The organism is Methylomonas albis (genome assembly GCF_014850955.1).
Taxonomy (GTDB): domain Bacteria; phylum Pseudomonadota; class Gammaproteobacteria; order Methylococcales; family Methylomonadaceae; genus Methylomonas; species Methylomonas albis.
This window is the reverse complement of the sequence record NZ_JACXSS010000001.1, coordinates 4,088,181-4,203,523: the sequence shown is the minus strand read 5'-3', so window position 1 is coordinate 4,203,523 and position 115,343 is coordinate 4,088,181. Positions and strand designations below refer to the sequence as shown.

Genomic DNA, 115,343 nt, shown 5'->3' with positions numbered 1-115,343 from the left:
CAGCCAAATCGGCACAGCGTTCATGTTTGCCAAGCGTCGGGAGTCGGCGATTGATCGCAGAGCCTGTCCAGCAGTTCTACAAAGCGGCGGCGCGGAATTTCAGCCGCGCCAAGGCTGAGGAGATGTTCGCTGCTGACCTGACAATCGATGAGTTGATAGCCCCAAGCCGTGAGTTGCTCTACCAGATGCACAAACACCACTTTGGAGGCGTCGGTTTTACGATGGAACATCGATTCGCCGAAAAATACTTGGCCTATGGCAATGCCGTATAGGCCGCCGACCAGTTGGCCGTCCAGCCAGGCTTCGCAGCTGTGGGCGATACCCAGGTGGTGTAGGGTGGCATAAGCTTGGCGGATGTCGTCGGTAATCCAGGTGCCGCCGTCTTCGCTACGCGGGGCCGCACAAGCGTCGATAACCTGGCGAAAAGCGGTATCGTAACGAATCTGAAACTGCTGTTTGCGCAGGGTTTTTGCCAGGCTGCGGGAAATGTTCAAATGCTCCGGAAACAACACCAAGCGCGGATCGGGCGACCACCACAGTATGGGTTCGCCGGGATTGAACCAGGGAAAGACCCCGTGCCGGTAGGCGTTGACGATGCGCTGCGGCGACAGGCAACCGCCAAAGGCCAATAAACCGTTGGGTTGCTTCAAGGCCTTATGCAGCGGTGGAAAGGCTTGATGGGGGTGGTCCGGATCGAGCAGGGTGAGTTGCATAAGCGGCGCGTAATCCCTAAGTGGCGCTGAATGGGGTAGGTGGCCAGGCCTTTGTCGCGTCTATATTACGCTCCATCCATTTTGTAACCGAAGCCGCGCACGGTCTTCAGCAATTTCAGTTCGTAATCGTCGTCGATCTTACGCCGTAGTTGGCGAATATAAACATCCACCACATTGGTCAGCGGGTCGGCGCTATAACCCCAGACTTGTTCCAGAATTCGGGTCCGGCTCAACACCTTGCCCGGCATGCGCATAAAGCATTCCAGCAAGGCAAATTCTTTGGGTGTCAGAATAATTTCGTTATTGCCACGGCGCACCTCGTGGGTTTCGCCGTTAAGTACCAAGTCTTCGATGCGCAATTCCTTGTCGTCCTGTTTTACTTCGCCGCCGCGCCGCCTGAGCAAGGCTTCGATACGGGCCAGCAATTCCTCAAAGGCGAAAGGCTTGGTCATATAGTCGTCGGCGCCGGAGCGCAGACCAGCCACTTTATCTTGCACGGTATCGCGGGCTGTCAGCATCAAAATTGGGGTGTCTATGCCGTTGCTGCGCAAATGCTCGCAAACCTGCTTGCCATTCATGTCCGGTAGGCCCAGGTCCAGAACGATCACCTGAAAGGTGCCCTCGGTACCCAAGGCAATGGCTTCGTGCCCACTGCGGGCCACTTCCACAGCATAGCCCTCGGCTTTCAAGCCGCGTTGTACGAAATCGATGATGCGATCGTCGTCTTCAACCATCATTACTCGCATATAGCCTACCCCTGCCAGAGTATTTGATGTCATGTATTTCTCCATTTCATATGAAAATCTATCCTATGCCACCGTAAGTAGCGGTAATGTAACCGTAAATGTCGATCCTGAGTTTTCGACGCTACGCACCGCGATCTGGCCGCCATGGGCTTGCAGGATGGATTTAGCCATCGGCAAGCCTAGGCCTGAGCCATCGTCTCGCGAATGTTGAGCGTTGCTGCTGCGAAAATGACGCTCGAATATCCGCTCCAGATCCTCGGTCGGAATGCCTATGCCTTGATCGGTCAGGCTGAAACAGGCCTGTTTGCCTTCGCGCCATAAGGCCACGCCGATATGACCGAGCGGCTTCGAATAGCGGCAAGCATTCTCGCCCAATATGAATAATACTTGTCTGAGCCGCTGCTTGTCGCCGCGAACTAATAGCGGTCCTGTCGGGGCGTCCAGGCTGACCGAAATCGAATATTCTTCCGCCATCACCTGAAAATCCTCGACGCTGCTGGCGACCAAGTCGGCTAAGTCTACTTTATTCCATTCAAATTGCAGATTGGCAGTGTCGGCGCGGGCCAGGAATAATAAATCGTTGACGTATTTTCCCAGTTGCATCGACAGTTCGACGATACGTTGCAAGGCGTCTTTATATTCTTCGGCATCGCGATCCTGACCGCGTAGCGTTACTTCTGCCTCGCCACGAATCACTGTGATGGGTGTCCGCAGCTCATGGCTGATGTCCGCCAGAAACTCACGGCGAGCATTATCCATGCGTTTAAGTTCGTCGTTTAGCAAATTTAGTTCAAATGTCCGCTCGGTCACCCGTTTTTCCAGTACAGCCCGGCCTTCGCGCAGCTTATCCTGCTGAACTTCCAACTCCTTAGCCATTTGATTGAAGTGACTGGCCAAATATGCAAATTCGTCGCGGCTATCCAGGGCTATCCGGTAATCCAGGTTGCCGGAAGCGATTTCGTCAGTGCCTTTCATCAGTGCTTCGATGGGCTTTTTAAACGCGCGGAGCAACAGCATGCCGGCTACCAAGCTGAAAGCGGCGGCAGTTAACGAGGCCAGAATCGCCGTCCAGCGCGATTTCTCGACCAAAGTCTCCAGCTCCTGCTTGGCTTTCTTGGCCTTTTCCCGTTCGGCGTTAATGGCGGCATCGATCAAGGGCTGAAATTTGCCGTCGATTTCTTCCTCGGTGAACTTGGCCAGCGCTTGCACGGCAGTGGTCAGCTTGCCCTGTAAGCGCAGTCGTTCCACTTCTTCAAAGCGATATTCGCTGGCTTCCAGGAAAGCGGTGAGATGGGCGACTTTTTCCAATTCAGCGGGTTTATTGGTCCAGTCTTCGCTGGCGCTGTCTTTGCCGGGCGCTTTGACCGCAGTATCTCGCAGCGCTTGCATCGCCTCGTACAGGCGATGCTTGGACGATTCCACGCCGGTTTCCGAATTGGGGTTGGCGGTTATCAGCCGGTCCATACGCTGTTTGAAGTGGCGATAGGCTTCTTGTGATAGTTGTTCGTAATCGTCAAAAGTTTCATAGGCTGTTTGGCTGTGCTGAAAATAGCGGGCAACTTCGTTAGATCCCCAATACAAGGCAATGCCCAAGCTCAATACAAAGCAGAAGGAAACAACAATGACTATCGCCAACCGAAATCGAAACATTGGCGTTATTTTCCTTCGCTAGTTTCGTCCAATTGTTTTTCCATAGACCGGATGGCTTCCAGCTTTTCGCGCAACAGCCTCGATTCTTCTTTTTTCGAACCGGCGGCGTCTTTGGTTTCCAGAACGTTTTGCACGGTTTTTTGTTTGCGTTCCAATGAGCCCAGTTTTTTAGACGTGCTGTTGACGCGTTTTAACGCTTCGCTATGAATGGCCACCAGGTGGCGCATCCGTTCGTCGCCCAAGCTTGAGGGCGGGATGCCGGCAATTTCATCCAGAATTTTGGGAATATCACCGCAGGCATCGGACAGCAGGCGGCCTACCAGCAAGTGCAGTAATCCGCCGATTTCTGGTTCCTCTTTTTGCCGCTTCACTAATGACCGGCAAGTCTCGGTTCGGCTCGCTGTGTTCATATTGGTCAGGGTGTTGCCAAAATCCAGCAACTCGTCTATATCCGAATGCACTACGGGAGCGCTATAAACGGTTGGAAAATGTTCCTTTACGCTGGAATTCACGTCGGCGCAGCCGCCGATAACCAACAATGAGGCGATCAGGCTGAAAATGCGGGTAAATAGTGACTGCATGTCTATTAACTCTCCTGGTTTAACGGAATTTGAACCCGGATACGGGCTCCTTGTTGGTCTTGACGGGCATCGATCGCTTCCACTTTACCTTGATGGTTGGCGACATATTCCTTGACGATGGCCAGGCCCAAGCCCGGACCATCGTTATTGCCTGTTTCGCCGGTCTTTCCGCGATAAAAGGGTTCGAAGACATGGTCGCGTTCGGCGGCGGCAATACCGGGACCTTCGTCTTCCACTTCCAGTTCCATTAGCGTGCCGGCGTCGCGCAGTATGACGCGAATTTCGCCGCCCACCGGCGAGTATTTCACAGCATTGGTCAGTAACTGCTCGATAATCACGCGTAATTGCTCCGGATTGCCGGAAATTTCCACTGGCCGCGCCAGCATGCGAACAGCGATGGCTTTACTGCTTATCATAGGCTGGAAATCCTCAATCACGGTTTCCAGCAAGTTTTTGATATTTATGCTTTCCTTGTGTTTTATATCGGGCAGGGAATTGATCTGGCTGTAGCGCAGCAGTTCCGCGGATACCGTATTTAACTTTTCGATATTGGTGCATAAATGCAGAGCAGTATTTTCCCGTTTGCTGTTCGGGTCATAGTCGGTTTCGCCAGCCAGTAGTTCTGCATCCTGGCGCAGGCTTGCCAGCGGCAGTTCTATCTCACGGGCGACGTTTTGCATAAACTGTTGCTTGGATACCTCCAATTCCAGCAAGTGGGTACGCAGCCACTCCAGGCGGTTGCCAAGATAAGATAAATCGGAGGGACCGTTGACCAGAACCGGATCAGTAAGTTCTCCCGCTCCCAAACGGCGTATCGATATATCGAGCTGCCGCATCGAGCGCGACAGTACGATCAGCAGAATCGCAATCACGCTGAACGAAATCGCCAGCAATAACGCGCCTTTGACCAACAAGCCGTGCTCCAGCGATTCCGACAACTGATGCAACTCGTTGAATTCGTGATCGACATGGTTTTCAAATTCGCGCGACAGCGTAGCAGCGGATTCTCGTAAGCCCTGAAAAGCCTCGTCTATTGGCAATTCCAGATTGTTTTCATCATCCGAACCGATGATTTGTTGATAAATCAGGTTTTCTTTTTCGGATAATTCGTTAACCAACAGCGCGATTTTGTTGTCGACGTGCAGTTTTAGTAAATCGCTCAAAGCCTGTTTAAATGAGGCTCGCACTGTTTCGTAGGATTGCCGCTCGTAGGGTTGGCGTAGCGTTGGGTCGGACAGCAACACGAACAGCTTGGCCTTGCGCTCTATATCGGATGCTTTTTGTAGTACCAGGCGGATGGTTTTGGTTTGTTCGAAGACATGGGTGTTCACCGTTCGGCCCAGCGCAGAGGTTTCGCGCATGCCAAAAGCGGCATACATCACGGCCAGAAACAATGGAATTACAGCAATCACAAAGCCCAGTACGATCAGAGACTTTAACGATAAAAAATTTTTAAATTTCATCCGTGTGTAAGGAGCAATAAATCACACCATAGTATAGATGAAACGGCATTCTTAACATTGCTCTTAAAACAGCGTCAAACGGCATTGCTTAGTTGATTTGTGGTCGATGTGTTCAAATCCGTAGAATAATGAATTTAGAGCCTCAGTTTAAAAAAAGGTATTTTTGGTGCGTTTTTGGTGGCCGGGCAGCCGTGAATACATGCCGTGTGCCCAAAACAGATTGTTGTAGAGACCAAATTTATGTTGAATTGATTCGGAAGCACGGCCGAATCCGACAACATGAAAATCTTGAGTCCCATTACTAGTCCATCTCAAAAGAGTCGTTCCATTGAAACTTGTTGGCCTTGAAAAAGCCGCTCGTAAGCATGCGGGTGATTTTTTTGCGAACGAATCAACGACATAAATAAAACCAAGATCGTCAGCTTTTTAATAGACGATAGCCATATTTCGCCACGATGTTTTATCATGGAACCCACAAGGATGTGTTCGGCTCTCGGACTAGTTTCGGGCGTTTATAACCGACAAGGATTTGCGATGTCTCCCTGTATTGTGTTCATCAGGCTGTTTTCGGCCTCTACCCGTGTCATTGTTGCTTGTCTGCTGACAATGGCTGCCGTTAGTTTGTGTCAGGCCAGTCCAAATGACGCGACGAATCTGCCCATCAATCCCACTCCGCTGCAACCGGCCTTAGTGCTCGAGCTGGGTAGTGCGTCTTCTGCGAAATCGCCCTTGTTGCCCGGTGTCCAAGTCGTTCAAGGCCAGGCGCTGCAAGAGCCGCAAGCCGGCGTTAGCTGGCAAGTCGAGCCTGAAGCCGTTAACGTGTTGCATTCAGGCTTTGGCTCATGGCAGGCGGCTTTTCGTTTCGATTTGATCCAACCGGTCGCGGGTGATTTTCGATTTTGGGCGCGTTGGCGGCAGGGTGGCGATCCGCATGCGTGCGTGCAGACTTTTGAAGTTTGGGCCGGGCCGGATGCTAGTCGGTTGGCGTTGCGCGGCAGTTTGTCGCTCAAACCCAAGGGCTGGGAATATGCCTGGATTACCGGCGATGTGCCGGTGCCGCTGCAGGCTGGCGATAGGGTGATCGAGATCCGTAATAGCGGTAACGGCCACGATGCCAAGGTCTTTGATGCATTTTTGTTGGCCTCGCCGTGGGCGGCATTGCCGGTGCAGGGTAGTGTCGAACAGCCGGCTGTGCTGTTGGAGCTGGGCAAGGCACCGGCCTTGGCGGCATTGCCGAGGCCGCCGTATCTCGACGTCGTTGCCGGTACTGCCACGGCGGGTCTTAATACCGGCGCATTGGCAATCGAGAACGACGAAGCATTATTGTTTCATCAGGGCTTTGGCGATTGGGGCGGACGTTTTCGTTTTGAGTTGCCGGCGACCTTGAAACCCGGCCAATACCGCTTGCAAGCCCGCTATAAAAACGGTGGCGAGGTGTCGCAGGTCAAACAAAATTTCATCGTCAAGGCCGGTGCCAAGCCTGAAGAGCCGGCAACTCGCGCGGAGTTTGCGTTGACCAATACCACGCCGTGGGAATATCAATGGTTACCGGCATCTGCCGGCGTGACATTGTTGCCTGGCGACCGTTGGCTGGACATCGAAAATAGCGGCAAGGCCGACGGGGCCAAAGTCTTCGATGCTTTTTTATTGCAATTGGATAAGCCGCTCGGTGGTTGGATGTCCCCAGAGCAGGCCCAGGCTAGAAATCGATTTTTGGCTTTGACCAAACCTGCCGCCAACGGTCCGCAACGCCTTTATCTGTTGGATGGCAAGGGTGAACACGCCGAGATACTATTTCGCGGTTTGGCTGCGGATGCTGCGCGCCCAATTTATGAAAAATTGCCGGTGACCTATTTGATCGGAGCGGAAGCCGAAACGATGGCTGGGCAGTTGCATCTCGAGTCGCTGCCTGCGGCGGTAATCACAGATGATCATTACACTTTGCTGGGTGTAATCACTCGGCCAGCAAATGAAGAGGCGGCGCTTAAGTTTCTGAACGAACCCGGCCAAGTCGGCACAATGCCGAAACCCGCTCCAGTTGCTCCCGCGTCGCCAACACCGCTAAACAACGGTGTGCCGGCTGCTTGGCTGGTCGGCGGTTTGCAAGACGGCCCGGCCGGCGCATCGGTGTCTGGCCTGGATACGGAAACCATCTTACGGCCCAATCCCGAGCAACCCTACCTAAGTTTGGAAATGATGGGCGGCAAAATGCGCAATTGGCGCATCGCACCGACCCAGGCTAACGGCGAAACCGACATTGAAGCCAGCACCCAGCATGCTTACGGTTGGGCGCGGGGCAGCGGCTATGCCCAGCTGTATTTGTATACCGACCAATCCCGGTCTGCTCTGTTACATCTAAAACAATCCGGTATCAAATCTGCGGGTTGGCTGGATGGCCGGTCTTTTACGTTCACTAGCAATCCAACGCCGCCGGCCGGTTTCAGCAAGCCTATTGGTATTCAGGCTAAAGCCTTATTGCACGGTGTGACCCCGGAAGGTTTGTTGGTGAGCGCCACAGCCGAACGCTCGGAGCAAGCGCAAGTGGCGACACTAAATCTCTCCCCCGGTTGGCATAGTCTGTTAGTTAAATTGGTGATGCAACATGAGCAAGGCGAGCGCTTTTATTTCTCCGGTTTATTTACCGATCCGGCCGGTCGCCCCCTGGAAGGTTTGAAAACCCAAGTCGCTGATCCTGACGCCGATCCGGCTTTGCAAGGCATTGCCGCCCAATTGCGGCCCTTGATATTTGTCGATGCGCCGGCCAACCTGCCGCATTCGGGCGATACGGTGAAGTTAAAGCTGGATTTACGCTGGCAGCCGATTTTGGAAGAAACGACTTTAGCGGCGCCGCTACTGCGCTTTCCGGCAAAATGCCGTCTGCGCCTGGTGGATTACAGCGGCAAACAGGTCGCCGAACGGGAAGTCAGCGATACTTTTCCCGGTCAGATTGAAGCCGATTTTGGCAAGCTTCTTGAGCCGGGCTATTACGCGGTCTATCCGTCCTTGTATAGGACCGACGGCCGCTTGATTATGCATTATCCAGCCGACGGTTTTAGTGTGGTCGGCGGTAACGTCGCCCAAAAGCAACGGCTGGCGCAAAAGAAGCTTTGGAATAACGATTACTACGCGCTGGCCGACGGGGACAAAAGTTTCAGGCAGTCTGGTGGTTATTTTGCTTGGCTGGAACGGATGGGGATTTTCAGAAGCTACGGTAGCTATCCGGGTTTTGATCCCGAATATAAGCCACTGTGGGAACAAGCCAAACAGCGCGGCGTGCAGGTATTTGCCGATTCCTCAGGCGACAGCAATTGGTTGAACGACAAGCCTACTGACGGCCAACACTTTATCAATTCTGCGGCCGCTTACACCCGCTATTTTAAAGCCACGAACGAAATAGACATTCGCCAAGAAGCCGACTGGCAAAAGCTGCGCGAGCCGGCGCATTGGGTCGAACGGGCCAAATGGGAATATCAGCAGGCTCATCAAGCCCGTAACGATGCACATTACGTGGGCGGCAGCCTGGTCAGGCCGGGCGAGGGCGATTGGTTCAAGCAAGTGTTGCAACTGGGTTTGGATAATTATCAGGATGCTTGGGACGTACATGCCTATCCGCAACAGCCGCCACGTTTTGGCGGCCCAATCGGTAATGGCTCCACAGAAGACGAGCGTGGCGTGCTGGCCGCTTATGCCGGTTTAGGCAAAACCAACAAATTGCCGTTCTGGCTAGGCGAAACCGGTGCCAAAGCCATGCACGGTTTTAGCGGTCGACGCTGGCAGGCGGAGCAGGTGGCGAAAATCATTGCCTGGATCAACAGCCGCAAGGATTATCTGGGCGTGGCGTTTTGTATCGCCCATGAATATGACCAAGCTTATGGCCGAATCTGGGATTATTCGCTGGGCCACAAACCCGGCGAAGCCGCGCTATATACCGCCAGCGCGTTGATCGACGGTTTGCCTTACCGCGCTGTCGATGCCAAGGACGCGAACATTCAGGCAGCTTATTTTGGCGACACCTTGATGATCTGGCGCTCAGACGAAACCAGCAGCGCTTGGACTATGCAGTTAGATCCCCAACAAGCCTGGGTGTTGGTGGATGTAGTCGGGCAAGTTCGCGAGCTAGCGGTCGATGCTGCGGGCAAGGCCAGCGTGTCTATTTCGCCCAGTCCTGTCTATCTGCTGCCACACGCGGCCTATCTAAATTTGATTCGCGATTGAAGCCTGGGTTATGTATGCCGCCTTTGTAAGGAAAACGGTTTTTCTATCCAGGCTGCTATTTTTTCATATTTATTGCTAATGCTGTTAAATCGGCATTGTGGGGGTAAAGGCAATAAAGCTATAAGCCAATAAAAATGGCTGATTTAAAAATAAAATGCTTACTTAGAATCTAGTGGTCGGCATAGTTAAATGCCGTCACTCTTTTTCCGGCAAAAACTTAGGTTGGTCGGACTGCGTTCCGGGGCTAGACTTAGCAAAACTACTAACAGTATAGGATGGCAATGGTGACTAGTTCAAAGCAAACGCCCTTGTACGATTTACATCGGCAATTGGCTGCCAAGATGACCACATTTGCCGGCTACCAAATGCCGGTGCAATACAAAAACGGCATTATTCATGAGCATTTGCACTGCCGCAGTCAGGCCGGTTTTTTCGATATTTCGCATATGGGTCAGTGCCGGGTAATCGGCGAAGGTGCGGCCGAAGCCCTGGAAAAACTCACGCCCGGCGGTATCGTCGATTTAAAACTCGGTGCGCAGAAATACACGGTATTGACCCATGCCGAGGGTGGCGTGATAGACGACATTATCGTCACCCGCATTGCCTCGGGCTTGGCTATCATCGTCAATGCCGGTTGCAAAGACAAAGATTTTGCCTATCTGCGTAGCCGGTTACCAGCCGATTGCGGGTTTGAGGAACTAAGCGAGTTGGCCTTGTTGGCCTTACAAGGGCCGAGTGCCGCATCAGTGATGACCAAGTTTTCGGCTGAGGCTGCCGGTCTGACATTTATGCAGGCTTGTGCAGCCGAAATAGCCGGGGTGGCATGCACTATTAGTCGCAGCGGCTACACTGGCGAAGACGGCTTCGAGATTTCCCTGCCACAAGCCGCAGCGGAACGAATCGCGGGTTTGCTGTTGGCGGAAGCCGGTGTCGAGCCGATAGGTTTGGGGGCTCGTGACACCCTACGGTTGGAAGCCGGCCTTTGCCTGTACGGCCATGAACTTAACGAAACCATTACGCCGATAGAAGCGCGCTTGCAATGGTTATTCAAAAAAGGCCATAGCGATTTTCCCGGCGCCGAAAAAATACTGGCGCAATGGCAAAATGGCCCTGAGCGAGTGCGCGTTGGTTTGCTGGTGGAAGGCCGCATCCCGGTGCGGGATGGTTGCCGGATATATCATCAAGACCAAGCAGTCGGCACGGTGACCAGCGGCAGTTTTTCGCCCAGTCTGAACCGGCCGGTGGCGATGGCACTCCTGGATGGCCGGTTTGCCGCAAATGGTACGGTATTGACGGCGCTGGTGCGGAACTCGCCGATACTGGTCACGGTCACCTCGCTACCTTTCGTTCCACACCGCTACTTGAGAACATAAAGCCATGTCTGCAAAACACCCCCGTCTCGACCAACTGGAAATGCGCGGAAATTTCATCCAGCGCCATATCGGTCCCAACCCGCAACAGACCCAGGAGATGCTGGCCGAACTGGGCTTGAGTGATCTGGAACAGATTGTCGGCCAAGTCATTCCTGCCAATATTTTGAATCACGAACCGCTGAAACTCACCGGCACCATCAGCGAGCGGGCAGTGATCAAGTACTTGCGCAAAATGCGCGAGCGTAACAAGGTGCTGGTGTCGATGATAGGCATGGGTTACTACGACACCATCATGCCGGCCGTGATCAAGCGTAACGTGCTGGAAAACCCCGGCTGGTACACCGCCTATACGCCGTATCAGGCCGAAGTAGGGCAGGGCCGGCTGGAGGCTTTGTTGAATTTTCAGCAAATGATCATCGATTTAACCGGCATGGACATCGCCAACGCGTCGTTATTGGACGAAGCGACTGCGGCGGCGGAAGCGATGACCATGTCGAGGCGCCTGGCCAAAAGCCCATCCAATACCGTGTTGATCGACAAAAATTGCCATCCGCAAACCATCGCCGTGGTGCGGACCCGCGCCGGTTCCTTGGGCTATGAAGTGGTGGTCGCCGATCCGTTCGACAATCTGGCGCAACACGATTTCTTTGCCTTGATTCTGCAATACCCCGGTTCCAGCGGCGAGATTCGCGATCTGACCGAGGCGACCGCGCTTGCGCATGGCAAACAAGCGCTGGTCACGGTAGCTGCGGATCTGTTGAGCCTGGTCTTGCTGAAACCGCCGGCCGCTTTCGATGCCGACATTGCGGTAGGCAGCGCCCAGCGTTTTGGCGTGCCGATGGGTTACGGCGGTCCGCACGCGGCTTTTTTTGCCACGCGCGACGAATTCAAACGATCGATGCCGGGCCGTTTGATCGGCGTTTCCAAGGATAGCCACGGCCAGATCGCCTTACGGATGGCCTTGCAGACCCGCGAGCAGCACATTCGCCGCGACAAGGCCACCAGCAATATCTGTACGTCACAGGTGTTGCTGGCGGTGATCGCCGGTTTTTACGCGATTTATCATGGTGCGGAAGGTCTGCGGATGATTGCCGGCCGGGTACATCGCTATGCACAGATTCTGGCGGCGGGTCTGGTGCAAAGCGGCCATCAGGTGCTGAGCCAGTGTTATTTCGATACCGTGCTGGTTAGCGCGCCGAATCGCGCCCGGCGCATCGCCGCGCAGGCGGCTGACGTGAATATCAATCTACGCATTATCGATGCCGATACCCTGGGTATTGCCCTGGATGAAACCACTAACCGCGAGCATTTACGCACCTTATGGCAGGTGTTCGCTTCGCCGATTGCCGAACTGCCGGACATTGCCGTGCTGGATGCATCCTTGAATGAATGCATCCCGGATGCGCTGTTGCGCAACGATGTAATTTTGCAGAACCCGGTGTTTAGTTTGTATCACTCGGAAACCGAGATGATGCGCTACATGCGCCGGCTGGCGCGCCGCGATATTGCTTTGGATAGGGCGATGATCCCGCTAGGCTCGTGCACCATGAAACTGAACGCCGCGACTGAGATGCAAGCCATTTCGTTCTACGAATTCAATTCGATGCACCCGTTTGCGCCGCTGTATCAAGCCCAAGGTTATCAGCAATTATTCGCGGAGCTGGAAGATATGCTGTGCGATTTAACCGGCTTCGATGCGTTTTCCCTGCAACCCAATGCCGGCTCGCAAGGCGAGTACACCGGCCTGCTGGTGATACGTAAATATCATCAAGTCAACGGCCAGGGGCAACGCGATATTTGCCTGATTCCGGCGTCCGCGCACGGCACCAATCCGGCCAGTGCCACCTTGGCCGGCTTGACCGTGGTGGTGGTGGCCTGCGACGCCCAAGGCAATGTCAGCGTCGAGGATTTGCGCGCTAAGGCCCTGCAATACAAAGATACGCTGGCGGCGCTGATGATTACCTATCCGTCCACCCACGGCGTTTACGAACAAGCCTTTCGCGAGATTTGCGACGTCGTCCATCAACACGGCGGCCAGGTGTATATGGACGGCGCCAATTTCAACGCCTTAGTCGGTCTCAGCCGGCCCGGCAAGATCGGTGCGGACGTGGCGCATTTGAATTTGCACAAAACTTTTTGCATCCCGCATGGCGGCGGCGGTCCCGGAGTCGGGCCGATAGGTGTCGGTGCGCACTTGGCGCCGTTTCTGCCGGATCATCCTTTGGTGGAAGGCGTCAACCCGGCCAAGGGCGAGCATGGCACGGTCGGCACCGTGTCGGCGGCGCCGTGGGGCTCGGCCAGCATTTTGACAATTTCTTGGGCATATATCGCCATGATGGGCGCGACCGGTCTGCGCCGGGCGACCTTGGCTGCGATCATGAACGCCAATTATGTGGCCCGCCGTCTGGCGCCGCATTATCCGATTCTGTATACCGATGCCAACGGCTGGGTGGCGCATGAATGCATTATCGATTGCCATCAATTTCGTAAAACCGCCAATGTCACGGTTGAGGACATTGCCAAGCGCCTGATCGATTACGGTTTCCACGCCCCGACCGTATCGTTTCCGGTGGCCGATACCTTGATGATAGAACCCACCGAGAGCGAGAATAAAACCGAGATCGACCGCTTTTGCGCAACCCTAATAGCGATTCGGCAAGAAATTCAAGAGATCGAAGACGGCCAGGCAGACTGCCAGAACAATGTGCTGCACAATGCGCCACATACCCATCGGCTGCTATTGGAAGAATGGATGTTGCCGTATTCCCGGCAAAAAGCTTTCTTCCCGGACAGTCATCAGCATGACGATAAATACTGGCCGCCGGTGGGCCGTATCGACAACGTTTACGGCGACCGCAACGTGATGTGCAGCTGTCCGACCGATTGGGCTGAGCCGTTGGAGGCTGCATCCTGAATGCCACCATGCAAGCTTTGGCCTTTGTGGACCTGGAAACCACCGGCGCCTCAGCGACCAAAGACCGCATCACCGAAATAGGCATCGTCCTAGTCGACGAGGACGGTGTAAGGGAGTGGAACCAATTAGTGCACCCGCAAGCCCGTATTCCGTTGTTTATCGAACAATTGACCGGCATCAGCAATGAGATGGTCGCGGACGCACCCAGTTTTGCGCAAGTGGGCGGCGAAGTGGCGGAATTGTTGGAAGGGCGCTTATTCATCGCCCATAACGCCCGTTTCGATTACAGTTTTTTGAAGAACGAGTTTAGCCGGGTGGGGATTACGTTTAGGCCGCAAGTATTGTGTACCGTCAAACTGTCACGGGCTTTGTACCCGCATTTTCATCGGCATAACCTGGATAGCCTCATTGAACGGCATGGTTTGCAGGCCAAAGACCGGCACCGGGCCTTGGCCGACGCGCAATTGATTCACCAGTTTTGGACCCAGGCCTACGAACAATTTTCCGACGAGATCGTTGATGCCGTCGTTCAGCGTTTGGTCGGTCGTTCCAGCTTGCCGTCCAATATCGATCCCTTATTGATTCACGACTTGCCGGAAGCGCCAGGCGTCTATTTGTTTTACGGTGAGAACGACTTGCCCTTGTACATCGGCAAAAGCGTGAATATTCGTAACCGGGTATTGGCGCATTTCGGCGCCGATCATAAGAACAACAAGGAAATGAGCTTGGCCCAGCAACTGCGGCGCATCGATTGGATCGAAACCGCTGGCGAGTTGGGTGCGCTACTGACCGAGTCTAAATTAATCAAAGAAATGATGCCGGTACATAACCAGCGCTTGCGCCGAAAAAGCGCATTGTGCGCCTGGCAATTGCAACAACAGGGCGAACATCTACGGCCGATGTTGACCTGGGCAGACCATCTGGATTTTGGCGCGCAGGACAATCTCTACGGTTTGTATCACTGCCTGCGCGACGCCCAAAAAGCCCTACGTAGTGTCGCCGAGCAGCATGGTCTGTGTCTGGGCGTGTTGGGCCTGGAGAAAACCGCCGCCGGCCGGCCCTGTTTTGCCCATCAGTTGAAAAAATGCCGAGGTGCCTGCGTGGGTATGGAGGCTCCGTTGGCACATGCCACGCGGCTATTGATCGCCATGCAAAAACTCAAACTCGCCGTCTGGCCGTATCCGGGCGCGATTGGCGTCCGAGAAGGCGAGGATCTGCATGTGATTGATCGCTGGTGTTATCTGGGCACAGCCAAAAACGAAGCGGAGATAGCCGAGCTATTACAGGCCGGCGTTCCGGCCTTTGATCGGGATACTTATATGTTGCTGAGTAAGTCGTTGAAAAAGGCGGAGGTTGTGGTGTTGCCGGGAGTTTTGGAGATGGTTGGTTAACAATATCTTTGCGGCTATGTTGTTGCTGGGGAAATGGATCGCGAATCCTAATGCTTGAATGGCGGATGGTATTGCGCATGCTATCGAGTTTATATGCCGCTCAGCAAGTCGTTGAAAAAGGCTGAGGTTGTGGTGTTGTCCCAAACATTTAGTGTGGTCGGGTCGGTTAAAACCACATTCGTCCGATTACGCTTTGCTATTCGGGTTTGTGGCCCTATTCTCCCTCGGGTTTATCGAGATACGGCAAATTCACTAAGAATATGTTTACAACACTAATATCAATCTGTTCGTTAATTTTGGGTTACTTTGTTGGATTGCTGTTTAAGCCAAAATCTGGAGCCGTGTTAACAATTTCAGGGTTACTGGGAGTATTTAGCTATATCTTTTTCAGTGCTCATGGCGACGAAGGCTCTCCATCACTGGCGGGAGGTTTGGGTTTAGTAGTGGCATTTTTGGGGCCTGTTATGCTTTTAACATATAGTTTCGGAATATTGACTGGGGGATTGACAAGAAAATTTTTAAGCAAAAAATTATATAAAGTTATTATCACACTTGTGATTTTTTGTATTTTACTGATTTATGCATAGGGCCGTAGGAAGGATAAGCGAAGCGCCATCCCGTGTGGCTAGCGTGGTAGTCCGATAGAGCCTTGCTTTGAAACCTCGATTGCATCGAGGCTACGTGCTGCTCACGTTATCGAGTTACGGGTGAATTCCAATTTGTATTTTTTCCGCACTCATGCCTTATCTCTTTGGGTTATGGCATTACGTTTGCCGTATACGAATAAACTTTAGTTATTTTGTTTTCTTTAAACTCAATCGATATTTCCAAGCTAGGCCTAAACAACAGAAACTATCGATCTTTTAGTAATGTAATTTCCAGTTGCTTATCCGCCCTGCGACGCGTTCGGCGGTTTCTTGAAATTCTTGTCCGGATCGCCGCGAGGTAATTACTGCCGCCGGACCGTGCTTTGCCAGTTGGTGAGCGGTCGGGCTTGGTCGCCATAGCGTGCTTGCTAAGCAGTCATTCGCGTTAATGCCATACGAATACTGCTTGGAGCGCATTCGTCGCTAGCCAAAATCCAGCGTTTTAAAGTTTCGCTTCAGCGGAATGCTGCTATTATCAATCCTAACGTCAGACTGTTAACTTAATTGCTCGATTCCAGACCAGCCGATGTCCGAAAACACCATCAAATACGCCCAACTTGTCGATCTTGCCAGTCTGCAAACGCTGATGGACGACTTGCATCAGGTGATCGGCATAGCAAACGCTATTATCGACACCGATGGCATCGTTATTACCAACGCCGGTTGGCAAGATGCCTGCCTGAAATTTCATCGGGTCAATCACGACACTTGTAGCAACTGCATAGAAAGCGATACGGCCTTGGCTGAGAGTATGCTGCATGGCGACACATTTGCGATCTATAAATGCCTGAACGGTCTGGTGGATTCGGCCATGCCGATTATTGTTGACGGCCAACACGTCGCCAATATCTTTACCGGCCAATGTTTTATCGAGCCGCCCGATCTGGAGTTTTTTCGCGGCCGAGCCCGGCGTTGCGGGTTTGAAGAAAACAGTTATTTGCAAAGCATTGCCAAAGTGCCCGTCATACCGCGGCAACGGCTGGAAACCATCACCAAAATGTACGCGCAACTCGCGCAATCCTTTGCCAAGCACGGCGCGGACCGTTTAAAGCAAAAACAGGCCGTGGCGGAATTGGCGGCGCTAAATAACGAACTGAATCGGCGCGTCGAAGAGCGAGCCGAGCAGTTGATTCAAAACAATCAGCAGTTGCTGTTCGAAAAACGTGCCTTGGCCGCTAGTGAGGCGCGTTTGTCGGCCTTGTTCAAGAATATGAGCAGCGGGGTGGCGGTATACCGAGTCAGTGAAGATGGCCGGGACTTCATTATTATCGGCTTCAACAAGGCCGCCGAGCAGATTGAAAAAATTACCCGTAAACAGTTGATCGGTAAAAAGCTCACCGAGATGTTTCCAGGTGTATTCGAGTTCGGCTTGCTGGATGTGTTGCGGCGGGTAGCTAAAACCGGAGCGCCGGAAGCTTTTCCACCAGCGTTTTATCGCGACGAGCGGATTCAAGGCTGGCGGGAAAATTATGTATATAAATTGCCGGGTGGCGAAATTGTCTCGATATACAACGACGTTACTGAACGTAAGCACGCTGAAAAAGCGTTGCATTTGACGCAGTTTTCGGTTGATAGAGCCACCGAATGTTTGTACTGGATAGCTGCCGACGCCAAGCTGCAATTTGTTAACAATACCGCCTGCCAAGTATTGGGCTACAGCCGAGAAGAGTTACTAGCTTTTTCGGTCACGGATATCGATCCGTCTTTACAGGCCGAGCATTGGTCAGTGCATTGGCAGGAACTGAAGCAAAAGGGTTCGTTGAAGCTGGAAACCTTGCATCGATGTAAAGACGGCCGAGAAATTCCGGTGGAAGTGGCTGCGAATTATCTGGTTTTCGAAGGCCTGGAATATAACTGTGCGTTCGTGCGCGACATCAGCGAACGCAAAGCCCTGCAAGCGGAGTTGGAGCGCCAGGCGCGCATCGATTATCTGACCGGCATTGCCAATCGCCGCTATTTCATGGAACAGGGCGAAGCGGAATTGGCGCGCAGTGGCCGTTACGGCAATCCCTTGTCGGTATTGATGCTGGATATCGATTATTTTAAAGCCGTCAACGACAATTACGGTCATGCGGCGGGCGATCACGCCTTGCAAAAACTGGGTTGCATTTTGGTGGAGGTTTTACGGGAAATCGATATTCCCGGGCGTATGGGCGGCGAAGAGTTTGCGATTTTGTTGCCGGAAACCGGTTTGCTAAAAGCTATTGAGGTGGCGGAACGACTGAGAACAGTGGTGGCCGGCAGCGCCATTATTGTGGAGTCCGGTCAGGCGCTTTACTTTACGGTGTCAATTGGCGTGGCCACCCTCACGGATGAAGGCAGTAGCATCGGTGATTTGTTGAATCTGGCCGATAAAGGCTTGTATCAAGCCAAACATGGCGGTCGGAATAAAGTCTGTAGTTTTTCGCAGTAACAATAGATTGGTAAAACGCTACCATATTGTTTCGTCAGGATTTTAATACAGGTTTCAACGGCGAACCGATTCTATATAGTGGGCCAATGTGGCCACCGAGGCGAAGATTTTTACCACGTCGTCCTGTTCGGCATCGATTTTTACCTGATACTTTTTGCGTATCGCCAATCCCAGTTCCAGCGCGTCTATGGAGTCCAGGCCCAAGCCGCCATTGAATAGCGCGGCATCGCTGTCTATATCCGCGACATCGACATCTTCCAACGCCAGCGTGTCGATAATCAGGTGTTTTAATTCAGTTTCCATCTCGCTCATGGCGTTCTCGTTGTTGAGTAAAATAATCCTGTAAATGCTGCGTTAAACGGCGCACTGCTATCGAACGGGGTTGCAGTGCCCGGAAAGGCTGCAACTCTACATCGTCACCGACGATCATTTGCAAATGAAAACGCCGCTGCGGGATTTGGTGCCAGGCTTGGGTTTTGGTCAGGGTGCTGGGCATGCAAGTCAGGGTTACCGGGGTGATTATACTACCGGCTTGTAAGGCAATGGCCGCCGCGCCGCGTTGAAATCGATAAGGCTGGCCCGGCACCGAGCGGGTGCCTTCCGGGAAAATGAGCATGGCACCGCCGTTTTGCAGCCAGGTTGCGCAATCGTTGATCATGGTTTCGGAATCGGCGTTGCTGATATAGCCGGCGTTCAAGATTGGTCCACGCATCGCCGGGTTGCGCCACAGGCTGGCTTTGACGATGCAGTTGGCTTGTTTGATTCGGCTGAGTAGAAATACCACGTCTACCAGCGTTGGATGATTGGCGAGAATTAGTTGGCCGGGACGGTTGAGTTTTTCCAGACCGATCACTTCATACGTCATCACGCCCAGCCTGTGCATCAAGCCTATAAAGATATAAAAACTGAGGTGTACCGTGTACTGGGCGCGGCAGGCTTTTTGGACGCGGCTGCCCGGCCATATCGCCAACAGCGGAAATACCAGCAGCCATAGTAAAACGCCGCCGATACCGAAACAGCTAAAGCTAATGGCCGTCGCCAGCAAGCGCCAGCCGTAATTAACTTTTTGAATTAGTTTTTTTGCCATGGCACATTGCGGCCCTGATCGCCCAAACGCCATATGGCTGGGTCGGCGAGCAGGACTTTGAAAAAGGCCGGCAATTGTAGCGGTTGCTCACCGTTGTGACGAGTTATAGACGATAAATCAAACCGCACCGCTAGCGCTCTGTTCCGTGTGTCGCTACGTAGGGTAAAGCACGGTTTTTATATGCAGCCGGGTAGCGGACGGGAATCCTCTTTACTGAACTGCGGTAAGGTGGCGAAGGCTTCTTTCAGCTTTTCGTGCCACATCTTGCGGATTTTGCTCAAATACTCGTTGTCTTCCTGGAAGCAATAGTACTCGTCCAGCATCAGCGTATCCCGGTGATAAATCAACAGTTCCACCGGCGCGCCAACGCTGGCGTTGCTGCGCATGGTGGAATCCATCGAAATCAAACAGCAGCGGCCGGCTTCGTGCAAGGAGGTATCGATTTTTAAAAATCGATCCAGCACCGGTTTGCCGTATTTATTTTCGCCGATTTGCAAATAGGGGGTTTGCCGGGAGGTGGTGATGCAATTGCCTTCCGGATATATCAAGTATGCGCGGTGCGGTTCCTGGCCGATTTGCCCCGCCAGGATAAAAGTGGCGGACGGATTGAAGCTGCTTTGGCCGGCATCCACGTGACGGCGCTGTTTTTCGACACTGACCCGCCCCAGGTATTCCGCTGCTTCCGACAGATAATTAACCGTGTCCAGATTGATTTCGGACTCTTCCTTCATATCGCGTTTCAACTGGTCGATCACCGCCTGGGTGGTAGCCAGATTGCCGGCGCTTAGCAACACGATCTTCCGATCCGAGGCGGTGCAGAATGCGTGCATCTTGCCGTGAATGCTGACATTGTCGATGCCAGCGTTGGTTCTGGAGTCTGAGGTTAATACCAGTCCGTCTTTTAGAGAGACAGCAATACAGTAAGTCATACGCTCTGTGCCTGAAAATAGGGTTATTGGCAGTGTACTAAAGAAGCTGCGTAAAGGCCAAGGCCAGTGTTGATTAACTTTTGGTTGATTATGTTTGCCGTTAGGGTTCTGGTATTTGCACCATGACGATGCATCGTGGGCTGCGATTGGGATCGGTTAAGTGCAAGATTTGTTGCTTTAACGGCTAGTTGAAATTCTATATTTGTAGCGTTAGGTGGGCAGTATTCCGTCGATAAACTTGAATAGAGTCACAATAATTTAGCAATTTGTTGCCCGACTAAGGTCTGAACAAACGCTTTGCAACCGCCTGTTGAGACAAGCTTCGGCGCTGTTTTTTTTTGGAATAATCTGTGCTTATTTACCAGGGTTATCCGAATGAGACCAATATGGATTGTGACAAGTTATACAGGGAGGAGGATGAATTCCATTTTGTAGATGTTGGCGAAAGTTGCCAACTGATTTATCGGTAGGTGTGGATGAGCTGCCGATTATCCAGGCAGAGTGGGTAAATCCCCGATTTTCAAATGCTAGTGAGAGGAGTTTTATGAACGAATTTTTGCAATCGCACTCGACAAAATTGTTGGGATCAATGCCGGTGGTTAAAAGTTTTGAGGGTCGGTTAGCGTCTTTAAACGATTGGTGGGGCAAAATCACGCTGATAGGCAAAATAAATAGCCACAACGTGGCGACGACTATATTGGACGATATGAGTCGTACCCAGCTTAAATTTGGCGAACTGCAGAAGCAATTGACCCGTAATTTACTGGTCGAAAATCTGCAAAAACTGGTGCTGGATAACTCGTCGAAAGCGCAAGTGGCTATCGATTTGTTGATCCGTAACCTATTCGAACGCACAGCGGATGTGGGCTTTCTGGCAACCGACGACGACATCAGGGTGTTTCTTGGTTCAGAGAATGTCAGCGCCGAGCAAACGCAGTTCATCGAAAACAGGCTCCAAGAATATGTAAAAAAATACAGTGTTTACGATGAGATTATCGTCTTTGATGCACAAGGGAATGTGAAGGCCCATTTGGACAAAACCAATCCAATATGCCATTCCAACGATGCCTTGTTGGCGGCAACTTTGACGTCAGAGCAAGATTATGTCGAAACCTTTCGCTATTCCGATTTACAAAGCGAGCGTCGCCATTCTTTAATCTACTCCTGCAAAATTACCCAAACCGACGATAAGCGTTCGCCGGTGTTGGGCATTTTATGTCTGTGCTTTCGCTTTGATGATGAAATGAATAGCATTTTCGACGGACTCTTAATGCCGGATGATATTGCAGTTTTAGCGGTTATTGATCGCGAGGGACAGGTGATTGCCAGTAGCGACGAGAAATTGTTGCCGCTTAACACCGAATTTAAAGGCGATGCGGGCTTGCGGATGCTGAATTATCGGCGCCACGACTATATTGTGAATATGCGCAGTACCAACGGTTATCAGGGCTTTTATGGTCTGGGCTGGCGCGGCCAAATGATGACCGGACTGGATAGGGCATTCGGTCGCGAAGAAATGCAGCCGTCCCGTAACGGCTATACCGAGATCATGCATCAGGCAAGTTCTTTTCCGCAGGAATTGCGGGAAATCCATCGGGCTTCTTCGGATATCAATACCGACCTGGGCTTGTTGGTGTTAAACGGACAGATTGCGTCGGCCCGCAAAAATGCCACCGAATTTATGCCGGTGCTGGAAGCCATCAAACAAATCGGCTCCGATATTACCACCATATTTGACGCGTCAGTTAAGAGCTTGCAGGAAGTGACGGTAATGTCCTCGCATCTCAATAACGCGGGATTTTTAGCGTCCTTGGCGGTGGACATCATGGATCGCAATTTATACGAACGAGCTAACGATTGCCGTTGGTGGGCACTGACCTCAGCGTTTAGAAGGGGCTTGTCCAATACGGCACTTAGTTTCGCCGAAACCCGGCAAATCAGCGAGATCCTGCAATATATTAATGCGCTTTACACGGCTTACACCAATCTATATCTCTACGATAGCCAAGGTCGAATTCTGGCGGTCTCCGCGCCCCAACAGCAGATGTTAGTCGGCATCAAGCTAGACGAGTCAAGCGGCGCGACCGAGGCTTTAAAACATAGTGATTCACAGCACTACACGGTCTCGGCATTTGAGGAAACGCATCTTTACAGTAATCGGCATACTTACATCTATAACGCCGCGATTACCGATCTGGACGATTCGCGCAAAGTGTTGGGCGGCATAGGCATTGTGTTTGATAGCGAGCCGCAATTCGAATCGATGCTAAACGATGTTTTGCCACGCGATAAACAAGGTGAGGTATTGGCAGGCTGTTTTGGCGTGTTTGCGCAGCGCAACCAAACCATTATTGCCGTTGCCAATAATCCGGCACTCAAGCCTGGCGATACTCTGGAGGTTGATGCAGCATTTTTCGGATTGAAAACCGGTCATCGCAGTTCGGAAGTAATTCAGCAAAATGGTGCGAGTTACATCTTGGGAGTAGCTGTATCTAAGGGCTACCGCGAGTACAAAGTGCAGGATGGTTATCGTAACGACGTGGTGGCTATGGTGTTTATCCCTTTTTGACGGTAGCGGTTCAATTGGTTGCTCGGGGTCGTGTTTGCTTTGTTGAAAATTACGTTCGAGCACCTTAAAAACAAGTTGGGATTAATGGCTTGGGTGTTGGATTGAACGTCGGATGGAGTGTTTAGCCGTTGCGGGGAGTCCAATGGTTTTGTGCGGTGAACAGGCCGCCGATTGTTAAGCGCTGCGGTCTGGGGTTTGATTGAGGCTTGCCGGTCACTCGACAGATGCAGCGCCTGACGTCGGCACCTTCTATCCAGTCATTGTATATTTAGCGCGACTTACTGCGTGTTGGAGTAAGTTGTTCGATACACCGTGAGGCTGGCTTTCAGTATACTGAACGGACACGTTCAAATTAGCCGAGGGTGAATCATAGATGATTAGTAAACCAGGCCTGATTACCATCGGTGCGTTGGCTGCCGTTGTTCTAGGCGCCACGAGTTTTTATCTCAGGGGCGGGAGCCCGCAGAGCGATGCCTTGGTTTTATACGGCAACATCGACATTCGCCAGGTCGAACTGAGTTTTCACGATCCCGAGCGCGTCGAACAGATCCTGGTTCAGGAAGGCGAGCGGGTCAAACGCGGCCAGTTGTTGGCTACTCAAGCGCCGGAGCGATTTCAATATGCCCGCGATCAAGCGTCGGCCAAAGTGGACGTGCAACAGCATCAGCTGGACAAACTGTTGCACGGTTCGCGGCCGCAGGAAATCGGTAAGGCCGGCAACGATGTCAAAGCGGCGGAAGCGGCTGTGGTACTGGCTAAGAAAGAGTTGGCCCGTTTACAAGTGCTGGTTAAGCGCAAACTAAGCTCCGCCGAGTCCCTGGATCGGGCTCAAGCGCAATACGACGGGGCCAAGGAGAGTCTGCAAGCCTTGAGACAGCAATATGCGCTAACCGAAATCGGCCCGCGTCGGGAAGATATTCAAGTGGCGCAAGCACAACTGAAAGCAGATCAGGCCGCCTTGCAATTGGCCGAGAAAGTCTTAGCAGACGCGCGTTTGTACGCACCGCAGGATGGCGTGGTCCAGAACCGCATCCTCGAACCCGGCGACATGGGCAACGCCCAAAAGCCGGTATTGACGCTGGCCTTGCGCGATCCGCTGTGGGCCAGAACTTATGTGGCTGAAGCCGATTTGGGCCGGCTACGCTATGGTTTGTCGGCCAGTCTGGCCAGCGACAGTTTTCCGGATAAAAATTACCGGGGTTGGGTGGCGTACATGTCGCCGACTGCCGAATTTACGCCTAAAACAGTGGAAACCACCGAGCTGAGAACCAGCCTGGTCTATCAAGTGCGGATTTACGCCTGCGACCCGGACGACCAATTGCGGCTGGGCATGCCGGTCACCGTGACCATAGACACCCACCAAGCACCGATGACTCAACCGAGCTGCGAACCCGCGCCGTGACTGCCATCGCGGCCGAAGCCGCACCGACGCCGCTGATCTTCACGTCGGTAAGCAAACGCTTTACCGCCGGTGACCGGGTCGTATCGGCCTTGCGGGATATTTCCCTGAGCCTGTCGCTCGGCCAAGTCACGGCCTTGGTTGGTCCGGATGGCGCCGGCAAAACCACCTTGTTACGCTTGGCGGCCGGCTTGTTGTTGCCCGACAGCGGCAGCGTAGCCAGTTTTGGTTTGGATACAGCCGCCGCCGGCGCGCAATTGCACCGTCTGATCGGCTACATGCCTCAGCGCTTCGGCCTTTATGAAGACTTGAGCGTGCAGGAAAATCTCAATCTCTACGCCGATCTTTACGGCATCTCGCAGCAGGACAGGCAACAGCGTTTTCTCGAGCTGATGCGCATGACGAATCTGCAAAAATTCAATCAGCGTCTGGCCGGCCAGCTGTCCGGGGGCATGAAACAAAAACTGGGTCTGGCTTGTACCTTGTTGAATCGGCCCAGGTTGCTGGTGCTGGACGAGCCGTCGGTGGGGGTCGATCCGCTGTCGCGCCGCGAGCTGTGGCAGATTATCGCCTTGCTGGTGCAAGAGTTCGGCACAACGGTGTTGCTCAGCACTGCTTACATGGATGAAGCCGAGCGTTGCCAGCAGGTGGTCTTGCTGGATAGAGGCCAAATTCTGCATCAAGACGCACCCACCGGATTTCATCGTCTGGCCAACGCCTGCAGTTACAAACTGTCCAGTCCGGTACTGGGTAAACGTTTGCTGCAACAACGCTTACAGGCGTGTCCGGACCTAATCGATTCGGTGGTGCAGGGCGATGCGGTACGCGCGGTAGCCCGGCCCGCTTGCCGGCCGGACTGGACGGCTATGTTCAACGATGTCGAGCAAATGCAAATTGTGCCGGTACCGTCGCGCTTGGAAGATGCGTTTATCATGCTGTTGCTGGCTCGGCAGGGCCAAAAGTCGCCAGCGGCAACTAAGGGTCCGGTACCCGGCAATGGCTCGCCGTTTTTGGCGAGTGAACAGCCGGCGGTGATTGAAGTCGAGCAAGTTGATCGCTGGTTTGGAAATTTTCAGGCGGTTAAAAAACTGTCGTTTGAGGTGCGGCACGGCGAGATTTTCGGCTTGCTCGGCGCGAACGGTGCCGGCAAGACCACCACCTTTAGAATGTTGTGCGGTTTATTGCCGGCCAGTAACGGCCGCGTGCGGGTGGCTGGCCTGGACCTGAGTAAGGCGGCAGCGCAGGCCAGAGCAAAATTGGGTTATATGTCGCAGAGGTTCTCGTTGTACGGCCAATTATCGGTCAAGCAAAATCTGGCGTTTTTCAGTCATGCGTATGGCTTGCGCAATAGCCATAGACGCGTGCGCATGGCTTGGGCCTTTACTCAATTTGGCCTGGAAGATTTCGCCGACACCAACAGCGTTGATCTGCCGTTGGGTTATAAACAAAGGCTGGCGCTGGCTTGCGCGTTAATGCACGAGCCGGAGATTCTGTTTCTCGACGAGCCCACCTCCGGCATCGATCCGCTGGCGCGCCGCGAGTTTTGGGCTCGTATCAACAGCTTGGCGGCGCAAGGGGTAACAATATTGGTCACCACGCATTTCATGGAAGAAGCCGAATATTGTGATCGACTGTTGATCATGCGCGAAGGCGACATTCTGGCCGCCGGCACGCCGGCCCAGATCAGAAGCCGCAGTCAAGGCGTTGGTCAATCGCCTGCCGACACAATGGAAGAGGCCTTTATCCGCCTGCTGGAACTCACAGGATCGTCAAGCGGATGAACGCCGCCAGTCAACGCTTGTTGGGCTTGATACGTAAGGAGTTTTTGCAAGTGTTACGCGACCCCAGTAGCCTGGCGATTGCTTTTGCGATGCCGGTGTTTTTACTGCTGCTATTCGGTTATGGCGTCTCGCTGGATGCCCGCCACGTGCCGATTGGCCTGGTAGTTGAGTTTGTCTCGCCGGAGTCGCGCAGTTTGAGTGCCGGCTTCGATTATTCGGAATATTTTCAAGCCCATTACTTCCGCGACATGCGCGAGGCCCGGCAGGCGTTGCTCGCCCGAAAAATCAATGCCATCGTTCACTTGCAGGCCGATTTCGAGCGGCGGCTGAATGGCAGCGAACCGGCACAGATCCAGGTGATCGTCAACGGTGTCGACGCCAATACAGCTCGTCTGACCAGTGCTTATGTGCAAGGCGTTTGGGAGACCTGGATTAATGCCCGGATGGAATCGCAAGGTTTAACTCCAATGCGGGCGGTACAGTTGGAAGCGCGGGTTTGGTACAACAGTGGCCTGCGCAGCCGTAACTTTCTGGTGCCGGGTCTAATCGCGGTAATTATGACCCTGATTGGCGCATTACTGACCGCGTTGGTGATGGCCCGCGAATGGGAGCGCGGCACCATGGAGGCGCTGATTTCGACGCCGGTCAGCGTCCGCGAAGTGCTGCTCGGCAAATTGATTCCGTATTACTTGCTGGGCATGGGCGGCATGTTGCTGTCGATAGGTATGGCGGTGTTTTTGTTTCAGGTGCCGTTGGTCGGATCCTTGTGGGTCTTGCTAGTGGCCGGCACCTTGTTTTTGTTGGCGGCGCTGGGCATGGGTTTGTTGATTTCGATAGCCGCGAAGAATCAATTTGTCGCCGGACAGATCGCCATTGTGGTGACGTTTCTGCCGGCATTCATCTTGTCCGGCTTTATCTTCAATATCGATAGCATGCCGTGGGCGGTGCAGTTGTTCACCCACTTGGTGGCGGCTCGATATTTCGTGGCGATTTTGCAGACCGTATTCCTGGCCGGTGATATTTGGGAGGTCATATTGCCGAACGCCTTGGCCTTGTTGCTAATGGCTCTGGCGTTTCTGGCGCTGGCCTTATGGCGGGCGCCGCGCCGCTTGGAATAAAAATATGTGGTGGCGTATCCAGGCCTTATTGATCAAGGAATTCCTGAGCCTGCTCAAGGATAAAAAAAGCCGCTTTGTATTGATCGTGCCGCCGTTGGTGCAATTATTCGTGCTCAGCTATGCCGCCACCTACGATCTAAACCAATTGCCGGTAGCGATTTACAACGAAGACCGGGGCAGCGCCGCCCGCGATTTGATCGCCCGTTTCAATGGCGCGCCGGCTTTTCGGGAAGTGTTGCGCATCGAGCGCCAGGATCAAATTGCCGCAGCGCTGGATGGCAAACAGGTATTGATGGTGTTGCATATCGCTCAAAATTTTAGCCGCGATTTGCTTAGCGGGCAGCAAGCTGCGTCGGTGCAGATTTTACTGGACGGCCGCGATTCCAATACGGCCCAAATAGCCTTGGGTTACGCCCGTAACGTAATCAGTCAGTTCAACAGCGACTGGGCGCGCCAGCACAACCAAACCGGGCCGCCCGCCGAATTACGCGTCAGGGCCTGGTTTAATCCCAACCTGGAAAGCCGTTGGTTCATCGTGCCCGGCATTGTCGGCCTGTTGACGCTAGTGGTGACGATGACGGTAGCTGCGTTGTCGGTGGCCCGCGAACGCGAACAGGGCACCTTCGATCAATTGCTGGTCACGCCGTTTACGCCGGCGGAAATTCTGATCGGCAAAGCCATTCCCGGACTGATCATCGGCGTGGCGGAAGCCTCGTTCAGCATCTTCATGGCAGTATTCTGGTTTCATGTGCCGCTCCTGGGTAGCCTGGCCGCGCTGTATATCGGCATCGTGTTGTATGTGTTTTCGGTAATCGGCGCCGGCTTGATGATTTCTTCCCTGTCGGTAACACAGCAGCAAGGTCTGCTGGGCGGTTTTTTGCTGATTGTGCCGGGCGTGATCCTCTCCGGCTACGCTACGCCCATCGAGAACATGCCGGAACTGGTGCAGCAGCTGACGCTGGTCAATCCGCTACGCTATTTTTTGATCATTATCCGCGGCGTATTTCTGGAAGGCTTGGGGATAGCCGATTTAATCGATCAATACTGGCCGCTGGCGCTTATCGGTTTGTTCTGCATGACTTGCGCCGGATGGCTATTTCGTAAGCGTATGTATTGAAAGGCTCTGAGGGCTGTGTAGTCAACGGAATCATGTGGTTTTAAGGCCGCTGGCTTTGTCCAAATCCTTACAATAGGCCCGCTGGGATTGTGCCGTTACAAACATTAGGTGGCCTTGTTTTGGGGTGTTTAGCGGTTAATGTTAAAAAACAATATTAAAATCATAGTGTTAAATTGATTTCATAACTGGCATAGCCTGTGCTTTCTCACTGTATAACCAATCAAGTGAGGTGAAGAATATGGAACTGCCAGTAATAAACGAAACTCCAGCAGCAAGCGAAGGCGGCTGCTCCTCCCATTCTTGCGGTACAAGTGATGATCAACTCGGGCATTTGTCCGACGAGATTCGCTCCAAGGTGGAAAACCACCCTTGTTACTCCGAAGACGCTCATCATTACTTTGCCCGCATGCACGTAGCGGTAGCGCCGGCTTGTAATATTCAATGCCACTATTGCAATCGCAAATACGATTGTTCTAACGAGTCACGCCCTGGTGTGGTCTCTGAGTTATTGACGCCTGATCAAGCTGTGAAAAAAACCATGGCGGTGGCGGCCAACATTCCGCAAATGACCGTGCTGGGCATCGCCGGCCCTGGTGATCCATTGGCCAATCCTGAAAGGACTTTCGAAACCTTCCGCCGCCTGAGTGCAGAAGCGCCGGACATCAAACTGTGCGTATCCACCAACGGTCTGGCCTTGCCGGAATCGGTCGAAGAGTTAGCCAAACACAACATAGACCACGTCACGATTACCATCAACTGTGTTGATCCGGAAATTGGTGCGCAGATTTATCCTTGGATTTTCTGGGAAAACAAACGCATCAAGGGCGTGAAAGGCGCGAAGATTTTGATCGAGCAGCAACAAAAAGGCCTGGAAATGTTGGCGGCCAGAGGTATTTTGGTCAAAGTCAACTCGGTGATGATTCCCGGTGTCAACGACAAACACTTGGCAGAAGTCAGCAAAATTGTTAAATCCAAGGGCGCTTTCCTGCATAACGTGATGCCTTTGATCGCCGAAGCCGAACATGGCACTTTCTACGGTGTTATGGGCCAACGTGGTCCGACTCAAGATGAGTTGATGGACTTGCAAGACTCTTGCTCCGGCGACATGAACATGATGCGCCATTGCCGTCAATGCCGTGCCGACGCGGTTGGTTTGTTGGGCGAGGACCGTGGCGACGAGTTCACGATGGACAAGATCGAGAACATGGAAATCGACTATCAAGCGGCGATGGAAAAACGCAAAGTCATCCACGAAGCGATCAGCGAAGAAATGCACAGCAAGCGTGCAGCGAAGGATGAAAAGGCCGCGCAACACTCCGCCGAACCGAAATTGAATACCCGTCCGGTACTGATGGCCATCGCCACCAGTGGTCAAGGGGTGATCAATATGCACTTCGGGCATGCGAAAGAGTTTTTGATCTACGAAGCATCGCCGGAGGGTGTGCGCTTCATGAGTCATCGCAAAACCGATTTGTATTGCGGCGGCGACGACACCTGCGGCGAAGGCGAGAGCGTACTGCAACAAACTATTCGGTCCTTGGCCGGCTGCGAAGCGGTGCTGTGTTCCAAAATCGGTTACGAGCCTTGGGATCTGCTGGAAAAAGCCGGCATCGTACCGAACGGCGAGCATGCCATGGAGCCTATCGAAGAAGCCGTGATGGCAGTCTACAAGGAAATGGCGGCGGCCGGTAAGTTGGACGAAGCTGTAGCCGAAGAACGGGCGACGGCATAAAAAACGTAGGTCGGGTTTACCCATGCGGGCATGAAAGCATAGCGCTTGTGCCTAAGGGGTAAACCGACCTACAGCTTAACCATCGAATACAAAGGTAACGTCATGGCTTTACAAATTATCGAATCCTGCGTCAACTGTTATGCCTGTGAGCCGTTGTGCCCCAGCAAAGCCATCTATATGTCGGAAAAAACCGGACATTTTCGCATCAATCCGAAAAAATGTACCGAATGCGAAGGCGATTTTAAAGATACTCAATGCGCCAGTATCTGCCCTATCGAAGGTGCGATTCTCGATGCGCTAGGCGTACCAATTAACCCGCCCGGCTCGCTGACCGGTATCCCGCCGGAAAAAATGGCAGAGGCGATGGCGGAACTACAAGCACATTGACGGCCATGGCCACCGTGCATTTCTATGAAAAGCCGGGCTGCCTGAATAATACCCGGCAAAAGCAATTGCTGAGTGCCGCCGGCCATTTGTTGGTGGTTTACGATCTATTGCAGCAGCCGTGGGGCAGAGAACCGGGCAAGTTGCGCTCGTTTTTCGGCGACATGCCGGTAGCGGATTGGTTTAACCGCAGTGCGCCGGCTGTCAAACAAGGGTTGGTCGATCCAAATGCCGTCAGCGAAGACGAAGCTATAGCGTTGATGGTGGCGCAGCCGCTGCTGATTCGTCGGCCTTTGATGGAGGTCGCCGAGCAGCGAGTCTGCGGGTTCGACCAACAACAGGTCGATGCCTGGCTAGGCTTAGCGGCATCCGTCACGCACAAGGATTTGGAAACGTGCCCCAAGCAGTCACATGCCGAGGCGTGTAAGCCATGAACAGCGTCAAATTGGAGAGCGAAGAAGGCATACCGCTTGCGGTGGCCTTATCCGATCGCGTGCATTGGGTTGGCGCGTTGGACCCGAATTTACGTACCTTCGACATCATCCTGAAGACCGCCAACGGCACCAGTTACAACGCTTATGTGATTCGCGGTAGCGAAGGCGTGGCGGTAATAGACACCGTCAAGGAAGGCTTTGCCAACGACTTTTTCGCTCGCTTGGAAAGCGTTGCCGATTACTCGGAAATCAAGGTCATCGTCCTCAATCACTTGGAACCCGATCATACCGGCGCCTTGCCGGAGTTGATGAAACGGGCACCGCAAGCGCAACTATTCATTTCTCAAAAAGCCCAGTCCATGCTCAAAGGCCTGCTGAAGCAGGACGAGTTGAGCTACACCCCGGTGGTAACCGGCGACAAAGTGTCCTTGGGCGACCGCAGTCTGGAGTTTTTGCATACCCCGTATTTGCACTGGCCCGACACGCAATGCACTTATGCGCCGGAAGAAGCGATGCTGTTTTCCGGCGACGTGTTTGGTTGTCATTTTTGCGACAACCGTTTGTACAACGACAAAGTCGGCGATTTCCGCTTCTCCTTCGAGTACTACTACGCCCACATCATGCGGCCGTTCAAGGAATACGTGGTAAGGGCCTTGGAGTTGATCGAACCCTTGCCCTTGAAATTGATCGCGCCGACTCATGGGCCAATCTTGCGCGACCGCCCCCAACATTACATCCAGCGTTACCGCCAGTTATCCAGCCCGGCGTTGCATAACGAACTCAGGCCCAATCAAAAGACCCTGCTGATCTTTTATATCAGTTCCTACGGCAACACCCGGCGCATGGCCGAAGCGATTTATCAAGGTGCCATGCAAGTTGAGGATGTGCGGGTATCGCTATACGACTTGGAAGGCGGCGAGGTGTCGCCTTTTGTCGATTTGATCGAAGAGGCCGACGGGTTGGTGCTGGGTACGCCCACTATCAACGGCGACGCCGTCAAACCGATTTGGGATCTGCTGTCCTCGCTGACCGTGGTCAATCTGAAAAACAAACTAGGCGGCGTATTTGGCTCTTACGGTTGGACCGGAGAGGGCGTGCGTTTGGTGGAAGACCGCTTGCGCGGCCTGAAGCTGCGGGTGCCGATTCAAGGCCTGCGGGTGAAGCTGATTCCGACCGACGACGAAATACATGAATGTAAGGCCTTTGGTTTGGAACTGGCCCAGGAGTTGACAGGGGCCAGAGAATCGAAGGTGATTAATTTTGCGGACCTGTAAACCGGATTAACAGACGCTTGCTATTGAGCCTACAGCATTATTCGTAGGCTAAACCGATCCAAGGACGTGTCGGTGACCTCATCGGTCGTAAGGCCGGTGAAAATCAGGAATCGTTTCGGTTCCAAACCGGGAGTCCTCAGATTAGAGGCTGCCGAGATTACTTTTAATACCTTATGGAGTTTTTACAATGGCCAAAGCGACCATTACATTTGAAGATATAAACGTGACGGTTACCGTCCCCGCCGGCACTCGGGTGATTGAGGTGTCCGAGAAAGTAGGTTCCGGCATTACCTACGGTTGCCGGGAAGGCGATTGCGGAACCTGCATTATGAAAGTGACTGCTGGTTGGAATAACTTGACCGAGCCGTCAGTACTGGAAGACAAAATTTTGCGGGAAAACATGGCCGGTAAACACAACCGTCTGGCTTGCCAAGCGCAAGTCTTGGGCGGCGAAATTTCCCTTAAACCAGTTTAAGCAACGCAAAAGGAGTAACACATGGCTTTAGTAACATTTACCAGTCCCGAATATCGGGATAAAACCGTTTACGCCGTTGCCGGCAGTCACACCCAGACTATTTTGAAGCTGGCTTTGGAAAACAAAATCCCCATCAATTTCGAATGCGAAGATGGCGAATGCGGCACTTGCGTGGTCCGCGTCACCAGCATCGATAAAAAATTGGAACGCATGGGTGGCACGATGACCGAGAAAGAAAAATCCCTGCTGAAACAAATCGGCAAAGTCTCTGCTGAACAGTTGGATCAAATGATCGTCGACGACCTGCCGCCGGAATGGCGCCTGGCTTGTCAGATGATCGTTAGGGATGAAGATATTCGCGTCGAATATTAATTTCTGCGTCATCGTTAAATAGGCCGGAGAATCGAGTATGAGTTGCACACTTTCCATCGAACCGAACGATAGGGCAGAGCCCTCGGTTGTTAGGTCGCGGCAACACATTTATCAGGATCTGATGGCCTGTGCCGACCAGTCACCCAATAGTGTCTGGTTGGCACAAATCATCGCCAGTTGGAGCGTCGGCGATGGGGTGCTGCCCGATAGCCTGGGCTTAAGCCCGGCACAATTTCAACAACTGATCGATAGGTATTTCCCTGGGTATCAGTTGGCTACGCAAGCCATTTCAGGTAGTTGTCTGGATTTCAGTCGTATGTTGGAAAAACAGGATCTTGAAGTCCTACTCGGACAATTCGCCGCCAATCCCGGCGTGGAAACCGAATGGCTGATCGCCATGATCGTGGCCGCCTGTTTGGGTAGCGATCATCTGTGGCAGGATTTAGGTTTATGGGCCCGGAGCGATTTATCGGCCATGTTGGGCTACAACTTTCCGGAACTACTGGTCCGCAACAGCAAAGACATGAAATGGAAAAAATTTCTATACAAACAACTATGCGAAGCGGAAGGTTTATATGTCTGCCGGGCGCCGTCCTGCGAGGTTTGTAAGGACTACCAGCAGTGTTTCGGGCCTGAGGACTGAATTCCGCACCATCATTCGATGTGCTGTCCAATGCCGCCGTTGGCGGGTTAGCGACGATTTTTCATTCGGCTATTTTCAGCCAAACCACCCTTAAGTTTTGATCTGTCTATTGTAGGATATTGATCTTGCAACGCTAAGCATTAAGCTTTTTTTGGATTGGCGCTTGGAGAATGAAAAGATAGGAGCTGTTAGCCCCTATCTTTGTCCAATCGCTTAATACTTGAGTGACAAACTGACGTAGTAAGAGCGTTGAGCGAGCGGGTTATTTTCATACACATCCTGATCCAGGATGTTGTCTACGCCGGCGGAAATGGCACTTTTCAAATGCGGATGTATTGGCAATTGATAGGTGGTTTTGAAATCAACAAAGGTGTATTCGTCGGAGCCGCTGAACACATTAGCCATTATGTCGTTGTTCTCGTAACGCTGGAAAATATCGCTACGATAACGCACGCCGACGGCCGTATCCCATACCGGAAGGATATGGTAGGTCGCAGATGCATAAGCTTGTAGCTTGGGTATCCGTGCCCACTGATTCCCCACATATGAAGTATCCCGGTTTTTAGTGATGTTCTTGTTCATGAACGTGCTATTAGCCATAAAATCGAGAGGTAGTCCGAAAATGCCGTTTTGATAAAAGGCCAATTCCGTGCCTATGGTTTCGGTTTGGCCGAAGGCGTTATACGTGCTGACGTTTACGCCGCCAAAACTTTGCGAAACACTGGCAATTTCGTCATTAACGATGTCGTAAAAGAAGTTGGCTCGTATATAGCCTCTAGGAATATCGTACTGAGTCATGAAGTTTTGAAAATAACCGTTCTCCGGCCCTAGATTAGGGTTGGCAACTGTGGTCGCTGCAAATGTGCTAGCGCTGGAAAATAGCTCGTCGGAAATTGGAAAACGGTACGCTTTTGAAAACGAGTAGCGGAACGTCCAATTGCCTGGTGAAAATTCGAGCGCTGCTTTGGGGGAGATGCGGGAAGCGTCCCGGTCGGCGTAATCCTGTTTTCTCAATCTTGAAGTGGCATTCAAATAATCATAAAAGTGACCATCAAGCGCCTCCCAATAATCCAGTCTTGCCCCCGCCATGATGCTCCAGTCAGTCAAGAAGCGCCATTCCAACTGGGAGAATACACTGTTGGTTTGAGTTGCGCCGCCGCTGTCGCTGACTGCTTGATCGCGGCCGGCCAAAGTAAAATTGTTGGAGTTATAAATCTTGTTGGTTACGCTGCCGCGTAAAAATTGATAACCACCCATGAAAGATAAATCGTCGCGACCCAAAAAGTTATCGTTGGCGAATTTCAAGTCGTAAGATGCCCACCAGGTACTGATGTCGGTGACTTGGCCTCTGTTGTTGTTTAACGGGTCAAGTGGTGAAAAGTTAGAGGCAACGGTGTTGTCTTTAAACGGATCGTAATAGCTGGCGGTGGTATCGATTTTCCAGTCTTTGGAAATTTTACCTTTTAAATTGAAACCATAATTTAGCGCCTGACGATTTAACACGGAATTTCTAAACGCCGTCGCAGGAACCGTAAAATTGAGACCGTTTTGATTCACATTGCCGCTGTATACCGTTCCGCCCGCACTGTTTCTTAACAGGCTTAGTGGTGCGTTGTTGTAGTTCTCGCGTTCTTCATAGGCGATGGTGAAGCGGGCTTGCAATTCTTCCGTCAAATCGTAAGCCATTTTCAATTTAAACAAATCGGTGGCAACGTGTTGAGTGCCGTCATCGCCAAAAATAATGCCTTGTGCCCCGGTCGGGATGGGTGTCAATTGTCCGCCGGTGACGCGGGTTCTAGTACCTACGGCGCCCGGAGTTACGCTTGCTGTGTCGATGGGGTCCATCGGTTGGCCGTCATTCTCCAAATGATTGTAAAACCCATATACGCTGAACTTGCCTATGCGGTTTCCGCCGGAAAGAAATGTTCTAAAGCCACTGAGCAATTCATTGCGTCCACCGCGATGCATGTCTTGGAACATCCCGGTAACATTCATCTCCGCTTCAAACTTATCCGGCATCTTGGTATTTAGATTGACAACGCCGCCCATGGAGCTGCCGCCATATTCAGCTGAAAACGGTCCATACAGCACTTCCGCCGTTTCGATTTCGCTTGGCGCAACCATGGACCAGCGCGGGGCGGAAAAACCGCTGCTTACGGGATTGTGTAGTGGCATGCCATCCGCGAACACCATGTTGTGAGTGCTTTGCACGATATTGCTACCCCGTATTCCCATCATACCGTTTTGGTCGCCAATATAGCGTCTACGCATATGCAAGCTCGGGGCGTACCTCAGTACGTCTTCAACTGTCGTTGCATTGACTTTGGTGTCAACGTCCTCTGCTTTGATTGTGTAGGTAGGTGTCGATTTGGCAGTATTCGGAAACAGGCTGTATTTCGATGGTGTGCCACTTGTTTGTTTGTCGCTGACAACCATTTCTTCAAGTTGGTAGGTCTCGGATTTTTCCTTGGAACTAGCCTTTTGGGGTTTAGCGGCTTCTTCTGCTAGGGCGGTTCCAAGATGTGTTAAGCCTAAAAGGACTAGATATTTGGTTTTAATAGTTATTGTCATATCAAATTTAGTGTGGATACAGCAGAAATGAGTTTTGCCAGTTTTAGGCAAAGTAAATAGCATCACTAAAGCAAGATTTACACCATGGCGGTATCGATATGGGCTAGGCACCGAATATGCTGGCATTGAGCAAAAAGTCGGAACATTTATACAAGCGTTTTTTATCAAAACTATGTTATTTAACTTAAATATTGCAGCAATAATGAGTCATATAACCTATATTTTTGACTGATTCCTTATTACTTAGGGCCATTAATCACGATTGGATAGGGTTTGTAGGCGAGGTTGGGTATTGAATGTGCTAGGTTGGACCGATATGGACCCTCTTGCTCTTGTTAAAGGACGCATAGCTTTAAAAAACTATGTTATTTGATAAGGAGTGTGAAGGCTTGGCGAGAAAGTTTGTTTAAGCAAATATACTTTGGTCTTGAATGCTTCAGCAGCTGACTGTAAATTGCAGCGCAACATGGAGCTCTACCGAGAGCAATTCCAATTCCATCTGAACAACAAATCAATATGATGATAAAAAAAACGTTGACGGCATTAGTATTGCTAATTTGCAACGTTGGCTGTGCATTTGCTGAAAGTATTGAAATAAAACCTTTCGACACCATGGAAGTGAGGAGGAGTCCATGTCATCATGTTGGGCCAAAGCCGCGGTGACGCGGACGGCCGGGGCCGCCGCAGGCAAACATGTGGTGGTGTAGGCGTGATTGCTAGTCAGGGATGGCTAGCAATCTTTCCCGCCGGAAGCCGACACTCGCCGAAATCAGGGCCGGCGCGCCGGCCTTGGTCACGCCTAGAAACTTATGGCACCTTCCAGGAAAAAGGTTCGTTGGGGGTAAGGATGAAATACGTAAGCCGTTTTGTCGGTTAGATTATTAATACCGAAAGAGATGCGACTTTTCGCAGGTTTACCCAGCAAATCGTATTTAAAGCGGTAGCTGGTTTTAAAGTCCAGGAAGAAAAAACCGTCCTGAGAGCCAAATACGTTGTTAACGTGGTCGCCGTTATCGATATCGTTGTAAGAATCGCTGGTATATCGACCGGCCATTGATGTATCCCAGGCCTCGTTGATGTGATAGGTTGCCAGCGCGTTAAAACGCCATTCGGGTAGCCGGATCCGTTCTTTGCCGGTGAGATTAAATCGGGTCAGCGTTCCATCCGCTTCCTGGAAGTTGATGTCCGGTCCACCGTCTTCAACAATGGCGTTCATCCATGTGGCGTTAAAATTCAAATCAAAATCAGAATCCAACACGCGTGCTTGATCGTAAACCAATTCCACGCCGGTAGTGCTGGTAGCAGGAATGTTTTGGAAAGCATTTTCTGTCAATATGCCGGACGCGCGGCGGACTTGTTGGATCGTGTTACGAATGTCATCGCGAAACACGTTGACTCGCACGTAGCCGTTCTCCAGTCCGTACTCAATCATGAAGTTGTGATGCCAGCCGTCCTCGGCTTTTAAGTTGGCGTTTGCAGTGGTGATGCTGGTCGGTGTTTGCAAGTTTTGATACATTTCGGCGATGACCGGAAAGCGGTAAGCTCGACCGAAAGAATAGCGGAACTTCCAATTGGAAGGCTCAAAGCCTAAAGAGGCTTTAGGGGAAATGGCGTCATCACTCCGGTCCGACAATGCGCGGTTCGAGGCTACGCCGCTTGATGCCAACCACCATTCGTATCGTGCACCCAGTGTCAAATCCCAGTCGGGCGCAAAGTGATAAGCGAACTGACCAAACATAGCATTAGTGGTCACTTCGCCTTGGTTGCGCCGTCCTACGGTTTCCGATCCGATTTGATCCGCTGAATAGCTGTTATAGGAGAACTGCTTGAAGTTCATGTTGTAGTTGTCGAAGTGATAACCGCCCAAGAACTCCAATGGTTTCCAGCCTAAAAACTCCCGGGTGCTCAGTTTCAGATCGTAGTTTTTCCAATTGAAATCGTCAAACACCTGTAATTGACCGGTGTTTTGGTTACGAGGATCGTCAGGGTTAAAAAAAGCGGTTCTGCGCTCGTCTTTGATCACGTCCAGATAGCTGAAGGTGGTGTCGATATCCCAGGTGTCAGTGATCGCGCCTTTCAACTGCATGCCGATTTGCATAGTTTGTCGTTCGTCATCGGATGGCCCAAAGCCGCTGTTCAGAACGTTGAACGCCCTCCCCGCATAAACGGCATCGCGAGAGTTGTTATTGTTATCACCGTAGTAGGCGCTGCCGTTTGCAGAGGTTAGATAATTGCGGGGTGTTTCGGCTTTACGGGTGCGCTCCTCAAATGCGCCGGTAAAGATGGCCTGCAAATCCGGGGTAATGTCGTAACCCACTTTGAGTTTAACTAAATCAGTATTGACTAATTCCGGGCCGGTGTCGCCGTAGATGTAACTAGGCGTGCCGCGAGTGTCTAGCGTCGGCACCGCGCCAGTGACAGCAGTCTGTGTTCCAGTCGGATTGCGTAAGCCTGTGTTATCGATGAAGTAACTCATAGGTTGGCTTTCCGCTTCCAAGCGATTATAGGAAAGCAGTGCGGACCACTTGTCTAAGCGATTACCGTAAGAAAAATACTGTCGATTGCCGTCATAGGTGCCGCTATCCGCACCAATATTTTTCCAGGGTTGGGCAAAGTAGCTGGCCTCAGCGTAGTATTCTTCCTTCATCGGCATGTGAGTTTTGATATTGACCACGCCACCGATCGAGTTACCGCTGTATTCCGCGGAAAATGGACCGTAAACCACGTCAACCGCGTCGATTTCGTTTGGACCCACCATGGACCAGCGCGGCGCACCGTTAAAAGAAGCTTGCAGTTGATTGTGCAGGGGTAGGCCGTCGGCGTAGACCATGTTTCTGGCCGTAGAGAACATATCTGCACCGCGGATGCCCAACACGCCGTTAGGATCGCCGATGTAGCGTTGGCGAATTTGCAAGCTGGGTTGGTACTTGACGGCTTCCTCGGTGGTTTGGGCGTTTTGCCGTTCAATTTCGGCGCGTGATAAACGGGTGGATGGCGAGGTGAAATGCGAGTCTTTTGCTACTTCCCCGGTAATAACCATTTCTTCCATCACTTCTTCTTTGGCATTAGCACCCAAGCCGGCACCTTCTAGTGACTTTTGCTCCGGTTGTGTTTGCGGGGCTTGCCGTTTAGCCTGCTCTGCAGACTCAGACGACACTTTGTCCTTAGTGGTATTTTTCGCTGCAATGCCCGTATGTTTTTTCTGAGTTTCCGCGATTGCTAAATTACCGGATAAAGCGAGCAGAATAGCCGCTGATAACAAAGTTCGAATTGGTAAACGATGAGAGTTGGGGTTCTCAAAGATTTCGGATTGAATTTTCACGGTTAGTCTCTGTCGTAGTTATTGTTTGAGGATTCGTGTAAGGCTTTTGGGCAAAAACCGTTTCGGATTAGCCGCAATATTGGGGCCAGAATGGAATGGCTTTGATTTAATTGAAAAAAAACCAGTACTGCGGCGTAATTTTATTAATCTATGTTATATGGATGATTTGTTAAGCTTTTTTTGGGTGATACCGCGCAGTATTGTTAGTCGGGATGGTTGAGTAGCTGTATCACCCGGATTACAGGTGTGAAAGATCTCTGTATTTCAAACGGTTAGTGTCATGCGGACAGCACTGAGGATTGACGGGCTTGGGTTGCCAAATGTGTGCTGTCAAGCGGACGTATGGATGGCCAATAGTAAAATTCTGTTTACAAATCCTGTCTGATTGATGGGGTTTTACTGAACTTTGCCTTGCGCGGATCTCATCAGTTTTGGCTTGAATGTCAGGGTAACAGGCGGTAATGTGACTGCTGTTTTTACAGTCGTAGGTCGGCTGCGTGTTTAACCAATTTGCTAATAACACTATGAATACTGGAAAACTGCTGGCTGGGCTAACGTTAACAACAATTTTCATGTCCTCGGTTTCGGCTGATCAGCCTGAGATAAAACCTTTCACCCCCGGTAGCTACCAACAGATTTTAGCTGCAAGCCCCAATCAGCCCTTAATGCTGGCGATCTGGTCGGTGGATTGTCCGTCCTGCCTGAAGGACATGGACACACTGAGTAAACTGCATGAAAAGCATCCGGCTTTAAAAATCGTCATGTTAGCCACCGACGACGTGGAAGCCTTGCCGGAGATCAAACGTATCATCGACAGTCACAAACTGGGCGGCTTGGAAAACTGGGCGTTTGCCTCGGATAACCCGGAAAAACTGCGTTACGAAATCGATCCGGCCTGGTACGGCGAATTACCCAGAACCTATTTCTTTGATGCCGGGCATCAGCGCCTGGGTAAGAGCGGGGCGATGTCCTTGGAAGAGTTCGAGGCGCAATTCAGCAAACTGAAGATGTAATGCCTACAAGCTAAGGCGTCAGCCGGGTTGCGCGGTTTGTCTTGACGCATACACGCGTTAAACGCAAGCCCCGGCAGGTTCCGGGCTAGAAATTACCGCTGCGTGGAATTTGGCAGGCTGTTCGTTGTCTGCCATTGCTTGTGCATTCGCCAGTTTTTCACGTTTCGCCTTGGTGGCTTGCGTGCGGACAAGCCGGTAAAATATCAATCTACTCCGCCCACGTCCAAATGGAACCCTCACATGAAAATCATCTCCTGGAATGTCAACGGCATCCGCGCCGTGCAAGACAAAGGCTTTGCGGACACGCTGGCACAACTCGACGCCGACTGCGTCTTGCTGCAAGAAACCAAAGCCCAAGACGATCAAGTCAGCAAAGCGCTGGAAAATATACATGGCTATCATCTCTATACCAATTCAGCGGAACGTAAGGGTTATTCCGGCGTAGCAATATTAAGCCGGCAACAGCCGCTGCAAGTGGTGCACGACATGGGCATTGCGGAGCATGACCAGGAAGGCCGGGTCATCGTTGCCGAATTCGAAACCTTTTATTTATTGAATGTCTACGTGCCCAATTCCGGCGACGGTTTGGCACGGCTGGATTACCGCAAGGATTGGGATAAAGAGTTTCTCGCCTACATGCAAATACTGCAAAGCCAAAAACCGCTGATTGCCTGCGGCGATTTCAACGTTGCCCATCAAGCTATCGACATTGCCCGGCCCAAAGCCAATTACAATAAATCCGCGGGTTACACCCAGGTCGAGATCGACGGTTTTAGCCGTTTTATCGAAGCCGGTTTGATCGACAGTTTCCGCCACTTGCACCCCGACACCGTGGCTTATAGCTGGTGGAGCTACCGCGCCAATGCCCGCGAAAAGAACATCGGCTGGCGGATCGATTATGTGCTGACCAGCCAGACGCTGCTCGGTCAAATCAGCGATGCTTTCATTCTGCCGGACGTGTTCGGCTCGGATCATTGCCCGGTCGGCATCGAGCTGGCGCTTTGAGCGTTAGCGACCACCAGCAGCTGTTAGAGCAGCATCGACAGGCCTTGCTGGCCTGTACCCGCTGTCCGGCCATGATCCGCCCGGTGGTTAGTGGCAAGCCGGTGTTGTCACCCATTCTGCTGATCGGCCAAGCGCCTGGCGATAAAGAAGGTGTGCTGGGTAGACCGTTTGCCTGGACGGCGGGTAAGACAATGTTTAAATGGTTTGCCCAAATCGGCCTGGACGAAGCCACATTTCGGGAGCGGGTTTACATGGCGGCGGTCTGCCGCTGCTTCCCCGGTAAAAATCCCAAGGGCGGCGACCGGGTACCCAATCAGCAGGAAATCCAGCAATGCATCTCCTGGTTGCAAGCGGAGGTAGCCTTGTTGCAACCCAAGTTAATCATCCCGGTTGGTAAACTGGCGATTCAGCAAATGCTGCCGGTCGATAAACTTAGCGACGTCATCGGTGGTCTGCATCGCCTAAGCTTCCACAGCCACGACGCCGACGTCATCCCGCTACCGCACCCCTCCGGCGCTTCCACCTGGCATCGCACAGAGCCGGGGGCCGGTTTGCTGCAGGCTGCGTTGACAACAATTTACGAGCATCCTGCCTGGCGACAAGTGTTGACCGGTTGATGGGCAATCACCGACTTGGTTGGGCTTGATTTTATCTGGCCAATGTCGGAGCCAAATCGCCGGCAGCAAGCTTTGCAGTTAGGCGAGGGAGGCGTTGCTGGCTAAGTGCGCGAGATTAATAATCGGCACGCTCTGACCATTGTCGAAAGAGACGAACTCGGAAATGTGTTGAGAAGAGGCGATGGGGTTTTGACAACGCATCGCCGGGCTAACATCCACGATGTCAATGACTGCATCGATGCCGATGGCTAGGTATTGCGCGTCGTGTTTGGCAAGCACGATCAGGCGCCGTTGCAGGTCAACCACCAGCTCAATCGTTGATTCGAAAATAGTCAAGAGCTCCATCAGCGTCGAATCTTTAGCTTGTTTCAAGGCCAATAAGGCTTGGTCGGCTCGGCCGGTTTCGGCCATAGTCAGTAATGTATCGGCTAGTTCATGTATCAAGGCGTGCGGCCTTTCGAAGTAAGACAATAGCAAACTGAGTCTTTTGTGTTTAGGGGTATAAGCGTAATACCACTTGCCAAATGCACATTCCCTGGGGTTTCTGCTCTTGGTGAATACACCGTGGTTTAGTATGGAATTTTCCAGATCCGCAATCCAATCCAAATGATCTTTTCTGCGAATTTCCAAAAAAGATTTTAGTTCCTCGTATTCCAAGTATTTCGACTTGATGTCCAATAAATCCCAAAGCGACACGTAAGGGAAAACGTTGCCATCAATACCGTAATAAGGGTCGGAGGCTTGCCCGCTGTAGGCATAAGCCGGGGGGATTGGCACAATCCGACTGACACTGGATAGTGGTAGGCAGAAATTTTTTTCGCCAATAAGAAAATGTAATAGTTCCATGCTCGCTTCCTTCCGCCGCATGAATCGGCAGGTTTGCTTAAGTTCCCAACGGTTTGTGGACCATCTACTTTGGGGCGACTGGCTTTTCTACTTTCTAGAGATGCCCGTAGGGATACTGATCTTGCTATCTTGGGTAAATTCCAGGCCAAGCGCATGGGCAAAGTTAAGCATGTTGAAGCGTCCGGAGAGCGAATGATCTCGCCCTCGTCTAAGCGTCAGCGTAACGGTGCTTAGCCGGAGGCGGGTTTGCGTCGCAAGACCCTAGCATCCAAAGTGTATATAGATTAGCATGTTCTTATGTCTTGTGGGGTAATGGGGTAGCATATAGGATCTGCCGACGTCAGGCGGCGCATCGATCGAGTCACAATAGCTCCATGGGGGAGTACCGTCGATTTTACATGCCCAACGTCATGTGGTTTGGTTTTTCACCGTCAATCTTGCCCAGCGGAAACAACAATTTATTGATTGATAAGATCGATGTATTGCGCCATGCTTTTTGACATGTAAAACAACGCAAACCACTCCAGATTGATGCCATTGTCATAATGCCTGGCCACTGACATTCGACTGCATAGCGGTAGGAGGTAGGGCAACGCATAGAGCGGTTGCCGAGTATTTGGACATTACCGGCCGATGATGGTGATTTCTCGGTCAGATGGAATATGTTGAAACGACGGTTTTCCACAGCCTTACATGGTTTTCCCTATTGCAAGTCAAATTGTAGGGCAATAGGCGAAGCCGTATTGCGGTGTGCCCAGCATGGGCCAAAACTAATTACCTGAAAGGAGGTAATCGGAAGAAGTAACGACAACCGTAGTGAAACGCAGGGTTACCCAACTAGGGGATAAGTGATAACTTGGGCTGGTGTGGGGGCTTTACGGGCTGGAAAGATCAGAATTGCCAGATCTGAATAACGGGCGCCGTAGGAATTAAGTTAGGCCTTGTCGAGCTATCATGACATAATCGTTGCCATTTTGACTTATATGTGACTCAATTTCAGCAATGAAAACGGTATTATTTGTTACTGTATAAAACCAAAAAACTCGCTGTTCTTCTGATAGTCTGGCTATTTTAAAAGACATTGCGTAATCCAACAGAAATTCATCGTTCCTCATTAAAAATAATAGTAAGTTTAATTTATGCGTCAAAAACTTTGCCTAGTCATCATTTTAATAGCGTTAACAGCGTGTTCCTCCAAACCTACTCGAGTATCCAGTACTCAAAACTACAATGCCGACTTAATTAGTTCAACCATTAATCCCCCAGTAACATTGGCCTTTGCTGAAGGATTAATTACGGGCATACCCGCAGAAAAGTCAGAAAAAGCGAAAATACCTTCTACCGCGACAAAAAAAGATATTGAATGGTGGAGTGCTGTAGCAGAGGATACTAAAAACAATCTTTTTTTGTGTAACCGAGAAGGCCTGTTCGCAAAACTAGGTGTTGTTTATGCAATGGGTTACGGTGTCCAGAAAGACGAAAAGGCGGCTGTTAAATGGTTTACAAAAGCCGCAAGTTATGCGCGGAATGAGCATGATGGCTTGTTTTGCGAATCAGTTCATATTGCAGAATACAATCTTGGTGTTATGTACGAAAATGGACTTGGAGTAACAAAAAATCAAGCTACAGCCCTTGAATGGTATACCAAGGCTGAAGCAGGTAATAATTCATCTGCTCAACTGAAAATGGGTTATTTGTATGGTACTGGTTCAATGGGGGTTAAAAAAGATGTCAGTAAACCCGTGAGCTTGTTTAGTAAAGCAAATAGTACTGGCTATGGCCCTCATAGAGTTAAGCGAATTGCATTACGCAATCTCGGTTTTATCGCCAATGGTGGACTTGGTGATCAAAAAGATCAAATACATGCCTATGTGTTCTATGCATCTGCGGCACGTGAAGGGGACGCAGAATCTCAAGCACCCGCTGACGGGATTAGAGCAACATTGACGGCTACTCAGTTGGGCGAAGCAGAGACACTTCTTAAAAAAATACCAGTAAAGAAGTACAGTTCAGAATTAATCGACGCAGAGTTTTGATATAAGTCGATATTACTAAAAGGAGCAGTCTTTACTTGAAAATAGTAATTGGCCGTCTGGCTTTTTTCATCAAATTAAATAATGATCACAATGCGCAACTTATTTATAAGCGTTATTATTGTTAGCATAAGTGTATCCGCTTGTGCTATCACGCCTGTTACCGTGCCGGTTATTCAAACCCAGAAAACCTACGCGCTAACTTTGGATCAAGTGTGGGATATTATGGGGAAAAAACTAGGTGATTATGTGGCGTCTACTGCCAATAAAGCCTTTAAATCTCAGGTTGGTTGTGGGGCAACTGACCAGACCCTTTATGGTACAGATTTTGTGAAAGCAGGATGTCCTAATATGGGGCGAAGTATTCTGGTGTATGAATATGCGCCAAAGGATTCAAGCTATGCCGTTTGTCAAAATAATCCTACTATAGGGCGGGCCCCTGCTTTGGATAATGGCTCGATTATTATTGGGATAGAAAGAGTCGGGCCTAATTCAATTGTTTCAGTTCATACCCGATTTGGACATCGCTATAGTAAGGTCGAACCAACCGGGGTTGTTAGTAACAGCTATGGGGACGTTGGCTTGATATACGAAAACGTAAAGTACCAGGACAACTGTTGGTCAACCGGCATTATTGAAAGATCTATTTTCAATTTAATCGATAGCACGCTTACAGGTAAAGTCCAATAGTTATTTTCCGACTGTACGAAGCCGTAGCAGGCCGGTTCTATTCCAATAGGTGGTAGCTTGTTTTTCACACGGAGAAAAGGGGTTAGGTCTCGCAATTTAGCAACCTAAAAAGGCTTTGCTATATCCAAAGATCTGCCCACCCTTTTTCTTGACCCCTTCAATTTCAAGTGAGTGGCGTCGCTTTGCAAGACCTGACCCGGTGGTTTTAACCGATTAAAGTAAGGCACGCACCGCGTACCTTTCAGTTTTTGGATATGACCCGAGACCAAAAAAGTACGCGATGAGCACACCACATGGTTTCGAGTAGCTTTAAAACGCGGCGTACGCTGAAAATCTTGGAAACGGAGCGATAGCGAAGTGAAGATTTTTAGTCCCCGATAGCCGTAGCGCCGGGCGGGTTTTCGCAGCGAAGCGGAGAAAACCTGCAAGGCATCGCGACACGGCGTCAAGTCATGCGAGAGCCGATGTTTCGACCCCCTGTTGGGTCGAAACGAGGTGACGCGGACGAATCGGGGCCGCCGAAGGCATAAACTGCCAGCAAATTTTTCGCGCTGAAATCGGATGGGACCCATTTCAGCTTTACCGAAAAATGCTGGCGCTCTTGATGTTTTCTTGTTGAAACTACCGTGCAACGCCCTGGGAAGTTGCACTGTAATCAAAGACTCACCGGTAAATCATGGATTAGATTTCACTTCAAAGCGCTCGATACCCTTAAGTACAAAACCTGGATTTACGCCGAAGGTATCGCGGAAGCAATGGCTGAAATGCGAGGCATCACAAAATCCGGCTTCTAAAGCGGCATAAGTCATGTTATCGCTGCGATTTAAATGTTCCACCGCGAGAAACAAGCGTTTCCATGTGCGAAAACGCCGGTAGGGTACATGAATGTTTTCTTTAAACAAATGCAAAAAACGCGACTCTGATAAAGCAATATGAGCAGCCAAATAATCGCTTGAAAAATTACGCTCAGGCGCATTACAAATAAGATCAAGCGCCGATTGCACGCGCATATCCAATTTCAAATCAAGCGACTCGTCACAAATCAATAGCTGGTCTAGAAATTGTTCAATCTGTTTTTTATCGGGGTTTTCTTCATACAGCCATAAAAACTTTTCCAATAAGTCAGCGTCTTGAAACAAGGTGATTGATTTTTCAGCATAAGGGAATCGTCTTTTAAAATATAAAAAATCCGCACTGTCGCGTTCAATAAATAATTTGGCATGAATGCCGCGGCCAAAATCGAGTTCATGCTTTATACCGGTTGGAATAAAGGCGCAACGACAACTTTGCCAGTTACCGTTACCAATTTTTATTTTAAAAGGCTGATAAACGCCAATATGTAAGGCGGCAGTAGCATAAGAATGTGCCGCCAAATACTGTGATAAACCAAAATACAGCAAGCGCGTTGGCCAAATAAATAAGCGAGTATGAGACGGATAGAGTGACAACATAGCAGGTTTATACAAGATTTTAGTTTGTGTCGGTCACTATAATGTTTGCTTCTGATTTAAAAATCCAGTTTTTAAACACCTGTTTGGAGTGCTTGATGTGACTGCCGCCATTATTATTGATTTGAAAGCGGAATTTGCGGCGTTGCTGCAAACCGCAGAACAGAACCTGGTTAGAGATTTTCATTTCCTCAGCCTGGCATCGGATCTCAAGCCTTGGCAGGATACCGGCATTGAGCTTGTAGAGGGCGATTGCTTAACCACCTTTGTTAGTGGACAAACCCGTTTCAAAGATTTGCCGCTTAGCTTGGAGGCGGACTTTCAAGTCTGGTTTCGCATCGGATTAGACGGCGAGGTTTTCCGCGGCACCAGGCAGAGCCATAGCTGTACCGCAACACGCCCTGGGCGCTTATTTATAGGTAGCTATTTCCCAGGCGAGTGGACCACTAAATCCGGCGATTTAGCCACGCCGGATGCTGCTTACGCAATGGTAACCGGTGATTTGAGCGTGCTGGTAATTCGATGGCAGGATGACGCATTGAAAAGCTTGCAGCAATTGTCGGCACCAAGCCTTGCCGGACATCTCATCGCACAAGAAATCGACCGTTTACAATCGCCGGTATTGCCGCCGGAGAATTGGCATTACCTATGGTTTCTCGGGGAAGCCGAAATCTACCGGGCTTGCCAAACACCTGAAAACACCCCAGCCGTGTGCTGCCATACCCACAATGACACGGGGATAATCCAAAAGTCAGTCGTACTGGATTTTATGCCCGACACCTTGCTGCGTTGGGCATGGAAAATTGAAGTCTTGCCATCCGCCGTGCGTGAAGACACGCTGCCTACCCATGATTATTTAAGCATCGCGGTCGAGTTTGATAACGGCCAAGACATTACATATTACTGGAGCGCGGAGCTAGCACCGGAAACGGCCTATCGTTGCCCCATTCCCACGTGGCAGCATCGAGAAACGCATGTGGTGATTCGCTCCGGTGCAGAAGGTTTAGGCCAATGGTTTAACGAGGAACGCAATCTATATGCGGACTACGTTAAAACTATAGGTGGCGATTTACCTGGCAAAATCGTCAAGGTCTGGCTTATTGCCGTGAGTTTATTTCAACATCAAGAAGGGCATTGCCAATACGCGGATATTAATATTCTTAGCAATCAACGCGTCATACCAATTTTGTAGAACGTTTGCTGATATATCGCAATACGGATTTATTTCATATAACAAAAATAAACAGGAGGTAACAGTGGGGATATTATTGATTGGCGCCGCAGCTTGTATTACTGGCTTAATTCTATCAGCATGGCTAATGACATTGGCGCGTTGGTTTCCAATAAATGGGGTCGACCAGATGATAGTTGATTTTAAAACAATGATCAGAGCGCATGTCGATTATGCCCTGATGGCGTTATTCAATTTAGGGTTTTATGGGTTGGGTATGGAATTGCCATTAGTGGCCTGCTGGTGCGTAGCGATTGGCGGTTTTACCAATCCAACCGTTTTTACCATTGCAGCGTTTGATGCCGATTTTTGGAAAAAATCACATTGGCGACTGTATACCGCAGCAAGCTTTATTATGACCACCATCGGTTTTATGTGGTTGGCGATAGTGTTGCTGAAACGTGCGCTGTAATAGGCCGTTTTTAAGCTGATGCTTTTCTTAAACGTAAAAACGAGCAACCAAAAAAATAATATAAAAAATTTCGGCGCGTAGGGTAGCGCTGTAACAAAACATAGGTTTTGGCGTTTAATAGTAGCGGCGCATCTGGTTGCTTATACCGGCATGTCCACCTGGTCTTACTAAACGCGCTGCAAGCGGCGTTGGCTGGGATTCATCAACATTCAACTTGGTAGATCACAGTAGGGTACGCTCCGCGTACCTATTGGCTTACGCCGCCAAAAAGCCATTCAATGGTGCGCGGTGCGCACCCTACACGACTGCAATTTCAAGTGAGTGGCCTGGCTTTGCAAGACCTGACCCGTTGTTTCAAAATAGGTTGTGCCGAGCCATGCGAGGCGCAACGGTCGCGATTGATGCGTCTGACGGCAGTATGCCGTTTTCACCAGGGTTAGGCGCACGTTATCGTGTTTTTCGGCGGAGCGTCCGAGTTGAACACCGGATTAGCGGCCATGGATACGACCGACCCAGTAACGGGGTTTCCGGGAATTATGTGAAGTTGCAAAAACGACTATGCCTTCGGCATCTTGTCGGTAGAAAAGCGAGAAAGGAAACCCTTTGAGAAAAACGCGCCTCGTATTTGAGGCTGATGGTGTCCCTGATAGCGGGAAAGACAACGCTCGGGCAGTTGCTTCTTCGACTGCCTTGGTGAAGCGGCCTCCTAAACCCGGTTGTGCTTGGTTGTAATAAGCGACCTCAGCAAGAAATTCTTGGCGAGCTTCTGCGACAAAACGTGCTCGCTTCACTGGGTCATGCGCCTTGCTTCAGAAAACACATCCTCTGCCGGATAGGTCTGTAGTTCCCCTCTGTCGAAAGCGGCGGTGCGCTTCTCAATTTCTCGTTCCCACTCTGTTTCTATTTCGGCTAGTGGGGCGTCATGTAGTGACTCAAGAAGAACCTCAGCAAGATGAGCTCGCTCTTCAGGCAACAGTGAACATGCTTGTTTCTCTAACTCGACAAGTAACGCGGACATGGTGAATACTCCTTTGGCTTAACCTAAGGCATTTTACCCTTGGCGTTCCAAGTTGTCTTGGTTTGGTCGCTAACGTGAAGCTAACCACGCGCGGCAGTGAAAGCAGAAAAATAAAACTGCATGATAACCACGCTCCGGTTGAGCGCGATGTTAGGCAAGATGCGAGATTGCAAGACCTTGTACAGATGTCTTTCCATAAAGTAACCCGGCCCCTTTTCCCCATAGCTTAAAGTGCGGCGCAATGCCCGTTGGTTATTGCGCCTTACGGACTTATCCCGCAGCATCCGGTGGATGATTGGCTAACCAAATACCTGGTAAATGGCATCTGCTTACCGGATATTTAGGAATGTTCTGTACGATGGATGTATCGACCAAATAATATGGCCTTCTCTGTTTTCTCCTGACCGATATAGATCTGGATCGTCCGAGAAGTGCGTAAATTTTTTAGCATCTGAATGAATTCTTGAAATCAAGCCTAACTTGTATGTAAAGTGCCCAAGGTCTTCTGGATTAACATATTTTGAACCATCGATTGGCGGAATCTCCGACGAAGAGCGGTTTCTAATGAATTTTTCCTCGAGCATGGAGTGGATGTCGGAGTAACGAAACTCTTTTTCGGTGGCGCGAAACGCATCTATAAGGTTCTCCAATTCAACAAACTGATGTTTGTGTTCCTTGATGAGATCGTCTCTGCGCTTTTTGCCAAAATCTTCAAGCACATAATTAATGTGATCAAGATCGATCTTTCTTTTTCTTAGCTCGCGTGCTTTGGCTGCTGCCATGCGGCACAATTGCACCATCCAACGAGGGCGGCGATTGGAAAACGCGCTAATAGCATCAAACAACCTTGCATCTCGATCGTCTCTCCACGTGATTGGCGAAGTGAAAAGCAAATCAAGAATCTTGTTGTAATCCCTCGATGGCAAATACTTTGATTCAGCGGATTCAGGGTGTTTTCTTTTTACATAAGAGATAATCTTTTTTATGAGGATATCTTGCATTTGTTTCTTTTTCCAGAATATCTCTATCAGGTACTGGTCAAGCTTGTCGAGGTCTTCTAGGTGCCGAAGGCATGACCATACATCGCTTCGAACGGTTGCCCTAATGCGTAAATTCTCCTGTTCAAACGCAAGCCCGCGAATGGCGCTAAAAAACGAACCCACTCGCGCTTGATAATCTACGGTATTTTGGAATTTCGCATCAATATCATCAATCAAGACCCATACTGTTCGTTCCGATGGGCCGGATTGGTAGTTTGCGAGAAGTGACTCATAGTTTTCCGGGATGGATGATTTTATTTCTGCGTCAAGAAAAGGAATTTTTGTTTTGATTCTTGAAATCAACCCTCCTACAAGGTTCTTTCCCTTTAACCCGTCAAGCTCTGCAATCTCCACCATAGATATCGCATCGCTTGAAACGGCAAATCCAATTGTCCGTCCTATCTCTATGATGATTTTCTTGCAAATTATTCTCTTCCAATAGTTTTCCAAATACGCTTGATCTTTGTTCGTGAAATCACCTAGGCCGAGCAGTTCGTTTCCTTTTGCTTTGACAACCACAGGGTTGTCGTATGTCGAGTCGTTTTCCAGCCGGTACTTTAGTTGAGATATTAAGGCAGACTTTCCCATGCCTTTCCGCGCGCTTACCACGGAGAGGAGTTTGTTTCGGTCGAAGAAATGGCTGAAGCTGTCGTGATCTACAAAGTGCTCATTTAGCAGTGCTTGATCTTCATCTTCACCGGCTTCGTTGCCAAATAGATTTTCATCAGCGAGGTCGAAATAAATAGTCATTTATTTTGGCTTATAGAGTTAAGCGACAATATTTTGAGCTGGGCTAACTAGAATTACACGCCCTAAATGACGCAAAAAATTGCGTCAAACCGCGGTCTAATCGGTTTGTTAAATAAAAATTTCATCTTTACGTCAATGTTCTATAAAACTTAGCCGATCCCAATCTCTTGGGCAAAAACGTCAATTTCCTAGAGCCGGTTATTTCGATAGCTGCATTCTAACGTTCCTAAGGCCCCGGCGCCAAGTCGGACAAATCGGTATTCTGCTCACTCAACGCCCAACCACCCCCCAACGCCTTATACATCTGCACCTGGGCGACCAGCACGTCCAGTCTGGCCTGTACCCGGCTGTTTTCGGTGGTCAGGTAGCTGCTTTGCGTGTTAAGTAGGGCTTGGTAATCGACTGCGCCGAGCCGGTAGCGGTTTTGCGAGATGTCGTAGGCAAGTTTGGCCTGGGCGGCGGCGTGTTGCAGGGCTTGCAGGCGGCGGCTGGAGTTGGCGTAGGTGGTGGCCGCGTCTTCCACTTCCTTGAAGGCGGTCAATACGGTTTTCCGGTAGTTTTCGACCAATTCGGCATTCGTTGCCAGGGCGTTGCCCAGGGCACCTTCCAGACGACCACCCTGAAACAAGGGCTGGGTCAGGCCGGCCGCCAGGCTGGCGGCGACGCCGGCTGGTTGCGGGTTGGATAATACGCTGCTCAGGCTGAGTTGCAGTTTAGGATAAAACGCCGCACGGGCCACGGCGATGTCGGCATTGGCGGCGATCAATTCCATCTCTAACTGGCCAATGTCGGGCCGACGTTGCAACAGCGTGGCCGGTTGCTCGGCGGCAATGGTCGGTACGCTCAGCGCGGCGAATTGCGCCGGCTCCAGCACCAGATGTTGCGGCGGATGGCCCAGCAAAATAGCCAGGGTGTTTGCCGCCAGAGTTTGCTGTTGCATCAGCAAGTCCAGATTGGCGCCGGCGTTGGCCTGGGCGGTGCGTTGCTGCGCTACTTCCAGTTCGTAAGCGGCACCGGCCCGCTGCCGGGCTTCGACGATGCTCAAAATCGCAGTGACCGTGTCCAAAAAGTCGCTGGCGATTTGCCGCCGCTCCTGGATAGCCAGCAAATTGAAATAGGCCTGGCCGACATCGGCCATCACCACTAACTGCAATGCATCGCGGGCAAACACCTGGCTGAGCAAGCGCGCGCTGCCGGCATCGCGCCGGGCTCGATTGGCACCCCACAAATCCACTTCGTAAGCAATGTCCAGCTGGCCGCTGGTTTTTTGCGTGTCGCTGGCGTTGTTGCGGGTGTCGGTAAAATCGCCGTTCGCACTGGCGGCCGGCCACAACCCGGCACCGGCGATGCGGGCCTGGGCGCGGGCTTGTTCGATCCGCTGGCGGGCGGCATTCAAGTCGTTGTTAAAGGCCAGCGCATCGACCATCAATCGGTTTAACTGTTCACTGGCAAAGGCCTGCCACCATTGCGGATTGATGTTGGCGGTGTTGGACTGTGCGGCCTCGCGCCATTGCGTGGGTGTTTCCACGACGGGGCGCTGGTATTGGCTTAGTAAATTGCAGCCGGCCGAGACACTGAGCAAGCTGACTATTAACAAACGAGCGGGATATTGCATCCTCATTCCGCCGCCAAGGCCACAACCGGGTCCAGATGGGCGGCTTTGCGGGCCGGTAAATAACCAAACAGCAAGCCGGTGCCGAAGGCGCAGGAGAAGGCCAATATCGCCGGCAGCGGCGAGAACAATACCGCCATGTCAAAATACTTGAGCACATAACCGGCGGCAAAACCCAGCACTACGCCCATCAAGCCGCCCAGGGTGCAGACCACGGCGGCCTCGGTATTAAATTGCAGCAGAATGTCGCGGCGGCGGGCGCCGGTGGCGATGCGGATACCAATCTCTCGGGTGCGCTCAGTAACGCTGACCAGCATGATGTTCATCACCCCAATGCCGCCGACCAGCAAGGAAATCGCGGCGACGATGCCCAGCATCAAGGTAAAGGTATTTTGGGTTTCGGTAGCCGATTCGATGATGGAGGCCATATTGCGGATGCGAAAATCTTCGGTCTGATGACGGGCGGTTAATAGGTCGGTTATCGCTTGTTGAGTGGCGTCAATCTGCGACACGTCTTTGACCAACACCGTGATGCCGCCCAGGTATTTCTGCCCAAACAGTCGAATAAGGCCGGTGCTGATCGGCACGAACACTGCGTCGTCGCGGTCGGTACCCATGGCGTCTGCGCCTTTGGGCGACATCACGCCGATCACTTCAAACGGGATATTGCCTATCATCACGTAGCGGCCGATGGGGTCTTCACCGTCAATGAACAGCAGCTTGCGTACCGTGTCGCCCAGCACCATCACCGGGGCGTAGCGGCGTTGGTCGCGCTCATCAAAAAAATCACCGCTGCCTAAGGGCCAGTCGCGCACCAGTGGCATGCTGGAGGCCACGCCCTGCACGCTGGTGGCGTAATCGACACTGCCGTAGCGCACGGTCAAGCGGCTGGTGCGCTCGGGTGAGGCCCATTGCACATTCTCCAGTTCGGCGATGGCGTCTGCGTCGGCCGGCATTAAGGTGGCGACATCGCCGCCGCCACGAAAACCGGGAATGCCGGGACGAATCGACAGGATATTGGTGCCCATGGCTCGCATTTGCTCCAGCACTTTTTCCTGGCTGCCCTGGCCGACCGCCAGCATGGTGACCACTGCGGCGACGCCGATCACGATGCCCAGCAAGGTGAGGGCGGTGCGAAACAGGTTAGCGCGTAAGGAGCGCAGCGCGGTTTTGGCGGCTTCGCCCAGTTCGGCCAGTAATCCAGCCGCGCCGATGCCGCGGTGTTGGGGCGGGGCCAATCGCTGCCCGCTTTTATTGGCTTGGCCGTCGCTGGCGATTTTGCCGTCGGCGATATGAATGATGCGCTGGGCGTGGGCGGCGACTTTGTCGTCGTGGGTGATCAATAAAATGGTCCGGCCTTCCTGATGCAAGGCTTTCAATAAGGCCATCACTTCTGTGCCGCTTTGGCTGTCCAGCGCGCCGGTGGGTTCGTCGGCCAGGATGACCGGTGGATCGTTCATCAAGGCGCGGGCAATGGCAACCCGTTGCTGTTGGCCGCCGGACAGTTGCATGGGTTTATGGCCGCTGCGCTCGGCCAAACCCAGTTTGCCCAGCAATTGCAAGGCGCGTTGCTGGCGTTCGGCTTTGGGCAGACCGGCGTACAAGGCCGGAATCTCCACATTTTCGGCGGCGGTAGCGGTATTCAACAGGTTGTAGCGTTGGAAGACAAAGCCAAAGCTTTCCCGGCGCAGCTCCGCCAGTTGGTCCGGGTTTAAGTTCGCTACGTCCTGGCCCAGCACCCGGTAGTTGCCGACATCGGCTTTGTCCAGGCAGCCGATCAGGTTCATCAAAGTGGATTTGCCGGAACCGGACTGGCCGATGATGGCGACAAACTCGCCGGGCCAGATGCTCAGCGAGACGTCGTCCAGCGCGCGAACGATGCTGTCGCCGTTAGGATAAAAGCGTTGAATATGCTCAAGTTCCAATAGGGGCAGGGCGCTCATATTCGGGGTACTCCGGCGCCGGGGTAGCCTTGGTCTTTTTTGCGATTTTTAGCCTTGTCGTCCCCGCCGGCGTTGACCTGTAGCTTGTCGCCGACCAACAGCCCATCCAATACTTGGGCGAAGCGCCGGGTGCGCAAGCCGATTTGGACAATTTTGTTTTGCACGCCTTGCTCGGTAAGCACTTTCACTTGGTACGCATGGCCGTTGCCTTGATCTTCTTTACGCTGACGTTGTCCCAATGTGTTCACAGGAATCAGCGGCACTTGTTCGGCCTTGCCCAACACAAAAAACATCTGGGTGCTCATGCCGGTCATCAGCTGTCGGTCGCGGTTATCGACATCGACCAGCACGTTGTACAGCACCACGTTGTTGATCACTTCCGGCGTCGGCAAAATCTGCCGCACCGTGCCTTGCCAGCGGCGTTCGCCGGAGCCCAGCGTGGTGAAATACACCGGCATGTCCGAACGCAAACGCATCACGTCGGCTTCCGCGACTTGGGCGCGCACCGTCATCGTATCCAGTTTGGCCAGTTGCAGGATGGTTGGGGTGGTCTGGTTGGCGTTCAGGGTTTGGCCTTCGCGGGCTTTTTGATCGACCATGGTGCCGTCCATCGAGGCAAAGATTTTGGTGAAACCCAGGTTGGTCTTGTCACCGTTTAAGGTTGATTGCACCTGTTCGATCTGCGCTTGCAGCGACTCGGCGGTGGCTTTGGCGTTTTTTAAGGTGAACTCGCTATTTTGAAAATCCTGGACGCTGACGCCCTTGCTTTGCAGCAATTCGCGGTTGCGGTCGTATTGTCGCTGGGCAAACACCACTTGCGCCTGTTGGCCGGCCAGTTGCGCCTGCAAGTTTTTGATATTGGCTTCGTCGGCCGCAACGCGAGCGGCGTAAATCCGTGGGTCTATCTGTGCCAGCAATTCGCCGGCCTGGACGTTATCGCCGATCTTGACGTAAATTTTTTGCAATTGACCCGTCACCTGAGCGCCGACATCCACGTATTCCTTAGGCTCCAGTTTGCCTTGGGCGGTGACGTTTTCTTCCAGATCGCCTAGCGTCACTTCCACGCTGTCGGTTTTATCCTCATCAGCGCGTTTGGGCTGCTTGGCAAAATACCAGCCGCCGCCCACGAGCGCGATAGCCAGTAATAACAGGGCAAGCCAACGCAGACGCCGGCGGTTTGGGGAGGAATCGAGCGATTGCGGCATGGCAATAATGTATGTCTACTTGAGGATGACGGATAGTTTCCCGACCGGCAGTAGTGGCGATGGCTTCGACAGCGGATAGCAGGATATGGCTTAGCGGGATGCCGGAATCTTGCTTCCAGCCTTCTGCCAAGCCTGAGGGGAGTTTATGCTCTGGCCCCAGGCTTGGCAACACTGAAAAGGTAAAGCTTGGTAAAGACGGGTTATTGTTTTTGATTGGTGTAGCCAAACAGAAATAGCAAAAAGTGTAAAAATCAAATTTGAGCTAACGGTTTTTCAGGGGTAATGGATATGGGGTTGATTCTCGCAGTTCTAGCCTTTGTAGCTGATTGATCCATCTAATTCAATGACGGCAAGTTGGCCGATACAGGTCAACTTGCGGGCCTGGATGGTGCGAAGCGCCATCCAGGGCTCGAGAGCCTTCATTCCATCCGGGCTACGCCGGCTGTTTTCCGAGCGCCGCCTTTTTTCGGACCCGATCAGATGCCAACGGATCGTCTGCGGATAGGCTCGCAAAAAAGCGCTGCATTTTCGCGGTAAGGGCTGACTCGTCACCCGCTATGTTTTTCGATTGTCCATTATGCAAAAACCGGTATTATCAACATTTTCACCATTGCGACTGTATCAATTCAGGGAAGTTATTTTTGACCATGTCCCAGGGAGACGTGTCATGAAATTGTTATCCAAGCTGGCGCAGCTTGCGGTCATGTTGTCGATAGCCGGATGCTCGCCACCTCCTGAGCCTTTGCGCATCGTCAGCAGCCCATGGCCGGGTTACGAACCGCTTTATTTGGCACGCGATCTGGGTTATCTGCAAGAGAGTTTGGTGCGCATCACCGAGCTGCCTTCTTCCAATCTCAACATGGAAGCCTTCAGCAACGGTTCAACCGATCTTTCGACGCTAACTCTGGATGAAACGTTGACGCTATTGGCAAGAGGACAAAAGCTGCGCATCCTGTTGGTGATGGATGTTTCCAACGGCGCGGATGGCGTGGTGGCCAAGCCGGAGATCAAGTCTCTCGCCGAACTGAAGGGGCGCCGCGTGGGTATGGAGAACATTCCGCTGGGCGCCTATATTTTAAGCCGAGTCCTCGATATGTCCGGTGTTGATAGCGCCGACATCAATGTCATCCCTATGCCGGAGGACAAGCACGAAAAGGCTTACCTGCAAGGCAAGATCGATGCCGCGATTACCATGGAGCCCTTCAAGACCAAGCTTATCCAAGCCGGTGCCCATGTGTTGCTGGACAGCAGTCAGATTCCCGATGAAATTTTCGATTTGATCGTCGTGCGAGAAGATGTTTACCTGACCCGCCGCGAGGAATTGTGTCATCTCAGCCAGCAATGGTTCCGCACTCTCGATCATGTGCAAGCCAATAAGCACGATGCTTATACTCATATGGGTAAGCGTCTGGGCATGGACGCCGAGGCGTTCAGTGCTGCCATAGGCGGACTGAAAGTGCCTTCCCGGCAGGAGAACCAGCGCTTGCTGGGTGGCAATCAGCCGGGCCTGCTCACGCCAGCGCGGCGCTTGTCCGACATCATGCAGCACCGCCAAATGCTCTCTGAAGCGGTGGACATTGCCGCCAGCATCGACACCAGCTTCACGAATTGCATGGAGTAATATGAAACTGGGTCGTCTTTCCTTGCTGATTCCGCTGCTGCTGATCCTGTCTTCGCTGATGGGCAGTGCGCTGTTGTTTTGGCAAGAGCTTCGCGTCGCCAACAGCGATATCCGTCAGGCGGGGGCCAACAATCTCCATACCACGTTGACCCAGTTACAGAACATGCTGAATACGCAGTTGGCTGCGGACAGTCTTGAGGACGCCAAACTCAGTCTGGCTGTCTCCGCACTGCATCCCGGTATTCGCACCTTGTTGCTGGCCGATGAAAACAACAGCGTGATTCTGGCCAATCATTACATATGGGAAGGGAGTGTTGCGGCCCAGGTTTCCGCGTATAACGACCTGATTGCCCAGCGGGTCAAGCAAAATCAGGCCAGCTCCGTGTCGTTCGATGTAGGCATACTGAACGGTTATTACCCTGTTTTACTGAAGATCGCATCGGGCGGTTTGGGGAGAAATCGGGTCGGCGTGTTGTTCGTCGAATACGATCTTGGTCCGCAGTTGGCTCAGGCCAGGCACAATGCGGTGGTTCAGGCATCCCTGGTTGGAGGTGTGACGGTGGCGGTCGCTATTGTCGTGGCGCTGATCCTGCATTGGCTGGTGACCCTGCGTGTCAAAAAAATCGTCGAAGCATCGAGGCGTTTCGCGGCAGGGGATCTGGATGCGCGGGTTAATCTGCGTGGTCGTGACGAACTGGCCGAGCTTGGCCTGGCTTTCGATAGCATGGCCAAGCAGCGTACGGAAGCGCAGGAAGAAATGTTCCAGCTTAGCTTGCGAAATAGGCTAGTGCTGGATGCGACGGGCGAAGGCATTTATGGTCTGGGACTGGATGGACGCTCTACTTTTATCAATCCAGCCGCGGCGCAATTGCTGGGTTATAGCGTCGATGAGTTACTTGGGCAGCGTGGCCATACGCAATTTCATCATACTCGCCAGGACGGTCGCCCTTACCCGGAACAGGACTGTCCTATAGAGGCTGTCTATAAGCAGGGAATACCTTATCGTGGGATCGATTTCTACTGGCGCAAGGATGGCAGCGGCTTTCCGGTAGAACTCGTTTGCACGCCGATTTTCGACGCGGGGGAAGTGACCGGGGCGGTTGTGGTATTTCGCGATATCACCGAACGCAAGCGAGCCGAAGAGGCCTTGCGTCTTTCGTCCGAGCGGTTGCAATTGGCCACTCGCGCTGCGAATATCGGCATTTGGGACTGGGATATTCCCACGAACGAGTTGGTATGGGATGACTCGATGTACCAGCTTTACGGCATTCAAAAGGTGGATTTCGGCGGTGCTTACGATGCCTGGATACGCACCATCCATCCGGAGGACAAGGCGCGCACAGGCGAAGAAATTCAGGCGGCATTGAGAGGCGAGCGGGAGTACGCTCCGGAATTCCGCATCGTGCGGGCGGATGGCGCCATCCGATATATCAAGGCGGATTCGCAGACGATACTGAATAGCGGGGGCAAGCCTTTGCGCATGATCGGTACCAACATCGACATCACCGAGCGTAAACGTATCCAATTGGCGATGGAGCGCAGTCAGTCCGCGTTGGAAGAGGCGCAACGCATTGGCCATATCGGTAGCTGGGACGTGGATATGGTGAATGACGTGTTGGACTGGAGCGACGAAATCTTCCGCATTTGGGAAATCGACAAGACGCAATTCGAAGCGACGTTTGCCGCATTTCTTGAAACAGTGCATCCCGAGGACAGGGACAAAGTGACGCTGGCCTATAACCAAGCAATCGTCGAAAAGAGCTTGTATCAGGTTGAACATCGATTGCTATTCCCGGATGGCAGGGTGAAATACATTTATGAACGCGGCGAACCCTTTTTTGATGAGGATGGACGTCCGGTTCGATTTATTGGCACTTCATTGGATATTACCGAACGCAAGCAGGCCGAGGATGAGCTCTGTCATTATCGCGATCAACTGGAAGAAACGGTACGGCAGCGCACGATGGAACTGCTTCTGGCTCGCGACGCTGCCGAAGCGGCGAACAAGGCCAAGAGCGTGTTTTTGGCCAATATGAGTCACGAACTGCGCACGCCCATGAACGCTATTCTCGGCTTCTCCAATCTGATGCGCCGCGATCCGCAACTGTCCGAAGACCAGCGCGAAAACCTCGACATCATCAATCGCAGCGGTGAACATCTGCTGAACCTGATCAACGACGTGCTGGAAGTGGCCAAGATCGAAGCCGGCCGCTTGCAATTGGAAATCGCCTCGTTCGACTTGGGGGCTGTGGTGCGGGATGTGACCGAAATGATGCAAATCCGCGCACGGGAAAAAGGTTTGCGGCTGTTGCTCGATCAGTCATCCGAATTCCCGCGTTATATCAAGGGCGACGAAGCCCGCATTCGGCAAATCATCATCAACCTGATCAACAATGCGGTGAAATTCACCGGAGAGGGTGGCGTGACGCTACGCCTCGGTGTCATAAACAATGGTCGGCAGCATCTATTGATCGAGGTTGAAGACACGGGCCCCGGCATTGCGCCCGAAGATCGGCAGCGTTTGTTCGAGCCCTTTGTACAATTGGCCGAAGACGATGCACAACACGGCACCGGCCTGGGCCTGACCATCACCCGTCAGTTCGTACAGATGATGGGCGGCAACATCGCCGTCGAGAGTAGTTTGGGCAAGGGGACGGTGTTTAGAGTGGATTTGCCGTACATGGTAGCAAGCCAGGCCGAAATGCTAGGACTGGAAATTAGCAAGCCGGGCGAGGTAGTGGGGCTCGCTCCCGGCACGCCACGCTATCGGGTCATGATCGTCGAGGATCAATTGGAGAATCAGCTGTTGCTCGGCCGATTAATGACCGAGCTTGGTTTCGAAGTGAAAGTGGTGGAAAACGGCCGGCAATGTCTGGAATGGTTCCAAACCTGGCGCCCCGATTTAATCTGGATGGATAGACGCATGCCGGTGATGGACGGCATCGAAGCGACCAAGCAACTACGCCAACTGCAAGGTGGTCAAACCGTCAAAATCGTCGCCGTCACCGCCTCGGCCTTCAAGGAGCAACAACAGGAAATGCTGGACGCCGGCATGGATGACTTCGTGCGCAAACCCTATCGCTTCGAAGAAATCTACGCTTGCCTGGCCAGGCAGCTGGGCGTTGAGTATCGATACAGCAGCGAGGAGCCTACCAATAGCAAGGCCGTGCTTGTGATCGATGCCGTCGCGCTACTCTCGCTACCCGCGACACAGCGCCAAGAATTTCAGGAGGCTTTGGTTAGTCTGGATTGTGATCGCATCGCACAAATCATTCGCCAGATAGGCGACGTCGATGCAAATTTGGGGCGGGCGCTATCCGAAAGCGCGGATAAATTCGACTATCCCGCCATTCTGGAGGCGTTGAAGGTCTGATTCGTCGCCACCGACGATTTCAAGGTTCGGAGATAATGGCCGAACCGAGACCAACATGCCCAGCCATTTTGTCCGTCACTAATATGCCAATCTCAACCAAAAAACGCCAACCGTGCCGCTTCGCGTTCGCCGCCGTCGAAAAAGCGTAATGCCCATTGGTCGCTAGGGTCCAGAAAGCCGGCTTGGGGATCTATCTTCTGCTGTTTGGCCACCCAGTCGACATAGTCGCGAAAATAATAATGGTCGAACATGCGCACGAACTCGCCCAAATAAACGTCGGCGACCGCTGTATCGCCAACGATAAATAATTGATTTTCGTCGTTATAGCGGCAGGAGTTAGTGCTGAAGTTGGCCGAACCGGTGACGACCAAAGGATTGTCGGAAAGTGGGTCCACCAGCAGTATTTTGGTATGCACATGCACGCCGGAATGATGTTTGGACTCGGCTAATAATCGGCCTTGCCAGGCTTCCAGGATGGATTGCTCGTCGATGGCGGCGCTGGCCGCCAGTTGGGTGTTGGGGGCATTGTGCAAGGCTTTGCCGACTACGCCGTTGGTATTCAACAAGCCCAGAACATGCGCAGGCGCGCCGGCCAGCGCGGCTTCCAAGTCGTCGTGCATCGCAAACGGCGCGGTAAAACAGATCAGGCGTTTGCTGGCGGTTACCCATTCCGCGCATTCGCTGATGGCTTCAGTGGTTTTGCGCGGGCTCAGCACGAGATACGAACCGGGGGAAGTGCCGGCCGGCGTTTGCGTTAAACTCATCGCCATTTTCCGCGAGTCCGCACCGGCTAAGCTTGGGGTTGTCCAGACGGTTTGATGCCAATCGAAATATTGTTTAGCAACCGCTGCATCGCTGATGACATGGCCGACGTTGGATTGTCCGTAAATGGCGCCATCGGTGAAGTTGGTAGAGCCGGTCCACACCGAAACCGGCTTGCCCTGGGTGTCGCTCAGAACCATGAATTTATTATGAGAGATATTCAAGCCGGCGCCGGTGCGGGCTTTACAGATGCTTTTCAAACCGTATTTTTTGATCTGCGGTATGGCGTCTAGCGAGGGGCCATCGCCTTTGGCGTCCAGTAAGCCGTCGTACAAAATCTGCAGCCTGACCTTGCGTAGCTTGGCGCGTTTCAGTGCCTCGAAAAACGCGTCTTTGGCAAATTCGTATAAAAATAAATGCAAACCCTGTTTGGCTTTGGCCGCGTCGATATAGGCGATCAGCGCTTCTTCCAGGCCGCGCGATAGCCAGCGACGGGCGTTGACATCGACGATTTCGCCGGCCGGCAAGTGCGGAAAGCGCGAGGCAAAGGCTTGGCTGGCGGCCGCGCTGCGATTGAAATGCACGGCATGGCCTTTTGTGCCAATCGCGGTGGGCTGTTCACAACTGACTTGCAGGGCAAGGGATTCGAAAGTCTTTAACGCGCCCGGTTTCCCCGACCGCGCGTGTACGGTGTAAGTATAAGTACGGCCGGGTTTAGCGGTATAGTCGCCCCAATGAAATTTCTGGATCGGATGGTCGCGAGTGCTGACGTTGTAGCCGGCGTCACCCGGCAGGTCGAAGCGTTTCAATCCGCGCAGCCAAGTCACCTCGCCGTTTTCATGGTCTTCCCGGCGAATGCCGAAGCCCAGTAAGCCAACGCAATAGGCTTTCGGGCAAGTAAAAGCCAACAGCACCACGTAAGTGCCGGCAATCGCTCTGACTTGTAAACCGTTTGGACTGATTTCGATTTCGCTACGCATGGGCGTCTCCTCATCGATAAATGCTTATTTGATATTCCGCACTAAAAAATCTTTTTGCCCGCAAGACTTGGCGGCATTTTTTACGATGTCGGCACCGCAACTGGTTGCTGCGCCGCGTTTGTCCAGACATACGAATATTTCTTTAAAAAACCGTCCGCCTCCGCTACAGAACGCTGCGATAGCCTGTTCCTGCAGCCAAGGATTGGCCTCGGTAAAGGCGGTTTTCAAGCCGTCCGAGCTTGTTCTAAAAGGCGTTTTTGGCTGCTGGTAGGCTTCCGGGATGGCAACTTTGCCTTTCAGCGCTTGCGATAATTGAAAATAGCCGGTTTGTGTCAGTCCGGAACAGGTGCCGTGTTTTTCCCATTCATGTTCGAACAGGAATTCGGAGGGATATAGCTCAGGAAAAGCCTGGGCCTGGCTGGCTGCATAGGCTTCCTTAGTGCAAAAGCTCGGATAGCCGACATTGTATTGCGGCCATAAGCCATGCAGTACCAAGCCCAGTTTCTTGCCGCATTGCTCCCAGTCTTTGGGTTGTTCTTCGCAATAAGTGGGGGACCACGACAAAGCCAGCATATAACCGTCGAATTTGCCGGGTTTGCCGTTGGCAAGAGCGTTGGCTGCAAAAGCCGCTAGAAGCAGTAGCAGAAAGTATTTCATTGATTTCTTCCTTCTATGGGTATGGTTGCGCTTAGAGATTTGTCTGTGATCGGGGCGAGATTTATGCCGAATTGATTTTAGCAGGCTGGCCGCGCATGCGTTCGATGATAGTGATATGGCGCTCCGCCTTTGGCCAACCTTGTTGTCGTTCGTCGCGGCTAATAGGTGATTTTTGAGAAAGTTTGTACCCATTAGAAATGCCAAATAGGTCGTTCGCTGAGCGGAGTCGAAGCGAACGGTTGACTTCAGCTACTTCGGCTTCGCTCAGCACAGGTTCGCCCAGTCAACGGAAAATCGTCTAGATGACTAATTAATGCCAGTCGATACATGGCTTGCGGCGGATTGTTCCGTATTAGCCGCGATAAACCGCTCTTCAAATTGATTTAGCGGTAGCGGTCTACTGAATAAATAGCCTTGATAAAAATTACAACCGTGTTGTTCCAGGAAGGCGCGTTGTTCTTCTGTCTCTACGCCTTCGGCCAGACTTTCGATACCCAAGTTATTGGCCATGCCGATGATGGTTTGTACGATGACCCCATCGTTTTGGGTAATGCCGATGTTTTGCACAAAAGACTGGTCGATTTTCAATTGGTCAATCGGTAATTTAGTCAGGTAATACAGGGATGAATAGCCGGTACCAAAGTCGTCCATCGAGAAACGCACGCCGATTTCCCTGAGTTGCTGCATTTTGGTGATGGTATCTTCGATGTCATCCAGCACCAGGCTTTCGGTGAGTTCGAGTTTGAGTCTCTCGGGGTTCAGCCGATAGTGTTGCAAGGTATGTCTTATGTGTTCAACGAAGTCGTTTTGATGAAATTGCGGGGCGCTGACGTTAACAGCCAGCTGCAAATTGGCGAACCGGTGTTGGTTTTCCCAGGTTTTTAGCTGGGCGCAAGCCGTCTCGATTACCCATTTGCCGATGGGTAAAATTTGCCCGGTTTCCTCGGCCAGTTCGATAAATTCCAGGGGTGATACCAGGCCGCGTTGCGGGTGTAGCCAGCGTATTAGCACTTCGGCGCCGAGAATTTGGCCTATTTGGTTAACCTGCATCTGGTAATAGAGTTGGAACTGGTTTTCTTCCAAAGCTTGGCGCAGATCGTTTTCCAAGGCGGCACGAATCTCCAGGGTGGCTTGCATCGCCGGATCGTAGAACGACAGACTATTGCGTCCGCCCCGTTTGGCTTGATATAGCGCGGTATCGATACATTTCAATATTTCTTCCGTCGTCGTTTCCGCGTGGCGAAATAAACCGATGCCCATGCTAGCCGAGCAATGGTGCTGATAGCCGCTTAACTGATAGGGCTGGCTTGCGGTAGACAGTATTTTGTTGCCGACTGTTTTGGCTTGGCTGGCGGCGTGCGTAGGGTCTTCGTCCAGCCCGTTTAGAATCACTACGAATTCATCGCCGCCGAGTCTTGCGACAGTGTCGCCTTCCCGCAGGCACGTTTCCAGCCTACAGGCCACTTCTATCAGTAACAGATCGCCGATGGTATGGCCCCTGGTATCGTTAAGGGTTTTAAAATTATCCAAGTCGATAAACAAAGCGGCGACGTGATTGCCGGAGCGGGCATTATTGGCAATCGCTTGTTTTAAACGGTCATAAAGCAGGCGGCGATTCGGCAGATTCGTCAACGGATCGTAAAACGCCAGCCGTTCGATTTCAGCTTCAGCCTGTTTTTGTGCGAGTGCGCGACTAAAGTTGTCGAGTGCTAGGTTAATATCCATCGACATTTCGATTAGCAGGTCGCGAGCGGCATCGTCGAAGGCATTGATTTCGTCGGCGTAGAGAATAAATGCACCTGTCACGACGCCGTTGCGGCGCAAGGGTAAAGAGGCTGATGCCGCCCAACCGGCTCGGGCACCTTCTTCCCGCCAGGGTGCAGTGAACGGATCGTTCATAAAGTCCTGGCACCAAACAGGGCTTTCTTGCCTAATAGCCATGCTGGTAGGGCTGTTGCCAAACGGACTGTCGGGATCCAGCGAAATTTCCAGGCGTTCTAATATCTCGGCACCTTTGCCAAAACTGGCGACGGGGCGAATCTTGGCTTGGGCGGCATCAATCAGGCCGATCCACGCCATTTTCATGCCGCCCAGTTCCACGGCAGCGCGGCAAATGCGCAGAAACAATTCCGCTTCGTCGGTACAGTGCGCGATGATTTTATTACCCTGGCTCAAGGCCGCGTAAAGATGCATGTGCCGTTGGATTTTCGCTTCGGCTAACTTGCGCTCGCTGATGTCGCGGGCAATACCCAGCACACCTATCAATTTGCCGTTTTGATCAAGCATTGGACTTTTCAATGTTTCAAACAAGCCGCGATAGCCGTTGTCCGCGAAACTCAACCATTCTTCGTTGGCGCACACTTTGTTGGCTGATGCTGCCCTATGGTCATTTCTACGGAAAAAATCGGCCAGTTCCTGGGTGACGAAGTCATAATCCGTTTTGCCGATAATGTCTGCTTCTAGGGCGCCGTACAAGCGTTCGAATTGTCGATTACACGCCAGATAAACACCGTCGGGGTCTTTTAACCAGATCAGATCGGGAATAGTCTGTACCAGTGTGCGCAGATGGGTGTTAGCTAGCATCGAATCCTGCAGAGAGGCCTGCAGCATCTCCTGGCTTTTTCTGAGTTCGCTGTTACGTTCTTCAACTAACTCTTCAAGATGGTCGCGTAGGTTAACGATTTCCAAGTGCGTGCGGACTCGGGCCAGCAGTTCGTCGCGTTGATACGGTTTGGTAACAAAGTCCACGGCACCCAGCGCAAAGCCTTGCACTTTTTCGTCCGTTTCGGACAGCGCGCTGACAAATATAACGGGCACCTGGCAGGTGGCCGGATGTGCTTTCAGTCGGCGGCAGACTTCAAAGCCGCCCATAACCGGCATCAAAATATCCAGAAGCATGAGTTCCGGCGGATTGCGGATGGCCGATTCGATGGCTAGTTCGCCGTTAATGGCGGAACGTACCTCGTATCCTTCGGCCTTAAGCAAGTCTGACAATAGCTTCAGGGACGCCGGGGTATCGTCTACCACCAAAATATTGCTTTTCCTGTTAGTCATGATCGTTTTCATAAAGCCGTAAGGCTTTCAGTATGGCAGGATAATTATAATTTTCAGCGAGTTGGGCAAGGGCGGACTGCAAGGTCCGATCACTGTCGCCAATCTGTTGAATGACTTGATCGATGCGGTCGCTATCCAAGCTGGTGAGTGCCGTTGCCAAAGCCTGGCGCAGTTCCTTCGGCAATACCGACAGCATTTCCGCCCGGAAAGTTATGTTAGCTGACTCCGGCTTGAATTTGTCCGCGTAAATAAAGCGGATTCCCAATTGTTTGACCAGACAGTCATAAATTTCAGCCGCACGGAAGGGTTTGCGCACAAAGTCGTTCATGCCGGCCTCCAACATCTCCGCGCGCTGTTCTTCAAAAGCCGAAGCCGACACCGCGACGATTTTTACCGCGTCGCCTCCCGGTAAGGCGCGAATAATTTTGGCGGCTTGCGTGCCGTCCATTATCGGCATTTGTCTATCCATCCAGATTAAGTGCGGTTGCCATGCTTGGAAAATTGCCACCCCTTGTTCGCCGTTGTCGGCCTGCATGACACGGAACCCCGCGCTCTCCATAAGATGGGTGAGCAATAATTGATTTTCCTGTTGATCTTCAACGATGAGTATCCGGTAGTCGCTTTGTCCGGGGGCAAGCCCCAACACCTCGCGTTCGTCTGCGCTGTTGAGTTGGCTTATGTCGCTCGCTTCGGCGAGTTGCAAGGGCAGGTCCACGCGGAACAGCGAGCCCACACCTGGCTGGCTGTCCAGGCTGATTTCGCCGCCCATTAATTCTACAAATTGCCTGGAGATGCTCAGACCCAGACCCGTGCCTTTATTGTCGGCCAGCGGGCCGACTTGTACGAAGGGTTCGAACACTCGTTGTTGATCTTCAGGGGAAATGCCCAACCCCGTATCTTCGATGTCTATCATCAAGTGCGCGCGCGAATTATTCCGCGTTTTCAAGCGAATGCTAACGCTGCCATGCTGGGTAAATTTCAAGGCGTTGCCGACTAAATTGATCAACACTTGGCGTAAACGCGCCTGGTCGCCGACGATGTAACGCGGAAATGTAGAGGATTGATCGATGACTAGTTCCAGGTTTTTTTCGGTGGCGCGGACTTGCATCATATCCAATACATCGGTCACCGTTTCTCCCAGATCGAAGGCTGCCGAGTCCAGTTGCACGCGTCCGGCTTCGATCTTTGCCATTTCCAATACATCGTTTATCAAGGTCAGCAAGTGTTCGCCACTGCGGTTGATGATGTCAATATTGCGCCGGTCATCGCTATCGAGCTTGAGGTTTTTGCGCAGAATATTGGAAAATCCCATGATCGCGTTTAACGGCGTACGCAATTCGTGGCTCATATTGGCCAGGAATGTACTCTTGGCCTTGTTGGCTGCTTCGGCGGCATCGCGGGCCAGTAATAATTCCGCGGTACGTTGTTGAACGGTTTCTTCCAAGCGGTTTTTGTGCTGGCGCAGCGCTTCCTCCGCTTGTTTACGCTCGGTAATGTCGGTGAGCATCGCGAACGAACCCAGAAAATGCTGTTCGTCATCAAAGTTGGGAGCGGCGGATGCCAAGGTCCACACTACTTGTCCGGCCTTATTGTAAAGACGGCGTTCGTATTGCTCGGCCCGCCCACGGCGGCGATTTTCCATTTTTTGCATATGATCGGGGATATCGTCCGCAAACATGAAGTCGGTCATCGGCCTTCCGCGCATGTCCTCAATGGCATAGCCCAGCATTTCGGCCATTCTGGCATTGACGAAACTGGTATTGGCATCCGCCCCCAATACCCAAATGCCCTCGTTGGCCGTATCCACGATGCGGCGGTATCTGGTTTCGCTAGCTTGTAAATCTCGTTGCGATAGCAAACCGGTCAGCCCGTCGGTCAAGCGTCTGCCGATTTCCTGAAGGAGTCTCAACTCATCTGCAGTCCAGGTACGGGCATGTAAGCACTGGTGGATTCCAAAAATCCAAGGCTCGCCCACTTTAGGGTGAATAGCCATGGCCATAAAACTCTTGAATTGGAAGTGCTCGGACGTGTCCGTTGGCAATGAATACGGGGATTCGGGTTCGAATTTTACCGGTCCGTCGGCAGCAAGCAGGATACGGAATGTTTCTGCAATATCCGGGTCCATAGGCATTTCCAGCTTAGACGCTAACAGCCCTGGATAGTCCGGCTTACAACGCGCCATCGCTATCGACCATGCTGACCTCTCCGGATCGCAAGGAAACAAAAGATAAGCACGGTCACAGTCAAAGATGCCCAGCACGGTATCGAGCACATCGCTCATCATTTGTTCAAGGCTGCTCGCTTGCTGTATCGCCTGGTTGATCGACGCCTTGCTTTGAAAAAAATGCAGATTGGTCTGGCGCTCTAGTTCGATTTGTTTGCGTTCGCTAATGTCTCGGCAAATGGCCAAGTTGTAGACCTTGCCGTCGTATTCGAAATAGTTACCGGCCACTTCCACCGAAAAAGTGTGTCCGTCGCGCGCACGGTGTACCGTTTCGAATTGCATTTGCTTACGATCACGGAACTCAGGCCAGAATTTCTGCCAAACGTCCTCGGTCCAGGTCGGGTCGATGTCGTATACCCCCATGCCGCTGGTGAGCTGCTCGCAACTGTATCCCAATGTCAACGCGGCACTGTGGTTGGCGTAGAGGAAATGGGGATCGTTTTCACCCATTAGAAAAATCGTTTCTTTGACCTTGTCCAGCGCGAAGTTCAATAAATTGAGTTGATTCCGGTCGCGCTTGCGTTCGGAAAGATCGTAAACCAAGCCGACAAAGCCACTGATTTCGCCATTTTCGTCTTGTAGCGCCGTTACCGATAAGTTGACTGGCACTCGGCTGCGGTTCTTACAAATAAAGGTCCACTCTCTTTCTTCCGATTCGCGCTGGAGTGGATGGATTGTAAATACCTCGAAGCCCGGCGGGATGGTTTCGCCGCTTTCCCTGGATAGTTCCCGCGCCCGCCACACGATCTCCTCCGGGTCGTGCCAAAGAGCGGGTGTATATTTGCCGATAATCTCCTCCGCACTGTAACCCAACAGGCGTTCGGCAGCAGGATTGATGCTGGTGACCAAACCTTCGGGTGTGGTTGAAATGATGCCGTAGGCTACATTGTCCAATATCGCGCGTTGAAAGGCGCTGAGTCGGTGCAAGGCATCTTCCCGTTCCTGTATCGCATCGAGCATGGCGTTAAAGTTTCGGCCCAGGGTCGCCAATTCGTCGGTACTTGCCAGCGGCACTTGTTGCCGGTAATCCGCACGGGTTCGCGCGCGTTCGGTGGCATTGGTCAAGATAGCGATGGGCTGCGCGATGGTCCGCTTCAAGACCAGCAATTGTCCCCAAGTCGCCAGCAGCAACACCAGTACGCCGCCACCTAAAAACCATAAGACTTGCCGCGCTTGCCGTCCAAGCTGGTCCAAATCCATGTTAAGGCGTAAGCGCGCATTGTGCGGCAAAGATTGCAGCCATTCGGCGCGATTAGCGCTTAGGTAGATGCCGTCGGCTTGGGACGAGATAGATGTTTGTGGCGCGGATAGCCGGTCGAACCCCGCCAATAGTCGGCCGTCCGCCAGGTAAATGGCCGCCGCCAATATTTGTGGATTGGCTTTTAGGGTGTCGAGAATTTCCTGAGCCCGTTGCGTATCCTCAAAGGCTATTGCGGCGTCGGTACCCACCGATACCAACTGCGCGTAGGGCGTCATAATTTGCCGGGCGCGATTTTCCAGCGTGAGATGTTCGAAAAGCAAAAAACCGACACCCGCCACCACGAATGCGAGTAGCGCTGCACCCCAGAGCACCAATGCCAGTCTGTTGTGAATGTTCAAATGTTTCGCCATGGTTTATCTCATGCGGCGTAATTCGCCGTTCTCCAGAATGTCGGTGGACACTTCAAGCATTTTGGTCTGGATAGTGAGTGAGCTGGCTCGCGCCTGGTCGAGGTTAACCCCCATCCGCACTCTATCCGTGACCTGGAATTGTATGATTCCGCCATCGAGTAGAAATTCCTCCGCATCGCCCACCGTCAATACCGGTTTATTTCGCAATTTTATCAGCGCTGCCCGGCGTTTTGCGCCGTCCTGGTACGCGATGAAGATGATTTGGCAAGGCGGTAAATCCTCCAGTTGCTCAGCGCGGAAGATTTCGAATGGGTGGCTTTGTTCGGTGCGATTTTGAAAAGTAGCCTCCAATGTGGCGCCGAAGGGGTCCTGGCCCAATATGCCGATATGCCATGCGGCGCCGTTGTTCGGAAAAGTATGGTCCGGCCAACTGATATAGTGGGTGAAATTCCGTAAAAAAGCCGCTTTGACAGTGTAAGGGTTTTCCTGGGCCGTGAGCCGGTCGGGCAAAAGCAGGGCAAGCATCAGCAAGGCGATGCCGCTAAATCCCGACAAAAAGCCCGGTATGTTGGGTTTTGCTGGTTTCATGGCTATTGCGCCGAAATCAAAACTTGACTGAGAAATTGACCATCAACTCGCGTGGCCGGCCTCGGCTACTTTGCGAGGGTCGGTATTGCTCGTCGAGTAGGTTTTTGCCCAGCAAATCCACGCTCATGCTATGGCCGCCGACGTTCCAGGTATAGCCGACCAAGGCGTTGAGCAGCGCATAGGTTTGATGGGCGGACTTGGGTGAATCGGGTAATAAAGTCTGATCGTAGACGAAGTTGACGCCGCCGCCGATGTGCAGCCCGCGTAGCGCTTCCGTACTGAAATCGTAGCGGGTCCAGAGGTTGGCCAGATGCGGCGCGCTCATCTGCAACGGCGCATTGTGATAGCGCAGTACGTTCTTGTAATTGGCTTGGCCGGCGGCATCCAGTGTGTTGGGGTCCTGGGCCAGGATAGTATCGTCGCGACCGGTGAATTCGGTGATCTTGGCGTCCATATAGGTATAGGACAAATACAGTTGCCAATTGTCGGTCAGTCTGGCGGTGGCATCCCACTCTATGCCAAGGGAGCGTTGTATGCCGCTGGCAACGCCGTAGATTGTCGTCACGCCGCTGGCATTGGTCACGGCCAAGTCGTTGACGATGTTTTTGTTTTCGATATCGAAATACGTCAGCGTGCTGGACAAACGCCCATCGAACAATTCGGCCTTGATGCCGGCATCGAAGCCTTGGCCTTCTGTCGATTTAGGAATAGAACTGGTGCCGTCGATATTGTTGATCGGGAAGGAATTAGGCACGAAGGACTCGGAATAGCTGCCGAACAACGACCATTCGGGCGTCAATTTGTACAACACCCCGTATTGAGGGGTAACCCGGCTGACGGTGGTGTTGGGCAGAGACTGGTTAATCAGGCGGTCGGTAAACAGGTTTTCCGTCTCCGTCCAGCGCCAACCGGTCAACACCAGCAAGCGGTCGTCGAAAAAGCCAAAGGTCGAGCCGCCATAAACCGACTTGTCCACGGCATTTACGTTCTGGTCGAAGCGACCGGTGGTCATTTGCGACAACGGAATTGACGTGTTGCGGTTCCAAGTAAAAGGGTTGCTCAAGTCCCACAGCGGTAGCGGCGAGCCGGTAGGAATACTACCCAAGGCTGGGTCGTTGGGGGCCTGACCACCCTCGCGCTGGAAGTTGCGGTCGATATATTGGCCGCCAAGCAACAGGCGTAGGCTGGCGAAGCCCAAGTCATATTTGCCGACGCCCTGGACTTCTACGGTGTCGTCGCGGTTGCTATAGGTTTGCTGTCTGACGCGGCGGCCCTGCATCAGCGTGCTGTTGTTCGCCATACCGAGATTACCGGTAAACAGCGCATCCACATCGTATTCCAGATGCGAATAGCCGGTACGCAGATTCCAATGTTCGTCGGCTTTGAAATCTATCCAGGTGCTGAAATTGTGGGTATTACTATGCCGATAATCCGTATAAGCCATGCTGTTCCAGTTGTCCGCCAAGCCCGGCACGTCGACAGCGGAAAGGTTGGGATCGGACGCGCTAGGCACAATACCGGCCCAGGTGCCGTAGCCGGGTTTTTGCATCAATTGCGGCTCTTCGATTTTTTCGAAATGTTCATACTTTAGCGTCACGCTTAGCCGGTCGCTGGGTTGCCAGAGCAAGGACGGCGAAATGTTCCAGGACTGGGCGTCGTAAGCGTCCCAGTAATGCATGTCCTGGTCGTAGGAAGCCGCCAACCGGTAGGCTAGTGTCCTCGATGCCGGCCCGGTAACATCGACATCGAAACGGTATTCGCCGTAGGAGCCGTAGCGGGCATCAGCGTTGGCGGCAAATCGGCGTTGCGGGTTTTTGGTGATGACGTTGACAATGCCACCCGGTGCGACTTGGCCGTATAGAAACGACGCAGGTCCCTTAAGCACCTCCACCCGCGAAACATTGGTGAAATCGAGAATCGACGGTCCATGCACTCCGTCGCGCAGCGTCTGGATATTGCCGCCGGCCAGCGAACCCACCGCGAAACCGCGTATTGCCAGGTTGGCGTTGCCCTCGTTGAAATCGTTGCTGCGATAAGTGACCCCCGGAGAATAGCGGGCGATGTCGAAAATATCGCGGGGTTTTTGATCCTTGATGAAGGATTCGGTAAAGGCCTGTATCGCAAACGGCAGGTCGCGGATAGGGGTGTCGAAACGCGAGGCGGATACCGAATTTGAGGCAAGATAGCCTTTATCGAGTTGGCTGGATACTACGAAAGGTGAGACTTTGACGTTGACCAACTCGTCGATGTCCATATCGGCGACGCTTTTTTTCGCCGAATCATCGCTTGCAGTGAGCTGTGCCTGGGCTGTCGGCAAGCTGGGTTCTTCCGCCCGCGCATGCTGCAAGCTTAAAGTAAGAGCGACCGTGATTGCTGCGCGTCCGCCGAATTCTCGCCAACTGTCATGCATGCGGCCCCCGAATTAAGTTGAAGACTCTGTTGTCATCTTAAAGTCAACGCCAGATAGTGCAGGTACAGTGTCGACTCGTAACCAAATCATGCTAGCACGCGAGTTATGTAGGCCGCAATGTTTTGCTAGGTTTGACGAATGCCGGATTATCGACATTATGGCAGCGATAATCCGGCGCCAAATTAGCCGGCAGGGCCTTGGTACATGCGTGCTATTTGATACGGATCAAGCGGAAAATACGTTTTTGTTTGGCATCTAAAGTCGCGGCCGTACTCTGAAATGGCTGGCGCTCGACCGGCTATAAGATTACTGTATAAACTGCTGCCAAAGCCGTTCCACCTCCGCGCGCAGTTCGTGAAATTCGTCAGCGTGCGCCGTTGCGCTGAGCCCTTGCAGAACCTGATGGTGACCGTAATCGCGATAGGCGCAGTAGGCCCGCTTTAACAGCGCGGCATCCACCGGGGAGATAAAACCTTGCTGTTGCAGGCCTTCCAGCAAGCGGACGTTGTCGGTGTAAGTGGCGAGAGTCGGCTGATGCGCGGTTTCGGCCAGCACGCCGAACTGGACGATGAATTCGATGTCGGCGATACCGCCCTGGCTTTGTTTCAGATCGAATACCGCCGGGTCTTTTGGGGCCAAGTTGTCGCGCATTTTTTCACGCATCTCCCGCACCTGGGTTTTTAATGCTTCGCGCTCTCTGGGCAAGGCTAAAATCCGGCCGCGTATCGCTGCGTAGCTGTGCTTTAAGTCCTCGTCGCCGGCTACGAAACGGCCGCGAACCAAGGCTTGGTGCTCCCAGGTCCAGGCTTCGTTTTTTAAATAGGCTTCGTAATGGTCGATATGCGTGACCAGCAAGCCGGAGTCGCCGTTGGGCCGCAAGCGTAAGTCGGCTTCGTAAAGGATGCCGGACAGCATTTTGGTGTCCAGAATGTGGCGGATTTTTTGACCCAGACGTAAATAAAACTGGCCGGAGTTGATGGGCTTTTCGCCGTTGGTTTGCGCATCACCGTCGGCACACGCGTATAAAAATACCAAATCCAGATCGGAGCCATAGCCCAGTTCGATACCGCCGAATTTACCGAAGGCAATGATCGCAAAGTTCTGCGGATCAGGGCCGGTGCCGGGCGGGTGGCCATGCTTGCTGACCAGCATGTGCCAGGCGCATTGCAATACCTGCTCGAGAATGGCCTCGGCGGTCCAGGTTAAATAGTCGCTGACGATCATCACCGGTATTACCCCCATGATGTCGGCGGCAGCTACCCGTAACACGTTCAGATGCTTGAACTGGCGCAGCGCTATCATCAGTTGTTCGCTGTCCTGGGTATCGACGCGGGCCAGGTCGCGTTCTAACTCCTCACGCAAAGCCTGTTTTTGCAGCGGGTCATAGAGCGAACGGGTGTCCAGCAGTTCGTCGAACAAAATCGGATATAGCGACAGATACTCGCAAATCCACGGACTGGCAGCCGCCAGCTTGATCAGCTGATTCAGCGCATCCGGATTCTCGGCCAGTAAGGCCAGATACACGTTACGGCCGGCCACGGCTTCGAATAGATCCAAAATACGCAGAAAGGTCGCATCGGCATTGTCGCTGTTTGCTACTTGCTCTATCAGTTGCGGCAGCAAGCGGTCCAAGACCGCGGCCCCTTTGCTGGTCATGCGTTTAATGGCGTGCGACTCTTTGAAAGCGACGAGCGTATTTTGGATGCTCAGTGGGTCGGCAAAGCCGTAGTCGGCCAGCGCTTCCAGCGCCAACTCGTTGTCAGCGCGGCTGGACCAGATCAAGCGCGCGCTTTGCTGTTTGTTGTCTTGTTCACTCAGCGAAAACACTTGTTCGAAAATCTCCTGCACCGATTCGCGCACTTGGTCCAACTCGGCTTTGAATGCGCTCCAATCCTCGAAGTCCAGCGAATACGCCAGAATCCGTTGCGCCAGTGGATTGCCGGGCAAATCGTGAGTTTGTTTGTCCTGGTATTGCTGAATATGGTTTTCCACGCGTCGCAAAAACCGGTAGGCAAATTTTAAGCTCGCCACGTCCTCAACGTTCATCAAGCCCAGTTCTTCCAGGACGGTGAGGATGGTCTGAATTTCGCGCTGCTGCAAGGCGACGTCCTGGCCGCCGCGAATCAATTGAAAGGCCTGGCCGATGAACTCCACTTCGCGGATGCCGCCGGGGCCGAGTTTGACATTGTCGGCACGGTCGCGGCGTTTTAGTTCTTGGGCAATCTGAAATTTTAAGGAGCGGAGCTCCTCGAAAGCACCGTAATCCAGATAGCGGCGATAGACAAACGGCTTGATCAGCGCCGCTAACTGTTTGCCGGTATCGAAGTCGCCGGCCACTTGCCGGGCTTTGATCATCGCATAGCGTTCCCATTCTCTGGCTTGCGTCAGATAGTACTGTTCCATGCCATCGAAATTCATGATCAACGGGCCGCTATCGCCGAATGGCCGCAGGCGCACGTCGGTGCGGAACACAAAACCGTCCACGGTGATTTCGTCGAGCATTTTGACTAGTGCACGGCAGATGCGGGTAAAGAATTCGCCGTAACTGATTTCTTTTTTTTCGGTCAGCACGCCGTCTTCGGCGTAGGCGAAGATCAGGTCGATGTCGGAGGAATAATTCAGTTCCCAGGCGCCGAGTTTGCCCATGCCCAGTACCACGATATTGAACGGTGTGCCGTCTGTCAATGTCGGCGTCCCCCAACGCTGGCATGCCTGGCGGTATAAAAAATCCAGCGCGGTTTGGATGCAGGTTTCCGCCAATGCGGTCAGGTCTGCTAGGGTTTCATCCAGATCGGACCAGCCGGCCAAATCACGCCAAGCGATTCTGATCATCTCTCGGCGGCGGAATAAGCGCAATTGCTTGGCCAATGCGGGTTCGCCGTCGGCCTTGCCGCTTTGTTGCAGTGCGGCGGCGTAATCGGCGCGGCGCAAAGGGGAGAATAAATCGGTCGATGTCACCAGGTCCGGAATTAGATTGGGATGTCGCAGCCAGCTTTCGCTAATGAACTGGCTGCAAGCGCAGACTTTTAGCACCGACGCGGAAAATACCGCGTTGTCGAAAATTTGCAGATGTTCTGGACTAAGCTTTTCGTCGAGCTGTGTGCAAAAGTCGGCCGTCAGCGCCTGTAGTTCACCCGGCAAAAGTACCGTGTGTTGAGATAGCGAATCGAGAAGTGGCATAGGCGGCATCCTGACGGGAGAACGGAAGCAGCATGATACCTAAACTGCGTACGCTACCCTAGACGGCGACTGAAAAAATATCCCTACTGGAATCGGGTACACTTAAACCTGGCCATGATGCGGTTAATTGCCGTGTATTCAAGATTGATCGAATCGGAGTGCAATGTATGAAAACCTTATATCTGTCGGCGATAGTATTGATATTGAGCGCTTGTTCCAGTCCCGGCAATCAGCATGCACACGTAGAAGGCGGCCGCAGCCAGACCGGTCAGCCCGCACTGCATGCGGTGCGCGACAATCGATTACGCGAATTGATGGAGAGGATGGACAGCTTGATGCAGGAGCGGTTTATGACCGAGCAGCAATTGGATGTAGAGCGCCGCAAGTACTCTCGGCAAATCGGCGAGGCGGCGCGGAATTTGTCGGCTAACGTCGGGACGATCATCGCCAGGATGCCTGGCTTACAGCTCAACGCTAGCGAACAAGCCGCATTTCTGGCGCTTGCCAGCAAGTTGCGGGAAGAATCGCAGCAGTTGCAGCAGCTCGCCGAGCAAAATCACATTGATGCTATTCCGGACAGTCTGCATGAGATCAATACGACCTGTACTTCCTGTCATGCCTTATTCAGAAAGCTTGGGGGTTAGAATATGAGCGAATCGCAACGATGGCTTAAAATATTTTCGATGTTGTTGTGCTGTTGGATGGTTAGTCCCGCGCAGGCTGCCGATGAAGACATCAAGGCTTTGCTGAAAGCCTTGAGTCAGCAGGTCACGCAGTTACAGAGCCAGGCTGAGCGCTCCAACGCCAGGATAGAACAGTTGGAGCAGGAGTTACAGCATGTCCGTGCCGAGCAAGTCGCGGCCAGCAAACCGCCGATTGGCAATACTGCTCAGGTAACGGCGGCATCGCCGGCAACGGTGGCAACAGCATCCGCCAGCACCGCTGTAGCTAGCGATAAAGCTAAAGAAAAGCCTGCGGTTACGGTTGGCGATGTGAAAGGCACTTTTAAAATTCCCGGTACGGACACCTCGGTGGGTTTGGGCGGGTTTGTGAAAATGGATACCATGTTCAATAGCGTCAGCGCTGGACGTGACAAGTTGGGGGACCAGCAACTGGCGATGTCACAAATCCCGGTGGGTGCGGCCGGTGAACGTGGGCAAATTACCTTTCACGGCAAGGAAAGCCGCTTGTGGTTCAAATCGTTTACCCCGACCAACAGTTGGGGCGACATCAATACCTATCTGGAATTTGACTTTTTCGGCGATCCGGCCACTTATACCTATACGCCACGCTTGCGGCATGCTTACGGTTCTATCGGTCATTTTTTGGCGGGGCAAACCTATACAACTTTTTTGAACGTATCGGCGTTGCCGGATAATCTCGATATCGGCGGCTCGGCGGGCGCGCTGACTAGTTTGCGCCAGCCCTTGGTGCGATGGACCGAACCTTTTACTTGGTTGAGTACGCCGATGGAATGGCAAGTGGCGCTGGAGGCACCGCGCACGCGGTTGTGGGTTGATTCCGCGCTGGAGACTTCTTCCAGTAAAAGTACCAATCCCAATCTGGATGCCGCTTATTACACTACACCCAACGCTGATCGTTACCCGGATTTGATGGCCAGGCTTAATCTGAATCCGGATTGGGGTAATCTGTCCTTGGCAGCGGTCGGCAGACAGGTTCGCTACACTAACAGCACGACGGGTTATCGACAAGCTGATTGGGGCGGCGGCGTTAATCTGGCCGGACGGATTAACACCTTTGGCTTGGATAATATTCGCTTTATGGCGCATTACGGCAAAGGCGACGGGCGCTATGTCTCCAACAACAATACCTTCGCCGACGCGGCGCTCGATCAACATGGTGCTATCGAGCTAGTCGATGCCTATGGGGGGCTGTTGTCATACCAACATTGGTGGGATAAACAATGGCGTTCCAGCGTGACTTACGGTTTCGCCCAAGCGGATTATCCGACGTTTGCCAATGTGGTGTTAACCCGCCAAGTGCAGTCGGTGCATGCCAATCTGCTGTGGAGCCCGGTCAGTCAGGCTATGTTGGGCGTGGAATACACTTACGCGACGCGGGAGTTGATCGATGGTCGCGATGGTGTGTTGCAGCGAGTGCAGTTTTCGGCAAAATACAGTTTCTAGTCGTACTGCAGCAAAGTAAGGTTTTACCCCGCGAGTGCTAACAAACGGGGTGAACAGACAGAAGTGATGACTCATCGCTACCGGGTGATTTTGAATATTTGGTCCTGGTAGCGAACGATAATGCCATCTTCCACTATTTCTTTCAGCTCTAATGCGTTTTTGATGGTCTGGCCGGGCACGTATTTGACCATGTCTATCATGACGAACCGCTCTGCAGGTGTCGATGAATAGCTAAACACATTGATGGGAAGACCGGGCAATGACTGGCGCACGTTTGCTGGTAAGTCTTGTAAGGTGGGTAAATCGTTTTGCGGCCTTGCGGTGGCGACTGGTGCAGGATTTTCCGTCGGGGGAGCATCCGTTTTCACAGTGGCTTGAGGCACATCGATTGATTGCTGTTCCGCGACATTCTTGGGTTTGGTAGGCACTTGCGGTTCGGCGATTGCCGCTGGGATAGGCTTCTTCACTGGTTGCGGAGGCGCCGCAATCGGTTTAACCGGTTCAGTCAGTTGTTTCTTGGTGGCGGCGAGTTTATCCGGTGCCGATGTCAGGTTTCGCGGTTCATCAAGCTGTTTAATGGGAGCAATCTTTACCGGTGTCGACGGGTTAGCCAGGGACAGTGGCGGGTTTGATTTGGCTATCAATGGCGTTGCTTGTTCACTCTCAACTACCGATTGCGGCTTGTACGAGGTGATGGCCAGAAAATAGGTCAGAATCGCCAAATTTAAAACAACCAGCAAAACGATGATCTTGGTCAGGCTTTGCCGCTCCGGTGTTTGCGGGACAGTGATGCGATTGGTCACCGTGTCGGGTAGCATGGCTTGCCGTTCCCGTTCGGATTTGCGTAGTGCATTTAAGATGTAAGACATATCAATAATGTTAGCGCGGGGTTATCGCCAAGTGGGGCGAATTTGCCGCTCCGCTTTGGTTATCCAAATGTATCAGGGTGCGGGCGCCGGCTATGCCGTCGGATGCAAGATGTTGCCGGCGTTGGAAAGCAATCAACTCGGCTTTGAGGGTTTCATCGAAAACGTGGGACGCCATGTCGCCGGCAGGTTTCCCGTTGACCTTCCCCAGCCGTTCGCGCAGCCATAACACTGCTTCGGATTGCTGAGTAGGTGCGATTTCCGTGACCCCTGGATGTGGTGGCCGCCAAAGCACCAGATAATTGCCGTCCCAAATGGTCAACAACTCGGCGAGCGGAAATCGCCGGGTATCATCCTTGACGCGGATTTCGGCATGGTCGTGGTCGACACCGAGTAATAAGGCGTAGCGCTTTTGCTCGGCAGGGCCGGAAAACGCTAAAATGGCTGGGCGGTCTATGCTCAGCAATTCTTGCCAACTGGCTTTTCCTGAAAAGCAGCTCAATCCCAGCGCTGCGACTCCATAGCAGTCCGGCACCTTGTCGGCTGGAGCCGATTCCCCCCAAACTCGCAGCGCTTCGGCCAGCGCACCCGCCAATGTCAGTCCCGCATTATCAAGTTGTTCATTGAGGCTGGGTTTTGCTAACGTGGCGGCCACCGGCTGCGGCATAACAGTTTGTTGCGTCGCGACCAGCTTGACAGGCTTGATCAAGGATAACGCGGGACGCCACAGCTCAAACCCAATCACCGCGGCAAAGCACAAAACCAAAGCCGTCGCGCCATACCGCTGCGGCATAAACCGGGCCGGGCCCATCACTTCCGCAGCCGCCCGGCGAATGATCGCCGGCGTAATCACCCCTGCATTGGTCGCATAGGCACCCAACAAGGCTCGGTCGCATAAAATATTGATCAAGCGCGGCACGCCTGCCGAATAGTGGTAGACCTTGCGAATCGCCATCGGGTTAAACAGACGATAATTCCCTCTGCAAACTCTCAGCCGATGCTGAATATAAGCCCGCGTCTCTTCGAGCGAAAGCGGCAGTAAATGGTAGCGAGCGGTGATGCGCTGATTGAGTTGACGCAGATCCTGGCGTGCCAGCATTTTGTTCAACTCGGGTTGGCCGACCAGAATAATTTGCAGCAACTTGGCCTTACTGGTTTCCAGATTGGTCAATAGCCGGATTTGCTCCAGTACGGTCAGGCTTAGGTTCTGGGCCTCATCGATTAGCAAAACCGTGCGCCGGCCATTGGCATACGCGGTCAGCAGATAGTGATTGATGGCATCGATCAGATTTTTTGCCGTTATCGGCATGCTGTTGTGGCGGATACCCAATTCGTCACAGATCGTTGCCAGCAGTTCCAGAGCAGTTAGTTTGGGGTTCAATATCAGGGCAATATCGACGTTATCCGGCAACTGCTGGAGCAAGCAGTGGCAGAGAGTGGTTTTCCCGGTCCCCACCTCGCCGGTTAAAGCGACGAAACCGCCGCCCCTGTTGATGCCATACAACAAATGAGCAAGACCTTCCTGATGCCGCTCGCTCATGTACATGAAATGCGGATCGGGCGAGATTGAAAAGGGCAATTCGCTGAAATTGAAGTATTGCTGATACAAGGTTATGAGCTTCCGAAACAGTTCTGCCGCGATGCTAATTCAAACCTGGGTAAATTGCACTTAAAAGTCTATATCGAGGCGAGCGGGCGGCTATCGCTCTTTAGGTGTCGCGTTAGCGACACAAACCGCGAAAGCCTATTAACCACTTGGGCATAAAAACCAACGGGCATTGCGCCATGTGTTGTTCATTCGGCGCATTGCGCTATCGCCCTACGAGCTTGTTGTGGCTTTGCAAGGCCTGACCCTGTTTTTCTGCGGACTATCTGTCACCGGTCAACTACGAATTGCGGCATCAAGCCGCTTAACTACGTGTCCAGTTTAGTGTTGATACATCAGTCGATTTTGACTCAGGCTGCTTGACTAGTTTGATTACTTCACCGATTTTGGGCAAACTAAACCTGAAACAAATACACAACGTATCACTAGTTGCTCTCTTGCACTGCCTTTCATCTATAGAACAAGCATATGACTAATTGCCTCTATTGCAACACTCCCTTGAGCAGGCACGAGCAATTCGCAGGAACCATCTGTAGTAACTGGCGCTGTCGAGAAAAGCATCTAGAAAACCAACTGGTTAGCTATCGTACCGAAGCTGCAGAGGCTTTGGATTTTGGCCAGTCCGAGACTTTTCCAATTGCTGTTGTTCCGCACTGGGAACCAAAATTAGTCCCGTTGACACATGAGGATTATCGGATGCTGGCGGAGTTTCTAAACGGACTAATCAGCTCCGAAACTACAGAGACAATCCCTAACGAATTTATGGAAGCTCCGCCCCAGTCCGACACGCCTCCCGCCATGCTCTCGCGACTCGGTCAGGTGTGCGCTATATGTCGGGGTTTCTGCTGTTTCCATGGAGCAGCTCACAACGCATTCCTCGATCATAAAACGCTATTGCGTTTCGTGACTGAAAAGCCTGAGCTGGAACTTTACGATGCGGTGGAAATTTACCTTGATTACTTGCCTAGCCAGCATTATTTCAACGCTTGTCTATATCAGGGAGAACAAGGTTGCACTCTACCTCGCGAAATGCGGGCAAACATCTGTAATGACTATCAATGTGGCGGTTTACGAACCGCACGGGAACGGTTCGCTACGAACTCAGACAACCGTGCTTTCGTCGTCGTTCGGCACGACCACAAAATTCAGCGCGCGGCTTTCATAAACGGTTCCTCAATTATTCACTACCCACCGAAGGACTCATAGGTATCGGACCTTGGGCTATTGCAGCCCGGGACGTAGACCCATGCAGCTAAACTCATCGCCGATTTCTACCCCCAGGGCACAAGTGCGCCGAGCGCCATCCCCCTATTTGGCAACCCCGTAACGAAGCGGAAATTACGCTACGTACATTGGCGTTGCGCCTGGACGCCTTACAAACCATGCGCACCCAGGAAAGCAACCGCTTGCTGGTGGCGCGCGAACCGGTCCGTGAGGACATTCAACAGCACCTGAATTGGCTGGATGCCGCCACCCAACAATTGATCGAAGTCATCAACGATCACATTGACCGCCTACCGTTCTGAAGCAACAGCGGCGTAGCTGTGAATAGCGAAGCGTAATCGGGGGAATGACTTGTAAAGCTTGGTCTTAGGTGTCGCTAACGCGACGGATGTTTTAATGTCGGGTCTCGGCCCGACAGCCGAGTAACTTTTCTTTGTTTGGCCAAAGAAAAGTCACCAAAAGAAACGCCACCCGGACGCCGCTTGTTTCCTGCGCGCCGAAGCTTTTATCGAGGGTCGGCAGAAGGGGCTTCCCAGCCCCTCCGCCGACGTGCGGCATCCTTGCCGCACCCCTTCGGGCAATTCTCGATAAAAGCTCCGGTGCTCGGCGCGGCATACGGGAAAAACCCCTCGCGAACTTAAAGGGCTTTGACGGTTCTTTTGGATTAAGGGGAATAGTTGTGTAGCTCCGAATAGCGATAGCGTATTCGGAGGAACGAAGGGTTTGCGAAACATCGTTTGGACCTTTTGGGAGATAGCACACGCCCTAAATTATTAAGGCATTGCCAACATGCGCCCGAACAGCGAAGCATAATCGAGGGAATGGTTTTGTAAAACATGCGTCCGAATACGCTATCGCTATTCGGACCTACAGAGGCCCACCGAAAATCGGGATGGTTTTCTCCCCGTATGCCGCGCCGAGCACCGGAGCTTTTGAACGGACAAATCGGCAGGATAGCCGATTTGCATGCGCAGCACCCGAAGGGCGAGGTACATGGATGTACCGAGTGAGCAGCCCGTTAGGGGCGCCGCAGGGATGCGGCGCGTTGCCGAAGGGGCAGGAAGCCCCTTTCGGCAACCCCGTTCAAAAGCGAGGAGCGCAGGGAATAAGTGGCATCCGGGTGTCTTTTCTTTTGGATACTTTTCTTTGGACAAGCAAAGAAAAGTATCTCGGCTGTCGGGCCGAGACCCGATATTAAAACAACCGTCGCGTTAGCGACACCAAACACGAAAGCCTATTGACTAGACAAGTTCATTACTCATTTTGAAAATACTCAGAATATCATTTTCTGAGTTATGGACAGCTTGCTCATAAATACTTACGGTTTTATTTAGCAAAATATGCCCGTGTTTCTTAAATTCTTTGTTGTCCCAATTTGATACGGGAGGCCCAGCCATTTGAAAATAACTATTTTGAACAAAGTTGGGATGTGATGCCTCACATAGAAAACCATATGACTCCACTGCTCCACTATGCTCATTTTCAAGAGACCTGACAAAATCCATGACATTAATAGATGATTCGGTAGCTAACTCACCCCAAGGCAACATTACCTCAGATTTCGCACCTGTAAGAAGCTTGTTAACTTTGTTTAGCTCACTTTCAACACTTTCCTTATTGGAGATTTTGCTAATTAATGATTTAGCGTAATTAATGCTTCCGCACATTTCAAAGAAAAATCTGGTAGATAAAGGCACAATCATAAATTGACCTTGCTTAAATTGTTGCTCAATTATGGGGCGAAGACCTAATGAATAAGAAAACCCGTTAACTGCATAAATAACAATACGACTTACAACTGATGCCTTTTCGTTTTTATCACTCATACCCCAGTATTTACCAGGAAAGTTAGATTTTATGGCTTCTGCTGCATCTGTGCTTATTGTTGAAATTTCCTCAAAACGTGAATGATAAATTTTAGTTTCTTCCCTCCATGATTCCTTTGGCTTTATTATCCATTCATCAGTCATAACACATTCCTTGGATGTATTACCCTCTATCATTCCAGTTTGTGCAAGTGACCAACCAGATGCCGTCGATCGGAAAGCCAGCCACTCACCCTCCCAACAACGGCGACTGCATCACTATCGCCGCCGCTATCAACACCGCCGCACTGAGAATAGCCCGCAATGTGCGAGTATTGTTGCGCTTCAGTTGTTTACGTAGCTCCAGCATGTCTTTTTGTTGCTGCTGAAGTTGCTGCTGCATGTGCGCAACGCTTTGCAAGGCTTGGAATACGAGGCCGGGGACTTCCGGAATCTGTTCGGTGATTTCCGGGAATTTGGCAAGTAGCTCTTTGATCTTTTTACCGGGACCGACGCGTTCCTTGAACCAGTTTTCCAGGAAGGGTTTGGCGGTTTGCCACAAGTCCAGATCGGGGTAAAGCTGACGGCCCAGACCTTCGATGTTCAGCAGGGTTTTTTGCAGCAAGACCAATTGCGGTTGCACCACCATGTCGAAGCGGCGGGCGGTTTGGAACAGTCTTAGCAGCAACAAGCCAAAGGAAATGTCTTTCAACGGTTTTTCAAAAATCGGTTCGCAGACGCTGCGGATTGCCGCTTCGAATTCTTCGATCCTCGTCGTCGCCGGCACCCAACCGGATTCGATGTGCATTTGCGCCACTTTCCGGTAGTCGTGGTTGAAGAAGGCCAGGAAGTTTTCGGCCAGATAACGTTGATCCGAGCTGGACAGGCTGCCGACGATGCCAAAATCCACCGCCAGGTATTTGTCCGGCAATTGCACAAAAATATTGCCCGGATGCATGTCGGCATGGAAGAAATTGTCGCGGAATACCTGGGTGAAGAAAATCTCCACGCCGCGCTCGGCCAACTTTTTGAAATCGGCATTGCCTTTACGCAAGGCGTCGATGTCGCCAACCGGCACACCGTAGATGCGTTCCATCACCAAGACTTTGCGGCGGGTTAGCGGCCAGTGAATTTCCGGAATGTAGAGCATCTCGGAATTCTTGAAATTGGCGCGGATGGCGCTGGCGTTGGAGGCTTCGCGCACCAGATCCAACTCGTCGAGGATGGTTTTTTCGAATTCGGCGACGATTTCCATTGCCCGCAGTCGGCGAGCATCGCTCCAGAAGCGTTCCGCCAAGCGCGCCAGTTCGTAGAGTAAGCCGACGTCGGAATGGATTTTGTCTTCGATGTCCGGGCGCAAGACTTTAACGATGACTTTTTCGCCGGTGTTCAGCGTAGCGGTATGCACTTGCGCGACCGATGCCGAGGCCAGCGGTTGCGGATCGAACTCGGCAAAGGCTTCTTCTATCGATTGCCCCAACTGTTGTTCGATGATTTTGCGCGCGGTGACGGCGGAAAACGGTGGCACTTTATCTTGCAGTTTGACCAACTCTTCGGCGATGTCTTCCGGCAGCAAATCCTTGCGGGTGGACAGGGTCTGGCCGAACTTGACGTAGATCGGCCCCAGGTCTTCTAGGGTTTTACGAATCCGCGCACCGCGCGGTTCACGGGCTTTGCTGGTCCAATAGTTGGGAGACAAGAAAGCGATATAGCGGATGGGGCGGAATAGATGGGTTTTTAAAACGATTTCATCCAGGCCGTGGTACATCATCACCCAGTTGATGTGGATGAGGCGCATCAGAATTTTCGGGCGAATCACGGTGCAGGTCCTTGTTATTGAGGCGCGGATGTTGATTGGAGCGAGGCTTCCAGGCGGTCGAGGCGGGCATCGAGGCGGTCGCAGTCGCTGCGGCACGTGTCGATGTCGCGGAAAAATAACTCGGCTTCCGATTTGGCCGGTAGCTCGCGAGTTTCTTCTTGCAGGAATTCTTCCAGGTTCAAACGAAAGGTGGTCAGGGTGTGCTGCGTCCAGTCGCGGCTGCCGCGGAACAATTTGCTTAAACCTTGGGCAAAGGCGTCGCCGGTATAACGGGCGATTTTGCTTTCCAGATTGATGTCCAGTTTTTCAAACAGGCGTTGCAGGCGGCGGGCGACTTGGGTATCGCCTTCAATGCGGACTTCGCCTTTAAACAGCGAGCGCATGGGTGTCGCGCTTAAGCCCATCAAACCCAGTGCCGACAGAGAGCCACTCAGCGTGGCGTCTGCCAAACCTGGATAGCTTTCGAGTACTTGGATGCTATTTATCGTGGGGCAGAGATAGAGATTGCTGTCAAAAGAAGAAATATGCAGCGCAATGACTTTACCCGCCATCGGCGTCAGGTATTGCTCCAAGTTGTCATCCAGCGCCAAATAGCGATTCAGCGCGCCTTCCAGTGTGGCAATAAAAAGCGGCTTGAGCATAGTGCTTGTTTAAAACTTGTAGCCGCGGTGCACGGCAACAATGCCTTGAGTCATATTGAAGTATTCGCAGCGTTCCAGACCGGCGTTTTCCATCATTTGCTTTAGTTCGTCCTGTTTGGGATGCATGCGGATCGATTCGGCCAGATAGCGGTAGCTGTCTTCGTCTTTGGCCACCACGGCACCGATTTTGGGCAGTAGTTTGAAGGAATAAAAGTCGTAGACTTTTTCGGTGATCGGGTCGATAGGGTGGGAAAACTCCAGGACGATCACCCGGCCACCCGGCTTCAATACTCGGTACATGGAGCGCAAAGCGGCGTCTTTGTCGGTGACATTGCGCAAGCCAAAGCCGATGGTCACGCAATCGAAGCTGTTGTCGGCAAACGGCAGGCATTCGGCGTTGACTTGAGCATAACGAATATTGCCGCTCAAACCATGGTCGATCAGCCGGTCGCGGCCGGTGCGCAGCATCGCGGCGTTAATGTCGGCCAAGACAACTTGGCCGGATTTACCGACGCGTTTTTCATACAATTTGGTCAAGTCGCCGGTGCCGCCGGCCAGATCGAGTACGCTATCGCCTTCCCGAACGTTGGCCAGTTGCACGGCTACCCGCTTCCAGATGCGGTGTATCCCTAAGGACATCAAGTCGTTCATGACGTCGTATTGGCTGGCAACCGAGTCGAACACGCCACGCACCAACGCGACTTTTTCCTGTTTGGGAACCTGTTTGAAACCAAAATGGGTGGTGTTGTCGTTTGTCATGATGTTGTTTAATTGTGTAAGGGCGAACGGCGGCTAAGGCCGGCGGCTTTCAGTTCTTCCAGATAATTCGACCACAGCAGCGGGAAATCCGAACCCAACTTGTACAACAAGTCCCAGCTATAAATGCCGGTGTCGTGACCGTCACTGAACACCAGTTTGATGGCGTAATTGCCCACCGGCTGGATGTCGGTAATGGTCACGTCTTCCTTGCCGATTTGCAGAGTTTCCTGGCCGGGACCATGTCCGACCGCTTCCGCCGATTGGGTGAACACGCGCAGGTATTCGCTGGGCAGCTCGTAAATACTCTCGTCGTCGAAATGAATTTCCAGGATCGCCGAAACCTTGTGCAGCTTGATTTCGGTTGGAACTCGCTGAGTGGGGGTTATTTTTACGCGCATAATTATAAGATGTAGCGGCTAAGGTCTTCATCATCGGCCAGTTCCATCAAATGCGCGTCTACATAGGCGGCGTCGATGTTGATGGACTTTTCGATCAGGTCCGGAGCGTCGAAGGAAATATCTTCCAACAGTTTTTCCAGAATCGTGTGTAAGCGGCGGGCGCCGATGTTTTCGGTTTTTTCATTGACTTGCCAACCCAGTTCGGCGATGCGCTGGATGCCATCGGCGCTGAATTGTACCTCGACGCCTTCGGTTTTCAGCAGAGCCTGGTATTGTTCGGTCAGCGAGGCGTCCGGCTCGGTCAGAATCCGCACGAAATCGTCCGCACTCAAGGCATTCAATTCCACCCTAATCGGGAAACGGCCTTGCAATTCAGGGATTAAATCCGACGGTTTGGTCAAATGAAACGCGCCGGACGCGATAAACAAAATGTGATCGGTCTTGATCATGCCGTATTTGGTGGTGACGGTGCTGCCTTCCACCAGAGGCAACAAATCGCGCTGTACGCCTTCGCGGGACACTTCGCCGCCGCCCATTTCCGAGCGTTTGCAGATCTTGTCGATCTCGTCCAAAAACACTATGCCGTGCTGTTCAACGGCTTCCAACGCGGTTTGTTTGATTTCTTCTTCGTTGACCAATTTGCCGGCTTCTTCTTCCTGTAACTGTTTCAGTGCATCTTTAATTTTTAATTTGCGGGTTTTAGTGCGACCGCTGCCCAGGTTTTGAAACATGCCTTGCAGTTGGCTGGTCATTTCTTCCATGCCTGGCGGGGCCATGATTTCCACGCCGACTGCCGGTGCGCTGACGTCGATTTGAATTTCCTTATCGTTCAAATCGCCTTCGCGCAGTTTTTTACGCATTTTTTGCCGGGTCGATTCTTCGGTATCCGAGAGCATGCCACCTTCTGCGCGCGGTAGTAAAATATCCAATACTTTTTCTTCGGCGGCATCGGCAGCGCGATTTTGCACACGTTCCATTGCCGACACGCGGGTAGTTTTCACGGCGCTATCGATCAAATCGCGAATAATCGATTCCACATCGCGGCCGACATAACCCACTTCGGTAAATTTGGTGGCTTCGATTTTGATGAACGGCGCGTTAGCGAGCCGGGCCAGACGGCGGGCGATTTCGGTTTTACCGACGCCGGTGGGGCCTATCATTAGAATATTTTTCGGGGTGATTTCATCGCGTAGTTCGGCGGCAACCTGACTGCGGCGCCAGCGGTTACGTAAGGCTATGGCGACGGAACGTTTGGCGGCGGCTTGGCCGACGATGTGCTTGTCCAGTTCGCTGACGATTTCTCTGGGGGTCATTTGACTCATGTTTTACTCTTGTGCCGGTTGGGGTTCGGCGTCTAATTCTTCGATGCGCAGATTGTGGTTGGTGTAGATGCAAATATCGGCAGCAATCCCCAATGATTTTTCGACGATGTCGCGAGCGCTGAGTTCGGTGTTTTCCAGCAAGGCGCGGGCGGCGCTTTGTGCAAAAGCGCCGCCGGAGCCGATGGCAATAAAATCGTATTCAGGTTCGATGACGTCGCCGGTGCCGGAAATCACCAGTGAGGTTTTGCTGTCGGCGATAATCAATAAGGCTTCCAATTTGCGCAAAGCGCGGTCTGTGCGCCAATCTTTGGCCATCTCTACGGCGGCGCGGGTCAGATTGCCGCGATGTTTTTCCAGTTTTCCCTCGAAATGTTCGAATAAGGTAAAGGCGTCGGCAGTCGCGCCGGCGAAACCGGCAATCACTTTATCGTGATACAGGCGTCTGACTTTGCGGGCATTGCCCTTCATCACGGTGTTGCCCAGGGTGACTTGGCCATCGCCGCCGATCACGACTTTGTCGCCGCGTCTGACGGAAAGAATGGTGGTGCCTCTGAAATTCGTCATGTCTGTGAATGAAAAAGGGAAAGGCGGCGATTTTACATGTTCTCGGCGGCGATGGGGTAGAAGTTTAAAACCCTAAGTTCGGTAGCTAAAAGGCGCAAACATTGAACAAAGCAAGAAAACTGATTAAAGTTCAAAGTGCTGGTATTTTAAGGATGCGCCGCATTGACCGGCGTTTCCAACACTACAATAACAACAAGAGGGTAGCTAGTCATGAAATTGTCAAATCGCTGGAGAGGTGTGTTCTTACTGAGTGCCATGGTGTTTTCAAGTGCGGCGCTGGCCTTATCGCCGGATGAAGAAGAAAAGTTGAAAGAGTGTAAAAGGCCGAAATTCAGGGATTTTGTGCCTGAGCAAAAAGCCGAGGTCGATGCCGGTGTCGATATTGCTTTTCATGTCTCCCACAATGCCGACCCTTTTACGGTTACCGCCGCTGTCCGCGGTGAAAAAATGAAAGTTAATGTGGTGGATAAAAAGACTTTTTACTTGGTAACGGCCAAGTTACCGCAATTGACACCGGGTTTTGCCCGCGTCCACGTCACCGCCAAATCTGCGGAAAGTAAATTGGAGAGCGGCTGCTTGGGGCAGGATGGTTGGTTGCTTAAAATTAATGGTGAAGAAGTCGCTAAACCGGTCGCAGCACCCGCTCCAGCTCAATAGCGAATTTTGTCATTCTTGATTTGCCAGAGCTCGAAGGGACGCTTGGCGGTTTCTAGCGCCAGCTGTTGCATGGGAATCCGGCGCTGCTGAGTGGGTTTGTCGATTTCGGTATAAATAAAGCTATCGTCAAACCCGGCTTTCGCGGCGTCGACACGATCGCAGGCATAATACACTGCTTGCAGTCGTGCCCAATAAATGGCGCCCAAACACATCGGGCAAGGCTCGCAGCTACTATAAAGCGAGCAATCGCTTAATTGAAAATCGCCCCGTTTTTGGCAGGCCAGTCGGATGGCGACGATTTCCGCGTGAGCAGTAGGATCTAGATCCGCTGTGACCCGATTGCCACTGCCGGCAATAATTTCGCCGTCTCTCACCACAATGGCGCCGAACGGGCCGCCACCCACCGCGATGTTCTCACAGGCCAAGGCGATAGCTTGGTTTAGAAAGCCTTCATGCATTACAAATCCAACGGATTGTTGGGATCGATGCCGTCCATAAACGGCAGGCGGCGATCTTCGTTGGTGATCTGATAGACCTTGCCCAGCCAATTGTTAAATACCGCTTTGGCTGAGTCGCGCCAGGTAATGTCCAGATGCTCGATGATCTGCGTTTCCGGCATGGCATTTAGCGCTGTGTCGGCCTGTTTGGCTGCTTTGACGTGCTCGGCATAGTCGGCTAATAAGCGTTGCACTTCGTCATCGAAATAATGCTCGGGATAAGGGGGGTAATCGTCGCGCTCGCCGTGGTAATAGCGCAGCACTTCACGCTTATATTCTTTAAGTAGGCTGATGTCGTCGTATTCCGGGTGGCCTTGAAAGAACACGATGCGAAAACCGTCCGGACTGACGGCCAGATGCACGCCGGCGCTTTCGCTGGCTACCAAGACTTTTAAACCGTGTTTTTCCATGTCGCGCTGAAATACTTCGTTGAAGCGCGAATGCGGCACATCCAGGCGGGTATTGATTTCTGCCACCAAGGGATGTTGTCTATCGACTACTTTGTGCGAAAAAACGCCCCAGCGCTTGGCCGGCAGACGGGTGCGTTCCACGCCATAGCGATGCTGAATGAACGCGTGGGTGGCCAGACAGGAACACAGCACCGAGGTGACGTTTTTTGTAGCCCATTCGAATACTTCGGTCAAAGGTCCCCAAAAGCCTTCTTCTTGTAAATGATCGTGAGTGACGTTGGCACCGCTAATGATGAGGGCATCCAGGCCGTCTTGCTTGATTTGCTCGAAGGATTCGTAATAGTCGTGAATATGCTTCCAGGCTTCCGGACTTCTTTCCAGGCCTTCTATCGTAAATGGATGCACATGAAACTGGGCGATTTGATTACAGGCGCCGACCAAGCGGAAAAACTGGCGCTCCGTAGCCTCCATCGCTGCATCCGGCATGATATTCAGCAAGCCGATGTGTAATTCTCTAATCGATTGCTGGCTGGCGCGGTCCGGGCTGAGGATTTCTTCGCCTTCTTCGTGCAGGCGCTGAAAAGTGGGTAAAGCGGTATGAGCAACTAGCGGCATTGCAAGAACGGTCTCAAGATTGTTGCCGGGCAATCGCCTCGGCAATCAGACGCATAAAGTCGTCTTCGTTATTAACTTTGGCGGTTTCGTCGGCGCTGATGGTGTAGCCGTGCTGAGCCGCAATCGCTTCGTAGCGCGGTACCCTGGCTTTGAATAATTCCGGAAACACCCAACTGACGAATTCGTCCGGTGGAATTTGGTCGGTAGAGCGGTAATCGCGCTCAGCCATGAATTGCGTCAGTTTTTCATCGACGAATTCCGGCCGGTAATACAAGGGTTTCGGGTCTTGCTTGGCGCGGTCGATGATGGTCTGTTCCAAGGTCGGTGGAATTTTGATGTAGACGATCAGCGTGTGTTTGGCTAGATTTTCCAAGACCTCCGGGCAATTCAGTTCGCAAACGCTACCGCCGGCATCGTTAATGAAATGCTTGTAGCCGTATATGTCTTCGGCTTTGTGGATAAAGTCCGGCACGTCATTCATCGCCGCAATTTCGGCTTGGTGATGCAAGGCCTGGCGACGCTTGAATTCGGCTTGCGACAAGCCGCCTTTCGCCGGATCACCAATTTTGCCCAGAAAGCTGGATACGGGTGCCAGGTTTTCCACGGTAATATTGCTGCAGATGTAGATAGAATCGGACTTGAGCAAATCACGCAAAAACGGCACACCCATGGCTTGCTGTTTGATGTTATCCAGAATCGGTTCTTCCAGATATTTGGTGCCGATGCGGTAATCGCCGGAGTAATGAAACCATTTATCTCTGGGTAACTTGGCCGAGAGGGTGGTTTTGCCGGCGCCGGACATGGCCAGCAGGGTGATGCTCTTGGATTCCCAGTCCAGAAATTGTTGCGGGGTCATTCTCATAAATTATCTCAATCCAACAAATCGCTAATGTCCAAATCTTCCGCATCCGGCCGGGCATGGCGATCAGGGTCTGTGTAGCCGAGGTCGTCGGCTTCCAGTTCGTCGAACGGCGCGCTCCAGTCTTCCGGATCTTCTATGTAATCGATAGTCGAGCCATACCAGGATTCGTTGTCGTACTCGCCCAAATCGCCGTTGGCGAACTGAACTTCCACCGATTCTTCGTTGCCTTCAATCGCTACGACTTTGAAGGTGAGATTACTTTCCAGGTCTTTATACCAACGGCCTATGACCGGATCTGCAATAGTTGTCATGGTTGCATCCTCGCTATGTTGATGTACTGGGCAATGATAGCGAGTTTATAGAAGCTGTGCGAGTACATGGGGCAAAACTATCGGAATTTTCGATTAGAATGGCAAATTTGCATATTAACCGGCTGGAGCAATGAGCGAAGACAGATTCATCGAATTGGAGATTAAACAAGCGTATCAGGAAGATTTGATTCAGGCCTTGAATCAGGTGGTGGCCGGCCAGCAAAAGCAGATCGGTAAGCTGGAAGAAACCTGTAAATTGCTAAACGACAAGATCAAAAGCTTGGCGCTTGATGATCGCCAAGTTGGGGCGGTTGACGAACGGCCGCCCCATTACTGATTTGAGGCTCAGGACCTACGGTGGTTGACGCGGCGTATCGGCTTAGATGGGCTAGTAGCCGCCAAGGTTTGCCGGGGTTGCGGCGAGGAACTGCAATCCATATGTTTGGCACGTAAGCGCCGACAAAAGTCTTGGCTGTCGTCCTGTTGTAAACCGCTCCATTGCGCGCGCCAGGCGGTACTGCCTTTAGACTTGGTTCTGACGATGCCTGCTCGTCCGGATTTGGCTAACGCGCCGAGAGCGTTGCGCGCGCGCTGTAAATTTACGTCCGCATCAATTTTGCGCGGATAGCTGCCCATGCTGACTGTCCAGACGCTGCCGTGGCTTTGCGGCTTAGCTTGGGCCAATTGGGTGAGCTTTTCACGGCGGCTATTGTAAGGCGCATTGATGCGAATTGGCTCATAACGGCTGCTGCCGGAGTCGGCGCCCATTTGCTCGGCACTGCCGGCGCAACGGTTAGAGGACAACTGAAACGGTGGCGGCAGGGCTGAGTAGTCTTTCAGTTGCGAGATATGTTCACCGAACAGGCCTTTTTCGCTATTGGCAAAGCCCATGTCCAATAGATTGCCCATTTGCTCGAAACGCTCGCCGCTGCTGTGCGCACCCAATAACACGCCAATCAAGCGGTGGCCGTTGCGTTTGGCCGAGGCGATCAGGTTGTAGCCGGAGCCGCAGGTAAAGCCGGTTTTCAAACCGTCAGCATCCGGATAGGTTTTCAGAATGCGGTTGGTGTTGGGCATTACCCGGCCTTTATAGTTAAATTCCGTCGCCGAAAAATAATGATAATGCTGCGGGAAGTCGCGAATCAGCGAGGCCGATAATAAGGCCAAGTCGCGGGCACTGCTGATTTGGCCGTCGTTCGGCAAACCGCTGGCATTCTCGAACGAACTGTTGTACATGCCTAGAGTACGGGCTTGCTGGGTCATCATCGTCGCAAAATTGCTTTCCGAACCACCCAGCTTTTCCGCCAGTACCACCGCCGCGTCGTTGGCGGAACGGGTCGTGACCGCCATGATCGCTTGTTCCACTGTCAGACTTTGCCCGGTACGCAAGCCCAGTTTGGACTGCGGTTGCGAGGCGGCGTGTTGCGACGCAAATAAGGTGTCGGTCAGTCTTAGTCGGCCGTTTTCCAAAGCCGACAGCGTTAAATAGATGGTCATGACCTTGGTCAAGGACGCGGGATACCAGCGTTGGGTCGATTCGGTTTCGTGAACGACGCGACCGGTGTCGGCGTCAATCACAATGGCCGCGTATCTGGCGGACGCGGGAGCGCTTTGCAACAGCAGACATGCTAAAGAAAGTAGCGCTAAACGGGTTTTCGGTAGGGTGCTCAAGTTCTTACTTTGCTCCAGATATGTGGCGTAAACATTTGACTGTATTATTTAATCAGAATTATCGATTTCGAAAAAGACCCAATTGATGCGGCGGTGGTCTGTTTTGATCTGTTTTTCCATTCCGTTAATTAATTCAACGGCTTCCCCGACACTTAAATTCGGTGGCATTTCGGCTTTTACGGCCACCATTACTTGGCTGCCGTGGCTAATAGCCCAAATATTCAGTACGCGAGTGACACAGCTTTGTTTTTCCAGATAACGGTGAACTGCATCGCGGATTTGCGCATCGGCTTCCCCGAGTAGCAAAGAATGCACTTCCCGGCCAATTAAAATCGCTACGACTATCAACAGTGCGCCGATCAACATTGAGCCAATGGCGTCGTAAAGCGAATTGCCGGTGACCATGGTCAAACCCAGCATCGCGGCGGCTATCACCAGGCCAAGCAGTGCGGCCAGATCCTCGCCGATCACCACCATCAATTCGCTGGATTGGGTTTCTTTAAACCATTGCCAAATTTTGCGATCGCCACGTTCGCTTTCCATCGCCCCCAGTGCGGCTCGCAATGAAAAACCTTCCAAAACTACGGCTATAGCCAATATCGTCAGCGCGATACCGGCGTTTTCCACGGCTTGCGGTTCGTGATATCGCAACCAGCCCTCGTGGATCGAAAACAATCCGCCAACCGAGAATAGGGTAATTGCCACCATCATTGACCAAATATAGGCTTCCCGGCCATAACCCATAGGATGTTGCTGGGTTGCCGTCCGCGCCGAACGTTTCATGCCGATAAACAGCAACACCTGATTGCCGCAATCGGCAACGGAATGGATGGCTTCCGCCAGCAGCGAACCGGAACCGGTCCAGACTGCCGCGCCGGTTTTGGTCAACGCGATGCCCAGATTTGCGGCGAACGCGACAATAATGGCTGAGGTGGAATTGCTATGAGACATGGATTTTGGGCCGAATAAAATGTTGAGTAAGGCTGCGATCATTTGCGGCAAACACTACCGGAAACGCACCTGCTAATTATGCGAATTTTAGATTAGTCGCGTGGATTTGCTGCAAATACTTAGGCGATTTATGGCAATAAATGCACCCAAAGCAAGCGACTTGCCGTTGACTGAGCGGAGCCGAAGTCAACCGTTTGCTTCGGCTACTTTGGCGTCGCTCAGCACAAGTCCGCTCAGCGAACGACATATTTGTCATTGCCAATGGGTATAAACGTTCTCAAAAATCACCTTAGCTATCCACAGGCAGGTGCCAGTAGTAGTGATCCGCCGTTGAATTTATCGGTTTAGCAGCTCGGGCGACAGCGGCTGATTTTTAGCAGTGTGGCGTTGCTGCCGATGACGCATTGGTCGACCGCGCCGTTTTTGTAACCAGCGAATTACACCGGTGATGAACAGCAGCGGGCAGAGCAAGCCGGAAATTAACACCAGCAATTGGCCGGTCAAGCCGAACGCTTCTCCGGTATGCAAAGGATGCAGCCAGTTGATGATTGTATCTGAACTTCCAAGTTCGTCGGGATTGCTGACCGCCAACACCTGGCCGGAATATTGATCGACCCAGACATTGGTTTTGGGAAAGCGCTGACTGGGTTCGCCAGTCTGGCGCAGATTGATGCGGTAGCTGCCATTGGCGTCGTGCGGTGTCTCTATCCAACACAGGCGCGCCTGCGGAAAACGGGCTTGGCCGACCGCGACGGCTTGATCCAGGCTGATACGTGCTGGGTTGTTTTGGGTTATGGCCGATTTTGGCGCGGGCGATGCTTGCAAAGGCGAGAAATAGCCCAGTATGGGATTGACGTATTGCGGAATCTCCAAGGCAATCCCTGTGACCGCCAACACCATTATCACGATCAAACTGTAGACGCCGGCTAGTTTGTGCAAGTCGTAATTCAAGCGTTCGCGGCTGGCATTTCGCTTTAGGCTCAAAGCGCTCTTCAATTTATGAAGAGGCGGCCACCAGAGATAGACTCCGCTGACTAAGGAAATCAGCAACAAGCCGCCCAGAATAGCCATCAAAATCTTACCCAGATCGTCCAGCAACAGTTTGTAATGCAAATCGTAGAGCCAGGTCATCGCAAATTCGCCCCAGAAGCGATTGGCGAGTACCGTGCCGGTAAACGGATCGACTGACAGCGTCAGCGGCGCAAAGCCATGATGTGCGGTTTCTCCGGGTTTGTAGTAACGGGCGGTGATTGCGCGCTGCGGGTCTTCGGGAATTTCCAGACGCCAGCCGCGTTGCCGCGTGGGTTCAGTCCGGCGCAAGGCTTGAAAAATATCCTCGTAGCTTTGCCGTTGGGTAGTTGATTCGGAAATGATCAGCTGCGGATTCAGCCATTCGTCCAGATCGATATAAAACACCAGCAGGCTGCCGCTCAGGCCGACCATGGCGATGATCAAACCCAGCGACAGTCCGAGATATAAATGCACGGCCAGCCAGAACTGGCGTCTAGCCTGCCTCTTGCTGGCCGTTGCTCTCATGTTTTACGTTAGCTTAGTAGTCGAACTTGACGTTCACGGCGCCGTAGAACGCAACGCCGTCGCCGGGCGAGAAGAACGGTTGGGCGGTAGCACCGAAGGTTTCGTCGTACCACACGTATTCCCGGCGAACATCGGTCAGGTTTTTGGCCTGAAATTGCAATTCCACTTCCTTGGTCACCTGATAGCCCAAATCGAGGTTCAGCAGGGCATATTCGCCGTATTTGCCGCGTTGATTGGCTTGATCGACAAAGTAATCGCCTTGGCCACTGGTCCACAGCGAAGAACGCAGTTGCGGCAGGATTTGGTAGTCGATACCGGCCGAAAACAAATAATTCGGGGTATTGACCACCTGATTGCCGGCGGTGTACTCCATCGTGCCGGCTGCGACTGCGGGCGGGTTAGTGACTTTAGCTTCCTGCAAAGAATAGGATGCCCAAACGCCGACTTTGTCGGTCGGATAGACCTTGACCTCAATGTCCACACCCTGGCGTTTGGTCGCACCGATCATCGTCGAGTCGACGCTGGCCAGATTGCGGCTGATTTCGTTGCTGGCGTCTTGTGCCCAATAGGCGACCCGGCCCTCGGCCCAATCCACCGGCTTTAGCTTGATTCCAACTTCCCAACCGTCATTCAACGAGGGGCCGATGTTAGCTTGGTTGCGGCCGATGAAGGTGGCTTGTCCCAGGCCGACCTGGAAAGTGCGGCCCCAGTTACCGTAAAGGCTGTAACCTTCTATCGGCGTAATCACCGCGCCGATTTTGGGTTGCGAAATCGTGCCGTAATCGTTCAACGGAGAAGAGCCGAAGGTCGTGCCGGGGCGATAGTTGAAAAAGCTGCCGTCGATGATGTCGGCGCGGTAGCCTGGCGTCAGCTTCAACCATTTGAAAGGCTTGATGACTGCCTGGATGTAGCCGCCGTAGTTTAGGAAGTCCCATTTCTCGTCATTGCGCAAACCGCCGCTGTTGCGAGCTCGGCTAGTGGTTAGATAACGTAGATATTTGTTTTCCTGCTGCTGGAAGTCAAAGCCGGTTTCCAGCGAAAAGTCGTCCAGCCAACTGACCACCGGATGGTAGGTCAGCGAGGTCATCGCGCCATACTGGATTTCGTCGCGGTCGCGTTCTTGTTGCGTCGCGCCGGGTCCGTAGGTCACGTAACGCTGGTCGTCGAACAAGTTGCCGTAAACCTTGGACGACCAGAATAAAGTCTTGCTAACGTTGACGTCTAAATGGGTGCTGACTTGACCAACTGTACGTTTGCCGCCGTCGCTGGCATTTCGGGCGAAGGTTTGGGTTTGGTTAAGTAACTGTTCCTGGTAAGTCATATAGCCCGGCTCTTGGGCGCCGGCTTCGCTCCAGCGGGCGATCAAACCTATTTTGTATTTTTGGTCGTCCGGGGTGTAAAACCACTTGCCCGAAAAGCTGTTTTTATCGGTATCACTGTGGTCGCGGTAACCGTCGCTGGCGCGATAGGATATTTGATAGTTTTGCGAGAAACCGTCTTTTTCGTAGCCCAGTCCGGATTGGATGTCGTGGGTGTTGAAACTGCCGTAACCGACCCGGCCCTTGACGTAGTTGCCGCCGGTGGTGGTGTTCATGCTGATGTTGCCGGCGAAGGAGTGCAGGCCGTAGCGGGCGTCGTTGGTGCCGCGCACCACTTCGATGGACTCGATGTCCAGCGGAAACAGCGAGTCGATGAAATAAGTGTCGCCACTGTTGGTGTTGCTGGGAACGCCGTCGATCAGTAATTTGACCGCGTTAACCCGGCCTTCGCCATTGAAGCCGCGAAACGACATTTTTCCGGTGGTGATGCCTTGGCCGAATTGAGTCACCTGAACGCCGGGCATGCGGTGGAACAAATCGTAGGCTGTCAACACGTTTTGGTCGGCGATCTTATCGGCGTACATGATGTCCACCGAAGTGGCGATGTCCTTGCCGGTTAATTTTACACTCTCGGCTTGATCACTCACTGTGACCGCACCTAGCTCGAAAATCGAATCGTCCTTGATGGCTTGGGCTTTTGGCGCTGGGGCCTTTTTAACCGCAATAACACCCTCGCCAACTTGTTCGAATTGCAAACCGTTGCGGCTGAGTACCTTCTCTAAAGCCTGTTGCACGGTAAAGCTGCCTTTCAGTGCTTCGGCTTGCATGCCTTGTACAACCGAGTCGGCGTAAATCAATTTGGTGTTGGTGGACTTGGCCAAGCTATCCAAGGTCGCTGCCAACGGCTGGGCCGGAAGGTCTATGTTAGCGTCGGCGGCAACGACAGTCATCGCGTTCAAGGATGCCGTCAATGCGAAGGCCAGCAGCGGTAGGTGTGGACGCTGTTTTCCGGAAGGTTTGGGTTTAAGTTTGTAATTCATAATCATCTCCTGTTAGTCGTGGGCAGCAAGATTTTTTGACTTGCCATACCCTATTAACGAAGCAGGTCGGCCAAACTGGACAATTTGGTTGAATATTTTTTCAAGCTAACGGGCATACAGCACGATGGTCTGTTTTTGGCGCTGTACGCGGATGGGTAGGATTTTTTCCAAGGCTTGCAAAAACGGCTTGAGGTCGGCGGAATTGAAACTGCCACTCAGGGTTTGTTTTGCCAAAGCGGGATCCGCAAACGCAAAGCGTACGGTGTGATAGCGCTCCAATTCTGCGACGACTTCGGCTAGCGGGGTGTGATCGAACAGCAGCTGGCCGCTGGTCCACGCCGCCACTTGTTCGACACTGGTTTTCCCCGATTTTTGCCAGTGGCCGTTTTGGTCAATTTTGCGGCTGAAACCGGCGGCTAAATTTTCGCCAAACCAGCTGCGGCCGGCGAGCAAGGAAACTTCGCCTTCCAACACCGATACGGCGGTGCCGAGCGTATCGTGTCGCACGTTAAACACGGTGCCGATGTCTTTAATTTGTAAATCGCCGGTATGCACGGTAAACGGACGCCAGGCCTGATGGGCAACCTTGAACATGGCTTCGCCTTGCTGCAATTCGATCTCGCGGCGCCACCAGGACAGACGTACACTCAGTTGCGTGTTTGTGTTCAATTGCATTTGCGAGCCGTCGGCTAGCTGCACGGTTTGTTGTTCGCCTATGCTTGTCCGGTAATCCGTGCCGGGTGTGCTGTAGTCCAGCCACGCCCCGGTTAAAATTGCGCCAAGCAGCAGGCAGCCGGTTAAAGCTTTGCTGTTTCGCCAGATGCGGGGTCGTGCCGAGCGTGCGGCATCCAAACCCGTTATCTTGCGGGTTTTCAGGGTATCCAAATCTCCCCAAAGGCCTGTCACTTCTGCGTAAGCCTGCTGATGTGCCGGATCTTGCAGAAGCCATTGCTCGAATGTTTGAAGCTGTTTGTCGTTGCAGTGTTCGGATTGCAACGCCACAAACCATGTCGTCGCTTGTTTCAGAATCTGTTGTCTTTGGGAAATGCCGGGTGCTTTCATCAATGCGCCTGTTTAGTATTGCGGATCGATTAGTAACTGATGGCAGTGCAACATGGCCTTGACCAATTGGCGTTGCACGGTTTTTTCGGAGATGCCCAATTGTCCGGCGATCTGGGCATAGCTTAATTCGTCGATCTTGCGCAGCAGTAAAATATGCCGGCATTGCCGGGGGAGGCTGGCGATAGCCTGCAGCAATAGTTCGCATTGCTGACTAAGAATGGCAAAGTCTTCCGGCTGAATCAGCGGGCAAGTCAGCTCATCGTCGAGTGTTTGAGTCTTTGCGCCGCTGCGCTGATGGTGGCGGATAAAGTCTATCGACAATCGTTCGGCGGTGCGAAACAGGTAGCCGGGCAGATTATCGATATGTGTCAAACCGTCCTTGCCCAGCAGGCGTAAATAAGCCTCCTGGCTTAAATCTTGAGCGGTATCCGGACACTTTACCTTCTGAATCAAAAAATCGACGATGGCTTCCTTATGCCTGAGAAACAATTCGGCGATCTGATCATGCTGTAGGGCGATGGCGGACAAGCGACAAGCTCCGGGTTTTAGTGAGCGGAAGTTGGAAACCTCCGCAAGCTGTGTGCCAATAAGGATGGATAGCCGTCTAGCCTTTGTAATGCTTAGGCTAATGTTTTTGAAGAGAAAGAAAAAATAAGGATTCCGTATAAAACTATGTCATATGCCGCACTCGTCTCGGCATATGACATGGTTTTTCAGGTCAAAAAACATTTCCCGTGAAGTCAGGCTACGGTAGAAGTTAAAGCTTGTGCTGCGGATAGACGTGCTGGTACTGGGGCCGGGCGCCATGCCCGCCAATCCAAGGGTTTGCACTTGTGCCCTGTAGGTATCAAGCGCTAAACCCGCTTGCGATTAACCACATGTCCGTAGCCACACAGGTACTTCGCCATCCGCCGAGAGCCATAAAAAGGGTGCTGCGTATATTCCTCATCGAGCAGGCGCAGCAACAGACATTCATCTTCGTCAACGGCTTTCAGCTGCCACTTCAGTCAAACCATGTCCAAAACGCTGTTCGCATCCAAATTAGCTCTGCGTGTTGATTTACACAGCATTCAAGGCCTTAGCCTTCACCTCGTGCAAAATTGACAATCAATCGATTGATTGATATTTTGTAAATCAATCGATTGATTTTATTTCTAGCAAGCATTTCGCCGAGGCAGCATGGTCACAACCGAAAATTCCGCAACAGAAGTTCACGACGCACGTAGCCGACTGGTGATGTCGGCGTTGCGGTTATTTGCCGAAAAGGGCTACAAGGCCGCATCGACACGAGAAATCTGCGACACGGCGGGGGCGAATATTTCGGCTATCCGCTATTACTTTGGCGATAAGCAAGGGCTATATCGTGCGGCGTTTACCGAACCAATGGGTGATCTGCCTTGCGGCTCCAATGTAGCGGAATATGCTGATTTACCGTTACCGGAGGTACTGGGCAGGTTTTTCAGCGAATTTCTGGAGCCTTTTAAACGCGGGGAGGAACTGGGGCTGGTGATGAAGCTGCATTTTCGGGAGATGATCGAGCCGACAGGCGCTTGGCAACAGGAAATTGACGCGGAAATCAAGCCACAACATGCCGCACTGGTATCGCTGCTGAAAGCGCATTTGGGCTTGTCCGATACTGACGCCGATGTACATCGGTTGGCATTCGCGATGATAGGCATGGCGGTGTATTTTTATGTCGGACAAGAAATCGTATCAGCCATTTCCCCCCCAATTTTAACGACGCCTAAAGCGATAGATGTATTAGCGGAGCGCTTGGCCGGCTATGCGCTAGCCATGATCGAAGGCGAGGTAGCGCGTCGTGCGCAGGATAGCACTAATGAGCAATAACACACTGGCACCACTCTTTCATTTGGCATGGAGTGGTTTATTGATTAACACCGGTCTTCGCGATTTATTTTCGAACCAACACAACAGTTTCATCGGAGGAAAGTCATGAGCAAAGGCAAGATAGGCGCATTATTCGTCGGCGTACTATTAACCATAGGCATTGGTGTGGCCGTTAGCCGCGCCACCGAATCCGCCCCCTCAGTCATAGCGCCTATTGCCAACCCGGCGCTCAGCGTTTCCGTGATTCGCCCGGAAATGCGCGATATTCCGGTCAGCCTGACGGCGAATGGTTCTATTGCACCCTGGCAGGAAGCGGTGATCGGTGCTGAAGTCGGCGATCTGCGCCTGAGTGCGGTCAACGTACAGGTGGGTGAAGCGGTGAAGAAAGGTCAGGTATTGGCGACATTTTCCGACGAAAGTGTACTGGCCGATGTCGCACAAAGCCGAGCGGTGTTGGCGGAAGCGGAAGCCAATCAGGCCGATGCACGGATCAACGCCGAACGCGCCGAGCGGCTTGCCAGCAAAGCCTTGAGCGCGCAACAAGTCGGGCAATATCTAACCAGTGAAAAAACTGCCAACGCCAAAGTACAGCTAGCCAAGGCGCAGTTGGATGCGCAATTATTGCGTTTGAAATATACCAAGGTATTGGCCAGCGACGACGGGGTGATTTCCGCGCGCGGCGCCACCTTGGGCGCGGTCGCCACGAAAGGCCAGGAATTGTTTCGTTTGATTCGGCAAAACCGCCTGGAATGGCGCGGCGAGCTTACCGCCGCCGAAATGACGCAACTTAAACCCGGCCTTAAGGTGAGGGTAGAAGTGCCTAATGTCGGCATTATAGACGGTCGCATCCGTTTCTTGGCACCAACCCTGGATGTGCAAAACCGCAACGGGCTGGTTTACGTTGATTTACCCAATGCCGTGCAGAGCGGCCTGCGCGCAGGCATGTTCGCCCGTGGCGAATTTGATTTGGGCAACTCTACCGGACTGACCGTGCCGCAACAGGCTTTGTCTTTGCGGGATGGCTTTAGCTATGTGTTTGTGCTGAGCGAGCAAACCGAGGATCGGGCGCGCGTCAAGCAGGTGAAAGTGCAGTTGGGTCGCAGAAACGGCGACCAGCTGGAAATTTTAGCGGGAGTTGCCGTCGACGATCGTCTGGTGGCCAGCGGTGCGTCCTTTTTAGCGGATGGCGACAGCGTGCGGGTGTTAGCACAATGAATGTTTCCGCCTGGTGTATCCGCAACCCCATTCCGGCCATGATGTTGTTCGTGCTGCTCAGTTTCGCCGGTTTGCTCAGCTTTAAATCGATGAAAATCCAGAATTTCCCCGATCTGGATTTGCCCACCATCACGGTCTCCACCACGCTGCCCGGCGCTTCGCCGTCGCAACTGGAAACCGAGGTGGCGCGGAAAATCGAAAACGCCATCGCCACCTTGCAAGGGCTGAAACACATCACCTCCAAAGCCCAGGACGGCAGCGCCACCATCACCGCCGAATTTCGCCTGGAAAAACCGGTGCAGGAAGCCTTGGACGATGTGCGTTCAGCAGTGTCCAAAGTCCGCGCCGATTTACCGGGCGACCTGCGCGACCCAATAGTCACCAAGCTGGATTTGGCCGGCTCGCCAATTTTGGCCTTAACCGTCAGCTCCGCGCAGCGCGATGAAGAAGCCCTGTCCTGGTTTGTCGAAGACACGGTCGCCAAGCGTCTGCTGGCGGTGCGTGGCGTCGGTGCGGTCAATCGGGTGGGCGGCGTTAGCCGGGAAGTGACGATTGCCTTGGACCCGGTCAAGCTGCAAGCTTTGGGCGCGACAGCGGCAGACATTTCCCGGCAATTGCGGCAAATCCAGCGTGAGAGCGCCGGCGGTCGGATCGATTTGGGCAGCGGCGAACAACCGTTGCGCACCTTGGCGAACGTGGCCTCGGTGGAGGAAATACGGCCCTTGCAGCTTTCACTGGCCGATGGCCGCCACATTCGGCTCGATCAAGTCGCCAAGGTGGACGACTCGGTAGCAGAACCGCGCGCGCTGGCGTTGTTGAACGGCAAACCGGTGGTGGGCTTTGAAGTGACTCGCAGCCGGGGCGCCAGCGAAGTCGAAGTGGGTGCCGGCGTACAAAAAGCCTTGGCCGAATTGCGTGTCGCCAATCCGGATGTCGAATTCACCGAAGCGTTTAACTTTGTCACGCCAGTCGAGGAGGAATTCCAAGGTTCCATGACCATGCTTTACGAAGGTGCCTTGCTGGCGGTGTTGGTGGTTTGGCTGTTCTTGCGCGATTGGCGGGCCACTTTTATTTCCGCTGTCGCATTACCGCTATCGGTGATTCCGGCTTTTGTGGGCATGGATTATTTGGGCTTCTCGCTGAATGTGATCACGCTGTTGGCCTTGTCCTTGGTGATTGGCATTCTGGTGGACGACGCCATCGTCGAAGTGGAAAACATCGTCCGCCACTTGCGGATGGGCAAAACGCCTTACCAGGCCGCAATGCAGGCCGCCGACGAAATCGGCTTGGCCGTGGTGGCTACCACGTTTGCGCTGGTAGCGGTATTTTTGCCGACCGCGTTCATGAGTGGGGTCGCCGGCCGGTTTTTCAAGCAGTTCGGCTGGACGGCGGCACTGGCAGTATTGGCGTCGTTGGTGGTCGCCAGGATGCTGACGCCGATGATGGCGGCGTATATGCTGAAAGACCTTAGTCACTCCGAGCCTAAGGAAGGCTTCGTCATGCGCAACTATATGCATTTGGCGAGCTGGTGCCTAAGACATAGGTTCACCACCATCTGCGGTGCTGCGGCATTCTTTGTTGGCTCGCTGTTTTTGATTCCGTTGTTGCCGACCGGCTTTATCCCGGCGGACGACAATCCGCAAACCCAGGTATTCGTGGAGTTGCCGCCCGGTTCGAGCCTGGCGCAAACGCGCGCTTCCGCCGAAGCGGCCAGGCAATTGATTGCCGGTATCGACTATGTAAAAACGATTTACACCACTATCGGCAGCGGTTCGGCGGGTAGCGACCCGATGGCCGGCAACCAGGGCGCCGGCGAGGTCCGCAAAGCCACGTTGACGATTACCTTGGCCAATCGCCAGGACCGCCCGGTGCGTAAACAGGCCATTGAGCAAAATATCCGCCAGGCCTTGCAAAAATTGCCCGGCGTGCGTACCAAGGTGGGATTGGGCGCTTCCGGCGAGAAATATGTGTTGGTGTTGAGCGGCGACGATCCGCAAGCCTTGAGCGCCGCCGCTCGCAACCTGGAACGCGACCTCAGAACCATTCCCGGCCTGGGCAGTATCGCCTCCAGCGCCGCGCTGGTGCGACCGGAAATAGCGGTACGGCCGGACTTTGCCCGCGCTGCCGATCTGGGCGTGACCACCACCGCGCTGGCGGAAACCCTGCGCATTGCCACCTTGGGCGATTACGATTGGTCTTTGTCCAAGCTCAATCTGGCGCAACGCCAGGTGCCGATGGTGGTGAAATTGGCCGATGAGGGCCGGCAAGATTTGAGCGTTTTGGAACGCTTGGCTGTGCCGTCTGCAAAGCCGGGCATCGGCGCGGTGATGGTCGGCCAGGTGGCGAAACTGGAACTGTCCAGCGGACCCGCCGTGATTGACAGGTACGACCGCTCACGTAATGTCAATTTCGAAATCGAATTATCCGGCCAGCCACTGGGTGACGTCGCCGCTGCGGTGGAAAATCTGGACAGCATTAAAAACTTGCCGGCTGGCGTGAAGCGCATCAACATCGGCGACGCGGAAATGATGCAAGAGTTGTTCGCGAGCTTTGGTTTGGCGATGCTGACCGGCGTGTTGTGCATCTTCATCGTGCTGGTGTTGCTGTTTAAAGACTTCCTGCAACCCATCACCATTTTGGCGGCGCTACCGCTGTCGTTCGGCGGCGGCTTCGTGGCGCTGCTGTTGACCGGCAAGGCTTTTTCTATGCCATCATTGATAGGTCTGGTAATGCTGATGGGGATAGCCACCAAAAATTCGATCCTGCTGGTTGATTACGCCATTATCGCTCGCCGCGAACAGGGCTTGAGCCGGGTGGATGCGCTATTGGATGCGTGCCACAAACGGGCCCGGCCGATTGTGATGACCACAATTGCGATGGGCGCCGGCATGTTGCCGATTGCGATCGGCATGGGCAACGCCGATTCCTCCTTCCGCAGCCCGATGGCGGTTGCGGTGATAGGTGGTTTGGTGACCTCCACCTTGCTGAGTCTGTTGGTGATTCCGGTGGCTTACACCTATCTGGACGATTTCAAAAATCTGGGCATGGCAGTTTGGAAACGCTTTACCGGGCCCAAAACAGCGCCTGTTGAGTCGTGAGGTTTGACGCAAGGCCGGACCAATGGCGGTGGTCAGGAAGATGAATTGGTTGTCGGGGTAGGGCTTCAGGTTCTATCCCAACGAGCCTGCCGGCTGTTAATCGGTTACTGAAATAATTGTAGGGTACGCATCGCGTACCGTTGGAAAGTTATCATGGCGGCGAAAGCTAAAAGGTACGCGGTGCGTACCCTACGGGGCTGTTTTCGAGTCAGAATGGCGAAGGATATTTGGATGTTTTTGGAAGGATTTTTCCCAGCTCTACTACAGTGAGTTGAAGTGAATCAAGAACAGCCACAACAATTAGGTTATATACGGCTACAGAGACATCCAGTGCTTTTTCAGCTATCTCGGAGCTACATGATTCCCCTTTATGAATTATTGAATTTCTTATTTTTTGCAGTTCTGTACATTCTTTTAGCAGCGGGTCTTTTGCTCCGTTTCGTTGAACAGTCGAAAGGTCTAGGCCAGCTAACTCCTTGTATATTAGTCCTAATAACTCTTTGTAGCGATCAAAACCAGACTGTCCAAGTGTGTGCATCATAATAATTTCAGCAAATTTGGCATTATGTACCAAACCTTTAACGACTGGCTGTAGAATAGTTGCTTTAAGCAAAAGCTCGATAGATGTGACGAAGAATACAAGAGCTGCGGCAGGATGGTTCTCTTTGAGAAGTTCTTTACCTTCTTGAAGGACGTTTACTGCATGGCCCATAACCATTGGGTTTTCATAATAATAAGAACACAAGCAATCTAGCTTAAATTCGCCAATAGCTTGTTCTGAAATCTCTTCAATAAACTCAGACAATGCAATATCTTGTTCAATTTCATATTCAGTATTCATGGTTAAACAATCATCTCTTGAGGCGGAAACGGCAAACATGCCCGCTGTTAACCTAGCCAGCGTAGCCCGGATGGAATGAAATGAAATCCGGGAAAAAAGACTGTCAAACCCGGATTGCGCTTCGCTTCATATAGCTACGTAAGTCGGTTGAAATAGGTCAACTTGCTGACATTCAATTGGGTAGGGCAATAAAACGGGGCGTAGTAACCAGTCAATCAGCAATTCTCCTGCTGATCGACTGGTATACATTCTCATAAATTATGAGCTTTGACTGGGCAGATTGGCCCTGCAATGCAGGCGCTCTTAGGCGCGAGTTTGCAGAATCGCTACCGCAGGCAATTCCTTACCTTCCAGGAACTCCAGGAACGCGCCGCCACCGGTAGAGGTGTAAGAGACTTTGTCGGCGATGCCGTATTTGTCTATCGCCGCCAATGTGTCGCCGCCGCCGGCGATGGAGAAGGCAGGGCTTTCGGCAATCGCCAAGGATAGCGATTTGGTGCCTTCGCCGAATTGGTCGATTTCGAATACGCCGACCGGGCCGTTCCAGACGATGGTGCCGGCGGTTTTCAGGATTTCGGCGTATTGCTTGCTGGTTTCCGGTCCAATGTCCAGGATCAGGTCGTCGGCTTCGACGTCGGCGACGTTTTTCACGGTGGCCGCAGCGCTTTCGGAAAATTCTTTCGCGCAGACCACATCAACCGGTACCGGTATATCGGCGCCGCGTTCTTTTGCCGAGGCGATCAAACGTTTGGCTTCCGGGATTAAATCCGCTTCATACAAGGATTTTCCGACCGGGTAACCGGCTGCGGCAATAAAAGTGTTGGCAATCCCGCCGCCCACGATCAATTGATCGACTTTAGACGACAAGGATTCCAGCACGGTCAGTTTGGTGGATACTTTGGAGCCGCCGACAATGGCAACTAATGGCCGGGCTGGGGTTTCCAGGGCTTTGCCCAATGCATCTAATTCAGCGGCCAATAGCGGGCCGGCGCAAGCGACGGCGGCGTGTTCGGCTACTGCATGGGTCGAAGCTTCGGCGCGGTGCGCGGTACCAAAGGCGTCCATGACAAAAATGTCGCATAGCGCGGCCATTTTTTGGCCCAGTTCGGCGCTGTTTTTCTTTTCGCCTTTATTGAAGCGCACGTTCTCGCACAGCACTACTTCGCCGCGTTTGACTTCCACGCCTTCCAGCCAGTCTTTCACCAAACGTACGGGTTGACCCAGCAATTTTGAAAACCGCTCGGCGACGGGCTTCAAACTTGACTCTTCGTCATATTCGCCCTCGGTAGGACGGCCCAAATGTGACATTAAAATCACTGCTGCGCCGCCGGCCAATGCGGCTTCCACGGTAGGGACGCTGGCTTGGATACGCAAGTCGCTGGTGACTTTGCCGTCTTTCACAGGCACATTCAAATCTTGGCGAATTAATACGCGCTTGCCGGCCAAATCCAGATCGACCATTCGTTTGATAGACATAAGTTCTCCTTTGGTTGAAATAGTGAAAACATTATAAAGTGTAACGCTGACTGCAGCCTGAATTAAAAAATAACAGAATAGTCAGGTGCTTGGACTATATTTGCTATCCATTGCCTAAACTTTTACCGGCGGACTTATGTTCAAGTCGTTCATTTTTACGGTGTTCTGCGTGTTGCTAGTAACGGTTGATTCCGCGCGCTGCGAACCCGTGCCTGCCGCTGCCGGCGCCGACCAAATTCAGGTGTTGATAGACGTATCCGGCAGCATGAAACAGAACGATCCGGACAATCTGCGCATCGAGGCCAGTCGCTTGCTGGTCAATTTGTTGCCGGACGGTGCCAAGGCGGCATTCTGGTTGTTCGCGGAAAAAACCGCGCCGCTGTCGGCAACTGATTCGGTTAGTGCGGCCTGGAAACAGCAAGCCAGCAAAGCTATTGGGAATATTCATTCTCGCGGTTTGTATACCCACATTGAGGACGCGATCCAGACTGTTCTCGACCAAGGCTTTACGGCTGGTGGTAAGAAACACCTGATTTTATTGACCGACGGTTTTGTCGACATTTCCAAAGACATCATGCAAAGCGCGGATTCCCGCGAGCGCATCCTCAGCGAGTGGATACCCAAACTTCAACAGCAAAATATCAACGTGCAAACCATCGCGCTCTCTGAGCAAGCTGATAAGGAATTGCTGGAAAAACTGGCCTTCGAGACCGGCGGCTGGGCAGAAACCGCGCAATCGGCCGAACAATTACAGCGGGTGTTTTTGAAAATGGCCCAAAAAGCCGCGCCGAAAGAGACTTTGCCGCTGACAGATAATAAATTCCAGGTCGATAGCGGCATACACGAGTTTTCGGTGTTGGTGTTCAAAAAACCGCATGCCGCGCCCACCCAATTGGTGGCGCCGGACGGCAAAAGCATCAGTAAACAAAGCATGGTTGCCAATGTGTCTTGGCTGGAAAGTCAGTCGTACGACCTGATCACCGTCAAGCAACCGTTGATCGGCGAATGGCGTCTGGTGGCGGAAGTCGATCCGGACAACCAAGTCATGATCGTCACTGACTTGAAACTGCAACTTAGCGAGATACCTAATTTTTTGGGCGAGAACGAAACCTTGCCGATAAAAGCGCATTTTACCGACAAGGATACGCTGATAACCCGCGCCGATTTCCTGGGCATGCTGACCTTGGAAGTGATACAGGATCAGCAAGCACCGGCAAAAATGCAGGCCTTGGCTGCTGAGCCCGGTTTTTACCAGCATCAGGTCGAGCATTTCAGTTTGGGCAAGCATTTGCTGAAAATTGTTGCGGACGGCAAGACCTTCAAACGGGAAATTATTCATGAGATCGAAGTCGTTGCCACGCCGATTACCGTCGAGAAGCACGTCGATGCCGCTCAGCGCCAGGTTAGCTTAAAGCTGTTGCCGGACACCAAACTGATCGATCCCGCCGGCTTGGTGGTGAATGCAGTGATTAGCCAAACCGGACACGAGCCGGAAACCCGCCCACTGACAAATAAAGATGGGGTCTGGTTGCTGGATTTGGCTGGTTTGCCGCCGCAGACCACCACGCATGTCAATTTCAATGTCATGGCCAAAGACCATGACGGCAAGCCGTTGACGCCTGCGGTCACACCACTGAGTATCGACGACAGCTGGTTTAAACCGGCCGAGCAGCCGGCGGCGGTCGAACCATCTGGCAGCAAGTCCGAGCATCAAGAAGACCCAAATCAGGAAGCCTCCGCCGATTCGCACGGCGAGGCTGATAGCGAAACGCATCCAGCGCCCGCCGAGCATAAAACCAACTGGTTGTTGGTTGGCGGCATCCTGCTGGCAATCAACGTGTTCTTTGGTGTCGGCGGATTTTTTATTCACCGTTATCTGAAAAAAAGCCAAGCAGAAAAACAGCAACAGTTATTGGAGAGATTGTCATGAACCCATTCGATTCCGTGATAGTGATATTGGCGGGCGAGGCGCTGGCGTTTCTGACGCTGTTGGTCATCGTGCTATTTTTTATATCGAGAAACAGGCGCGGTAGGGAGATGGCCGATATTGATCGGTTTATTACCGAGCTTGAAGAGCAAGCCATCGTCAAAAATCGCTGGCTGGAGCAATTTCTGGAGGAAAACTGCGGCTTGGAAGCAGCGGAGATCGAACCACTGTTGCAAGAGGTTAACGCCTCTGAACGTGCTTTGTTTGAAGGGGTGATTCGTTTGTTTCTAAAACGCGAATTGGCATTGCTAAGCGAGATTGAGCAGCGCGTCGGCCGCTTAACCGAACCATATCAGAATTTGTTGGCAAATCGCGGAGCGATTGCGCCGGCCGCCACGACGCAAGAGTCCCCGCAAGCGAGTCAACTGGCCGGCATGGAGCGCATTAACCAGCAACTGGTGCGGCAGCTGGATAACGCGATGAAAACCATCGACGAAATGTCTGCCGAATATACCCGGGTGTTTAGCGGCAACCAAACCGCATTAGAGCTGGAAAACAGCAGTAAAAAAATGCTGCAAATTTTTTACGATGCTGAGCGTGGCGTCCGTGAGGGCATGACGGAGCCGGGAAAATGACTCAATCACTGTTGCTTATTCTATTGGCAGAGTTATCGCTGGTTTTGTCCACAGGCCTGATCGTATTGCTTATCGTGAATCGCCGGAATAAACGCCAACGGCTGGCGGGCATCGAAGAGTTGCTGGAAGACATTAAGGACAGGCAGGAACGGCGCGGCGACAGGTTGGCCTTGGCTTTGGCCGGTAAGCATCATGTAGACGAACAAACCGCGCAGGCTGTCAGCGAAAACCTGATCGCGGCGGAAAAGCAGTTTTTGTACGGGTTTGTAGAGCAGCAAATGCAGCAGCAGACGGTGGGCGGTTTTTACGAAAACCTGTGCCGTTTAATGGATAGTTATTTGGATGCTTTGCCAAATGCGCCAGAAAAGCCGGTTAGCGAAAAGTCCGCCGTCGATACTGAAGAGCCGCTTGTCGATTCCAAACCAGCAAAGCAGACGGACTCTGAGGCGGTGCCAGCCGAAGAGGCGCCGCCGCCACCGGATTGGGGCGACGTGTTCGACTAAGACCCTCTGGCATTGCGAATGAATTCGCACCTAAAGTCCTACGTTTAAGGCTATTGGCTTATTAACTTGGCGGAGGCTGGTCGAGTAACTTGATGCCGGTCAGTTTGCTGAAAAAATTCGCGGACCGCTTCGACACGCTATCTCCGCCGTAGACGCCGGATTGGGCGGTGCTTTCGAATACCACAATCGAGTGTGGTTCCACGGTATACCAATGTCTGCTCAGCGCTTTTTGTTCTGCGGGCTCGACAATATCATCGGGCGATTTTTGCGCGGTATCCACGGCCAGACACCAGCTCTTGCCTTCGATATGCGGCAGCTGCATATCGTGTTTGCTGTCTGACATGTTGAGTACTACGTGTAGGTCTGTTTCGTCTTTGCCTAATGCCGCCAGAGTAAACGCCAGCGTGCGGGTGGACGGGTCGTCCCAATGCGGCGGTTGATCCACCTCCAAGCCGTGCCAGCTGATGTCGGCCATGTCTTTGCCTTCCATCTTTCTGCCGGTGAGGAAGTTGCGGCGCATCAGGGCTGGATGGCGTTTGCGTAAGCGGATCATCTGTTGCACAAAGTGCAGCACATCGGCGTTTTCCTTGGCTTTATCCCAGTTTAGCCAGCTTAATTCGTTATCCTGGCAGTAGCAGTTGTTATTGCCTTGCTGGGTGTGCAGAATCTCGTCGCCGGCCAATAGCATGGGTACGCCGTGGCTAAGCAGCAAAATAGTAAAGGCGTTTTTCACCTGTTGCCGCCGCAGTCGGGAAATGGCCGGGTTGGGGGTTGGGCCTTCCGCACCGCAGTTGCTGCTGAGATTGTTACTGCAGCCGTCGCGATTGCTCTCGCCGTTGGCAGTGTTGTGTTTCTCGTTGTAGCTGAACAGGTCTTTCAGCGTAAAACCGTCGTGGCAGGTGACAAAGTTAATGCCGCTGATCGGTAAGCGATGCTGGTGTTGATAGAGATCGCTACTGCCGCAAATACGGGTGGCCACCTCGCTGATAATGCCGGTGTCGCCACGCAGGAAGCGGCGAATTACGTCGCGGTAGCGGCCATTCCATTCGCCCCAGCGATAGCCCGGAAAGTTGCCGACTTGATATAGGCCGGATGCATCCCAGGCTTCCGCGATCAGTTTGGTTTTCGCCAACTGTTCGGATAGTTCTATGCCCCAGACCAAGGGCGGATCCTGCAGTACGCTGCCGTCTTCACTGCGCGCCAAGGCGCTGGCCAGATCGAATCTGAAGCCGTCAACGTGCATTTCCCGCACCCAGTATTCCAGACAGCTGATGATGAAATTGGTGACTAAGGGGTGATTGGCGTTCACGGTGTTGCCGCAACCGGTGTAATCGTGAAATACCCGTTTATCCTGTTTGTCGGTCAAATAAAAACTGTTGCCGGTAATGCCTTTAAAGTTGATTACCGGGCCGTCGGCGCCGGCTTCCGAGGTGTGATTGAACACCACATCCATGATCACGCCGATGCCGGCCTTGTGCAGCGCTTTGACCAGATCGCGGAATTCGCGGATATGCGTACCTTGCTCCGGTGTGACGCAATAGCCGGGATGTGGGCTAAAGAAGCTGTGCGTGCTATAGCCCCAGTAGTTTTTCAAACCCAGGTCGGAGGTGTGCGGCGGCACGTCTTGCTCGTCGAACGCCATGATGGGCAGCAGTTCTACATGCGTGATGCCGAGTTTTTTCAGATAAGGGATTTTTTCGATCAGGCCGATAAAGGTGCCGGGGTGTTTAACCTTGGCGGAGGCATGGCGGGTAAAGCCGCCGACGTGCAATTCGTAAATAATGGCTTTTTCGCTGCGGATTGCCAGCGGCGTGTCGCCCTCCCAGTCGTAACGGTCGTCGACCACCACCGCGCGCATGGCGTGGTGGCTGTTATCGCCGGGTTTACAGGCGGCGGCGCGGTTCCATAGCTTATCGCTGATGGCGCGCGCCCAAGGGTCCAGTAATAATTTTTCGCGATCAAAGCGTAAGCCCGACTCGCTGGTATTGGCGGGGCCGTCGATGCGCCAAGCGTACCAAGTGCCGACTGGCAACTCTTCCACAAACACATGCCAGGAAAAAAACGTATGGTTTTTGTCCTTTTGTAAGGGTATGACTTGTAAGGGTTTTATGTTGTCTGATTCGGAAAACAGCAGCAATTCCACGTCTGTGGCATGACGGCTGGAGATGGAAAAGTTGACGCCGCCCTCGCTAACCTTGGCGCCGTGCGGATAGGGACTCCCTGACTTTAAACTGTATGGTTTGTGCATGCCCTTGACCGAGAAACTGTGAATTAGTACTGATTTTACTGCATATGGGGCCTGCAGGCCTATGCCTTGCGTAAATAATCGACAACGGTTAGAGTCTACAAAGCCTGATCGCTGCGGCGATACGTCGCGGAATGTCCGCTACCCACAGGATAAAACCTAGTCACCCGACCCGTTAACATTGCCGATGGCCTTATCCTCCTCACAGTCTCAAGTCCGCGCGCCGCTCTCTGCGGAGGAAATGCGGGCTATTAGTCTGGAGATTAGCCGGGGCTTTGCCCCGCGGCGGTTTAGAGCAGGCGCGGCGAGGTTGACGAGTACCGGCTTTTCGCCGCAAGAGCTGTTAAGCATTAGTCAGCAAATCAGTCGGGAGTTCGCCCCGCGTGCGGAAACGGCTATCGAGCTTAAGCGTGCCAAGCTGGTTGCCTTGCCAGTCGACCCTGAACATTTGCATGTGTATTGGCAGCTTGACGAAGCGCCGCAGGTAGCTGTGCCGATTGTCGAACCGGTAGAGGAGGTTCAGCCGTTGACCTTGCGTGTTTACAGTCAGTCTGACCCGACCGAAGCGGCAACAGCGCCAGCCGAGGCCATCCGCACTTGGTTCGATGTGCCGGTCGCTGCCGAACGCAGCCAGCAGCAGATCGCCTTGCCCGGCGACTGTGTCTATATGGCCGGCATTTACCAAGTGGCAATTGGCCGGCTAAACCAACAACAGGAATTCAACGCCTTGGCTTATTCGAATACTACCGCTGCCGCGCCGCAAATTTCGCCGATTACGGAAAGACTGTCGCCGGCGATGGCGCAGTTTATAATACTGCCGTCTCAAGCGTCTTCGGC

89 protein-coding genes and 1 pseudogene (2 of these 90 cut by a window edge) are annotated in these 115,343 nt (G+C 52.5%); 40 read left to right on the top strand and 50 right to left on the bottom strand.

Annotated features, from left to right (window positions below; all coding sequences use genetic code 11):
• The 6 genes from EBA_RS19195 to EBA_RS19170 all read right to left on the bottom strand — a co-directional run.
• A protein-coding gene (locus EBA_RS19195) for an arginyltransferase (RefSeq protein ID WP_192376201.1) crosses the window boundary here: on the bottom strand, positions 1-24 show its 5' end (the start). Its footprint begins 699 nt before the window's first position; only the first 24 of its 723 coding nucleotides appear in the window; the start codon lies at positions 22-24; its stop codon lies beyond the left edge, outside the window.
• Positions 21-713 (bottom strand): leucyl/phenylalanyl-tRNA--protein transferase, encoded by a 693-nt coding sequence (aat, locus tag EBA_RS19190; RefSeq protein WP_192376200.1) that lies wholly within the window; start codon positions 711-713, stop codon positions 21-23. The genes EBA_RS19195 and aat overlap by 4 nt, the downstream gene beginning before the upstream one ends.
• Positions 714-778: 65 nt before the next feature.
• Entirely contained in the window at positions 779-1,492 is a 714-nt protein-coding gene (locus EBA_RS19185; RefSeq protein ID WP_225616373.1) for a response regulator transcription factor, read from the bottom strand.
• A gap of 30 nt (positions 1,493-1,522) precedes the next feature.
• A complete protein-coding gene (locus EBA_RS19180; RefSeq protein ID WP_192376199.1) occupies positions 1,523-3,109 on the bottom strand; it encodes a sensor histidine kinase in 1,587 nt (528 codons plus the stop codon).
• Positions 3,110-3,114: 5 nt separating this feature from the next.
• Complete coding sequence (locus EBA_RS19175; RefSeq protein ID WP_192376198.1) at positions 3,115-3,690, bottom strand: hypothetical protein; 576 nt, start codon at positions 3,688-3,690, stop codon at positions 3,115-3,117.
• 5 nt (positions 3,691-3,695) lie between these two features.
• Entirely contained in the window at positions 3,696-5,153 is a 1,458-nt protein-coding gene (locus tag EBA_RS19170; protein WP_192376197.1) for a sensor histidine kinase, read from the bottom strand.
• A 534-nt stretch (positions 5,154-5,687) separates the two neighbouring features.
• On the opposite strand from EBA_RS19170, the gene EBA_RS19165 reads away from it, so the two are divergent.
• From EBA_RS19165 to EBA_RS19140, 6 genes are all read left to right on the top strand, one after another.
• Positions 5,688-9,368 (top strand): hypothetical protein, encoded by a 3,681-nt coding sequence (locus EBA_RS19165; RefSeq protein WP_192376196.1) that lies wholly within the window; start codon positions 5,688-5,690, stop codon positions 9,366-9,368.
• A gap of 281 nt (positions 9,369-9,649) precedes the next feature.
• The gene (gcvT, locus tag EBA_RS19160; protein ID WP_324615366.1) at positions 9,650-10,741 is read left to right on the top strand and encodes a glycine cleavage system aminomethyltransferase GcvT; all 1,092 of its coding nucleotides are present in this window, start codon (positions 9,650-9,652) and stop codon (positions 10,739-10,741) included.
• A gap of 4 nt (positions 10,742-10,745) precedes the next feature.
• The gene (gene gcvP, locus EBA_RS19155; RefSeq protein ID WP_192376194.1) at positions 10,746-13,655 is read left to right on the top strand and encodes an aminomethyl-transferring glycine dehydrogenase; all 2,910 of its coding nucleotides are present in this window, start codon (positions 10,746-10,748) and stop codon (positions 13,653-13,655) included.
• Between the two features lie 8 nt (positions 13,656-13,663).
• Entirely contained in the window at positions 13,664-15,046 is a 1,383-nt protein-coding gene (locus EBA_RS19150) for a 3'-5' exonuclease family protein (protein ID WP_192376193.1), read from the top strand.
• Positions 15,047-15,306: 260 nt separating this feature from the next.
• Positions 15,307-15,633 (top strand): hypothetical protein, encoded by a 327-nt coding sequence (locus EBA_RS19145; protein WP_192376192.1) that lies wholly within the window; start codon positions 15,307-15,309, stop codon positions 15,631-15,633.
• A gap of 586 nt (positions 15,634-16,219) precedes the next feature.
• Positions 16,220-18,106 carry a diguanylate cyclase gene (locus EBA_RS19140; protein WP_192376191.1) on the top strand — a complete coding sequence of 629 codons (1,887 nt, stop codon included), beginning with the start codon at positions 16,220-16,222 and terminating at the stop codon, positions 18,104-18,106.
• Between the two features lie 54 nt (positions 18,107-18,160).
• On the opposite strand, the gene EBA_RS19135 is transcribed toward EBA_RS19140, so the two are convergent.
• The 3 genes from EBA_RS19135 to EBA_RS19125 all read right to left on the bottom strand — a co-directional run bounded on the left by EBA_RS19135 (position 18,161) and on the right by EBA_RS19125 (position 20,122).
• Positions 18,161-18,409 (bottom strand): phosphopantetheine-binding protein, encoded by a 249-nt coding sequence (locus EBA_RS19135; RefSeq protein ID WP_456085612.1) that lies wholly within the window; start codon positions 18,407-18,409, stop codon positions 18,161-18,163.
• On the bottom strand, positions 18,399-19,193 hold the full coding sequence (locus EBA_RS19130) for a lysophospholipid acyltransferase family protein (RefSeq protein WP_192376189.1): 795 nt from the start codon (positions 19,191-19,193) through the stop codon (positions 18,399-18,401). Before EBA_RS19130 ends, EBA_RS19135 begins: the two co-directional genes overlap by 11 nt.
• A 176-nt stretch (positions 19,194-19,369) precedes the next feature.
• Positions 19,370-20,122: a peptidase gene (locus EBA_RS19125; protein WP_192376188.1), complete on the bottom strand. Its 753-nt coding sequence runs from the start codon at positions 20,120-20,122 to the stop codon at positions 19,370-19,372.
• A 544-nt stretch (positions 20,123-20,666) separates the two neighbouring features.
• On the opposite strand from EBA_RS19125, the gene EBA_RS19120 reads away from it, so the two are divergent.
• The 12 genes from EBA_RS19120 to EBA_RS19065 all read left to right on the top strand — a co-directional run bounded on the left by EBA_RS19120 (position 20,667) and on the right by EBA_RS19065 (position 33,420).
• Positions 20,667-22,691 (top strand): cache domain-containing protein, encoded by a 2,025-nt coding sequence (locus tag EBA_RS19120; protein ID WP_192376187.1) that lies wholly within the window; start codon positions 20,667-20,669, stop codon positions 22,689-22,691.
• Between the two features lie 373 nt (positions 22,692-23,064).
• Positions 23,065-24,093, top strand: a complete 1,029-nt coding sequence (locus EBA_RS19115; RefSeq protein ID WP_192376186.1) for an HlyD family efflux transporter periplasmic adaptor subunit — start codon at positions 23,065-23,067, stop codon at positions 24,091-24,093.
• Positions 24,090-25,871, top strand: a complete 1,782-nt coding sequence (locus EBA_RS19110; RefSeq protein WP_192376185.1) for an ATP-binding cassette domain-containing protein — start codon at positions 24,090-24,092, stop codon at positions 25,869-25,871. Before EBA_RS19115 ends, EBA_RS19110 begins: the two co-directional genes overlap by 4 nt.
• On the top strand, positions 25,868-26,989 hold the full coding sequence (locus EBA_RS19105) for an ABC transporter permease (RefSeq protein ID WP_192376184.1): 1,122 nt from the start codon (positions 25,868-25,870) through the stop codon (positions 26,987-26,989). Before EBA_RS19110 ends, EBA_RS19105 begins: the two co-directional genes overlap by 4 nt.
• Positions 26,990-26,993: 4 nt before the next feature.
• The gene (locus tag EBA_RS19100; protein ID WP_192376183.1) at positions 26,994-28,106 is read left to right on the top strand and encodes an ABC transporter permease; all 1,113 of its coding nucleotides are present in this window, start codon (positions 26,994-26,996) and stop codon (positions 28,104-28,106) included.
• 238 nt (positions 28,107-28,344) lie between these two features.
• A complete protein-coding gene (gene nifB / locus EBA_RS19095; RefSeq protein ID WP_192376182.1) occupies positions 28,345-29,838 on the top strand; it encodes a nitrogenase cofactor biosynthesis protein NifB in 1,494 nt (497 codons plus the stop codon).
• 102 nt (positions 29,839-29,940) lie between these two features.
• A complete protein-coding gene (locus EBA_RS19090; protein ID WP_192376181.1) occupies positions 29,941-30,225 on the top strand; it encodes a 4Fe-4S dicluster domain-containing protein in 285 nt (94 codons plus the stop codon).
• A gap of 5 nt (positions 30,226-30,230) precedes the next feature.
• A complete protein-coding gene (locus EBA_RS19085; protein WP_192376180.1) occupies positions 30,231-30,656 on the top strand; it encodes an ArsC/Spx/MgsR family protein in 426 nt (141 codons plus the stop codon).
• A complete protein-coding gene (locus EBA_RS19080; protein WP_192376179.1) occupies positions 30,653-31,930 on the top strand; it encodes an FprA family A-type flavoprotein in 1,278 nt (425 codons plus the stop codon). The genes EBA_RS19085 and EBA_RS19080 overlap by 4 nt, the downstream gene beginning before the upstream one ends.
• 187 nt (positions 31,931-32,117) lie before the next feature.
• Positions 32,118-32,405, top strand: coding sequence for a 2Fe-2S iron-sulfur cluster-binding protein (locus tag EBA_RS19075; protein WP_020484745.1), 288 nt, complete (start codon positions 32,118-32,120; stop codon positions 32,403-32,405).
• 21 nt (positions 32,406-32,426) lie between these two features.
• Entirely contained in the window at positions 32,427-32,777 is a 351-nt protein-coding gene (locus tag EBA_RS19070; protein ID WP_192376178.1) for a 2Fe-2S iron-sulfur cluster-binding protein, read from the top strand.
• Positions 32,778-32,814: 37 nt separating this feature from the next.
• The gene (locus EBA_RS19065) at positions 32,815-33,420 is read left to right on the top strand and encodes a nitrogen fixation protein NifQ (protein WP_192376177.1); all 606 of its coding nucleotides are present in this window, start codon (positions 32,815-32,817) and stop codon (positions 33,418-33,420) included.
• A 213-nt stretch (positions 33,421-33,633) separates the two neighbouring features.
• Here EBA_RS19065 and EBA_RS19060 read toward each other — a convergent pair whose 3' ends face one another.
• Together EBA_RS19060 and EBA_RS19055 are read right to left on the bottom strand one after the other, a co-directional pair.
• Positions 33,634-35,991, bottom strand: a complete 2,358-nt coding sequence (locus EBA_RS19060; protein ID WP_192376176.1) for a TonB-dependent receptor — start codon at positions 35,989-35,991, stop codon at positions 33,634-33,636.
• 799 nt (positions 35,992-36,790) lie between these two features.
• On the bottom strand, positions 36,791-39,313 hold the full coding sequence (locus tag EBA_RS19055; RefSeq protein WP_229427852.1) for a TonB-dependent receptor: 2,523 nt from the start codon (positions 39,311-39,313) through the stop codon (positions 36,791-36,793).
• A 524-nt stretch (positions 39,314-39,837) separates the two neighbouring features.
• Between EBA_RS19055 and EBA_RS19050 the strand changes: the two genes are divergently transcribed.
• The 3 genes from EBA_RS19050 (at position 39,838) to EBA_RS19040 (ending at position 41,948) form a co-directional block, all read left to right on the top strand.
• Positions 39,838-40,326: a TlpA family protein disulfide reductase gene (locus tag EBA_RS19050; RefSeq protein WP_192376175.1), complete on the top strand. Its 489-nt coding sequence runs from the start codon at positions 39,838-39,840 to the stop codon at positions 40,324-40,326.
• Positions 40,327-40,566: 240 nt separating this feature from the next.
• A complete protein-coding gene (locus EBA_RS19045; RefSeq protein WP_192376174.1) occupies positions 40,567-41,331 on the top strand; it encodes an exodeoxyribonuclease III in 765 nt (254 codons plus the stop codon).
• Positions 41,332-41,402: 71 nt separating this feature from the next.
• On the top strand, positions 41,403-41,948 hold the full coding sequence (locus EBA_RS19040; protein WP_223146768.1) for a uracil-DNA glycosylase family protein: 546 nt from the start codon (positions 41,403-41,405) through the stop codon (positions 41,946-41,948).
• A 78-nt stretch (positions 41,949-42,026) separates the two neighbouring features.
• Here EBA_RS19040 and EBA_RS19035 read toward each other — a convergent pair whose 3' ends face one another.
• Positions 42,027-42,794: a chemotaxis protein CheW gene (locus EBA_RS19035; RefSeq protein ID WP_192376172.1), complete on the bottom strand. Its 768-nt coding sequence runs from the start codon at positions 42,792-42,794 to the stop codon at positions 42,027-42,029.
• Positions 42,795-43,933: 1,139 nt separating this feature from the next.
• Between EBA_RS19035 and EBA_RS19030 the strand changes: the two genes are divergently transcribed.
• Both EBA_RS19030 and EBA_RS19025 read left to right on the top strand, forming a co-directional pair.
• Complete coding sequence (locus EBA_RS19030; protein WP_192376171.1) at positions 43,934-44,830, top strand: tetratricopeptide repeat protein; 897 nt, start codon at positions 43,934-43,936, stop codon at positions 44,828-44,830.
• Between the two features lie 90 nt (positions 44,831-44,920).
• Entirely contained in the window at positions 44,921-45,517 is a 597-nt protein-coding gene (locus EBA_RS19025; RefSeq protein ID WP_192376170.1) for a hypothetical protein, read from the top strand.
• A 674-nt stretch (positions 45,518-46,191) separates the two neighbouring features.
• Here the strand turns inward: EBA_RS19025 and EBA_RS19020 are convergent.
• Positions 46,192-46,983 (bottom strand): helix-turn-helix domain-containing protein, encoded by a 792-nt coding sequence (locus EBA_RS19020; RefSeq protein WP_192376169.1) that lies wholly within the window; start codon positions 46,981-46,983, stop codon positions 46,192-46,194.
• 82 nt (positions 46,984-47,065) lie between these two features.
• Here EBA_RS19020 and EBA_RS24770 point away from each other — a divergent pair, with 82 nt between their 5' ends.
• A complete protein-coding gene (locus EBA_RS24770) occupies positions 47,066-48,157 on the top strand; it encodes a DUF3047 domain-containing protein (protein ID WP_192376168.1) in 1,092 nt (363 codons plus the stop codon).
• A 64-nt stretch (positions 48,158-48,221) separates the two neighbouring features.
• Positions 48,222-48,608, top strand: a complete 387-nt coding sequence (locus EBA_RS19010; protein ID WP_192376167.1) for a hypothetical protein — start codon at positions 48,222-48,224, stop codon at positions 48,606-48,608.
• 488 nt (positions 48,609-49,096) lie between these two features.
• Here the strand turns inward: EBA_RS19010 and EBA_RS19005 are convergent, their stop codons facing one another.
• The 6 genes from EBA_RS19005 to EBA_RS18980 form a co-directional block, all read right to left on the bottom strand.
• Positions 49,097-49,399, bottom strand: coding sequence for a type II toxin-antitoxin system RelE/ParE family toxin (locus tag EBA_RS19005; protein WP_192376166.1), 303 nt, complete (start codon positions 49,397-49,399; stop codon positions 49,097-49,099).
• The gene (locus EBA_RS19000) at positions 49,396-49,626 is read right to left on the bottom strand and encodes an addiction module protein (RefSeq protein ID WP_192376165.1); all 231 of its coding nucleotides are present in this window, start codon (positions 49,624-49,626) and stop codon (positions 49,396-49,398) included. Before EBA_RS19000 ends, EBA_RS19005 begins: the two co-directional genes overlap by 4 nt.
• A gap of 329 nt (positions 49,627-49,955) precedes the next feature.
• Positions 49,956-51,416, bottom strand: a complete 1,461-nt coding sequence (locus EBA_RS18995) for a P-loop ATPase, Sll1717 family (protein WP_192376164.1) — start codon at positions 51,414-51,416, stop codon at positions 49,956-49,958.
• Between the two features lie 226 nt (positions 51,417-51,642).
• Entirely contained in the window at positions 51,643-53,031 is a 1,389-nt protein-coding gene (locus tag EBA_RS18990) for an efflux transporter outer membrane subunit (protein ID WP_192376163.1), read from the bottom strand.
• Positions 53,032-53,033: 2 nt separating this feature from the next.
• Positions 53,034-54,971 (bottom strand): MacB family efflux pump subunit, encoded by a 1,938-nt coding sequence (locus tag EBA_RS18985; RefSeq protein WP_192376162.1) that lies wholly within the window; start codon positions 54,969-54,971, stop codon positions 53,034-53,036.
• Positions 54,968-56,176: an efflux RND transporter periplasmic adaptor subunit gene (locus tag EBA_RS18980; protein ID WP_192376161.1), complete on the bottom strand. Its 1,209-nt coding sequence runs from the start codon at positions 56,174-56,176 to the stop codon at positions 54,968-54,970. The genes EBA_RS18985 and EBA_RS18980 overlap by 4 nt, the downstream gene beginning before the upstream one ends.
• A gap of 667 nt (positions 56,177-56,843) precedes the next feature.
• Here EBA_RS18980 and EBA_RS18975 point away from each other — a divergent pair.
• Both EBA_RS18975 and EBA_RS18970 read left to right on the top strand, forming a co-directional pair.
• Positions 56,844-57,797 (top strand): ABC transporter substrate-binding protein, encoded by a 954-nt coding sequence (locus EBA_RS18975; protein ID WP_192376160.1) that lies wholly within the window; start codon positions 56,844-56,846, stop codon positions 57,795-57,797.
• Between the two features lies 1 nt (position 57,798).
• Complete coding sequence (locus EBA_RS18970) at positions 57,799-61,170, top strand: PAS domain-containing protein (protein ID WP_192376159.1); 3,372 nt, start codon at positions 57,799-57,801, stop codon at positions 61,168-61,170.
• Positions 61,171-61,262: 92 nt separating this feature from the next.
• Here EBA_RS18970 and EBA_RS18965 read toward each other — a convergent pair whose 3' ends face one another.
• From EBA_RS18965 to glnE, 8 genes are all read right to left on the bottom strand, one after another.
• On the bottom strand, positions 61,263-62,912 hold the full coding sequence (locus EBA_RS18965) for a phospholipase D-like domain-containing protein (RefSeq protein ID WP_192376158.1): 1,650 nt from the start codon (positions 62,910-62,912) through the stop codon (positions 61,263-61,265).
• Positions 62,913-62,936: 24 nt separating this feature from the next.
• Positions 62,937-63,569: a ribonuclease T2 family protein gene (locus EBA_RS18960; protein ID WP_192376157.1), complete on the bottom strand. Its 633-nt coding sequence runs from the start codon at positions 63,567-63,569 to the stop codon at positions 62,937-62,939.
• Positions 63,570-63,630: 61 nt separating this feature from the next.
• On the bottom strand, positions 63,631-63,840 hold the full coding sequence (locus tag EBA_RS18955) for a hypothetical protein (protein ID WP_192376156.1): 210 nt from the start codon (positions 63,838-63,840) through the stop codon (positions 63,631-63,633).
• 35 nt (positions 63,841-63,875) lie between these two features.
• Complete coding sequence (locus tag EBA_RS18950) at positions 63,876-66,623, bottom strand: EAL domain-containing protein (protein WP_225616372.1); 2,748 nt, start codon at positions 66,621-66,623, stop codon at positions 63,876-63,878.
• Complete coding sequence (locus EBA_RS18945; protein ID WP_192376154.1) at positions 66,616-70,458, bottom strand: PAS domain S-box protein; 3,843 nt, start codon at positions 70,456-70,458, stop codon at positions 66,616-66,618. Before EBA_RS18945 ends, EBA_RS18950 begins: the two co-directional genes overlap by 8 nt.
• A gap of 3 nt (positions 70,459-70,461) precedes the next feature.
• Positions 70,462-71,046 (bottom strand): YfiR family protein, encoded by a 585-nt coding sequence (locus tag EBA_RS18940; RefSeq protein ID WP_192376153.1) that lies wholly within the window; start codon positions 71,044-71,046, stop codon positions 70,462-70,464.
• A 16-nt stretch (positions 71,047-71,062) separates the two neighbouring features.
• The gene (locus tag EBA_RS18935; RefSeq protein WP_192376152.1) at positions 71,063-73,456 is read right to left on the bottom strand and encodes a TonB-dependent siderophore receptor; all 2,394 of its coding nucleotides are present in this window, start codon (positions 73,454-73,456) and stop codon (positions 71,063-71,065) included.
• A 306-nt stretch (positions 73,457-73,762) separates the two neighbouring features.
• Positions 73,763-76,636, bottom strand: coding sequence for a bifunctional [glutamate--ammonia ligase]-adenylyl-L-tyrosine phosphorylase/[glutamate--ammonia-ligase] adenylyltransferase (gene glnE / locus EBA_RS18930; protein WP_192376151.1), 2,874 nt, complete (start codon positions 76,634-76,636; stop codon positions 73,763-73,765).
• A gap of 167 nt (positions 76,637-76,803) precedes the next feature.
• Here glnE and EBA_RS18925 point away from each other — a divergent pair, with 167 nt between their 5' ends.
• Positions 76,804-77,280 (top strand): cytochrome c, encoded by a 477-nt coding sequence (locus EBA_RS18925; RefSeq protein ID WP_192376150.1) that lies wholly within the window; start codon positions 76,804-76,806, stop codon positions 77,278-77,280.
• 3 nt (positions 77,281-77,283) lie between these two features.
• Positions 77,284-78,783, top strand: coding sequence for a DcaP family trimeric outer membrane transporter (locus EBA_RS18920; RefSeq protein ID WP_192376149.1), 1,500 nt, complete (start codon positions 77,284-77,286; stop codon positions 78,781-78,783).
• Positions 78,784-78,860: 77 nt separating this feature from the next.
• Here the strand turns inward: EBA_RS18920 and EBA_RS18915 are convergent, their stop codons facing one another.
• Together EBA_RS18915 and EBA_RS18910 are read right to left on the bottom strand one after the other, a co-directional pair.
• Complete coding sequence (locus EBA_RS18915; protein ID WP_192376148.1) at positions 78,861-79,652, bottom strand: general secretion pathway protein GspB; 792 nt, start codon at positions 79,650-79,652, stop codon at positions 78,861-78,863.
• A 10-nt stretch (positions 79,653-79,662) separates the two neighbouring features.
• Positions 79,663-81,258, bottom strand: a complete 1,596-nt coding sequence (locus EBA_RS18910; RefSeq protein WP_192376147.1) for an ExeA family protein — start codon at positions 81,256-81,258, stop codon at positions 79,663-79,665.
• A 465-nt stretch (positions 81,259-81,723) separates the two neighbouring features.
• Here EBA_RS18910 and EBA_RS18905 point away from each other — a divergent pair, with 465 nt between their 5' ends.
• Both EBA_RS18905 and EBA_RS18900 read left to right on the top strand, forming a co-directional pair.
• Positions 81,724-82,461 carry a hypothetical protein gene (locus tag EBA_RS18905; RefSeq protein ID WP_192376146.1) on the top strand — a complete coding sequence of 246 codons (738 nt, stop codon included), beginning with the start codon at positions 81,724-81,726 and terminating at the stop codon, positions 82,459-82,461.
• 146 nt (positions 82,462-82,607) lie between these two features.
• Positions 82,608-82,781 (top strand): hypothetical protein, encoded by a 174-nt coding sequence (locus EBA_RS18900; RefSeq protein ID WP_192376145.1) that lies wholly within the window; start codon positions 82,608-82,610, stop codon positions 82,779-82,781.
• 939 nt (positions 82,782-83,720) lie between these two features.
• Here the strand turns inward: EBA_RS18900 and EBA_RS18895 are convergent.
• The 7 genes from EBA_RS18895 to hslV all read right to left on the bottom strand — a co-directional run bounded on the left by EBA_RS18895 (position 83,721) and on the right by hslV (position 89,787).
• Positions 83,721-84,449 carry a hypothetical protein gene (locus tag EBA_RS18895; RefSeq protein ID WP_192376144.1) on the bottom strand — a complete coding sequence of 243 codons (729 nt, stop codon included), beginning with the start codon at positions 84,447-84,449 and terminating at the stop codon, positions 83,721-83,723.
• A gap of 85 nt (positions 84,450-84,534) precedes the next feature.
• Positions 84,535-86,103, bottom strand: coding sequence for a ubiquinone biosynthesis regulatory protein kinase UbiB (gene ubiB, locus EBA_RS18890; RefSeq protein ID WP_192376143.1), 1,569 nt, complete (start codon positions 86,101-86,103; stop codon positions 84,535-84,537).
• A 14-nt stretch (positions 86,104-86,117) separates the two neighbouring features.
• Positions 86,118-86,744 carry a ubiquinone biosynthesis accessory factor UbiJ gene (locus tag EBA_RS18885; protein ID WP_192376142.1) on the bottom strand — a complete coding sequence of 209 codons (627 nt, stop codon included), beginning with the start codon at positions 86,742-86,744 and terminating at the stop codon, positions 86,118-86,120.
• A gap of 9 nt (positions 86,745-86,753) precedes the next feature.
• Positions 86,754-87,503, bottom strand: a complete 750-nt coding sequence (gene ubiE / locus EBA_RS18880; protein WP_192376141.1) for a bifunctional demethylmenaquinone methyltransferase/2-methoxy-6-polyprenyl-1,4-benzoquinol methylase UbiE — start codon at positions 87,501-87,503, stop codon at positions 86,754-86,756.
• Between the two features lie 8 nt (positions 87,504-87,511).
• The gene (locus tag EBA_RS18875) at positions 87,512-87,901 is read right to left on the bottom strand and encodes a gamma-butyrobetaine hydroxylase-like domain-containing protein (protein ID WP_192376140.1); all 390 of its coding nucleotides are present in this window, start codon (positions 87,899-87,901) and stop codon (positions 87,512-87,514) included.
• Positions 87,902-87,903: 2 nt separating this feature from the next.
• Positions 87,904-89,223, bottom strand: coding sequence for an ATP-dependent protease ATPase subunit HslU (gene hslU, locus EBA_RS18870; RefSeq protein WP_192376139.1), 1,320 nt, complete (start codon positions 89,221-89,223; stop codon positions 87,904-87,906).
• 3 nt (positions 89,224-89,226) lie between these two features.
• Complete coding sequence (hslV, locus tag EBA_RS18865) at positions 89,227-89,787, bottom strand: ATP-dependent protease subunit HslV (protein ID WP_192376138.1); 561 nt, start codon at positions 89,785-89,787, stop codon at positions 89,227-89,229.
• A gap of 210 nt (positions 89,788-89,997) precedes the next feature.
• Between hslV and EBA_RS18860 the strand changes: the two genes are divergently transcribed.
• Positions 89,998-90,444: a hypothetical protein gene (locus EBA_RS18860; RefSeq protein WP_192376137.1), complete on the top strand. Its 447-nt coding sequence runs from the start codon at positions 89,998-90,000 to the stop codon at positions 90,442-90,444.
• Here EBA_RS18860 and EBA_RS18855 read toward each other — a convergent pair.
• From EBA_RS18855 to EBA_RS18840, 4 genes are read right to left on the bottom strand one after another with little or no spacing between them, the layout of a single operon-like run.
• The gene (locus EBA_RS18855) at positions 90,438-90,902 is read right to left on the bottom strand and encodes a nucleoside deaminase (protein WP_192376136.1); all 465 of its coding nucleotides are present in this window, start codon (positions 90,900-90,902) and stop codon (positions 90,438-90,440) included. The genes EBA_RS18860 and EBA_RS18855 overlap by 7 nt on opposite strands.
• Positions 90,902-91,966 carry a homoserine O-succinyltransferase MetA gene (metA, locus tag EBA_RS18850; RefSeq protein ID WP_192376135.1) on the bottom strand — a complete coding sequence of 355 codons (1,065 nt, stop codon included), beginning with the start codon at positions 91,964-91,966 and terminating at the stop codon, positions 90,902-90,904. The genes EBA_RS18855 and metA overlap by 1 nt, the downstream gene beginning before the upstream one ends.
• A gap of 13 nt (positions 91,967-91,979) precedes the next feature.
• Positions 91,980-92,828 carry an ATPase gene (locus tag EBA_RS18845; RefSeq protein ID WP_192376134.1) on the bottom strand — a complete coding sequence of 283 codons (849 nt, stop codon included), beginning with the start codon at positions 92,826-92,828 and terminating at the stop codon, positions 91,980-91,982.
• Between the two features lie 8 nt (positions 92,829-92,836).
• A complete protein-coding gene (locus EBA_RS18840) occupies positions 92,837-93,139 on the bottom strand; it encodes a DUF6763 family protein (RefSeq protein ID WP_192376133.1) in 303 nt (100 codons plus the stop codon).
• A gap of 130 nt (positions 93,140-93,269) precedes the next feature.
• Here EBA_RS18840 and EBA_RS18835 point away from each other — a divergent pair, with 130 nt between their 5' ends.
• A complete protein-coding gene (locus EBA_RS18835) occupies positions 93,270-93,476 on the top strand; it encodes a SlyX family protein (RefSeq protein WP_192376132.1) in 207 nt (68 codons plus the stop codon).
• An 8-nt stretch (positions 93,477-93,484) separates the two neighbouring features.
• On the opposite strand, the gene EBA_RS18830 is transcribed toward EBA_RS18835, so the two are convergent.
• The 7 genes and pseudogenes from EBA_RS18830 to EBA_RS18800 all read right to left on the bottom strand — a co-directional run.
• Positions 93,485-94,810: a D-alanyl-D-alanine carboxypeptidase family protein gene (locus EBA_RS18830; RefSeq protein WP_225616371.1), complete on the bottom strand. Its 1,326-nt coding sequence runs from the start codon at positions 94,808-94,810 to the stop codon at positions 93,485-93,487.
• 48 nt (positions 94,811-94,858) lie between these two features.
• Entirely contained in the window at positions 94,859-95,761 is a 903-nt protein-coding gene (locus EBA_RS18825; protein ID WP_192376131.1) for a cation diffusion facilitator family transporter, read from the bottom strand.
• Positions 95,762-96,097: 336 nt separating this feature from the next.
• Positions 96,098-97,297 carry a PepSY-associated TM helix domain-containing protein gene (locus EBA_RS18820; protein WP_192376130.1) on the bottom strand — a complete coding sequence of 400 codons (1,200 nt, stop codon included), beginning with the start codon at positions 97,295-97,297 and terminating at the stop codon, positions 96,098-96,100.
• Between the two features lie 13 nt (positions 97,298-97,310).
• Positions 97,311-99,656: a TonB-dependent receptor domain-containing protein gene (locus EBA_RS18815; protein ID WP_192376129.1), complete on the bottom strand. Its 2,346-nt coding sequence runs from the start codon at positions 99,654-99,656 to the stop codon at positions 97,311-97,313.
• Positions 99,657-99,761: 105 nt separating this feature from the next.
• Positions 99,762-100,718 (bottom strand): FecR family protein, encoded by a 957-nt coding sequence (locus EBA_RS18810; protein WP_192376128.1) that lies wholly within the window; start codon positions 100,716-100,718, stop codon positions 99,762-99,764.
• A gap of 12 nt (positions 100,719-100,730) precedes the next feature.
• The gene (locus EBA_RS18805) at positions 100,731-101,246 is read right to left on the bottom strand and encodes an RNA polymerase sigma factor (RefSeq protein ID WP_192376127.1); all 516 of its coding nucleotides are present in this window, start codon (positions 101,244-101,246) and stop codon (positions 100,731-100,733) included.
• A 232-nt stretch (positions 101,247-101,478) separates the two neighbouring features.
• A pseudogene (locus EBA_RS18800) lies at positions 101,479-101,695 on the bottom strand (IS3 family transposase); the annotation flags it as partial.
• A gap of 202 nt (positions 101,696-101,897) precedes the next feature.
• Between EBA_RS18800 and EBA_RS18795 the strand changes: the two are divergent.
• The 3 genes from EBA_RS18795 to EBA_RS18785 all read left to right on the top strand — a co-directional run bounded on the left by EBA_RS18795 (position 101,898) and on the right by EBA_RS18785 (position 106,879).
• Positions 101,898-102,566: a CerR family C-terminal domain-containing protein gene (locus EBA_RS18795; RefSeq protein ID WP_192376125.1), complete on the top strand. Its 669-nt coding sequence runs from the start codon at positions 101,898-101,900 to the stop codon at positions 102,564-102,566.
• Positions 102,567-102,671: 105 nt separating this feature from the next.
• Positions 102,672-103,781, top strand: coding sequence for an efflux RND transporter periplasmic adaptor subunit (locus tag EBA_RS18790; protein WP_192376124.1), 1,110 nt, complete (start codon positions 102,672-102,674; stop codon positions 103,779-103,781).
• A complete protein-coding gene (locus tag EBA_RS18785; RefSeq protein ID WP_192376123.1) occupies positions 103,778-106,879 on the top strand; it encodes an efflux RND transporter permease subunit in 3,102 nt (1,033 codons plus the stop codon). Before EBA_RS18790 ends, EBA_RS18785 begins: the two co-directional genes overlap by 4 nt.
• A 208-nt stretch (positions 106,880-107,087) precedes the next feature.
• Here EBA_RS18785 and EBA_RS18780 read toward each other — a convergent pair whose 3' ends face one another.
• Together EBA_RS18780 and EBA_RS18775 are read right to left on the bottom strand one after the other, a co-directional pair.
• The gene (locus tag EBA_RS18780; protein WP_192376122.1) at positions 107,088-107,759 is read right to left on the bottom strand and encodes a hypothetical protein; all 672 of its coding nucleotides are present in this window, start codon (positions 107,757-107,759) and stop codon (positions 107,088-107,090) included.
• Between the two features lie 264 nt (positions 107,760-108,023).
• A complete protein-coding gene (locus tag EBA_RS18775) occupies positions 108,024-109,196 on the bottom strand; it encodes a phosphoglycerate kinase (protein ID WP_192376121.1) in 1,173 nt (390 codons plus the stop codon).
• Between the two features lie 136 nt (positions 109,197-109,332).
• Between EBA_RS18775 and EBA_RS18770 the strand changes: the two genes are divergently transcribed.
• The 3 genes from EBA_RS18770 to EBA_RS18760 are packed head-to-tail and all read left to right on the top strand — an operon-like array spanning position 109,333 to position 112,261.
• Complete coding sequence (locus EBA_RS18770; protein ID WP_192376120.1) at positions 109,333-111,126, top strand: VWA domain-containing protein; 1,794 nt, start codon at positions 109,333-109,335, stop codon at positions 111,124-111,126.
• The gene (locus EBA_RS18765; RefSeq protein WP_192376119.1) at positions 111,123-111,758 is read left to right on the top strand and encodes a hypothetical protein; all 636 of its coding nucleotides are present in this window, start codon (positions 111,123-111,125) and stop codon (positions 111,756-111,758) included. The genes EBA_RS18770 and EBA_RS18765 overlap by 4 nt, the downstream gene beginning before the upstream one ends.
• Positions 111,755-112,261, top strand: coding sequence for a hypothetical protein (locus tag EBA_RS18760; protein ID WP_192376118.1), 507 nt, complete (start codon positions 111,755-111,757; stop codon positions 112,259-112,261). The genes EBA_RS18765 and EBA_RS18760 overlap by 4 nt, the downstream gene beginning before the upstream one ends.
• Before the next feature lie 61 nt (positions 112,262-112,322).
• Here EBA_RS18760 and glgX read toward each other — a convergent pair whose 3' ends face one another.
• The gene (glgX, locus tag EBA_RS18755; RefSeq protein WP_192376117.1) at positions 112,323-114,509 is read right to left on the bottom strand and encodes a glycogen debranching protein GlgX; all 2,187 of its coding nucleotides are present in this window, start codon (positions 114,507-114,509) and stop codon (positions 112,323-112,325) included.
• A 184-nt stretch (positions 114,510-114,693) separates the two neighbouring features.
• On the opposite strand from glgX, the gene EBA_RS18750 reads away from it, so the two are divergent.
• A protein-coding gene (locus EBA_RS18750) for a DUF4912 domain-containing protein (RefSeq protein WP_192376116.1) crosses the window boundary here: on the top strand, positions 114,694-115,343 show its 5' portion. 34 nt of this gene lie beyond the right edge of the window; 650 of the gene's 684 nt are visible here — the first part of the coding sequence; the start codon lies at positions 114,694-114,696; the stop codon falls past the right edge of the window.

What these genes read in the sequence shown, in the direction of transcription:
- EBA_RS19105 (WP_192376184.1), top strand. Translation starts at nt 25,868, where the DNA reads ATGAACGCCGCCAGTCAACGCTTGTTGGGCTTGATACGTAAGGAGTTT.
- EBA_RS18970 (WP_192376159.1), top strand. Translation starts at nt 57,799, where the DNA reads ATGAAACTGGGTCGTCTTTCCTTGCTGATTCCGCTGCTGCTGATCCTG.
- EBA_RS19165 (WP_192376196.1), top strand. Translation starts at nt 5,688, where the DNA reads ATGTCTCCCTGTATTGTGTTCATCAGGCTGTTTTCGGCCTCTACCCGT.
- EBA_RS19030 (WP_192376171.1), top strand. Translation starts at nt 43,934, where the DNA reads ATGCGTCAAAAACTTTGCCTAGTCATCATTTTAATAGCGTTAACAGCG.
- EBA_RS18780 (WP_192376122.1), bottom strand. Translation starts at nt 107,759, where the DNA reads ATGTTTGCCGTTTCCGCCTCAAGAGATGATTGTTTAACCATGAATACT.
- hslV (WP_192376138.1), bottom strand. Translation starts at nt 89,787, where the DNA reads ATGACGAATTTCAGAGGCACCACCATTCTTTCCGTCAGACGCGGCGAC.
- EBA_RS19065 (WP_192376177.1), top strand. Translation starts at nt 32,815, where the DNA reads ATGAGTTGCACACTTTCCATCGAACCGAACGATAGGGCAGAGCCCTCG.
- EBA_RS18845 (WP_192376134.1), bottom strand. Translation starts at nt 92,828, where the DNA reads ATGAGAATGACCCCGCAACAATTTCTGGACTGGGAATCCAAGAGCATC.
- EBA_RS18935 (WP_192376152.1), bottom strand. Translation starts at nt 73,456, where the DNA reads ATGCATGACAGTTGGCGAGAATTCGGCGGACGCGCAGCAATCACGGTC.
- EBA_RS19185 (WP_225616373.1), bottom strand. Translation starts at nt 1,492, where the DNA reads ATGACATCAAATACTCTGGCAGGGGTAGGCTATATGCGAGTAATGATG.
- EBA_RS18790 (WP_192376124.1), top strand. Translation starts at nt 102,672, where the DNA reads ATGAGCAAAGGCAAGATAGGCGCATTATTCGTCGGCGTACTATTAACC.
- EBA_RS19130 (WP_192376189.1), bottom strand. Translation starts at nt 19,193, where the DNA reads ATGGCAAAAAAACTAATTCAAAAAGTTAATTACGGCTGGCGCTTGCTG.
- EBA_RS18760 (WP_192376118.1), top strand. Translation starts at nt 111,755, where the DNA reads ATGACTCAATCACTGTTGCTTATTCTATTGGCAGAGTTATCGCTGGTT.
- EBA_RS18895 (WP_192376144.1), bottom strand. Translation starts at nt 84,449, where the DNA reads ATGACTGATGAATGGATAATAAAGCCAAAGGAATCATGGAGGGAAGAA.
- EBA_RS18985 (WP_192376162.1), bottom strand. Translation starts at nt 54,971, where the DNA reads ATGAGCGCCCTGCCCCTATTGGAACTTGAGCATATTCAACGCTTTTAT.
- gcvP (WP_192376194.1), top strand. Translation starts at nt 10,746, where the DNA reads ATGTCTGCAAAACACCCCCGTCTCGACCAACTGGAAATGCGCGGAAAT.
- EBA_RS19050 (WP_192376175.1), top strand. Translation starts at nt 39,838, where the DNA reads ATGAATACTGGAAAACTGCTGGCTGGGCTAACGTTAACAACAATTTTC.
- EBA_RS18965 (WP_192376158.1), bottom strand. Translation starts at nt 62,912, where the DNA reads ATGCGTAGCGAAATCGAAATCAGTCCAAACGGTTTACAAGTCAGAGCG.
- EBA_RS19135 (WP_456085612.1), bottom strand. Translation starts at nt 18,409, where the DNA reads ATGGAAACTGAATTAAAACACCTGATTATCGACACGCTGGCGTTGGAA.
- EBA_RS18925 (WP_192376150.1), top strand. Translation starts at nt 76,804, where the DNA reads ATGAAAACCTTATATCTGTCGGCGATAGTATTGATATTGAGCGCTTGT.
- EBA_RS18775 (WP_192376121.1), bottom strand. Translation starts at nt 109,196, where the DNA reads ATGTCTATCAAACGAATGGTCGATCTGGATTTGGCCGGCAAGCGCGTA.
- EBA_RS19150 (WP_192376193.1), top strand. Translation starts at nt 13,664, where the DNA reads ATGCAAGCTTTGGCCTTTGTGGACCTGGAAACCACCGGCGCCTCAGCG.
- aat (WP_192376200.1), bottom strand. Translation starts at nt 713, where the DNA reads ATGCAACTCACCCTGCTCGATCCGGACCACCCCCATCAAGCCTTTCCA.
- EBA_RS19000 (WP_192376165.1), bottom strand. Translation starts at nt 49,626, where the DNA reads ATGTCCGCGTTACTTGTCGAGTTAGAGAAACAAGCATGTTCACTGTTG.
- nifB (WP_192376182.1), top strand. Translation starts at nt 28,345, where the DNA reads ATGGAACTGCCAGTAATAAACGAAACTCCAGCAGCAAGCGAAGGCGGC.
- EBA_RS18835 (WP_192376132.1), top strand. Translation starts at nt 93,270, where the DNA reads ATGAGCGAAGACAGATTCATCGAATTGGAGATTAAACAAGCGTATCAG.
- EBA_RS18885 (WP_192376142.1), bottom strand. Translation starts at nt 86,744, where the DNA reads ATGCTCAAGCCGCTTTTTATTGCCACACTGGAAGGCGCGCTGAATCGC.
- EBA_RS18990 (WP_192376163.1), bottom strand. Translation starts at nt 53,031, where the DNA reads ATGCAATATCCCGCTCGTTTGTTAATAGTCAGCTTGCTCAGTGTCTCG.
- EBA_RS19175 (WP_192376198.1), bottom strand. Translation starts at nt 3,690, where the DNA reads ATGCAGTCACTATTTACCCGCATTTTCAGCCTGATCGCCTCATTGTTG.
- gcvT (WP_324615366.1), top strand. Translation starts at nt 9,650, where the DNA reads ATGGTGACTAGTTCAAAGCAAACGCCCTTGTACGATTTACATCGGCAA.
- ubiE (WP_192376141.1), bottom strand. Translation starts at nt 87,503, where the DNA reads ATGACAAACGACAACACCACCCATTTTGGTTTCAAACAGGTTCCCAAA.
- EBA_RS19025 (WP_192376170.1), top strand. Translation starts at nt 44,921, where the DNA reads ATGCGCAACTTATTTATAAGCGTTATTATTGTTAGCATAAGTGTATCC.
- EBA_RS18840 (WP_192376133.1), bottom strand. Translation starts at nt 93,139, where the DNA reads ATGACAACTATTGCAGATCCGGTCATAGGCCGTTGGTATAAAGACCTG.
- EBA_RS18795 (WP_192376125.1), top strand. Translation starts at nt 101,898, where the DNA reads ATGGTCACAACCGAAAATTCCGCAACAGAAGTTCACGACGCACGTAGC.
- EBA_RS18765 (WP_192376119.1), top strand. Translation starts at nt 111,123, where the DNA reads ATGAACCCATTCGATTCCGTGATAGTGATATTGGCGGGCGAGGCGCTG.
- EBA_RS19180 (WP_192376199.1), bottom strand. Translation starts at nt 3,109, where the DNA reads ATGTTTCGATTTCGGTTGGCGATAGTCATTGTTGTTTCCTTCTGCTTT.
- EBA_RS18995 (WP_192376164.1), bottom strand. Translation starts at nt 51,416, where the DNA reads ATGACTATTTATTTCGACCTCGCTGATGAAAATCTATTTGGCAACGAA.
- EBA_RS19045 (WP_192376174.1), top strand. Translation starts at nt 40,567, where the DNA reads ATGAAAATCATCTCCTGGAATGTCAACGGCATCCGCGCCGTGCAAGAC.
- EBA_RS18770 (WP_192376120.1), top strand. Translation starts at nt 109,333, where the DNA reads ATGTTCAAGTCGTTCATTTTTACGGTGTTCTGCGTGTTGCTAGTAACG.
- EBA_RS19145 (WP_192376192.1), top strand. Translation starts at nt 15,307, where the DNA reads ATGTTTACAACACTAATATCAATCTGTTCGTTAATTTTGGGTTACTTT.
- EBA_RS19080 (WP_192376179.1), top strand. Translation starts at nt 30,653, where the DNA reads ATGAACAGCGTCAAATTGGAGAGCGAAGAAGGCATACCGCTTGCGGTG.
- EBA_RS19140 (WP_192376191.1), top strand. Translation starts at nt 16,220, where the DNA reads ATGTCCGAAAACACCATCAAATACGCCCAACTTGTCGATCTTGCCAGT.
- EBA_RS18810 (WP_192376128.1), bottom strand. Translation starts at nt 100,718, where the DNA reads ATGAAAGCACCCGGCATTTCCCAAAGACAACAGATTCTGAAACAAGCG.
- EBA_RS19070 (WP_192376178.1), top strand. Translation starts at nt 32,427, where the DNA reads ATGGCTTTAGTAACATTTACCAGTCCCGAATATCGGGATAAAACCGTT.
- EBA_RS18960 (WP_192376157.1), bottom strand. Translation starts at nt 63,569, where the DNA reads ATGAAATACTTTCTGCTACTGCTTCTAGCGGCTTTTGCAGCCAACGCT.
- EBA_RS18980 (WP_192376161.1), bottom strand. Translation starts at nt 56,176, where the DNA reads ATGCCGCAATCGCTCGATTCCTCCCCAAACCGCCGGCGTCTGCGTTGG.
- EBA_RS18825 (WP_192376131.1), bottom strand. Translation starts at nt 95,761, where the DNA reads ATGTCTCATAGCAATTCCACCTCAGCCATTATTGTCGCGTTCGCCGCA.
- EBA_RS19100 (WP_192376183.1), top strand. Translation starts at nt 26,994, where the DNA reads ATGTGGTGGCGTATCCAGGCCTTATTGATCAAGGAATTCCTGAGCCTG.
- EBA_RS18945 (WP_192376154.1), bottom strand. Translation starts at nt 70,458, where the DNA reads ATGGCGAAACATTTGAACATTCACAACAGACTGGCATTGGTGCTCTGG.
- EBA_RS19115 (WP_192376186.1), top strand. Translation starts at nt 23,065, where the DNA reads ATGATTAGTAAACCAGGCCTGATTACCATCGGTGCGTTGGCTGCCGTT.
- EBA_RS18920 (WP_192376149.1), top strand. Translation starts at nt 77,284, where the DNA reads ATGAGCGAATCGCAACGATGGCTTAAAATATTTTCGATGTTGTTGTGC.
- EBA_RS18785 (WP_192376123.1), top strand. Translation starts at nt 103,778, where the DNA reads ATGAATGTTTCCGCCTGGTGTATCCGCAACCCCATTCCGGCCATGATG.
- EBA_RS19035 (WP_192376172.1), bottom strand. Translation starts at nt 42,794, where the DNA reads ATGGAACTATTACATTTTCTTATTGGCGAAAAAAATTTCTGCCTACCA.
- EBA_RS18815 (WP_192376129.1), bottom strand. Translation starts at nt 99,656, where the DNA reads ATGAATTACAAACTTAAACCCAAACCTTCCGGAAAACAGCGTCCACAC.
- EBA_RS18915 (WP_192376148.1), bottom strand. Translation starts at nt 79,652, where the DNA reads ATGTCTTACATCTTAAATGCACTACGCAAATCCGAACGGGAACGGCAA.
- EBA_RS18940 (WP_192376153.1), bottom strand. Translation starts at nt 71,046, where the DNA reads ATGAAACCAGCAAAACCCAACATACCGGGCTTTTTGTCGGGATTTAGC.
- EBA_RS19090 (WP_192376181.1), top strand. Translation starts at nt 29,941, where the DNA reads ATGGCTTTACAAATTATCGAATCCTGCGTCAACTGTTATGCCTGTGAG.
- EBA_RS19060 (WP_192376176.1), bottom strand. Translation starts at nt 35,991, where the DNA reads ATGACAATAACTATTAAAACCAAATATCTAGTCCTTTTAGGCTTAACA.
- glnE (WP_192376151.1), bottom strand. Translation starts at nt 76,636, where the DNA reads ATGCCACTTCTCGATTCGCTATCTCAACACACGGTACTTTTGCCGGGT.
- EBA_RS19170 (WP_192376197.1), bottom strand. Translation starts at nt 5,153, where the DNA reads ATGAAATTTAAAAATTTTTTATCGTTAAAGTCTCTGATCGTACTGGGC.
- EBA_RS19085 (WP_192376180.1), top strand. Translation starts at nt 30,231, where the DNA reads ATGGCCACCGTGCATTTCTATGAAAAGCCGGGCTGCCTGAATAATACC.
- glgX (WP_192376117.1), bottom strand. Translation starts at nt 114,509, where the DNA reads ATGCACAAACCATACAGTTTAAAGTCAGGGAGTCCCTATCCGCACGGC.
- hslU (WP_192376139.1), bottom strand. Translation starts at nt 89,223, where the DNA reads ATGAGTCAAATGACCCCCAGAGAAATCGTCAGCGAACTGGACAAGCAC.
- EBA_RS18855 (WP_192376136.1), bottom strand. Translation starts at nt 90,902, where the DNA reads ATGCATGAAGGCTTTCTAAACCAAGCTATCGCCTTGGCCTGTGAGAAC.
- EBA_RS18860 (WP_192376137.1), top strand. Translation starts at nt 89,998, where the DNA reads ATGAAATTGTCAAATCGCTGGAGAGGTGTGTTCTTACTGAGTGCCATG.
- EBA_RS19120 (WP_192376187.1), top strand. Translation starts at nt 20,667, where the DNA reads ATGAACGAATTTTTGCAATCGCACTCGACAAAATTGTTGGGATCAATG.
- EBA_RS19040 (WP_223146768.1), top strand. Translation starts at nt 41,403, where the DNA reads ATGATCCGCCCGGTGGTTAGTGGCAAGCCGGTGTTGTCACCCATTCTG.
- EBA_RS18975 (WP_192376160.1), top strand. Translation starts at nt 56,844, where the DNA reads ATGAAATTGTTATCCAAGCTGGCGCAGCTTGCGGTCATGTTGTCGATA.
- EBA_RS19075 (WP_020484745.1), top strand. Translation starts at nt 32,118, where the DNA reads ATGGCCAAAGCGACCATTACATTTGAAGATATAAACGTGACGGTTACC.
- EBA_RS18905 (WP_192376146.1), top strand. Translation starts at nt 81,724, where the DNA reads ATGACTAATTGCCTCTATTGCAACACTCCCTTGAGCAGGCACGAGCAA.
- EBA_RS18875 (WP_192376140.1), bottom strand. Translation starts at nt 87,901, where the DNA reads ATGCGCGTAAAAATAACCCCCACTCAGCGAGTTCCAACCGAAATCAAG.
- metA (WP_192376135.1), bottom strand. Translation starts at nt 91,966, where the DNA reads ATGCCGCTAGTTGCTCATACCGCTTTACCCACTTTTCAGCGCCTGCAC.
- EBA_RS19125 (WP_192376188.1), bottom strand. Translation starts at nt 20,122, where the DNA reads ATGACTTACTGTATTGCTGTCTCTCTAAAAGACGGACTGGTATTAACC.
- EBA_RS18820 (WP_192376130.1), bottom strand. Translation starts at nt 97,297, where the DNA reads ATGAGAGCAACGGCCAGCAAGAGGCAGGCTAGACGCCAGTTCTGGCTG.
- EBA_RS18950 (WP_225616372.1), bottom strand. Translation starts at nt 66,623, where the DNA reads ATGACTAACAGGAAAAGCAATATTTTGGTGGTAGACGATACCCCGGCG.